At 59.7% G+C, this 93698-nt stretch carries 85 protein-coding genes and 3 pseudogenes; 45 read left to right on the top strand and 43 right to left on the bottom strand.

Features of this window, described 5'->3' with window-relative positions:
* A pseudogene (locus tag NW846_RS04365) lies at positions 1-393 on the top strand (hypothetical protein); the annotation flags it as partial.
* A gap of 79 nt (positions 394-472) precedes the next feature.
* Here the strand turns inward: NW846_RS04365 and cydB are convergent.
* Positions 473-1522 carry a cytochrome d ubiquinol oxidase subunit II gene (gene cydB, locus NW846_RS04370; RefSeq protein ID WP_414515387.1) on the bottom strand — a complete coding sequence of 350 codons (1050 nt, stop codon included), beginning with the start codon at positions 1520-1522 and terminating at the stop codon, positions 473-475.
* 80 nt (positions 1523-1602) lie between these two features.
* Positions 1603-3037, bottom strand: a pseudogene (locus NW846_RS04375) (cytochrome ubiquinol oxidase subunit I).
* A gap of 324 nt (positions 3038-3361) precedes the next feature.
* Between NW846_RS04375 and mfd the strand changes: the two are divergent.
* Genes mfd through NW846_RS04390 form a run of 3 tightly spaced genes read left to right on the top strand, consistent with a single transcriptional unit; the run spans position 3362 to position 8650 of the window.
* Positions 3362-6832: a transcription-repair coupling factor gene (gene mfd, locus NW846_RS04380; RefSeq protein ID WP_414515389.1), complete on the top strand. Its 3471-nt coding sequence runs from the start codon at positions 3362-3364 to the stop codon at positions 6830-6832.
* A 46-nt stretch (positions 6833-6878) separates the two neighbouring features.
* Positions 6879-7871 carry an ABC transporter ATP-binding protein gene (locus NW846_RS04385; RefSeq protein WP_228375236.1) on the top strand — a complete coding sequence of 331 codons (993 nt, stop codon included), beginning with the start codon at positions 6879-6881 and terminating at the stop codon, positions 7869-7871.
* Positions 7868-8650 carry an ABC transporter permease gene (locus NW846_RS04390; protein WP_414515391.1) on the top strand — a complete coding sequence of 261 codons (783 nt, stop codon included), beginning with the start codon at positions 7868-7870 and terminating at the stop codon, positions 8648-8650. The genes NW846_RS04385 and NW846_RS04390 overlap by 4 nt, the downstream gene beginning before the upstream one ends.
* A gap of 7 nt (positions 8651-8657) precedes the next feature.
* Here the strand turns inward: NW846_RS04390 and NW846_RS04395 are convergent, their stop codons facing one another.
* On the bottom strand, positions 8658-9143 hold the full coding sequence (locus NW846_RS04395) for an NINE protein (protein ID WP_228375234.1): 486 nt from the start codon (positions 9141-9143) through the stop codon (positions 8658-8660).
* A gap of 553 nt (positions 9144-9696) precedes the next feature.
* Between NW846_RS04395 and NW846_RS04400 the strand changes: the two genes are divergently transcribed.
* Positions 9697-9972, top strand: a complete 276-nt coding sequence (locus tag NW846_RS04400; RefSeq protein WP_099813128.1) for a hypothetical protein — start codon at positions 9697-9699, stop codon at positions 9970-9972.
* 9 nt (positions 9973-9981) lie between these two features.
* Here NW846_RS04400 and NW846_RS04405 read toward each other — a convergent pair whose 3' ends face one another.
* Both NW846_RS04405 and NW846_RS04410 read right to left on the bottom strand, forming a co-directional pair.
* Positions 9982-10503 carry a MarR family winged helix-turn-helix transcriptional regulator gene (locus tag NW846_RS04405; protein WP_228375232.1) on the bottom strand — a complete coding sequence of 174 codons (522 nt, stop codon included), beginning with the start codon at positions 10501-10503 and terminating at the stop codon, positions 9982-9984.
* A gap of 465 nt (positions 10504-10968) precedes the next feature.
* Positions 10969-11908 (bottom strand): annotated as a pseudogene (locus tag NW846_RS04410) (RNA-guided endonuclease TnpB family protein); the annotation flags it as partial.
* A 169-nt stretch (positions 11909-12077) separates the two neighbouring features.
* Between NW846_RS04410 and NW846_RS04415 the strand changes: the two are divergent.
* From NW846_RS04415 to NW846_RS04445, 7 genes are read left to right on the top strand one after another with little or no spacing between them, the layout of a single operon-like run.
* Positions 12078-12416, top strand: a complete 339-nt coding sequence (locus tag NW846_RS04415; RefSeq protein ID WP_011430587.1) for a cation:proton antiporter subunit C — start codon at positions 12078-12080, stop codon at positions 12414-12416.
* Positions 12409-13899, top strand: coding sequence for a cation:proton antiporter (locus tag NW846_RS04420; RefSeq protein ID WP_011430586.1), 1491 nt, complete (start codon positions 12409-12411; stop codon positions 13897-13899). Before NW846_RS04415 ends, NW846_RS04420 begins: the two co-directional genes overlap by 8 nt.
* Complete coding sequence (locus tag NW846_RS04425) at positions 13883-14287, top strand: Na+/H+ antiporter subunit E (protein ID WP_041438403.1); 405 nt, start codon at positions 13883-13885, stop codon at positions 14285-14287. The genes NW846_RS04420 and NW846_RS04425 overlap by 17 nt, the downstream gene beginning before the upstream one ends.
* The gene (locus tag NW846_RS04430; RefSeq protein WP_011430584.1) at positions 14284-14535 is read left to right on the top strand and encodes a hypothetical protein; all 252 of its coding nucleotides are present in this window, start codon (positions 14284-14286) and stop codon (positions 14533-14535) included. Before NW846_RS04425 ends, NW846_RS04430 begins: the two co-directional genes overlap by 4 nt.
* Before the next feature lie 11 nt (positions 14536-14546).
* A complete protein-coding gene (locus NW846_RS04435) occupies positions 14547-14828 on the top strand; it encodes a monovalent cation/H(+) antiporter subunit G (RefSeq protein ID WP_011430583.1) in 282 nt (93 codons plus the stop codon).
* A gap of 9 nt (positions 14829-14837) precedes the next feature.
* Complete coding sequence (locus NW846_RS04440; RefSeq protein ID WP_011430582.1) at positions 14838-15359, top strand: DUF4040 domain-containing protein; 522 nt, start codon at positions 14838-14840, stop codon at positions 15357-15359.
* A complete protein-coding gene (locus NW846_RS04445) occupies positions 15356-16015 on the top strand; it encodes a Na(+)/H(+) antiporter subunit B (RefSeq protein WP_011430581.1) in 660 nt (219 codons plus the stop codon). The genes NW846_RS04440 and NW846_RS04445 overlap by 4 nt, the downstream gene beginning before the upstream one ends.
* Here NW846_RS04445 and NW846_RS04450 read toward each other — a convergent pair.
* Positions 16010-16444 carry a FitA-like ribbon-helix-helix domain-containing protein gene (locus NW846_RS04450; RefSeq protein ID WP_414346946.1) on the bottom strand — a complete coding sequence of 145 codons (435 nt, stop codon included), beginning with the start codon at positions 16442-16444 and terminating at the stop codon, positions 16010-16012. The genes NW846_RS04445 and NW846_RS04450 overlap by 6 nt on opposite strands.
* Between NW846_RS04450 and carB the strand changes: the two genes are divergently transcribed.
* Both carB and psbA read left to right on the top strand, forming a co-directional pair.
* Positions 16425-19649: a carbamoyl-phosphate synthase large subunit gene (carB, locus tag NW846_RS04455; protein ID WP_414346947.1), complete on the top strand. Its 3225-nt coding sequence runs from the start codon at positions 16425-16427 to the stop codon at positions 19647-19649. The genes NW846_RS04450 and carB overlap by 20 nt on opposite strands.
* A 334-nt stretch (positions 19650-19983) precedes the next feature.
* Positions 19984-21042: a photosystem II q(b) protein gene (psbA, locus tag NW846_RS04460; protein WP_414346948.1), complete on the top strand. Its 1059-nt coding sequence runs from the start codon at positions 19984-19986 to the stop codon at positions 21040-21042.
* Here psbA and NW846_RS04465 read toward each other — a convergent pair.
* From NW846_RS04465 to NW846_RS04480, 4 genes are all read right to left on the bottom strand, one after another.
* Entirely contained in the window at positions 21039-22862 is a 1824-nt protein-coding gene (locus tag NW846_RS04465) for an aspartate kinase (protein ID WP_414346949.1), read from the bottom strand. The genes psbA and NW846_RS04465 overlap by 4 nt on opposite strands.
* A 44-nt stretch (positions 22863-22906) precedes the next feature.
* A complete protein-coding gene (locus tag NW846_RS04470; RefSeq protein ID WP_414346950.1) occupies positions 22907-24442 on the bottom strand; it encodes a site-2 protease family protein in 1536 nt (511 codons plus the stop codon).
* 83 nt (positions 24443-24525) lie between these two features.
* Positions 24526-24696, bottom strand: coding sequence for a PCP reductase family protein (locus tag NW846_RS04475; protein ID WP_011430576.1), 171 nt, complete (start codon positions 24694-24696; stop codon positions 24526-24528).
* An 11-nt stretch (positions 24697-24707) separates the two neighbouring features.
* Positions 24708-24962 carry a DUF751 family protein gene (locus NW846_RS04480; RefSeq protein ID WP_041439081.1) on the bottom strand — a complete coding sequence of 85 codons (255 nt, stop codon included), beginning with the start codon at positions 24960-24962 and terminating at the stop codon, positions 24708-24710.
* Between the two features lie 179 nt (positions 24963-25141).
* Here NW846_RS04480 and NW846_RS04485 point away from each other — a divergent pair, with 179 nt between their 5' ends.
* Positions 25142-25681, top strand: coding sequence for an ATP synthase F0 subunit B (locus NW846_RS04485; protein WP_228375231.1), 540 nt, complete (start codon positions 25142-25144; stop codon positions 25679-25681).
* Positions 25682-26052: 371 nt separating this feature from the next.
* Complete coding sequence (locus NW846_RS04490) at positions 26053-26436, top strand: hypothetical protein (RefSeq protein WP_011430573.1); 384 nt, start codon at positions 26053-26055, stop codon at positions 26434-26436.
* 247 nt (positions 26437-26683) lie between these two features.
* On the opposite strand, the gene NW846_RS04495 is transcribed toward NW846_RS04490, so the two are convergent.
* Entirely contained in the window at positions 26684-28486 is a 1803-nt protein-coding gene (locus NW846_RS04495; RefSeq protein ID WP_414346951.1) for an ABC1 kinase family protein, read from the bottom strand.
* Positions 28487-28936: 450 nt separating this feature from the next.
* Here NW846_RS04495 and NW846_RS04500 point away from each other — a divergent pair.
* The 5 genes from NW846_RS04500 to NW846_RS04520 all read left to right on the top strand — a co-directional run bounded on the left by NW846_RS04500 (position 28937) and on the right by NW846_RS04520 (position 33593).
* Positions 28937-29883, top strand: a protein-coding gene (locus tag NW846_RS04500) for an IS630-like element ISSoc15 family transposase (RefSeq protein ID WP_414515396.1) whose coding sequence is annotated in 2 segments (ribosomal slippage) — positions 28937-29273 and positions 29273-29883 — 948 coding nt in all. Because the reading frame shifts where the segments join, the coding sequence is not laid out codon by codon here.
* A 73-nt stretch (positions 29884-29956) separates the two neighbouring features.
* Positions 29957-30499: an NYN domain-containing protein gene (locus NW846_RS04505; RefSeq protein WP_011430571.1), complete on the top strand. Its 543-nt coding sequence runs from the start codon at positions 29957-29959 to the stop codon at positions 30497-30499.
* Positions 30500-30692: 193 nt separating this feature from the next.
* Entirely contained in the window at positions 30693-31829 is a 1137-nt protein-coding gene (locus NW846_RS04510; protein WP_414515398.1) for a citrate synthase, read from the top strand.
* Between the two features lie 78 nt (positions 31830-31907).
* Positions 31908-32957 (top strand): permease, encoded by a 1050-nt coding sequence (locus NW846_RS04515; RefSeq protein ID WP_414348471.1) that lies wholly within the window; start codon positions 31908-31910, stop codon positions 32955-32957.
* Positions 32958-33125: 168 nt separating this feature from the next.
* Entirely contained in the window at positions 33126-33593 is a 468-nt protein-coding gene (locus NW846_RS04520) for a DUF29 domain-containing protein (protein ID WP_414348465.1), read from the top strand.
* Positions 33594-33615: 22 nt separating this feature from the next.
* Here the strand turns inward: NW846_RS04520 and NW846_RS04525 are convergent, their stop codons facing one another.
* The 7 genes from NW846_RS04525 to purB form a co-directional block, all read right to left on the bottom strand.
* Complete coding sequence (locus NW846_RS04525) at positions 33616-34983, bottom strand: FAD-binding oxidoreductase (RefSeq protein ID WP_414348468.1); 1368 nt, start codon at positions 34981-34983, stop codon at positions 33616-33618.
* Positions 34984-35081: 98 nt separating this feature from the next.
* Entirely contained in the window at positions 35082-35879 is a 798-nt protein-coding gene (gene pstB, locus NW846_RS04530; RefSeq protein WP_414515400.1) for a phosphate ABC transporter ATP-binding protein PstB, read from the bottom strand.
* A gap of 70 nt (positions 35880-35949) precedes the next feature.
* Entirely contained in the window at positions 35950-36843 is an 894-nt protein-coding gene (gene pstA, locus NW846_RS04535) for a phosphate ABC transporter permease PstA (protein ID WP_414515402.1), read from the bottom strand.
* Positions 36844-36881: 38 nt separating this feature from the next.
* On the bottom strand, positions 36882-37865 hold the full coding sequence (gene pstC / locus NW846_RS04540) for a phosphate ABC transporter permease subunit PstC (protein ID WP_414515404.1): 984 nt from the start codon (positions 37863-37865) through the stop codon (positions 36882-36884).
* 148 nt (positions 37866-38013) lie between these two features.
* On the bottom strand, positions 38014-39075 hold the full coding sequence (pstS, locus tag NW846_RS04545; protein WP_414515406.1) for a phosphate ABC transporter substrate-binding protein PstS: 1062 nt from the start codon (positions 39073-39075) through the stop codon (positions 38014-38016).
* Positions 39076-39582: 507 nt separating this feature from the next.
* Positions 39583-40563, bottom strand: coding sequence for an aspartate carbamoyltransferase catalytic subunit (locus tag NW846_RS04550; protein ID WP_414515408.1), 981 nt, complete (start codon positions 40561-40563; stop codon positions 39583-39585).
* A 9-nt stretch (positions 40564-40572) separates the two neighbouring features.
* The gene (gene purB / locus NW846_RS04555; protein WP_414515410.1) at positions 40573-41868 is read right to left on the bottom strand and encodes an adenylosuccinate lyase; all 1296 of its coding nucleotides are present in this window, start codon (positions 41866-41868) and stop codon (positions 40573-40575) included.
* Between the two features lie 133 nt (positions 41869-42001).
* Between purB and NW846_RS04560 the strand changes: the two genes are divergently transcribed.
* Positions 42002-42583, top strand: coding sequence for a Uma2 family endonuclease (locus NW846_RS04560; protein WP_011430559.1), 582 nt, complete (start codon positions 42002-42004; stop codon positions 42581-42583).
* 291 nt (positions 42584-42874) lie between these two features.
* On the top strand, positions 42875-43324 hold the full coding sequence (locus NW846_RS04565; protein WP_414515412.1) for a tetratricopeptide repeat protein: 450 nt from the start codon (positions 42875-42877) through the stop codon (positions 43322-43324).
* 34 nt (positions 43325-43358) lie between these two features.
* Here the strand turns inward: NW846_RS04565 and lipB are convergent, their stop codons facing one another.
* Positions 43359-44129, bottom strand: a complete 771-nt coding sequence (gene lipB / locus NW846_RS04570) for a lipoyl(octanoyl) transferase LipB (RefSeq protein ID WP_099834870.1) — start codon at positions 44127-44129, stop codon at positions 43359-43361.
* Between the two features lie 13 nt (positions 44130-44142).
* Positions 44143-44475, bottom strand: a complete 333-nt coding sequence (trxA, locus tag NW846_RS04575; RefSeq protein WP_011430556.1) for a thioredoxin — start codon at positions 44473-44475, stop codon at positions 44143-44145.
* Between the two features lie 209 nt (positions 44476-44684).
* Between trxA and NW846_RS04580 the strand changes: the two genes are divergently transcribed.
* Positions 44685-45941, top strand: coding sequence for a coenzyme F420-0:L-glutamate ligase (locus NW846_RS04580; protein WP_240527862.1), 1257 nt, complete (start codon positions 44685-44687; stop codon positions 45939-45941).
* Here the strand turns inward: NW846_RS04580 and NW846_RS04585 are convergent.
* The 4 genes from NW846_RS04585 to NW846_RS04600 all read right to left on the bottom strand — a co-directional run bounded on the left by NW846_RS04585 (position 45916) and on the right by NW846_RS04600 (position 49576).
* A complete protein-coding gene (locus NW846_RS04585) occupies positions 45916-47634 on the bottom strand; it encodes a SulP family inorganic anion transporter (protein ID WP_414346463.1) in 1719 nt (572 codons plus the stop codon). The genes NW846_RS04580 and NW846_RS04585 overlap by 26 nt on opposite strands.
* A gap of 59 nt (positions 47635-47693) precedes the next feature.
* A complete protein-coding gene (locus NW846_RS04590; RefSeq protein ID WP_414346460.1) occupies positions 47694-48275 on the bottom strand; it encodes a rhodanese-like domain-containing protein in 582 nt (193 codons plus the stop codon).
* Between the two features lie 19 nt (positions 48276-48294).
* A complete protein-coding gene (locus tag NW846_RS04595) occupies positions 48295-48762 on the bottom strand; it encodes a DUF29 domain-containing protein (protein WP_099883888.1) in 468 nt (155 codons plus the stop codon).
* Between the two features lie 97 nt (positions 48763-48859).
* Positions 48860-49576, bottom strand: a complete 717-nt coding sequence (locus tag NW846_RS04600) for an MBL fold metallo-hydrolase (protein WP_414346457.1) — start codon at positions 49574-49576, stop codon at positions 48860-48862.
* Positions 49577-49688: 112 nt separating this feature from the next.
* Between NW846_RS04600 and NW846_RS04605 the strand changes: the two genes are divergently transcribed.
* Positions 49689-50096, top strand: coding sequence for an ArsR/SmtB family transcription factor (locus NW846_RS04605; RefSeq protein ID WP_414346454.1), 408 nt, complete (start codon positions 49689-49691; stop codon positions 50094-50096).
* Here the strand turns inward: NW846_RS04605 and NW846_RS04610 are convergent.
* Together NW846_RS04610 and arsB are read right to left on the bottom strand one after the other, a co-directional pair.
* On the bottom strand, positions 50063-50479 hold the full coding sequence (locus NW846_RS04610) for a YidH family protein (RefSeq protein ID WP_011430549.1): 417 nt from the start codon (positions 50477-50479) through the stop codon (positions 50063-50065). The genes NW846_RS04605 and NW846_RS04610 overlap by 34 nt on opposite strands.
* Positions 50480-50495: 16 nt before the next feature.
* Complete coding sequence (arsB, locus tag NW846_RS04615; protein ID WP_099813388.1) at positions 50496-51644, bottom strand: ACR3 family arsenite efflux transporter; 1149 nt, start codon at positions 51642-51644, stop codon at positions 50496-50498.
* A 150-nt stretch (positions 51645-51794) separates the two neighbouring features.
* Between arsB and NW846_RS04620 the strand changes: the two genes are divergently transcribed.
* The 8 genes from NW846_RS04620 to NW846_RS04655 all read left to right on the top strand — a co-directional run bounded on the left by NW846_RS04620 (position 51795) and on the right by NW846_RS04655 (position 57599).
* On the top strand, positions 51795-52208 hold the full coding sequence (locus tag NW846_RS04620; protein WP_011430547.1) for a DUF3119 family protein: 414 nt from the start codon (positions 51795-51797) through the stop codon (positions 52206-52208).
* On the top strand, positions 52205-53017 hold the full coding sequence (gene pgeF, locus NW846_RS04625; RefSeq protein ID WP_011430546.1) for a peptidoglycan editing factor PgeF: 813 nt from the start codon (positions 52205-52207) through the stop codon (positions 53015-53017). The genes NW846_RS04620 and pgeF overlap by 4 nt, the downstream gene beginning before the upstream one ends.
* Before the next feature lie 64 nt (positions 53018-53081).
* Positions 53082-53423, top strand: coding sequence for a hypothetical protein (locus NW846_RS04630; RefSeq protein WP_011430545.1), 342 nt, complete (start codon positions 53082-53084; stop codon positions 53421-53423).
* A 55-nt stretch (positions 53424-53478) separates the two neighbouring features.
* Complete coding sequence (locus tag NW846_RS04635) at positions 53479-53910, top strand: DUF6464 family protein (protein ID WP_414346448.1); 432 nt, start codon at positions 53479-53481, stop codon at positions 53908-53910.
* A gap of 20 nt (positions 53911-53930) precedes the next feature.
* The gene (gene pyrF / locus NW846_RS04640; RefSeq protein WP_011430543.1) at positions 53931-54629 is read left to right on the top strand and encodes an orotidine-5'-phosphate decarboxylase; all 699 of its coding nucleotides are present in this window, start codon (positions 53931-53933) and stop codon (positions 54627-54629) included.
* Between the two features lie 101 nt (positions 54630-54730).
* A complete protein-coding gene (locus NW846_RS04645; protein WP_187147154.1) occupies positions 54731-55273 on the top strand; it encodes a hypothetical protein in 543 nt (180 codons plus the stop codon).
* A complete protein-coding gene (locus NW846_RS04650; RefSeq protein ID WP_228375226.1) occupies positions 55270-56367 on the top strand; it encodes a hypothetical protein in 1098 nt (365 codons plus the stop codon). Before NW846_RS04645 ends, NW846_RS04650 begins: the two co-directional genes overlap by 4 nt.
* 26 nt (positions 56368-56393) lie before the next feature.
* Positions 56394-57599, top strand: a complete 1206-nt coding sequence (locus tag NW846_RS04655; protein ID WP_414346444.1) for a PLP-dependent aminotransferase family protein — start codon at positions 56394-56396, stop codon at positions 57597-57599.
* Between the two features lie 261 nt (positions 57600-57860).
* On the opposite strand, the gene NW846_RS04660 is transcribed toward NW846_RS04655, so the two are convergent.
* The 5 genes from NW846_RS04660 to NW846_RS04680 all read right to left on the bottom strand — a co-directional run bounded on the left by NW846_RS04660 (position 57861) and on the right by NW846_RS04680 (position 62101).
* Positions 57861-58325, bottom strand: a complete 465-nt coding sequence (locus tag NW846_RS04660; protein ID WP_414346442.1) for a TMEM43 family protein — start codon at positions 58323-58325, stop codon at positions 57861-57863.
* Positions 58283-58894, bottom strand: coding sequence for a TMEM43 family protein (locus NW846_RS04665; protein WP_414346440.1), 612 nt, complete (start codon positions 58892-58894; stop codon positions 58283-58285). Before NW846_RS04665 ends, NW846_RS04660 begins: the two co-directional genes overlap by 43 nt.
* Before the next feature lie 270 nt (positions 58895-59164).
* Positions 59165-59590, bottom strand: coding sequence for a TerB family tellurite resistance protein (locus NW846_RS04670; protein ID WP_011430539.1), 426 nt, complete (start codon positions 59588-59590; stop codon positions 59165-59167).
* A gap of 88 nt (positions 59591-59678) precedes the next feature.
* A complete protein-coding gene (locus NW846_RS04675) occupies positions 59679-61526 on the bottom strand; it encodes an aminopeptidase P family protein (RefSeq protein WP_414346438.1) in 1848 nt (615 codons plus the stop codon).
* A gap of 131 nt (positions 61527-61657) precedes the next feature.
* Positions 61658-62101: a rhodanese-like domain-containing protein gene (locus NW846_RS04680; RefSeq protein WP_414346436.1), complete on the bottom strand. Its 444-nt coding sequence runs from the start codon at positions 62099-62101 to the stop codon at positions 61658-61660.
* 133 nt (positions 62102-62234) lie between these two features.
* Here NW846_RS04680 and NW846_RS04685 point away from each other — a divergent pair, with 133 nt between their 5' ends.
* Together NW846_RS04685 and ileS are read left to right on the top strand one after the other, a co-directional pair.
* Positions 62235-63077, top strand: a complete 843-nt coding sequence (locus NW846_RS04685; protein WP_240527920.1) for a nuclear transport factor 2 family protein — start codon at positions 62235-62237, stop codon at positions 63075-63077.
* Between the two features lie 564 nt (positions 63078-63641).
* On the top strand, positions 63642-66407 hold the full coding sequence (gene ileS, locus NW846_RS04690) for an isoleucine--tRNA ligase (protein WP_414515433.1): 2766 nt from the start codon (positions 63642-63644) through the stop codon (positions 66405-66407).
* 29 nt (positions 66408-66436) lie between these two features.
* Here ileS and cysK read toward each other — a convergent pair whose 3' ends face one another.
* Positions 66437-67417, bottom strand: coding sequence for a cysteine synthase A (cysK, locus tag NW846_RS04695; protein ID WP_414346434.1), 981 nt, complete (start codon positions 67415-67417; stop codon positions 66437-66439).
* A 507-nt stretch (positions 67418-67924) separates the two neighbouring features.
* Between cysK and dxs the strand changes: the two genes are divergently transcribed.
* Positions 67925-69874 carry a 1-deoxy-D-xylulose-5-phosphate synthase gene (gene dxs, locus NW846_RS04700; RefSeq protein ID WP_011430533.1) on the top strand — a complete coding sequence of 650 codons (1950 nt, stop codon included), beginning with the start codon at positions 67925-67927 and terminating at the stop codon, positions 69872-69874.
* 2 nt (positions 69875-69876) lie between these two features.
* Here dxs and NW846_RS04705 read toward each other — a convergent pair whose 3' ends face one another.
* The 3 genes from NW846_RS04705 to fbp form a co-directional block, all read right to left on the bottom strand.
* Positions 69877-70791 (bottom strand): tetratricopeptide repeat protein, encoded by a 915-nt coding sequence (locus tag NW846_RS04705; RefSeq protein ID WP_240527867.1) that lies wholly within the window; start codon positions 70789-70791, stop codon positions 69877-69879.
* 176 nt (positions 70792-70967) lie between these two features.
* Complete coding sequence (zwf, locus tag NW846_RS04710; RefSeq protein WP_414346431.1) at positions 70968-72518, bottom strand: glucose-6-phosphate dehydrogenase; 1551 nt, start codon at positions 72516-72518, stop codon at positions 70968-70970.
* A 41-nt stretch (positions 72519-72559) separates the two neighbouring features.
* Positions 72560-73558 carry a class 1 fructose-bisphosphatase gene (gene fbp / locus NW846_RS04715; RefSeq protein ID WP_414346469.1) on the bottom strand — a complete coding sequence of 333 codons (999 nt, stop codon included), beginning with the start codon at positions 73556-73558 and terminating at the stop codon, positions 72560-72562.
* A gap of 256 nt (positions 73559-73814) precedes the next feature.
* Between fbp and ilvD the strand changes: the two genes are divergently transcribed.
* On the top strand, positions 73815-75512 hold the full coding sequence (gene ilvD / locus NW846_RS04720; protein ID WP_099813398.1) for a dihydroxy-acid dehydratase: 1698 nt from the start codon (positions 73815-73817) through the stop codon (positions 75510-75512).
* A gap of 175 nt (positions 75513-75687) precedes the next feature.
* Here ilvD and NW846_RS04725 read toward each other — a convergent pair whose 3' ends face one another.
* Together NW846_RS04725 and NW846_RS04730 are read right to left on the bottom strand one after the other, a co-directional pair.
* On the bottom strand, positions 75688-77736 hold the full coding sequence (locus NW846_RS04725) for a PhoX family protein (RefSeq protein ID WP_414515419.1): 2049 nt from the start codon (positions 77734-77736) through the stop codon (positions 75688-75690).
* 243 nt (positions 77737-77979) lie between these two features.
* Positions 77980-79350, bottom strand: a complete 1371-nt coding sequence (locus NW846_RS04730) for a DUF2079 domain-containing protein (protein WP_414346944.1) — start codon at positions 79348-79350, stop codon at positions 77980-77982.
* A gap of 369 nt (positions 79351-79719) precedes the next feature.
* On the opposite strand from NW846_RS04730, the gene NW846_RS04735 reads away from it, so the two are divergent.
* The 4 genes from NW846_RS04735 (at position 79720) to fmt (ending at position 84910) form a co-directional block, all read left to right on the top strand.
* Entirely contained in the window at positions 79720-81444 is a 1725-nt protein-coding gene (locus NW846_RS04735) for an electron transfer flavoprotein (RefSeq protein WP_414346943.1), read from the top strand.
* Between the two features lie 288 nt (positions 81445-81732).
* Positions 81733-83133 carry a magnesium transporter gene (gene mgtE / locus NW846_RS04740; protein WP_414346942.1) on the top strand — a complete coding sequence of 467 codons (1401 nt, stop codon included), beginning with the start codon at positions 81733-81735 and terminating at the stop codon, positions 83131-83133.
* A gap of 76 nt (positions 83134-83209) precedes the next feature.
* A complete protein-coding gene (locus NW846_RS04745) occupies positions 83210-83917 on the top strand; it encodes a hypothetical protein (RefSeq protein ID WP_071813519.1) in 708 nt (235 codons plus the stop codon).
* 24 nt (positions 83918-83941) lie between these two features.
* Complete coding sequence (fmt, locus tag NW846_RS04750) at positions 83942-84910, top strand: methionyl-tRNA formyltransferase (RefSeq protein ID WP_099813161.1); 969 nt, start codon at positions 83942-83944, stop codon at positions 84908-84910.
* An 84-nt stretch (positions 84911-84994) separates the two neighbouring features.
* On the opposite strand, the gene radC is transcribed toward fmt, so the two are convergent.
* Genes radC through NW846_RS04770 form a run of 4 tightly spaced genes read right to left on the bottom strand, consistent with a single transcriptional unit; the run spans position 84995 to position 89801 of the window.
* Positions 84995-85726, bottom strand: coding sequence for a RadC family protein (radC, locus tag NW846_RS04755; protein ID WP_011430522.1), 732 nt, complete (start codon positions 85724-85726; stop codon positions 84995-84997).
* Between the two features lie 7 nt (positions 85727-85733).
* Positions 85734-87431 (bottom strand): ArnT family glycosyltransferase, encoded by a 1698-nt coding sequence (locus NW846_RS04760; protein WP_414515422.1) that lies wholly within the window; start codon positions 87429-87431, stop codon positions 85734-85736.
* Positions 87424-88485, bottom strand: coding sequence for a CIA30 family protein (locus tag NW846_RS04765; RefSeq protein WP_414515424.1), 1062 nt, complete (start codon positions 88483-88485; stop codon positions 87424-87426). Before NW846_RS04765 ends, NW846_RS04760 begins: the two co-directional genes overlap by 8 nt.
* 38 nt (positions 88486-88523) lie before the next feature.
* Complete coding sequence (locus NW846_RS04770) at positions 88524-89801, bottom strand: cysteine desulfurase (RefSeq protein ID WP_414331647.1); 1278 nt, start codon at positions 89799-89801, stop codon at positions 88524-88526.
* A gap of 184 nt (positions 89802-89985) precedes the next feature.
* On the opposite strand from NW846_RS04770, the gene NW846_RS04775 reads away from it, so the two are divergent.
* Positions 89986-90204, top strand: a complete 219-nt coding sequence (locus NW846_RS04775) for a hypothetical protein (RefSeq protein ID WP_011433585.1) — start codon at positions 89986-89988, stop codon at positions 90202-90204.
* 137 nt (positions 90205-90341) lie between these two features.
* Positions 90342-90650, top strand: coding sequence for a photosystem II assembly protein Psb35 (gene psb35, locus NW846_RS04780; protein ID WP_414422025.1), 309 nt, complete (start codon positions 90342-90344; stop codon positions 90648-90650).
* A 148-nt stretch (positions 90651-90798) separates the two neighbouring features.
* On the opposite strand, the gene NW846_RS04785 is transcribed toward psb35, so the two are convergent.
* Positions 90799-91473, bottom strand: coding sequence for a response regulator transcription factor (locus NW846_RS04785; protein ID WP_011433588.1), 675 nt, complete (start codon positions 91471-91473; stop codon positions 90799-90801).
* A gap of 193 nt (positions 91474-91666) precedes the next feature.
* On the opposite strand from NW846_RS04785, the gene NW846_RS04790 reads away from it, so the two are divergent.
* Entirely contained in the window at positions 91667-92413 is a 747-nt protein-coding gene (locus NW846_RS04790; protein WP_414515427.1) for a rhomboid family intramembrane serine protease, read from the top strand.
* Between the two features lie 65 nt (positions 92414-92478).
* On the top strand, positions 92479-93075 hold the full coding sequence (locus tag NW846_RS04795; RefSeq protein WP_414515429.1) for a Uma2 family endonuclease: 597 nt from the start codon (positions 92479-92481) through the stop codon (positions 93073-93075).
* Positions 93076-93126: 51 nt separating this feature from the next.
* On the opposite strand, the gene NW846_RS04800 is transcribed toward NW846_RS04795, so the two are convergent.
* On the bottom strand, positions 93127-93698 hold a 572-nt coding region (locus NW846_RS04800), incomplete at its 5' end, for a proton-conducting transporter membrane subunit (RefSeq protein ID WP_414515431.1).

A 93698-nucleotide genomic window follows, 5' to 3' on the forward strand; every position in this document is an offset into this window, starting at 1 on the left:
GGCGTGGTCTTGTTCGGGGCAGTGCCGGCGGTGGAGCTGCTGCAGTTTGCTGCTTTGACCGACATCGTAGAGGGGCTGTTGGTCATTTCCGGGCGGGTGCTCATCGGCGCCTTAGTGTTTGGGATCGGTCTTTACCTATCCAATTTGGCCCATTCCATGATTAAGAGCCTCGGCAACCCCTCCTCAGGAGTGCTGGCCCAGGCGGCGCGGGTGGCCATTTTGGTTTTCGTTGGCGCCATGGCCCTGCAGCAGATGGGCGTAGCCACCGATATTGTGGTGCTGGCCTTTGGCCTGGTGCTGGGCGCCATTGCTGTGGCTGTGGCTTTGGCTTTTGGCTTGGGAGGTCGCGATGTGGCTGCCGAGCAGATCCGGCAATGGCTCAAGCGGGAGTGAGAGCCTCGCTGGGTGAGCCTCTAATAAAATTGCCCCGCCTGGCATATGGGCGGGGTTATTCCTTCGACTCTGGGCCAACCTAAACTGGCTCTGGAACTTTGGCTTCTTCTGCTGCTGTTTCTTGCACTACAATCTTGCCCCGGAACACAACATAGTTGTAGATGTTGTAGGACAAGATCACCGGAATCAAAAAGCCAATAAAGGTGAGCATAAACACCAGCGAACTGGGAGAAGCTGCCGCCTCGTAGATGGTAACGCTGGGAGGAATGATGTTGGGGAAAATCATGAACCCCAAGCCGATAAAAGAAAGGGCAAAAATGAGAAAGGTGTAAACCAAAGGGCTATTTTCCTCTCGGCGGCGCAAGCTGCGCAGCAACAGAGCCACCAACAAAAGCCCCAAAAGGGGGATTGCAGCAAAGATATAGAAAAGAGGCGGCGAGAAAAGCTGGGAGCGCGCCTGCTCCGACATAATGGGGATGCTGATGGTAATAAACACTGCCCCCAGCAAAGTTGTCAACGTGGCGATGGTGGCTGTCCTGTAATAGGTTTTCTGGATTTCCCCAGTGGTTTTCACAATCAAGTAAGCAGAGCCGATCAAAACATACCCCTGGATGAGGGTAAGAGCCACCAACAGCGTGCGCCAGGTCAGCCAATCCCAGGGGCTGCCGGCAAAGTGGCCGGCTTCGTCCACTTGGATCCCTTCGAAGACGCTGCCCAAGGCAAATCCCTGGCCCAAGGCTGCCAAAAAGCTGCCCACCCCGAAGGCGATGTTCCACACCAGCTTGTTGTCGGCGTTTTCCCGAAACTCGAAGGAAACGGCCCGCAAGATCAGGCCCACCACCATGATCACCAAGGGTATGTAGAGGGCATTGAGAATGGTGGCGTAGGCGAGAGGAAAAGATCCAAATAGGGATCCCCCCATCAACACCAGCCACGTCTCGTTGGCATCCCAAACATTGCCCAAGCTGGTCATGAGAATGCTGCGGCGCGTCTCGCTGGAAGCCGTCAGGGAAAGGATGCCAACCCCCAGGTCAAATCCATCGAGCAGAACATAGAGAAAGAGGAATAGACCGAGGATAAAAAACCAGACTTGAGGCAGAAACTGCTGCAAAGGCTCGAAGGATTCCATGGTCCTTCCCTCCGCTTTAGGTATTCCTAGCCAGGCCAGTTCGAGACAGTTCCAACTGCGATGTCGCCTGAGCACTGGCACTACCGAGCTTCCGCCGGACGGCGATCCGGCTCGTGGCGAGCAGGCTCGATCACGATCACCGGCCGGGTTGCTGGAACGGGGGCAGGCAGCTCCAGGTTAGGCCCTTTGCGGATGATGCGGCTGCCGAAGTAAAGAGCGGCCACGAAAAACACGGTGTACAAAGCAGTTAGGCCGACCAAGGAAAACAGCACCTCTCCGGGGGGCAGCGGTGAAGCCGCTTCTACGGTGCGCAGTTGCCCGTACACAATCCAGGGCTGCCGGCCAACACAGCGGACAATCCAGCCAGCCTCGACGGCAATGTAGCCCAAGGGGCCGGCAAAGACCCAAGCCCACATCAGCCACTTTTGCTGAGGAAGGGCCTCTGCCGACAGTTTGCCCCTCAACCACTGGATCAAGGTAGCCCCCACGAGCCCGGCCATAAAGAAGCCAATGGCCACCATCGTCCTAAGGGAGTAGTAGATGAGGCCAATCATGTGAGGGCGATTTTGGGGATCCCAAGCTTTCAGGCCCTGCACCGGTCGATCCAGCCTGGGCTTGAACTCGAGCAGGTAGCCCAGCGCGCCGGGGATCTTCACCTCCCACTCGTTGCGCTCCTCACGCTCATTGGGCAAGGCAAACAGGCTCCAGTCCGCCCTCTCGCCGGCGGGGAGCGTCTCCCACTGGGCCTCCATAGCCGCCAGCTTGGCCGGTTGATAGCGATACACTTGCTCCGCGCTCAAGTGGCCAATAAACACCTGCAGAGGGGCCACCACCAGCGCCATCACCAGGACCACTTTGAGGGAGCGGGAAAAAAACTCGCTGTGCCGCCGGTTGAGAATGTACCAGGCGCTGATGCCACCGATGACAAACAAAGAGGTTTCCAAAGTGGCAAAAAACATGTGCAGAAAGCTATTGACCATGAAGGGATTGAAAATGGCCTGCAGGTAGTCACGTACCACGAACTTCCCATCGACAAATACCCCCCCCTGCCGGCGTCTGCAGCCAAGAGTTAGCCGTCAGGATCCAAAAGGTAGAGAGGTTGGAGCCGAAGGCCACTAAGATTGTCGAGATCCAGTGAATTACTGGCGGCACCCGCTCCCAGCCAAACAGCATGATCCCCAGGAAGCTGGCCTCCAGCATAAAGGCCATCGTGCCCTCAAATCCTAGGATGGTTCCAAAGAAGTCGCCCACCGCCTCAGAGAAAGGGGCCCAGTTCATGCCAAACTGAAAGGCCATCGGCAAGCCTGAGGCCACGCCAAGGCCAAAGTTTAACACATAGATCTTTGACCAGAAGCGAGCGTGGCGATAGTAATCTAGATTGCGAGTTTTCAGCCAAAGTCCTTCAATTACAACAAGATAGATGGACATTCCTGTTGTTAAAACCGGCCATAGCATATGAAACATGGCCGTGAGGGCAAACTGTAGTCGAGAAAGGGTGACGGTGTCTAGAAACATAATTTTCCCTAAGCTTGGAGGGTTGTAATGAGTACAGCTTTACAACTTTAGGAGATCTATTTTCCGCTGCTCCTAGGGTTACATCTTGGGCAAGACAACGCGCAGGCTGTTCAAGTCTAAAGGTTAACTTTAGAATCCTGGGAGTGCCAGCTTTTTCCTGTAACATGGGATACAAAAAATCTCAGCCCTGGAGCATCGGCCTGGCAGCCTCAAGGCTGGTAGCCAACTAACTTTCCCACTCCGGAAAGGGCTTGTTGAGGTTTCCAGCGGCTACAAATGCCAGAATTGGGATCCCGGCTTGAGTTTGCAGTTTGCGGTGGAAAGATGTCGTTTATCCCACTGGTGCACTTTCTTGCCCAATCGGGCTTGGTGCAAGAGTTGGCCGCCCGGCTGAGATCCCAGCGACGAGCTGCTTTGCAGGGAGGGGGGCGGATTGCCAAGGGGTTGATCGCCTCGGCTTTGGCCCAGCAGGAAGGGAGATCCCTATTGGTGGTTACCGCCACGCTGGAAGAGGCGGGCCGCTGGACAGCCCAACTGGAGGGCATGGGCTGGGAGAGCGTGCAGCTTTATCCCACCTCCGAGGCTTCCCCCTATGAGCCGTTTGACCTGGAGCCAGAGTTGGTGTGGGGACAATTTCAGGTGCTGGCCGACTGTCTCCAGGGCAGAAAGGGCATGGCCATTGTGGCCACGGAGCGGGCCATACAACCCCACCTTCCCCCACCAGAGGTGTTTCAGTCTTTCTGCCTCAAGCTGGAACCCGGCGCGGAGCTGTCGCCGCAGCAGTTGGGGCAGCAGTTGACCCGGCTGGGCTATCAGCGGGTCAGCCTGGTGGAAAGTGAGGGTCAGTGGAGCCAAAGGGGCGATATTCTCGATATTTTCCCGGTGGCCTGCGAATGGCCGGTGCGCCTGGAGTGGTTTGGCAATGAACTGGAGCGGCTGCGGGAGTTTGACCCGGTGAGCCAGCGCTCTCAAGACGGGATCCCCCATGTCTGGCTAACTCCCACCGGCTACGGGCCCATCCTCTGGCCAGCGCTGCAGGAAAAGGCGGATTGGCTCTCCCCAACCCTGCGGCAGCAGTTGGAGCAGTCGCCCACCCCCCCGGAGGGCTTGCGCCGTTTTCTCGGCCTGCTCTACACCCCTCCCGCCAATCTGCTCAGCTATCTGGATCCCACCACCCTCATCCTGATCGACGAGCCAGAGCAGTGCCAGGCCCACAGCCAGCAGTGGCTCTACCACGCCCAAGAACAGTGGAAACAGGCCCAGGTTGCGGAGCCGGCTCTGCAGCCCTTTCACCGCCCCTTTGATCTCAAGGCTCCCGACTGGGATCCCTTCCCCTGCCTGTTGGCCCGCACCTTTGCCCCTGCTGGCGAAGCCGAAGCTGCCCTTGACCTAAAAAGCCGGCCTGTGCCTACTGCTCCCCACCAGTTTGGATCCCTGGCCAAAACCCTGCGCGAGTACCGCAAGCAGCAGTTGCGGGTGTGGATCCTCTCCGCCCAGCCCTCCCGCACGGTGGCCTTGCTGCAAGAACACGACTGCCCGGCCCAGTACGTGCCCAACCCCAAAGATTTTCCAGCCATTGAACGCCAGCTTCAGTCCTACACGCCAGTGGCCCTGAAGTACTCCGGCTTGGCTGAGCTGGAGGGGTTCCTGCTGCCCACGCTGGGGTGGGTGGTGCTCACCGACCGGGAGTTTTTCGGCCAGCACAGCCTCGCCACTCCCACCTATGTGCGCAAGCGCCGCCAGGCCAGCTCCCGCCAGGTGGATCCCAACCTGCTCAAGCCGGGGGATTTTGTTGTCCACAAGGCCCATGGCATCGGCCAGTTCTTACGGCTGGAAAGCCTCACCATTGGCGGCGAAACCCGAGAATACCTGGTCATTCAATACAGCGATGGCTTGTTGCGGGTGGCTGCCGACCAGGTCAACTCCCTCTCGCGCTACCGGGCCAGTGGAGATGGGCCCCCTGCACTGCACAAAATGTCCGGCAGCACCTGGGAAAAGACCAAGCAAAAAGTCAAAAAGAGCCTGCGTAAAGTGGCCCTTGACCTGCTGCAGCTCTACGCCAAGCGGGCCGAACAGGAGGGCTATGCCTTCCCGCCCGATTCTCCTTGGCAACAGGAGTTTGAGGAGTCTTTTCCCTATCCTCTAACACCGGATCAAATTCGCGCCGTCCAGGAGATCAAGCGGGATATGGAGTCTCCCCGCCCCATGGATCGGCTGCTGTGCGGGGATGTGGGTTTTGGCAAAACGGAAGTGGCCATCCGCGCCATTTTCAAAGCCGTAACCGCCGGCAAACAAGTTGCCCTTTTGGCGCCAACCACCATTCTCACTCAGCAGCACTACCACACCCTCAAAGAGCGCTTTGCCCCCTACCCCATTCAAGTGGGCCTGCTCAACCGCTTCCGCACTCCCGAGGAGAAAAAAGAGATCCTGGCCCGGCTTAAAAGCGGCGAGCTGGACGTAATTGTAGGCACCCACCAACTTTTGGGCAAAGACGTGCAATTTCGCGATTTGGGCCTCTTGGTGATTGACGAGGAGCATCGCTTTGGCGTCAACCAAAAAGAGAAGATCAAGCTCCTCAAAACCCAGGTGGATGTGCTCACCCTTACGGCTACCCCTATTCCCCGCACGCTGTATATGGCCTTGTCAGGGTTGAGGGAAATGAGCTTGATCCAAACTCCGCCTCCGTCGCGGCGCCCGATTAAAACTCACCTTTCTCCCTACAATCCTGAGGTCATTCGCACGGCTATCCGCCAAGAGTTGGATCGCGGCGGGCAAGTCTTTTATGTGGTCAACCGCATTGAAGGGATCGAAGAGACCAGCGCCAAATTGCGGGAATGGGTGCCCGGTGCCCGCATTGCCATTGCCCATGGGCAGATGCCGGAAGGGGAGCTGGAAGCGACCATGCTGGCTTTTAACAGCGGAGAAATCGATATCTTGGTCTGCACCACCATTATTGAATCCGGTTTAGATATTCCCCGTGTCAACACTATTTTGATCGAAAATGCCCAGGAGTTTGGTCTGGCTCAGCTTTACCAATTGCGAGGACGGGTGGGCCGGGCCGGGATCCAAGCTCATGCTTGGCTGTTCTACCGAGAAGATGGCATCCTCACCGAAGAGGCCCGCAAGCGCCTGCAGGCCATTCAGGAATTTACCCAACTGGGATCCGGCTATCAGTTGGCGCTGCGGGACATGGAAATTCGCGGCATTGGCAACCTCTTGGGAACTCAGCAATCCGGACAACTCAACGCGGTGGGCTTTGATCTCTACTTGGAGATGTTGCAAGAGGCGATTCGAGAAATTCGCGGCCAAGAGATCCCGCAGGTGGAAGACACGCAAATTGACCTCAATATAACGGCCATGATCCCGCAGAGCTATATCCCTGACGAAGATCAAAAGATGCAGGCCTATCGCCAATTGGCGGCTGCCGGCTCTCGGGTCGAACTGTTGCAAATTGCCCAGGAATGGCAGGATCGCTTTGGCCCCTTGCCCAAGCCCACCCAGGAGCTGCTGCGGGTGATGGAGCTGAAGATTTTGGCCCGCACGCTGGGCTTTTCCCGCATTAGGCCGGCCAAGGAGCATGTGCTTTTGGAAACCCCCATGGAGGAGCCGGCCTGGAACCGCCTCAAGGAAGCCCTGCCGGCCCATTTGCAGTCTCGCTTTGTCTATCAGCCGGGCAAGGTGACGGTGCGGGGCCTGGGAATGGTGCCTGCGGCCCAGCAACTGGAGAACCTTTTGCAGTGGCTGGACAAAATGAGCTTGGCCCTGATGGAAGCCCGGATCCCAACAGCCACCTAGTCCTGGCTGCGGGGGGGCTGGGCTCTGCCGTGAGAAACTGGGATGGATGGCCGGCCCTTCTCGGGTGGAACTTTTGCACTCCCTTTTGCCTCGTGTTTGCCCCATGAAGGTTCTAGAAGCCCACCACCTTCAGAAAACCTACCGGCAGGGGGGCAAGGAGGTTCGGGCAGTGGTGGATGTCTCCCTGGCGATTGCGGCAGGGGAGATCCTGGCTTTTCTGGGGCCCAACGGGGCCGGCAAGACCACCACCATCAAGATGATCGCCGGGCTGATCCAGCCCGATGCCGGCAGCGTGCGCATCCTGGGGCGGGATCCCCACGCCGATCCGGGTGCGCTGGCCCAGGTGGGAGCGGTGCTGGAAGGCAATCGCAACCTCTACTGGCGGCTTACCCCCTTGCAAAACCTGGAGTACTTTGGCGTGCTGCGGGGGTTATCCCCCAGAACGGCTCGCCAACGGGGGGCAGAGCTGCTGGAGACCTTTGGCCTGGGGGAGAAGCGGGATGTTGCCGTGCAAACCCTTTCGCGGGGTATGCAGCAGAAGGTGGCCATTGCTGTTGCCCTTCTGCACCAGCCGGCTCTGCTGTTGCTGGATGAGCCTACCTTGGGGTTGGATGTAGAAGCCGCCCAAGCGGTGAAATCCTTGATCCGCCAAATTGCCGCTTCAGGTCGGGCCATTCTCCTCACCACCCACCAACTGGATATAGCCGAGGCGCTCTCAGACCAAGTGGCTGTGATCGAGCGGGGGATAATTATTGCCCAAGCTCCCACGCAGGAGATGATCCGGCAGTTTGCCGGCGCCGCCGGCTCTTACCGGATTGAGTTGGAGCAGAAGCTGGATCCCAGCCGGGCGGAACGCCTGGCCCAGCAAGGGGTGGAGATCCTGGGATCCCATCAGCTGCGCTTCAGCGGCTCCTCGGAGACTTTGTATCAGGTGCTGGAGATCCTCAAGCCCTTGCCCTTGCTCAGGATCAAGCGCGAGGAAGCGGATCTCACCCACATTTTCCTCAAGCTGTTGAAAAGGAGAAGGGAGCAGGGATGAGGCCACTGCTGTACCTATTTTGGGCCGAGCTGAAGCGGGCCTGGATCCAGTACATCCGCTATCCGGCAGAAGCCCTGGGCGGGATCCTGATCACCACTTTTTTCTTCTATGCCCTCTTTGCCGGCGCTCAGTATGTGGCGGGGCCGGCCTCGCAGTTTGGACAACGGCTGGATGCGGTGGTGATTGGCTATGTGCTCTGGACGCTGGTCATTTTTGTGGTCAACGACATCGCCCTCAACCTGCAGGTGGAAGCCCAGACAGGCACCTTGGAGCAGGTGTTGCTCTCGCCATTTTCGGCAGCCACTCTCTTCTTGGCACGGGCTTGTGCCAGCTTGGTGTTGCGCTTTTCCATTGTCGTCGTCATTCTGGGCGTCATCTTATTGCTGACGGGCAGCCGGTTGCGGTTTCCCCCTGCTCTGGTGTTGCCGTTGGCGAGCGTGGTGCTGGGGGCCTATGGCTTCTCGTTTTTGCTGGGATCCGCCGCCTTGATTTGGAAGCGCATCCAACAACTGTTGATCCTCAGCCAATTTGGCCTGCTGTTTCTGTTGGCCACCCCCACAGAAGAGTGGTCGGGATCCCTGAAGTGGCTGGGGCAGATGCTGCCCATGACGGCGGGGGCCGGCTTGCTGCGAGATGTGATGGTGCGGGAGGCGGGTTTGGATCCCTTGCGGCTGCTCATGGCTCTGGCCAGCGGCGTGTTCTACTTCGCCTTGGGGCTGCTGGCCTTTCGCCGGGCGATGCAGCTAGCCAAACAGCGCGGCATCCTGGGATCCCAGTAGGACGTTGTCAGAGGGAGCGTCGGTCGCCAGGGGAGCGCAACAGGTGAGGGAAGTGGTACTCCACGGCGCCGGTGGTTAGGTTGTTCTCGGGGGAGGCGATGCCCCGGCGGCTCAGCTCTCGCAGCGCCTTTTCAATCTCGTCAAAATCAGCAGGCAGTTCGATGGCGATCTCCGAGAGGGTGAGGATCCCCTGCCGCTGCTGCGCCAGCCGCAGAATCTCCCGCATCAAAGCCTGACCCTTCAAAGGCTGAGGCGGCGCCGAGACCCCCTTGGCGGGAGCCGGAGAGGGGCGGATCCCCTGCAAGACGGCCAGCTTGAAGTTGTGGTCGTCCACCATGCCTGGGATCAGAAACAGGTCGATCAACTGGCCAAAGCCCAAGAGCCCAAAGGTCAAAAGCCAGAGAAGGCCCGTCACAGTCTTGCCCAAGTAGAGGCGATGGACACCGCAGATGCCGAATATGCCCAGCGCCCAGAGGAGCATGACTCTAGTCAATAATAAGCTCAACTATACTGAAAATAATGTATAATATGTTCAGTACGGATTACTACCAGTTGATCTTTCTGTTTACTTTCGAGTCTGCCAACATGGTAGCCAAAGCAAAGCAGAAAATTGGTAGTAAGACGACACGGAAACTGCGCTTTGGGTATTCTACTCAAAGCTTTGCGGGATACCGCCATTCTGTTTGGACTCCGTCCCGCTAACGCGAATGGAAACAAGCAGAATGCTATCGCTGCATAGTTGAACAGTGATGTTCAGCAGTGTTCAGTGTAAATGTATCAGATAGGCAATACCGACCGATTTGGGCTCGGCGGGGAGCAGCAGGTAGCGAGAGCTCATAGGGACTCGTCCAGAAGAGGTGGGGCAGGTAACCCTAGTCTGCCATCTTTTGCGTTGGACAACCCTCCTTCCCCTGTCCTAAAAAGCAGGCCTGGATGTGGCCTCAAGCAGAAAAGAGCCTGAAAATGGGATCCAACCCTTCCATCTTGCAAAACTTCGTCACACTGAGGAAGCGGGGGTCACGCCTACCGAAGGCCAAGGAAGCTCGATGCTTGAGCCCATCTTGATCGGGTTGAGTGCTGTGCTCTGGGGCCTCCTCTGGGGCTACGCCACGCTGCTGGTCCTGCTGGTGAACTTCAAAGAACAGGGATCCGTTTACGCCTACCCCATGCAGGCCGTGCTGGATCGCTTTGTGGAATCGCTGGGGCTGGGCTGGCTTAAGGATCTACATGCCATGCAACTGCAGCCGCTGCGCCGGATTAGCTACGCCCTCTTTGCCGCCGTTACCCTGGGCGTCGTCTTGATGCTCTGGGTCTTGGGGTAAGAGGCCTCCTCAACAATCCTGGGTCTGCCCCCGAGGGAGATGGAAAATAGACTGCAGCTTTTTCAGGCAAGCCTGGATCTGGGCCATCTCTTCTGGATCCAACTTCTGAAAGCGCTCCTTTAGGTAGGCCACATGGGCCGGGAAAACCTGCTCAAACAGTTTTTCCCCCTCTTCGGTAAGCACGATCTTGAAGCAGCGGCGGTTTTCTGGGGGTACCTCGCGGCGCACCAACCCCTTCTGCTCCAGGCGATCCACGATCCCGGTCAGCGTCCCCTTAGTAACCAGTGTCTTCTGGGCCAGGACATTCATCGTCAGGCCGGGGGTGTTGCCGAGGGTTACCAACACGTCAAATTGGGGGGCAGTCAGCCCCATCTGCCGAATGTGAGCGCCGGCGTAATTTTCAAAGGCTTGGTAAGCCCGTGCCAGATCCCTCAGCAGCCCCAAAAAAGGCTCCCGCGCCGCCACCACCGAGGGCTTGAGGGCCTCGCCTTGGGGAAGCGGAGAGGACAGAGACTCAGCAGAACTGGGCATCGCTGCAGATCGTCGAACGAGACTAATCCATCCGACAAGAACAGTTTTGGCTTCATGATAGCCGACTGCAATATAGTCCTAATGCAAATTGACGGCCATTACGCCAACTCCATGAAGCTATTCCATCCCAAGGCAGCGTACAAGAGCTCTCTCCATATCCAGAGGGGGCTTAGGGAAGCGGGGCGAAGACCGGAAACGGCCCAGTGTGTTTCCAGCTTATTTTCAGCGACCTCGAGCCTCAGCCCTGGGGATCCCGGCTGCGTCTGGGCGGATCCCTCGGACGAGATGTCGCCATCTGGCTGCTGCGGCTGCGGAAGTTGGATAGTAAACTACCCGACTCCGACCGCCCCCCTTCCCCCCGTATACGGGGGGATGTAGGGCGGCTGGTTTACAGCAGCCCCCAAAAGTGCAATGACATAGGCGCTACGCTTCGCTGATGCTAACGCTCCGTTGTAGTCTGCGTCCCACCACAACCTTCACCCCAGCCCGCAGCGCCTTGTAGTACACAAACTGCCTCAGTTGATAGAACGCCCAACTATTGGACCGCCGACGCTCGGTTTTGTTGCGCGGCTGTGAGTTGACACGCTCTCTGATTCCAGTGAGGTCTGCCCAGGCAATCGTGCTATCGGTCGCCTTTGCCCTGGAAACAATAGCCTTGGAGATGCAGGGATTGACCCAGGTTTGCAAGCGTCTCTCCTGACCAGACAGCCGTTGCAGCAGTTCCCGACATCTCCGCCGTGAACTGCGTCTGCCCTGACTGGCTTTTTGTTGGAGGATCGCTCTCAACCAGAAGTAGTGGTCTCTGACCTGGTTCAACGGCTGTCCATGCCAGTTATCCCCCTCTGAGGTGTGTGCAATGTCTTTTCTACCCAAGTCCACCCCCATGACCTTGGCGGTGTTTTGCGGCTCCGGCAGGTCATGCTCCACACAAATCTGGATGGAGTAAGAACCCTCTTTGCGTTTGACCACCGTGGCCGATTGGGGATTGGTGCCGGCCAGCATCCCTCGTTGATAGTTGCCGATGGACAGCTCCAACCGTTCCCGCCCCTCAACGGTGGTGAGCGATACTGTCCAGTCTTTCGCTCGGAAGGAGAAGATGCGGACAGCGTAGGTCACGAAGCCCGCCTTGAAGGCTTTGACCGGACGGTTTTTTCTGGCTGGCAGTCTTGCGGGCAGATACCACCCGTCTGCATACCTGTTGTGCCAGGTTGCTGGATAGGCCAAAGCGGGCACGGATGTCGCGGTAACCCAGAGATTGGAGCTTAAGGGCGTTGAGGATCTTCTCCGGCGTGTTTTGGTTGACCCAGTTCAAGGCCTGCACAAAGGCGTCCAGAGTCGCATCCAGCTTGGCGGCTTGGGAATTAGATACCTTGAGCTTGCAGGAGATGGTCAGGACTTGAGTCATGCTGTGATGGTACATCAACAGACCGCATTTCTCCCGTCACTGACCGGCCCGGTCCCCGGCCCCCCAGTCCCCCCGTATACGGGGGGGATATAGGGGGGTACGGAGCAGGGCTCCTGCAGCTTCTAGCTGAATGGAAAATCACCATCGAGGCTCAAACGGCAAGGTACCCATGGCACACGCTGCAATTATCCTTACGATCCTGCTGGGCTTTTGGGGAGTGGTGGTCAAGCGCAATCTGATCATGAAAATCTTGGCCATGGATGTGATGAGCACCGGGGTCATCGCCTTTTTTGTCATTTGGGCCGCCCGCACCGGCGTGTTCACTCCCATCTACAAGCCCTGGCGCCAGGTGGACTATGCCGACCCGGTTCCGCAAGGAATCATCCTCACGGCCATCGTCATCGGCCTGTCGGTACAAGCCCTGATGTTGGTGGGGGTGATGAAGCTGTCCCGCGATCATCCCACCTTGGAAGTGGAGAGTATTGAGCAGGCGGTAGCTGATGACTGAGCTGACGACCGAACTGACGTTGGTCTGGGTGGCACTGCCCTTTTGGCTGGCCTTTGCCACCTACTTGCTGCCGGCTTTGACCCGTCCCAGCCTGGTCATCATGGCTGGACTGACGATAGCCTACGCAGTGCAGCAGGGAGGCCTGCCAGGGGCAACTGCTGCGCCGTTGGAGCTCCAGTTGCTGGATCACTTCGGGGTGACGTTGCGGATCGATGGCAACGCCGCGGCCATGCTCCTGGCCCATGGCCTGGTCACCCTTGGGGTGGCCCTGTATTTGGATCGGCGCTTTGTGGGCAGCCGCTTTCTGGCCATGCAGTTGCTGATCGTCCACGGCAGCGCCAACGCCGTCGTCATCAGCGCTGACCTGATCAGCGTCTATGTGGCCCTGGAGGTGCTCAGCATCGGCGTGTTTTTGCTGCTCACCTACAGTCGCCGAGCAGAGTCCCAGCCGATCCTGGGGGAAAGCGCCCCGCACCGCTCTCGCGACCGTCAGCTCTGGGTGGGGCTGCGCTACCTGTTCATGAGCAATGTGGCCATGCTCCTCTACCTGGTGGGATCCATGCTGGTCTATGTGCGCACCGGATCCCTGGCGATGAGCGGCTTGGCCCTGGCCGACCCCACGGCTCTTGCCTTGATTGCCGTTGGCCTTCTGGCCAAGGGGGCAGTCTTCGTCGCCGGCCTGTGGCTGCCCCTCACCTACGCCACTGCCGATCCTGTCATTGCGGCGGTGCTCAGCGGTTTTACTACAAAAGCAGGCGCCATGGCCCTTGTGCGCTGCAGCGAGTTCTCGCCCGTCTTGGCGCAGGGGCTGCCCTACTTCAGCGCAGGCGCGGCGGTCTTTGGGATCCTTCTGGCTTTGATGGCCAGCACGCCCCAGCGCCTTTTGGCCTGGAGCTCGGTGTCGCAGATGGGATTTGTCATCGCTGCACCCCAGTGGGCGGGTTTGTACGGCCTGGCCCATGGGCTGGCGAAGCCCTTGTTGTTTGTCGGGGCTGCGATAACCAATCGCTGGCGCTGGTCGCTGCTGATCTTGGGGACGGCCTCGCTGGCGGGGGTGCCCGGCACTTTGGGCTATGCAGCCAAGGCCCTTAGCTTGTCAGCTCTGGATCCCTGGCACGAGTGGCTGCTGGTGGGGGTTACTGTCGGCACCACCTGCATAGCCGTGCGGGTGCTGCGAGCTTTTCCTTCTCAAACAAACGGGGACACTACCCCGGCAGCCGGTTGGCCAGACAAGGTGGCCCTAGTCCTTTGGGGCGGGGGCTTGCTCTGGTTCTGGCTGCCAGCGGCCTATGACGTCGATAATCTCATCAAGGCGTTCCTTAGCTTGGGCCTCGGGATCCCGCTGGGCTGGTTTTGGGAGCGAATTCCTGTGAAGGGATGGCGTCTGGATGAAGGGCTAGAGGCAGTGGTGGGCGGCTTGAGCGTGGTGTTGGTGCTGGCCTGGATTCTGCTAAGTGGAGTGAACCATGTGGCGCTACCCTGAGTTGGGCTTGCTGGAAATTGGCCTGCGGCTTTTGATTTGGTTTTTGCTGACGGGTAATCTGAGTTGGGACAATGTGGCCATCGGGGTGGCGGCGACGCTGCTGCTGCCTCGGCAGGCCTCTGCGCCGGTGCGGTGGCGGGATTGGGGGCGGGTGCTCAGGGAGATCGTTTTCGCCGTTCCGAAAGCTTACTGGGAGGCCTTTGAGATGATCCTCAGACCCCACACCGTAGAGGAGGTTGTATACAAACAAACTCTCCCCAATCGTTCGGCGGGACTAGTGTTTCTCGACATCTTTTTGATTACTTTTACGCCCAAAACCATTGTGCTCAATTGCGATGCCCAAGGCACCTACGAGGTGCATCTGCTCAAGCCGCGGGAGGAGGCGTGAATCTACTGCTGTTTCTGCTGACTTTGACCCTATGCCTGCCGCTGTATGCCGCCTGGCTGAAGGAGGATATTTGGCAGACGATGCTGGCTTTTGCCAGCTTATCGACCAAGACGGCCATCCTGGTTTTGGTGGTATCTGTGGTGCGGGATGACTGGATGATCGGGATTGTGGGGGTCTTGATTTTGTCGGTGGGCAATGCAGCCCTAATGCTGCTGGCCCACGTGCTCAAGCGCTTGGAAATGCTTTAAGGGGAATCAACATGGAAGTTTTGGTGGAGGCTCTCAGCTATCTTCTGTTTGGGATCGGGGTGCTGTTTTGGCTGTGGGGAACAGCGCCGCTCCTTGGGGATCGCTCGATTTTGTTTAAGCTGCACGGCCTTTCGGTGTCGGACACGCTGGGATCCATGAGCATCATGCTGGGGCTGTTGCTGCGGATCCCAAGGGAGTGGCCTCTGCTGGTGTTGGCCCTGATTTCCTTGGCCATTTGGAACACCATCTTGGGCTATGTGCTGGCCTTTTGCTCGCAGCGCAAGTCCCTATAGGAGGACAGGATGGAAGAGACTTTGTTGCTGGTGATCGCCCTGCTGTTGCCCTTGACGGCTGCCTTGGTGGTGACCCAGACCAATCCCTATCATGCCTTGGTGATGCGCGGCATTCTGGGATCCATCGCTGCTCTGATCTATGCCTTGTTTGGGGCGGCGGATGTGGCGCTTACTGAGGCGCTGGTGGGCACCATGCTGTCCATTACGCTCTATGCCATCGCGGTGCGTTCCTCGTTGAGTATGCGCTTGGGCGTTCTCGAAGACAGTCCTCTGTTGGCGGCCAGGACCTCAGCAGCACAGCAGTTGTTACAGCAGATGCGCCAAGGGCTACAGCAGTACCACATGCGTCTGGAGTTGGCCGTCTATGGAAGTGCAGAGGCGTTGTTGGCTGCCCTTCACAGCCGGGAGGTGCACACCATTGCCCTTGAGCCCGATGAGGAGGTGGCAGAGTATCGCTTGGTAACGCGCGTGCCCCGCCTGCAGGCCATCTTGACGCAACAAGCCCTGCTTTCTGAGGTCCTCCTGCCATGAGGTGGTTGTACGGGGTGGCGGCGCTGCTGGCAGCCTTGCAGCTCATGGTTGCCGACGCGGGAGCTGTTTCTCCTGCCTTTGAGCCTGTGGCGGTTCTGGCCGGAGAAAGCGGCGTGCCCAATACGGTGACGGGCTTGATCCTGCGCAACCGCCTTTACGACACCGTCTTTGAAGTCGTCGTGTTTTCTACGGCCATTCTGGGCGCGCAGTACCTGCTGGCGGATGAGCGACCGACGGCCAATGTAGCTCAGTTTACCGATATTCCCTCAATTGTGTTGGCGCGGGTGGGGGCCACCATCTCCGCTCTGATTGGGGTGGAGCTGGCCATTCGGGGGCACCTGACGCCGGGCGGGGGGTTTGCTGCCGGCGTGGCGGGAGGAACGGCGATTGGCTTGGTGGCGATCACCGCCTCTTCGACCTGGATGGAGGCCATCTACAAGCGGTGGCAAGCCGCGATGTGGGAGAAGCTGTCGGTGGTGACGTTTATCGGGGTGGCTGTAATCGCCCTGGCCGGTTGGGAACTACCCAAGGGCGAGCTGGGGGCACTTTTTAGCGGCGGCTGGATCCCAATCCTCAACATTTTGGTGGCCATCAAGGTGGCGCTGGGATCCTGGGCGGCGATTTTAATTTTTATTCGCTACCGCGGCTTGTTATGAAGGCTCGAACGGGTTGATAACGCTCGTGTCAAGCCAATACATCGTGGGCGGTGTTATCTTCTTGCATCCGCTCGAAGTCCGAATCTTCACCAATGTTTGGGATCGATCCGAGCACTTGGCAAAGGACTTTTTTGCAAGTTGGAGTAAGACTTGCTTGAGGATTTTGCGATGTTCGGCTTCTGCACTCCCACCGTGAGGCCTAGCCCTTTCTTTCAGAACTTTGACAATGGCCCCATCAACGTTGCGAACAATTGGAGTGGCCGTAGAGCGTCTCCTCGATCGGCAGATCCATGGATGGCTTTGCCGCAAAGATAGCGTTGACAGCAGGACGTTTCCCTGTCCGTTGAGCAACTTGACCTGCAGGCGACCTCTACAATAGAAGGCTGACCCTGCCACCCCTGGGATCCCTATGCCGCGCCGTACCGACATTCACAAGATCTTGCTCATCGGAGCGGGGCCGATCGTCATTGGCCAAGCCTGCGAGTTCGACTACTCCGGCACCCAAGCCTGCAAAGCCCTGCGAGAAGAGGGCTACGAGGTGATCTTGGTCAACTCCAACCCGGCCACCATCATGACGGATCCCAGTATGGCGGATCGCGTCTACATCGAGCCGGTGACGGCGGACTTCGTGGCCCAGATCATCGAGCGGGAGCGCCCCGATGCCCTGCTGCCCACCATGGGGGGACAGACGGCCCTCAATGTAGCGGTGGAGCTGGCCCGGCGCGGGATCTTGGACCAGTACGGGGTGGAGCTGATCGGGGCCAAGCGGGAGGCCATCGAAAAAGCCGAGGATCGGGAGCTGTTTAAGCAGGCGATGCAGCGGCTTGGCCTGGCGGTGCCGCGCTCGGGGCTGGCCCGCAGCCTGGCCGAAGCCAAGCAGATCGCTCACGAGATCGGCTATCCCCTCATCATCCGCCCCGCCTATACCCTGGGGGGCACAGGGGGAGGGGTGGCCTACAACCAAGAAGAATTTGAAGAGATCTGCGCCGCCGGCCTGGAGGCCAGCCCGGTCTCTCAGATCCTGGTGGAGGAGTCGGTGATCGGCTGGAAGGAGTTTGAGTTGGAGGTGATGCGGGATCTGGCGGACAACGTGGTGATCATCTGCTCGATTGAAAACATCGACCCCATGGGGGTTCACACTGGCGACTCCATCACCGTGGCCCCGGCCCAGACCCTCACCGACAAGGAGTACCAGCGGCTGCGCGACTACGCCATCGCCATCATGCGCGAGATTGGGGTGGAAACCGGGGGATCCAACGTGCAGTTTGCCGTCAACCCCGCCAACGGCGAGGTGCGGGTGATCGAGATGAACCCGCGGGTTTCCCGCTCTTCTGCTTTGGCCAGCAAGGCCACTGGGTTTCCCATTGCCAAGATCGCCGCCAAGCTGGCCGTAGGCTACACGCTGCCGGAGCTCCCCAACGACATCACCCGCAAAACCCCGGCCAGCTTCGAGCCCACCCTTGACTATGTGGTCACCAAGATCCCCCGCTTTGCCTTTGAGAAGTTTCCCGGCTCGGAGCCGGTTTTGACCACGCAGATGAAGTCGGTGGGGGAGGCGATGGCCATTGGCCGCACCTTCCAGGAGTCCATCCAGAAGGCCTTGCGATCCCTGGAGATCGACCGCCCCGGCTTTGGCAGCGACCGGCCTGAAGTCTTCCCAACCCCAGAGGAGGTGCGGGCCAACCTGCGCACCCCCAACCCCTTGCGCCTCTTGACCATCCGCACGGCTCTGCTCATGGGCTTTTCCGTTCAGGAAATTGCTCAGCTTACCCACATCGATCCCTGGTTTATCGACAAGCTGCAGGAGCTGGTGGAGGTGGAGCAGGTCCTCAAGGGGCGGGAATTGGGATCCCTGACGGCTGAGGATCTGCGCCACCTTAAGCAAATGGGCTTCAGCGACCGGCAGATCGCCCACCTGACCGGCTCCAGGGAAGCCCAGGTGCGGGCCCGTCGCCAGAGCTTGGGGGTGATCCCCACCTACAAAACCGTGGACACCTGCGCTGCCGAGTTCGAGGCGGCCACCCCTTACCAGTACTCCACCTACGAGAGCGAATCTGAAACCTTCCCCACCGCCAAGCCAAAGGTGATGATTCTGGGGGGCGGCCCCAACCGCATCGGCCAAGGGATCGAATTCGACTACTGCTGCTGCCACGCCGCCTATGCCCTCAGCCGCCTGGGGTATGAGACCCTCATGGTCAATTCCAACCCAGAAACCGTTTCCACCGACTACGACACCGCCGATCGCCTCTACTTCGAGCCCCTGACCCATGAGGAAGTGATGAACCTGGTGGAAGCGGAGCAGCCGCTGGGCCTAATCGTGCAGTTTGGCGGCCAAACCCCCCTGAAGCTGGCCCAGGGGCTGGCAGCAGCCCAGGCCCCCATCTGGGGCACCTCTCCTGACTCCATCGACATAGCCGAGGATCGCGGCCGCTTTGGGCGCCTGCTCCAGGAATTGGGGATCCGCCAGCCGGCCCACGGCATTGCCCGCAGCGTGGAAGAAAGCCTGGAGATTGCCCGCCGCATCGGCTACCCGGTGGTGGTGCGGCCCAGCTATGTGCTGGGGGGACGGGCCATGGAGATTGTCTACTCGGATCAAGACCTGCGGCGCTACATGCAGCTAGCCGTGGCGGTGGATCCCGACCGTCCCGTGCTGGTGGACCAGTTTCTGGAAGACGCGGTGGAGGTGGATGTGGATGCCATTGCCGACCACACCGGGGCTGTAACCATTGGCGGGATCCTGGAGCACATCGAGCAGGCCGGGATCCACTCCGGGGATTCTGCCTGTGTCTTGCCCAGCCGCACCCTCAGCCCCGAAGTGCTGCAAGTCATTCGCGACTGGACGGTGAAGCTGGCCCAAGCTCTCAGGGTGGTGGGGCTCATGAACGTGCAGTATGCCGTCCAGAAAGAGCAGGTTTACGTTCTGGAAGCCAACCCGCGCGCTTCCCGCACCGTGCCGTTCGTCAGCAAAGCCATTGGCCACCCCCTGGCCGGCTACGCCGCCCAGGTGATGAGCGGCAAAACCCTGGCAGAGCTGGGCTTTACCCAGGAGGTGATCCCGCCCTACGTGGCTGTTAAGGAAGTGGTGCTGCCGTTTCACAAGTTCCCCGGCACCGACACGCTGCTGGGGCCGGAGATGCGCTCTACTGGGGAGGTGATGGGGATTGATACGGACTTTGGCCGCGCCTTTGCCAAAGCGCAACTGGCTGCCGGCCAGGACCTGCCCCTAGAGGGCACGGTGTTCATCAGCGTCAGCGACCGCGACAAGCAGGCGGTGATCCCGGTGGCCCAAGAGTTTGTCCAGCTGGGCTTTCGCCTGCTGGCCACTGCCGGCACCCAAAAAGTGCTGGCCGAGCACGGGATCCCGGTCGAGAAGGTGCTCAAGCTGCACGAGGGCCGGCCCCACGTCATCGACGCCATCAAAAACCGCCAGATTCAGCTCATCGTCAACACCCCTTCCGGTGTCGAGGCGCAGCAAGATGGCCAAAAGATCCGCCGCACTGCCCTGGCCTACAAGATCCCCTTGGTCACCACCCTGGCCGGGGCCAGAGCCACCGCTGCCGCCATCCGCGCTCTGCAGTCGGGATCCCTGGGGGTGAAGTCGCTGCAGGAGTTTCACGCCGAAATGGGACGATAGATCTCAGCCTTCTTGGGTTGCCTTTCTGAAGAAATTCTTAAGACCTTAACCTTAAGAAACTCTGAAGTTCTCGGTTGGCGAAAGTGGCTTTGGCTGCCCAGGAAAAGCTGAGACCAATGCATCAAAATCGCAACACTGATTTGCCTATTTGTATCGATAAATCAATTTGTTTCACATTCTGGCTGCGCAAGTTAGGGATCCCTGCCGGCATCCCGAAAACTGTCTAGTTTGGAAGAAAGCTCCCTCAGGCCAGGCCTTGTCGGGCGCTCTCCTGACGTCGGCTTGGCAAGCCCAAGAGAGAGGGGCTTTGGTGAAATTTTCTAGGAGTTGGCCTATGAGTACGGTCATTCGTCGCTCCGCGGCCGCGCGGCGGCTCTGGAGTTGGGAAAGTTTTTGTCAATGGATCACCAGCACCGAAAATCGGCTGTATATCGGCTGGTTTGGCGTATTGATGATCCCGACGTTGTTGGCGGCGGTCTTCTGTTTTGTTATCGCTTTTATTGCCGCTCCGCCGGTGGATGTGGACGGGATCCGCGAGCCGGTGATCGGCTCTTTGTTGGGGGGCAATAACCTCATTTCTGCGGCGGTGGTGCCCACCTCAGCCGCCATTGGCCTGCACTTTTACCCCATCTGGGAAGCTGCCTCTTTGGAGGAGTGGCTCTACAACGGCGGCCCCTACCAGCTCATCGTGCTCCACTTTTTAATCGGCATCTGGTGCTATTTGGGCCGGCAGTGGGAGCTGAGCTACCGGCTGGGCATGCGCCCCTGGATTGCGGTGGCTTTCTCCGCCCCAGCGGCGGCTGCGACGGCGGTGCTCTTGGTCTATCCCATCGGCCAGGGCAGCTTTTCGGAGGGGCTGCCGCTGGGCATTGCCGGCACCTTCCACTTCATGCTGGCCTTCCAGGCGGAACACAACATCTTGATGCACCCCACCAGTTGGCTGGGGGTGGCGGGGGTGTTTGGCGGCGCCCTGCTGGCGTCTCTGCACGGCTCGCTGGTGATCTCCAGCCTGATCCGGGAGACCTCGGAGGAGGAGTCGGCCAATGCTGGCTACCGCTTTGGCCAAGAAGAAGTTACCTACAACTTCCTGGCCGGCCACTACGCCTTCTTGGGGCGGCTGGGGATCCCCGGCCTTGGCTGGCGCAACAGCCGTTCCGTCCACTTCTGGATGGCGGCTCTGCCCACCGTAGGGATTTGGGCGGCAGCCATCGGCATTGGGATGATGGCCTTTAACCTCAACGGCTTTAACTTTAACCAGTCCCTCCTGGACAGCCAGGGCCGGTTCATCCCCACCTACGCCGATTTGATCAACCGCGCCAATCTGGGGATCCAGGCCATGCACGCCCCCAACGCCCACCACTTTCCTCTCTTGCTAGCGGCCAAGGTGGACTAGGGTCGATCCAGCCCGAAGGCACGGTGGGCGGCCTGGAGGGCACGCACCCCCTGCTCCCGCCGCACCACGCAGCTCACCTTAATCTCTGAGGTGCCGATCATCTCAATGTTGATCCCGGCGTCGGCCAGAGCCTTGAACAAACGGGCAGCCACGCCGGGATATGTTTCCATCCCGGCACCGACGATGCTGACTTTGGCAATGTCGTGGTCGGTCTCGACCCCCGCCGCCTGCAGCTCCTCGGCCACCTGCCGGCACACGGCCTCAGCCGCCCTGGCCTGATCCTGAGGCACCGTAAAGGCGATGTCGGTGCTGGGGATCCCGTTGTGGTAGCCCCGCTGGCTTTGGATGATGGTGTCGACGATGATACCGGCAGCGGCCAGGCGTCCAAACAGATGGGCAGCCGTCCCCGGGCGATCCGGCACCTTGCGCAGGCCCAGCCGCGACTGCTTCAAATCCAGGGCAACGCCGCGCACCGGGTGGTCGCTTGGGCGGGGATCCCCGCAAGGGGCTGCCTTGACCCGATGCAAATGGGGGATCACCTGGAACGCTTCCCCCAGCGCCAGGGCGGCCTCCCCGGCCCGCTCGTCAGCCACCACACAGCTCACCTTGATCTCCGACATGGAGATCATTTGGAGATTGATCCCAGCTTCTGCCAGCACCTGGAACATCTGGGCGGCAATGCCCGGGCGGCCCATCATCCCCACCCCGGCAATGCTGACTTTGGCCACCGCCTCATCGACGATGACTTCCCTACACCCCAGCTCCTGGCCCACCTGCCGCGCCACGGCTGCCGCCTGGGCCGCCTGCGCCCGGCTGACGGTAAAAGCAATGTCGTTGATAGGGGATCCCTCGGCTGCACTGAGGTGGAGCGACTGCAGGATTAAATCGACATTGATCCCGGCTGCCGCAATTTCCTGGAACAGTTGCGCGGCAATGCCCGGGCGATCCGGCACTCCCACCAGCACCAACTTGGCCTGATCCCGATCCAGCTCCACCGTATCCACTGCCTGGCCCAGCTCAATGCTGCTGTCGGCGGGGCGAGGACGGGGAGGGGGAGCAAGAATGAGGGTGCCCTCGGATCCCGCCTGCAACGGTTCCAGGCTGGAGCGCACCCGCAGCTTGACGCCGTAGTTGCGGGCAATCTCCACCGAGCGGGGGTGGAGCACCTGCGCCCCCAGGCTGGCCAGCTCCAGCATCTCGTCGGCGGTAATCTCCGGCAACAGCCTGGCCTCGGGTACCTTGCGCGGGTCGGTGGTAAAGATCCCCGGCACATCGGTGTAGATCTCACACAGCTCTGCCCCCAAAGCCACCGCCAAGGCCACCGCTGTGGTGTCCGATCCCCCCCGCCCCAGGGTGGTGATCTCCAGCTCCGCCGGGCTGGTGATGCCCTGAAACCCGGCCACCACCACCACCTCTCCCCGCTCTAGGTGTTGCCAAAGGCGGTCGGTGTGGATGTGCAGAATGCGGGCCCGCCCGTGATCCCGGGTGGTGACGATGCCCACCTGGGCCGCCGTCAAGGAGAGGGCAGGGTAGCCCAAGCGCTGCAGCGCCAACGCCAGCAGGGCAATGCTGACCTGCTCACCCGTAGACAGGAGCATGTCCCACTCCCGCCACTGGGCCGGCGTGGTCGGGGATCCCTGGAGGATCTGTTCCCCCAGTTCCACCAGGCGATCCGTTTCTTCTCCCATTGCCGAGACCACCACCACCACCCGCTTCCCCTGCTCCACCGTGTGGGCTACCCGCTGGGCTACGGCCTGGATGCGCTCGATGGAGCCGACGGAGGTGCCGCCGTACTTTTGGACAATTAAACCCGCTTGCATAGCCAGGGCTGAGCTGGTTGACGTGGTTTGGATCCTATCCCGAACTAGGCCAGGCCAAGCCAGCTTTGCAAAAAGGGCGGCACCGGCAGCAGGATCAGCACCAGCAGCGTCAGCATCCCCAGCCCCAGCAGCTCCCGGCCCTCATCCAGCTCGGCGACATCGTTGAGGGCTGGCTCGTCGGCACTGGTGATCACCAACAAAAGCAGCGCCCACAATAACAGCCAGGGCTGCACCGTCAAAGCCAGCAGCAGCACCAGCCAGCGAGTCACTCGCCCCACATTGGCCCCCATCTGCTGGCCATAGATGGCGTGGACAATGTGGCCCCCATCCAGTTGGCCCACCGGCACCAGGTTAAACGCGATCACCACCAGGCCCAGCCAGCCGGCAAAGGCCAGCGGGTGCAGATCGATCACCTGGCCCGGCTGCAACTGATCCCCCAGCACCATACGCGCCAAGATCGCCAGCAGCACCGAGAGGCGTGGGTCGATGCGATGGAAGCTAATTGGGGTCGGCTGCCCCTCCGGCACCGCCGGCGGATCCCCAGGCGCCGAAAAGGACAGCCCCAGCAGCAACATCGCCAAAGCAACCAGGCTGCCCGCCAGCGGCCCGGCAATGGCAATATCAAACAACACCTTGCGGTTGGGCACCGGCTCTTTCAGCTCGATGAAAGCCCCGAAAGTTCCCAACACAAAGGGCACCGGGATGAAATAGGGCAGCGAGGTTTTGATGCCGTGGCGGCGGGCCACCCAGTAGCGGATCCCCTCATGGGATCCCAGAATGGCCAGGATCCCAACTGCGTAGGGCAACCCCTTCAGCAGAGACGGGAGATGCAGCAGCCGGTCAGGGCCGACCCCAGCCGCCTGGGCCCCGGCAGTGAGAGTCGTCCAAAAGGTAAACAGCAGCAGCCCCAGCGCCAGCAGAGGCCACTCCTGCTGACGGGTTAGGGAGCGCCGTGCCGCCGGGTTGGGCACCAAGGCAAAAAAAGGCTTGCCGGCAAACCCCTCCTGCAGCACCACCAAGAAGCGTTTGCCAAAAGTGTCTTCTACATTGCGCTGCACCCGCTCATAGGCTTCCGTGGGATCCGCCCGCAAATTGCCGCGGCAGATGATGGCCTGGGGACGGTACTCCACGCTTTGCAAATAAAAAACATTCCAGGGGAAGCAGTGGTTGAGCTTTTCTCGCGGCACCTCCGAGATGGGGGTGTGGACAAGAGCCGCCGAGGCCAGATCTGCAGCACTGTCCTCCTTTTCTTCCTCTGCTTCAAGCAAAGACTCGCGATCCGATCCCGCAACCGGCGAGGTGTTTTCCGCCCCCGGTTGAGAGCCTGCCGTTGGAGGTCGGAGGCGCCCCCGGCGTACCAAAGTCATGCTGGTAAAATAGGAAGCCAGAAACAGCCCCAACATGAGCAGGGGGGGCATTTCGTACTGAAATACCTGACGCCCCAGCACCCAGATCAAAGGGGGCATCATCATCACCAGCCACAGGATCCGCCAGGGCACCTTGGAGAGGCGGGCCACACTTTTTTGCAGCAGCAGGTAGGTTGCAGAACCCACCAGTGCCAACAGGATCCAATCTGCCATGAGTTGCAAAAAACAGATGAGAACACCTCTACCAAGCTAGCGGCAAACCCAATCTCCCTGCTATGGCCAGCAGGGGGGATCCCTCAAGAGCCAAACTTTTGCTTGGCCTGCTCGTAAACTGCCACTGTGATCTTCTGGATCCCGGCTTCGCGGGCAAACTGTTCAATCTTCTTACGGGCAGCCGGACGCACAAAGAAGGGGATTTCTTTAAGGCGCGCCTCTGCTTCTGGCGTCCACTCTATCGCTTCGTCCATCCCCCCTGCCCTCAACGCAACATCCACGCCGGCAGGAGAGTGTGCCCTGTCATGCCTCGCAGGGTGAAATAGACAAACAGCAGCAACAGCAGGGATCCCAGCACAACCAGGGCTGCCGAGGTCGGACTTTTGCGGTACAGGTTAACAAAAGGCTGTAAGCCAGCCCAGATCCCCCCCAGCAAGACGGTAATGAAGTAGGTAGGGTAGCGGGAGACATTCTCCACAAATTGATCTTCCAGTCGACGAGGAGGCTGCGGCTGTGGCATGGGCAGATCGCAATCCAACAACTTCCCCTCAGTTTGCCACAGAGACCGGTTTCTGTCCCCCCGGCTGAAGAGGGATAGGAACCAGGGGGAAGCCGCCCAGGCTCAGAACCGCGAGAACCTGATATGGTAGGCGTTATCCTGCCTGCTTAGCTCAGCCCAGCCACCCACTCTCTGGCCTGATGCGAGAATTGCCCCCCGATGCCCTCAATCGCGCCGGTGACCTGCTTGGGGAACAGACCCTGGCGCTGATGCGCGTCCAGGAGGCTTTGGATCAACTGGAGGCAGCCATTCTCAGCAGTCCTCGTCTGTTCTGGTCTCGCACCCTTATCGACGAAGAGAAGATCCTGGAGCAGTTGGACTTCATCCGCCTCAACCTGCCCACAGCCTTGGAGGAAGCCGAGGAGGTGCTGCGCCAGCGGGATCAGATTTTGGCCGAGGCCCATCGTTACGCCCAGGAGATCGTGGCCGTGGCCCAGCGCCGCGCCGAGCAGCTCGTCAGTGAATCGACCATCCTACGCCAGGCTCAAGCGCAGGCAGAACAGTTGCTGCGACAAACCTACCAACAGAGCGAGGAGGTGCGGCGACAGACGCTGCAGGAGTCGGAGCGCCTACAACGGGAGGCCCATCATTACGTGGATCAGGTTTTGCAAGACCTAGAGCTGCGGCTGTTGGAGTCTCTGCGGGTGATCCGCAACGGGCGACAAAACCTTCAGACCTAAATTTGTGCTCGACCAGAGAGTGTTCATCGGTTCAGTTTTAGGCCAATATAAAAGGTAGCATCCGGGCTTCTTTACCCTGCGGATCTGTGGTAACCAAACTAACCTCCGCCAGGAAAGACGAAGACAAGTCTCGGATGGGCGGCCAGGAACTCGACGCGCTGTAGATTGCTGCTGCAGGCAAGGAACCTCGAGCTTTTGTGGCAAGCTGGCGCAGTTCTCCCTTCGCTTAACTGAGAGCGTGTGTTCCTCTTCTCAGCGATTGCCCCAACATTGGACTCATCGAGCTACCTTCCGCGGCGGGCTCTGTCCTCAGCCTGCGAGTTCCGGCTTTTACCCCTTTTGGGGAACCACTCAGTCGTCTAGGAGATTCTATGACCATTGAACCGAAAGCCCGTAAGAACCGCGAAAATGCCAACTCCCGTTCCCGCAGCCGTCGCCGTGAATCGGCCAAAGGGATCAAAGGGGCCAATCCAGCCGCCAGCCTCTCCCTGCCGAAGTTGATCCAAGAGAATGCTGTGCTCCAATCTCGCAGCCAGTTGTTGCTGATGTACAGCGACTTCCAAACCGAAATGCCCAACGACGGCAAAACCGGCGTTGGCACCTGGCTGCAGAACCGCCTCAAGGAGTACGGCATGCCCAGCCTGCTGCGTTTTGGCCCGCGCTCCTGCCCCCAGGTTTTCCGCCGCGATGAATTTTCTGAGTGGATGACGCTAGCCCTCAATGCCGTCAGCCCCAAAGACGAGAGCGCCAGCTAGGAGAGGTAGACTCTCGTCGGGGCAGACCTGAACTACGCTGAAGAGACTGCGCCATTGGGTTCAGCCGGGAAAGTTCCTTCTGCCTGCTTCTCTCAACATAAGGATGTCGTTGGGATTTTCCCGGCTTGCTCTTCTTAGTTTAGTTAGTGGCCGACACTCGCGGGGCAACCCAAAGCTTTTTCCCGGAGGCTGGTCTTGTTGCCCCGCAGAGCAGAAAGGTTCTGGTCTGTTCAGCGCAAGGGGAAGGTCAGGCAGCAGCAGGTTTTGCAGCTTTCATCGGCCCAGGGCTCCCGTTGTGCCCGTTTACGGGCTTTTTCTCATCCTCCGACAACAATAGGTCGCGGATAAGCCGGGCTGCCGAGCGTTGCAACCAGCGGGAGGCCAATTGCCGGCCCAGTTGCTGGGCTTCCGGCTTGGTGGCTATCTTGGCGACGATGGGCAGAAGCTGCAGCGGCTGAAAGGTCGGGTTGCGGCTGAGGAGTTCCCACAGACGTTGCAAATGAGCCAAGCCGTCTGAGGTGCCGTTCCCCGAGCTGGAGAACAGCACATCCACCAGCCGCTCCCGCAAGAAAGCCCCCCGCTCGGAAAAGATAAAATCGACGGCCTTTTCCAGGGATCCCTGCAGGTCAAAGTCTTCGCTGTTGGCGGCGTTGCGCAGCAGGTTCTCCAGGCGGTTCCAGCGGAATTGCCCCTGGTTAAACAGCAGCTCCCGCAGGGCGGCGCGTAGCTCTGGAGCCGGGTCGGTGAGCAGCCGCTGGGCCACATAGGGATAGGCCACGCTCAACACCTTGAAATTGGGATCCAAACTGATGGCGATCCCCTCCAGGGTGAGCAAAGAGCGGATGATCAGGGCGTAGTAGGCAGGCACGCGGAAGGGAAAATCGTACATCACCCCCGAGAGCTTATCCGTGATGCTTTTGAAGTTCAGCTCGGCCACGGAGCTGCCCAGGGCCTCGGCAAAGACAGCTTCCAAAGCGGGAATGATGGGGGTGAGATCCGTATCGGGATCCAGGAACTCCAGATCCACGTAGTCCTGCGCCAAGGCAACAAAATCCCGGTTCACCAAGTGGACGATGGCCTTGATCAGGCCGTAGCGCTGGTGGGGCTGGATGGTGCTCATCATGCCAAAGTCGATGTAGGCCAGCCGCCCGTCGTGCATGGCCAAGAGGTTGCCCGGATGGGGGTCAGCATGGAAAAAGCCATGCTCCAAAAGCTGCTTAAGGGAGCAGTTAACCCCAATCTCGATCAGGTGCCGTCCATCTAGCCCTGCAGCGGCAATTTTGTCGAGTTGGGTCAGCTTGATGCCGTCGATCCACTCCATCGTCAGCACCTTGGTGCGGGTGTACTGCCAATAGATTTTCGGGGCGTAGATGGAGGGGTGGCGGTACAGCTCCAGGAAGCGCTCAGCGTTGCGGCCCTCTTGGGTGTAGTCCATCTCCTCGTAAAGCCGCCCGGCAAACTCATCCACAATGCCCACCAAGTCGCTGCGGATGCGGCGGAAGGTGCGCTTGGCCCAGGCGGCCAGGCTGCGGATGATGTACATGTCCAGGGAGATGCGCCCGATCAAATCGGGCCGCTGCACCTTGACGGCGACTTTCTCCCCTGTGTGCAGATAGGCCTGGTAAACCTGCCCCAGGCTGGCAGCGGCAACCGGTTCCGGGCCGATCTCGCGAAAGATCTGCTCTACCGATTGGCCGATCTCCGACTGGATAAGGGCAAAGGCGGTGGCATTGTCGAAGGGGGGCAGCTCATCCTGAAGCTTGGCCAGTTCTTCTAAAAAAAGAGGCGAGACCAGGTCAGGACGGGTGGAGAGAGCCTGGCCAATTTTGATAGCTGTCGGCCCCAATTCCGTGAGGATCTCCCGCAGCCGCGCCGCGTGCTTGGGCCGATTTTTCAGCTCCACCCCTCGCCAGCGATCCCAAAACACCCAGGCCAACAGACCCAAAAAGGGGGTGATCAACTGGAATAGACGCCCCAGCACCAGATCCCAGCGCCCCCGGTATTGCTCGGCCAATTGCTCCGGATCGTAGCGCAGGGCTGGCTGCGACAGGGTAACCTCAGCCCCCGCCGCTGCCGAAGCCGGTCGAGGCTGGGTTGCCACTGGTTTGGTTACTGCTGCTGTTGACGGTATTGCGCCCATAGAAGTCCCGACGGATCTCGTAACACATCTTAACTTGCTAGCTCGGGTGCGGTAAAAATAGTCTTCTCGACAAACCTGCGGGCGAACTCAGGCGAAAAGTAACACCCAACCGCTCAAGGGAAGTCGCGTAGAAAAAAGCTTTGGGCCTGAGGCAGACCCCTTACGACTGCTTTCCTTGAGGACTTGCAACCCCTGGGGGGCGTCTTTGAGGCAGTCTTCCTCTCCTGGTTCACTTGCAAGCCCAAGACTGTGAGTGGGCCAGCCTCAAAAGGGTCTTTACGGCGCTCTTTGATAAGGATTAGGATACAGCCTTTTAATTTAAAATAGGGTACAGGTATTCAAGAGGAAGGAGAGAAAGGAATGCCGACTCATTCTTTGGATTTGCGGCAAAGAGTTGTAGCAGCCTACCAGGCAGGTAACACCTCCATCCGCCAGGTAGCTAAACGCTTCATGGTGACCAAAAGAACAGTACACCGCTGGGTGCGACAGTACCAACAAACTCAAGATTTAGCCCCTAAGAAAGCAGGCACCAAGCGAGTGGGCATTTTGGAACAACATCGGCAGGAAGTGATGGCAATTATTACAGAACACCCAGACTTCTACCTGTGGCAGTATCAAGAACTGTTGCGCGAGCGCTTAGGAATCAATGTAAGCATCGTCACAATACATAATTTCTTGAAAAAGCAAGGAATGACTCTAAAAAAAAGACCTACCGCAGTGCAAAAGTCAAAGAAGAGGAGGTGCAAAGGGAACGACTAGCTTATAGTCAAGAAGTCAGGAATATTCCAGCAGAGGATTTGATTGCCCTCGACCAGACAGGGGTCTGGGAGGGAATGGAGCGGGGAGTATCTCGGAGTTTACGTGGTCAACGGGCTTATCATTACCGTCAAAGATACAAGGGGGAAAAGTATACGGTTATTGGAGCTATTTCCTTGAGAGGTGTAGTTGGCTGTCGTGTCATCAAGGGTGGGATGAAGAAAGAGGACTTTTTGGAGTTTTTGAGAAGCGAGTTATGTCCGAAGCTAGATGCGAGGAAGGTTGTGATTATGGACAATTTGAATATCCACAAGAGTCGGGAAGTTGAGGAATTGATTAGGGGGACAGGAGCACGAATCCTATACCTGCCTGTGTATGCGCCGGAGTTGAATCCCATTGAGATGATGTGGTCGGTGTTGAAGCATTTTATTCGGCAGCTTTGCAGAATTGGGAAATATAGCATGGAGCAGATAGTGAAGACTTCTTTACTACTGATCAATCCATCCTCCTTCCGAAGTTGGTTTGCTAAGTGCTGCTATTGTACCCCTTGAGCCCTTAACAAGCTGTAAGGGTGCAAACTGATACAAATTGGTGCGATCCTGGGCAAGGGATCCACCACTATGCATGACAGCTTCCTCCCCCACAGTTTTATTGGTTGACGGCTACAACATCATCGGAGCTTGGCCCACCCTAAAGAAGTTGGCACGTCGCTCCCTGCTGGACTTGGCGCGTCTGCGCTTGGTGGAATCTTTGGCCAGCTACGTGGCTTTCCGCGGCTACCGGGCGACTGTGGTGTACGACGCCTATACCCAGCCCACTCCTGCCCGACAGGAGCGTTCTCCCTCCGGCATCGAGATTTTCTACACTGCTTACGGGGAAACTGCCGACGCCTGCATCGAACGGCTCTGTGCTCAGTTGCAGGCAAAGGCTTATCGGGTACGGGTGGCCACCTCAGATCGCGTCCAGCAGTGGGTGATCGGCGGCTACAACGCAGAATGGCTCTCGGCAGAACAACTGTGGGCAGAAGTGCAGCAGGCTCAAGAGCAGATCCGGCGCATCCAGCCCAAGCGGCTGCCGAGCAGGCGGGGCATTGATTTCTATTTGAACCCGGAGACCTTCTCTCGCCTCAACCGCTGGCGACTCTCCGGTCGGGATCCCGTACATTAACTGGCGAGGTGCTCCGAGGCAAACCTGATACCGGAGCAGGGTCTTTCTCACCCTGGCTGATATGGGTTGCCAAAGCCCTTCTCAGGGTAGGCAAAGGCGGGATCTGGCTTCAGAGATCCAGATCTGCTTTAATGTAGCGAATGTAGTGACGCCCCTGTTCTCTCCTTGGGGGGCTCATTTCAGGGATCCGACTATGGCGGATGGCGAATACAGGCCGGGGCTAGAAGGCGTTCCGGCCACGCGCTCTAACATTAGTTTTGTCGATGGCCAGGCAGGGATCCTGGAGTATCGGGGCATTCCCATCGAGGAACTGACGGCCCAGAGCACCTTTCTGGAGACGGCCTATCTGCTGATCTTCGGCAAGCTGCCGACGCAAGCCGAGCTGGACAACTTCGATCAGGCCGTCCGCAGCCATCGGCGGGTGAAATACCGCATCCGCGACATGATCAAGTCGTTTCCCGAGTCGGGCCACCCCATGGATGCCCTGCAAACCTGTGTTGCCAGTCTGGGGATGTTCTATCCGGTGCGAGAGGCGGATCCCGACTACGTGTTCGGCACGGTTACCCGTCTGCTCGCCAAGCTGCCGACGATGGTGGCGATGTTTCACCAGATGCGCCAGGGCAACGATCCCATCCCCCCCGACGACAGCCTGGATCATGCCGCCAATTTCCTCTACATGCTCTCCGGCAAGAAGCCGGATCCCTGGCTGGCCCACATCTTCGATACCTGCCTGATCTTGCACGCCGAACACACAGTCAATGCCTCTACTTTTGCCCTGCTGGTGAGCGCCTCTACCCTGGCCAGCCCCTATAGCAGCCTGGCCACGGCGGTGGGTACCCTTTCGGGGCTGTTGCACGGCGGGGCCAACCAACAGGTGATGAGGCTGTTGCGACAAATCGGCTCGGTGGAAAATGTGCGCTCGTTTATCGAAGAGAAGCTGGCCAAAAAAGAGCGCATCATGGGCATGGGTCACCGGGTTTATAAGGTGAAGGATCCGCGGGCCACCATCCTGCAGCGGCTGGCTGAGGAGCTGTTTGAGCGCTACGGCCACGACAAGTACTACGACATTGCCCTGGAGGTGGAGCGGGTGTGTGAGGAGTTGCTGGGGCCGAAGGGGATCTACCCGAATGTGGACTTCTACTCAGGGTTGGTCTACGCCAAGCTGGGGATCCCGGAAGATTTGTTTACGCCGGTATTTGCCATTGCCCGGGCGGCGGGTTGGCTGGCCCATTGGCGGGAGCAGTTGTCGGACAATCGCCTGTTCCGCCCCACCCAGGTGTACACAGGCGAACGCCAGCAACGCTACATCCCTATAGAAGAGCGGAGTTGAGGGCGGTTTGACAGGGCGCTGGGCCGGGATCCCAACTCAATAGAGCCCAAATTGGTGTGAGGTGGTGCGTTGAGCCTTTTGGATTCTCCTCTCTGGCGCGATGGGTTCACCCTCTTTTTGAGCATCGTGGTGCAGGCCATGCCCTTTTTGCTCTTGGGGGTGTTCCTTTCGGGGCTGATGGCGGTGTTTGTAGAGGGATCCCAGTTGGCCCGCTTCCTGCCCAAAGGCAAAATCGGCAGCGCGGTGGCTGGCGGTGCTTTGGGGTTCTTTTTTCCGGTGTGCGAGTGCGGCAACCTGCCGGTGGCCCGGCAACTGGTGATCAAGGGGATCCCACCCCATGTGGCGGTGGCTTTTTTGTTGGCAGCGCCGGTGTTTAACCCGGTGGTGATCTTTTCCACGTGGATTGCCTTTCGCAACATGCCGGAGCTGGTGGCCTACCGGGTTCTTTTTTCTTTTGGCATTGCGGTGGCCATCGGCTTGCTCTTCAGCGTGCAAAAAGATCTGGAGCCTTTGTTGCAACCGGCGGTTTGGCGAGAGCTGCAGCGCAACCGCTGCCAAGAGGCAGCTCTGAAAAGCACCTCCCGCTCGCCGTTGTTGCAGGGGGGCACCTTCTGGATTGGCTCGCGAGGCCCTGCTCCCTCTGGCGGATCCCTGGCCACTCTGCAGAGGGCTGAAGAGGTGTATCGGGCGGCGCTGGCCGCTGCCCCTGCTCTCTCTTGGCGGCAAAAGGGATTGCTGCTGCTGCAAACCTGGGCTAGAGAGATTCGCGAGCTGGGATCCGTGCTCATCTTGGGCTCGGCGATGGCGGCCCTGATTCAAACGGTGATCCCGCGTTCGTTTGTGCTGGATTATGGCCAAGATGCATTGCTCTCAATCCTGATCATGATGGCCCTGGCCGGGATCATCTCCATCTGCTCGACGGTGGATGCCTTTTTCGCCCTCTCCTTTGCCGCCACCTTCACGCCGGGATCCCTGTTGGCCTTTATGGTGTTTGGGCCGATGGTGGACCTGAAGGCCATTGGCTTGATGCTGACTTTGTTCAGGCCCCGCGCCATTTTCTACTTGGTGCTCCTGACTTTTCAGTTCACTTTAGTAGGGGCTTTGGCCATCAATTACTACTGTAGTTAAAATCTTGGATAGGTAGTCCCCGCAGCGAACGATAGCTTAACTGCAGGGTCAGCGGCGATTAGGCTGAGATATTCAGAGTGCCAGGATCTCTGAGATTGAGAAGTTGGGCAGGAGGGCATTGTCCCGGCTGGAGCTGAAACGACTACATACAGGCGGCAGGATAGAACCGTGAGCAACCTATACTTTGCAGATTTTAACTTGTGGATTGCCCAAACAACCCAGCTCTTGCGGGAGGGACGTTGGCAAGAAATTGATCTAATCCATTTAATTGAAGAGGTTGAGGATTTGGGTAAGAGCGAACGGCGAGGGATGACCAGCCAATTAACTCGCCTTCTCCTGCATTTGCTCAAGTGGCAATATCAACCTCAGCGCCGCTCAGATAGCTGGTTGGATTCCATCACAGATGCGCGAACCCAAATTGAATTGGCCCTCGAAGATAGCCCCAGCTTAAGAGGATATCTGGCCGAGCAACTGGAAAAGAGCTATCAACGGGCACGCTGCCATGCAGCTCAGCAAACCGGTATGGATATCTCGGCCTTTCCGGAGACTTGTCCCTATGCTTTGGAGCTGGCCTTGGCAGAAGATTGGCTGCCAAGCCCCTCTCCTTTTGGAAGAGGAAACTCAGAGATCGCCTAAGGATAGAGACCTCTCGGCACTGTCAAGCAGAAGCCCGCCCTTGCCAACTGCGCATCTTGCCGGGGTTAAGCAACCCGTAGGGATCCACTTCTTCCTTGAATCGGATCTGGCGCGGATCCATCACCTTGCGACCCCCCTCTTCGATGATGTAGGTGTGAGGGTTGGCGATGAAGACTCCCTGCGCCTCGTGATAGCGCATGATCTCGTTGAGGCGTTCTTCAGTGGTAAAGCGCACAATTTGCAGGCCGACCGGGGCAACCTGGCCGCGTATGCGAATCCATTCCAGGTGCATCAGCACTTCGTCGCCAAAGTGCTCGTACAGGTGCTGCACCAACTTCAGCTCCCGGTCGGGCGGGAAAATCGATTGTAGATAGGTCAAATTGGGATCCACGCTGCGGCAGTGCAGGGTGGTGTGGTTCCAGGAAAATTCCCCCAGCGAGATCCCCTTGGCCGCCTCCTGCGCCGTTTTGTTGTAGACCACCTGGCCGCCATGTTCCCGAATTAGCTCCAGCAACGGCTCCAGGCTGGGCTCGGCCACCATCACCAGGGCCACGGCGGATCCCTGGGGCAAGTAGTCCTGCAGGGGGACGAAGTAACGAGGGATCGGCCAGGCGTGCAGGCTGATGAGTTTCTTGAGGATCCCATCTGCCTCGGCCAGGGCCTGCCCAAAGTGGGCGCAGGGCATAAACCCCACCTCAGGGGGAAAGGCCACCACCAGCTCTGCCCATGGGTAGGCCGGCGCCAGCGGGATCTCTACTTCTGTGATGATCCCGTTGAGGCCCCAGGCATGGCTGACTTTAAACACGTCGTCTCCCCGCAGCTCCAGGGCCCGCGGCTCCTCTTCGACTGTGATCACCCGCAGCCCCAAGATGTTGCCCCGATCCAGCAATTGGCCGTAGGTCACAGAGCCAATGCCGCCGCTGCCCCCGGCAATGAACCCCCCAATAGTGGCCGTACGGTAGGTGGAAGGGGCCATACGGATCTCCCAGCCCAGCTCGCGGGTCTGTTTGTCGATGGCCATCAGCTTGGCCCCCGCCTGTACCCGCGCCAGACCCGGCTTGGCCCAGATCACCTGGTTGAGCTTGCTCATGTCCAGGATCACGCCCCCGGCCAGGGGGATGCACTGGCCGTAGTTGCCGGTGCCGGCGCCGCGCACCGTCAGGGGAACTCTCCACTTGGCACAGGCTGCTGCCACCCGCACAACCTCTTGTTCGTCCGCCGGGCGCACCACCAAGTCCCCTCGCTTGTCGCTCAACTGCCGGCTGAGCACAGGGCTGTAGTGGTAAAAGTCCAGCGATAACTTGGCAACTTGCGCCGGATCGGTAACAGTTTCCAGGTCGGCCAGCTGAGAAAGCAAGGCCTGCAGCTTTTCAGAGGCGGCAACGGTCATCGGGATCCCCATCGAATGCCAGCTTATTCAAGAAATGGCCGGCGAAAAGGCTTGTCGAGAACAGTATCCAACAAAATTCCTCCCCAGGGATCCCTGCTTTAGCCGAAGCGGCCTTCCACGTAGTCTCGGGTCGCCTCTTTGGCGGGGCTGTTGAAGATCACTTCCGTCCGGTCGAACTCCACCAGTTCGCCCACGCGGTTGGATCCCACCAGCTCCACGCTAAAAAAAGCCGTCATATCCGAGACACGGCTGGCCTGCTGCATGTTGTGGGTGACGATGATGATGGTGTAGTCCTGCTCCAACTCCTTCATCAGCTCCTCGATGCGACGGGTGGAGATGGGATCCAACGCCGAACAGGGCTCATCCATCAAAATCACATCCGGCTGTACCGCCAGAGCGCGGGCAATACACAAGCGCTGCTGCTGCCCTCCCGACAGCGACTGACCATTTTCTTTCAACTTGTCTTTGACTTCATCCCAGAGGGCAGCCCGTTTCAGCGAGGTTTCCACCACCTCGTCCAAGTCTACCTTCATCCCCAGCACCCGCGGGCCGTAGGCCACGTTGTCGTAAATGCTTTTGGGGAAGGGATTGGGTTTTTGGAAGACCATGCCGATACGCCGCCGCACCGCCACCGGATCGACCTCTTTGGCGTAGAGATCCTTGCCGTGGTAGGTGAGCTTGCCCTCTACACGAGCACCAGGGATCAAATCGTTGGTGCGGTTAAAACAGCGCAGAATCGTGCTTTTGCCACAGCCGGAAGGGCCGATAAACGCAGTAATCTGTCGGGCTGGGATGTCCAGAGTAACATTTTTTACCGCCAGATTGGAGCCATAGTAGACATTCAGGTTCTCGGTCCTGAAAACGTAAGAGGTCTGGTTAAGAGATTGAGTTTGCATGGCAGCACTCACAAAAAGAGCTAGAGTTCGACGAAGAGTTCGATTCAAGACTTTGTTGAGAATCCTCAGGCTATTTCCTGGTCTTGTACACCAAAAAGCGAGCGGTCAAGCTGGCCGCCAAAACAATGGCTAACAAAACCAAAGCGCCCGCCCAAGCCAGCTCCTGCTGCACCCTGTAGGGAATGATGGAGAAAAAGTAGACCATCACCGGCAAGGTAGCCACCGGGCCAAAGAGATTAGTAGACCAGAAATTGTTGTTGAAGGCGGTAAAGAGCAGAGGTGCAGCCTCGCCTGCCGCTCGGGCCAAAGCCAGGATTAGCCCGGTTACGATGGCCGGTGCCGCTGCCGGCAAAACAACGCGCATTGTGGTCTGAAAGCGATTTGAGCCCAGGCCAAGGGAAGCCAAGCGCATGTCGGGCGAAACCAGCAGCAACGCCTCCTCGGTGGAGCGGATGACAATCGGCAGCATCAGCACGCCAAAAGCCACCCCTCCCGAGAAAGCCGAAAAGCCGGATCCCCTCACCACCACGGCATAGGCAAACAGGCCGCAGAGAATGGCCGGTACCCCCGTGAGCACATTGCAGGAAAACTTAACCAGATAAGCCAAGCGGGTGCCGCGACCGAATTCAGACAAGTACACTGCCGCCAAGATGCCGAAGGGAAAGCTCAAAGCCGCCCCCGTAGCCAGCACCATTAAACTGCCGACAATTGCGTGACCAAAGCCCCCTTCCGCCAGGCCAGGGGCAGGGTAGCGGGTCTGGGTGAGGACATCCCAATTTATCCGCTGGATGCCTTCCTTGCCCACATCCCACAGCACCCAAGATAGGGAAGCTATGATCACCGCCACAAAGAGGCCACTCAGCAGGGTTAGGACAATGCCTGTGTAATTGCGGACAGGGGCAATGGCGGCACGAGTAATGTCGATGTCAACCTTCTCAGGGGCAAGCTGTGCTGAGTCGGACATGATAACAGTGCTCCTTCATCTTCTTTCTGCTTCCCAAGTTACTGCTCCAAGTTTTGAAACTTGCGGATGATGATCTCGGCAACAATGTTGACCAATAACGTCAGCACCATCAGCACCACGCCGGCATACATGAGAGCCGAAACCTGCAAGCGTCCTGCCTCGCCAAACTGAGAGGCAATCAAGCCAGTAATGGTGGATCCCGGCTGCATTAGGGAGATATTGATGCGGTTGGCGTTGCCGGAAAGCATGGCCGCTACCATGGTCTCTCCCAGGGCCCGCCCCAGCGCCAGCATGATCGAGCTGACAATGCCCGACAGGCCGGCAGGGATCATCACCGTTAAGAGGGTCTCCCAGCGGGTTGCCCCCAGAGCCAAAGCGCCCTCTTTTAGGCTGCGTGGTAGAGATTCAAAGGTACTGCGGGTAATGGAGATGATGATGGGAGAGATCATGATCCCCAGCACCATAGCCACTATCAACAAGCTGGGCCCCCGCGGAGCCGGGCCACCCAAGAAAGGGATCCAACCCAGCGTCTGGTTAATGGCTCGAAAGATGGGCCGCACTGCTGGAATCAGCACAAAGATCCCCCACAGCCCCAGCACCACACTGGGAATGGCCACGATCAGCTCAACGGCAAAGCCAATCGGCGCCGTTACCCACTTGGGGGCAAAACCTTCCGTCAAAAAAATGGCAGTGCCAATGCCCAGAGGGATGGCAAAAATCAAAGCCACCAGAGAGGTTACCAAACTGCCATAAATCTGTGGTAGTACCCCGTAGATGTTTTCCACCGGGTTCCAGCGGGTAGTAACCAGGAAGCCCAAGCCAAACTGCTGAATCGCCGGCAGAGCCGCTTCGGTGGTTTGAAGAATCACCCAGATGAGGATAATGCCGGCAAACCCTGCCAAGGCCAGCGTCAGGCGGACAAAGCCCACATCAACAGCCCGAGACAGGCTCGCCTTTTTCTCAATGTCAACATCGATATCCGGGTTTGGTGGTGAACCATAACCCGTAGCCGCTGAAGTCATAGCCTCTCTCCCATGATCATCTTCGGTTCAAAATCTTTCCTAAAAATCCCACCGTGCAAGGTAAGCCCAGCAGCCGACCGAGAAAGCCTCATCTGCCTCCTCAGCCGGCCACCAGCTCCACTCTAGTGGAGTTCAGGCTGCAACCCAGTCATCGCACCGCATTGGGGTTAACGGTGATGGAATCCAGCTCTGCAAAGATCCGCTGGATAGCCGCCTCAGGCATAGGGATGTAGTCCAGCTCCTTGGTGATGGCTTGACCCTCTGGCCCCTGGGTCCACTTCAGAGCCTCCACCAGCTTGGTCAGCTTCTGCTGATCGGGATACTCGCGGTACAGCATCACCCAGAACAAGCCCACGATTGGGTAGTCATTTGGCCCTTCAGGGTCGGGCACCAACAGCGCAAAGTCATCAGGAATGGGAGCATCCAGCGCCGAGGTAGCTGCCTCAGTCGAGAACTCAACAATGTTGCCCGCTTTGTTTTCCAGGCGAGCAGTGGTCATCTTTTCCAGCTTGGCATAGGACTGGTTCACGTAGCCAATTGCCCCTGGCTCCTGCTTGATGGTGGCGGCTACGCCCTCATTCCCTTGAGCTCCAATGCCAACAGGCCACTCGACAGAAGTACCAGCACCGGCTGTCCAATTAGGGCAGACAGTTCTGATGTGGTTGGTGAACACAAAGGTAGTCCCAGAACCATCAGAGCGGTGTACCCAGGTGATGTCCAGGGGTGGCAGCTTGTTTGCTATACCTGGGTTCTCGGCCTTGATGCGAATGTCGTCCCAGCGAGTGATCTCGCCGGTCACGATGCCGCAGTAGGTTTTCCGCTTCAGGATGAGCTCTCCGTCTTCAATGCCGGGCAGGTTATAGGCAAACTCGATGGCCCCTCCCGCCAGAGGCAACTGTAGGGGATCATAGCCGTATTTAGCTCGGAAGCTTTCCAGGCGAGCACCGGAGAAAGGCGCCTCGGAAGCGCCGAAGTCCACAGTGCCATTGATCACCTGCTCTAGGCCAGCACCACTCCCGACAGACTGATAGCTGACTTGCACAGTGGGGTCTACGGTGCGGTTGTAGGCGTCAAACCAACGTTGCAGCAAAGGAGCCGCAAAGGTCGCGCCCGCCCCGGAGATTTGCACGGTTTGGGCTTGAGCCGAGGTCGCTGTTAGAAATCCTACTGTTAGAGCGGTGAGGGAGAAAGCAGAAAGCAGGGCTCGCATAGGTAATATCTGTGGCGAATCAACATCTTCAACCCTATAACCTCAAAGTTAACGGAAGGATATCTAAAGGTTAACTTTGGGTTAAGTCAAGAGAAAAATCGATATTTTTGAGTGTGCTGGCTCGTTTCCAAACCTTGATTTTCCATCTGGTGGTCTTGGCCAGTTTGGATTTCAGCAAAATCAGGATCCTGGAGCCCAGGATCCGCGAAAAGGCTTATGCTGCTGAACTTCTATCTCATTTGACAACCAACCAAACGGACACAACTTGAATAAGAGCTAAGCTTAGACGGCTGCAAAAAAACTCGATCCAGATCCAAGATGTGTAAAATTTGATACAAAAATGTTACCCCTTCTCGGCAAGCTTGGACATGATTTCAGCAGGGCGGGAAAAGCTCTAGCCAGAGCTTCTTCCGACTTTTGACAGAGAGAACTAGCTAGGAGATGGACTTCAACACTCCAGACGTGGGGCAGCTCTACATGTTCCCCGAGCAGAGAAAGATCTGGGCTCTAAGCTGGGATCCGCCCACCCCCCATGAGGTACAGCAGGGCCATGCGCACCGCCACGCCGTGGGTGACCTGCTGCTCAATCAGGTTCAAGCCGGGATCCTCCATCACCTCGGAGCTGAGTTCCACACCGCGATTGACCGGGCCGGGGTGCAGAAGCTTGACATCCGGGTGGCACAGGCGCAGTCGTTGCCGCGTGAGGCCGAAGAAGTGATGGTACTCCTGCAAGCTGGGGAGAAGGAACTCGCTCATGCGCTCCTGCTGCAGGCGTAGGGTGATAACAAAACGCGCCCCTTCGAGGGCAGGCTCTAGCTGCCAATGGACAGGGAGCGTATGGCCGGGCACAAACTGGGCAAAATCTTTGGGCAATAGGGTGGGAGGGCCGGCTAAGTGAACCTCAGCTCCGGCGGCCACCAGGGCGTAGATATCGGAGCGGGCCACCCGCGAGTGGAGAATATCGCCGACAATGGCAATTTTGATCCCTTGCAGCAACTCCAGGCGGGGACGCCGGGGATCCAGATGGCTGCAGAGGGTAAACAAATCCAGCAAACCTTGGGTGGGATGTTCGTGCAGTCCATCCCCGGCATTGAGAACGCCCACAGGGGATCCGCGGCGGTCGATCTCGGCGGCCAACTGCTGCGGCACCCCCGCCTGGGCGTGGCGGACAATGAGCAAATCGGATCCCATGGCCAAGAAGGTGCGAACGGTATCCAGGATGGTTTCCCCCTTGCTCAGAGAAGAGGTGCCGGGGGAAAAATTGAGCACATCGGCTGAGAGGCGCTTGGCCGCCAGCTCAAAGCTGTTGCGGGTGCGGGTGGAGGGCTCGAAAAACAGCGTCACCACCACCTTCCCCTGCAGGGTGGGCACCTTGGGCAACCGCCGCGTCAACACCTCCTGGAAACTGGCGCTGGTCTGCAAAACCATCTGGTATTCTTCGGGAGTAAAATCCGCCAAGCCCAAGACGTGCTGCCGCTGCCAAGCCATAGGGGATCCTCAAATGCCCAGGCGGGCAAAGATCTCGTCCAAATGGGTTAGGTGGCGCCGCGGATCAAAACAAGCCTGCAGTTCCGCCTCGCTGAGGTGAGCCATCACCCGGGGATCCGCCAGCAGATTGGCGCGAAAGTCCCCCTGCGGCTGGTTCCAGGCACGGTGCGCGTTTTCCTGCACCAGGCGGTAAGCTTCCTCGCGACTGAGGCCTTTTTCGACCAACGCCAAAAGCACCTGCTGGCTGAAGACGACACCGCCGTAGAGGGTGAGGTTGCGCTCCATGTTGGCAGGGTAAACCTGCAGGTGGCGCACCAGATCCGCCATGTTGACCAGCAGGTAGTGGCAGAGGATGGAGGCATCGGGCAGGATCACCCGCTCCACCGAGCTGTGGGAGATGTCCCGCTCATGCCAAAGGGGAATGTTTTCCAGGGCCGAGACGGCATACCCCCGTAGAAGGCGGGCGATCCCTGTCAGTTGTTCAGACTTGATGGGGTTGCGCTTGTGGGGCATGGCGGAGGATCCCTTTTGGCCGGGGGCAAAGTACTCTTCGGCCTCCAGCACCTCTGTCCGCTGCAGGTGGCGGATCTCGGTGGCAAAGCGCTCCAGAGAAGAGCCAATCAAAGCCAAGGTCTGCACATACTCGGCGTGGCGATCCCGCGAGATCACCTGGGTTGAGACCGTATCCGGCTTGAGCCCCAAGCGGGCGCAGGCCAACTGCTCCACCTGGGGAGGCACATTGGCGTAGGTGCCCACGGCGCCGGAGATCTTGCCCACGGCCACCACCTCTTGCAGGCGTTCCAGCCGCTCCTGATGGCGCAGGCACTCGGCCAGCCAGCCGGCCAGCTTGAAGCCAAAGGTGATGGGCTCGGCGTGGACGCCGTGGGTGCGGCCAATCATCAGGGTGTGGCGGTGTCGGCGGGCCTGCTCGCGCAAAGCAGCGATGAGATCGGCCAGGCGAGCTTGCAGGATCTCAACCGAGGCCACAAGCTGCAGGGCCAGGGCCGTATCCAACACGTCCGAGCTGGTCAGGCCCAGGTGGATGTAGCGCCCTGCCTCGCCCACGTGCTCGTTGAGGTTGGTTAAGAAGGCAATAACATCGTGCTTCACTTCCGCCTCAATTTCCAAAACCCGCGCCGGGTCAAAGGCGGCTTTGGATCTGATCTCCTGCAGGGCTTCTTGCGGGATCCGCCCCAGCTCCGCCTGCGCTTCGCAGACGGCCAGCTCCACTTGCAGCCAGGTCTGGAGTTTGTGGGCGGTGGACCAGATCTGGCCCATTTCCGGCAGAGTGTAGCGCTCGATCAAGGTGCCTTTTCCGTCGGTACAGTAGGATGAGCTAGGCTATTTTAGCCTTTGGCGTCCCCCCTCGAGGAAAAGCCGCTGGGGGATCCCTGCGGGCTTGGCTTGCGGTGTCGAAGGAGCAGCAAGGAGTTTGCAGATGACCGTCGGAGCTGTGCCAACTCAGGGAAAAAGAGCTTGGACAGCCGAAGAATTCATGGCGTTGTCCAGGGAGGGACATCGCTACGAGATTGTTGATGGGAAGCCAATTGATATGGGAAGCGCGGGGGCACTCCATGGTTATGTCTGCAGCCTCCTATTGGCAGCTTTGACCCCCTACGTTTTGTCCAACAAGCTGGGGATCGTTTTAGATTCCAGCACTGCTTTTAAGATGAAGAGTGGAAATTGGCGCTCCCCTGACATCTCTTTTTTTGCTAAAGAACGCTTGCAGGGCATGGCTGAACTGCCCACAGGATTTTTGGAAGGCGCTCCAGATCTGGCTGTTGAAGTGCTTTCCCCCCGCAATACGGTTGAAGAAATTCATGACAAGCTGGTGGAGTACTTTGAAAATGGCAGCCGCCTGGTTTGGCTGGTTCACCCCAGCGAGCACTACGTCCTGGTGTATCGCAGCTCTCAAGAGCCTGACCGCCTCCTGAAATCGGTTGATCTTCTAGAAGGTGAAGAGGTTATTCCAGGATTTGCCCTGCCGGTGGCTCATCTGTTCCAGAAGCTTTCCTTGTAACATCCCCCCGCCCTCACTCTAGCCAATAGAGCTTGGGCCTCCCAACCTTGCCATTGGGCATTCCTGCCCCGCGTCACAGAACGACTTGGCAGAGGAGTCGGTATCTCGACCCTGACTTTCCCGCCAGAGCGCGGAACTTGTAGCTCCCCGCACCCCTTGCAAGTTAAGTGCAGGGGGTTGCCCCTCTCGCCGACGGTCTATATTGAACTAGTTCGGGATCCGAAGAGGACGTCATTAGCGGTGCGGAGCACAATCAAGTGTCGATGGGGAAGGATAGCTCTGATAGGTTTCTTGGCAGCATTCCTCGCTCCTGCCCCTGCCATCTCTTTGCCTGCCTTCCCACCTCCTCCTGAGAAGACCTCGGCCCCAAACACCGCTTCCGAGTTCAACTGGCAGGGATCCCTCAAGTTGCTGCGGGGGGATCCCGTGGCTGCCCTGTCGGATCTGGATCGGGCGGTGCAGTTGGATCCCACCTATGCGCCAGCCTACGTTAACCGCAGCTACGTTTACAACCAGTTGCGCCAGCCCCAAAAGGCCCTGGCCGATGCGGAGCGGGCCATCCAGTTGGATCCAGGGATCCCGGAAGCCTACTTCAGTCGCGGCGTAGCCCACTTGCAACTGGGGGATCGAGAGGCTGCCATGGCCGACTTTCGCCAGGCTTTGGCTCTCTTTTCCAAGAGCGGCAACTTTGCCGACCAAACCATCCTGCAGCAACTGCTGCGCCAGTTGGGGGTGGAGTAGTCGCCCTTGGATTGGATCTAGAACCATCTCGGAGTTAGGCAAACCGAGGTTCTCCCAACCACTCGGCCAGGGAAACGGCCTGGGCCTGCAGCCCGAAAACTTCACAAAAAGATTGCACCAAAACTGGGGCCACGGCAGCCATCGTCACCCCCGGACAAAACTGCACCAGGGATCCCACGGGCCGGTCAGGGATCCCACAGGGCACGATGGCTTGGAAGGCAGCTAGATCCGGACAAACGTTGAGGGCAAAGCCGTGGTAGGTAACCCAGCGGGAGACCTTGATGCCGATGGCCGCCACCTTGTGGCCTTGCACCCAAACCCCTGTTAGGCCAGGGATCCGCTCCCCCTGCAGGCCGAAGTGGGCCACAGTCTGGATGAGCACCTCTTCTAGGTGGCGCAGGTAGCGATGCAGATCCGGCTGGCCGTGGGAGCCGTAGACAGTCCTATGGCGCTTTAGGTTGAGCAGGGCATAACCCACCCACTGGCCCGGCCCGTGGTAGGTCACTTCGCCGCCCCGCTCCACCCGCAGGATCTCCGGCCCCTCAGTAACAGGGGACTCTGGCTGAGTGTCTGGAGATCCTATCTGTCCAGCCAGGCTTTTGAGAAACTTGGGATCGGCCCCCGCCCCCAGGGTGTAGACCGGCGGGTGGGTGAGCAACAAAAGCCCATCTGGCACCTGGGGATCGCGGATCATCTGGGCCAACCTGACTTGCTGCCAAGCCCACGCCCTGCGGTAGGGCACCTCTCCCGCCTGGTGAACTTGGAGAACCGGCCCCGCCTCAAGCTCCTGCCAAAACGCCCTCAAGGTCTATCTGCCCTTAGCTGACCGGCAGGCCGATCTGCGCCCGCAACCGCTCCACCAGGGCGCGAGGCTGCAACAGCCCCTCGATGCGGTCAACCGGCTTCCCGTCTTTGAACAGGATGAGAGTCGGCACAGCGTAGATCCCCCAGCGGGCAGCAATGTTGGGGTATTTATCTATATCCACCTTCACGAAGGAAATAGCATCCCCCACCTGCGGCTTCACCTGCTCCAACACCTGAGCCATCACCTGACAGGGACCACACCAGGTAGCGTAAAAGTCCACCAGAATGGGAGTTTTGGATCCCTGGATCATGTCGTCAAAGCTCTTGAACTGCTGTTTTTGGGCCATGGGCAACCTCCAAAGGATGCGGCAAAAAACTTAGGGTGCAATCTATTTTTAGTCTAACTGTTTGAGATGAAGGTGTAGATAGGGATCCTGCTACAGGGTGCTGGCGGTTTCCCGGTAGGATGGCTAGGGCTGGGGAGCGTACCTGTAGTCTAGGGTGCAGGCCTGAAGGAAGGGGCAGACTTGAGCAGGGTTTAAGGAGTGGGATCCCAATGGCAACCATTCGGATGGTGAGCCGAGGTGTGGTGGCTGGCGTATTGGCTGGCATGGTCTTGAGCCTCTGGGGGATCGGGCGCTGGCTTTGGGATCCCTCGGCCTGGATCCAGGTGGTGGCCGGGCTGCTCCTAAGTGTGGCGACGTTGCTGTACTGGCTGAAGACCCGCCCCGCCGACTGTCTGCTGGTGGAGCCCCAGAGCTGGCGCCTCAGCCGCCTCAGCCCTCATCGCTGGCTTATCCAGGCCGAGTTTGTGGCCCGCAACCTCAACCCCCTTTTTGAGGTCACCTTGGCCCAGGTGCAGCCGCGGCTGCATCTGCTCAGCGCCGGCTCCCTCGAAGGGATCCAAAGTAGGATCCGCCTGCGCTCCCGCCATCCGGATCTGCCCCCCCGCCCAGACAACTACTGGCAGGCCTACATCATCTCCCCCCAAAGCCAGACCGGCTTAGAAGTCGAGATCGAGCTAGAGGGGGAAGGGCTGGCAGATTTGCGCTCGGCCTGGCTGGAGTTGGACTACATCCAGTACGGGCGGCAACGGCGCACCCTGAAGACCAGCCACCTGATCCTGCCCTTGCAGGAAGTGGAGCCCTTGCCGGAGCTGGCCTGGCAGCAGCAGGGGCTGGTGAGTTGGGCTCCTGTTCCCACCCATCTGCTTACCCCCAGCGACGACCTAGCCGAGGTGCTGCGGCACTACGTAGGCCCCCATATCCAGCCCGGCGATATTGTGGCCATCTCGGAAAGCGCGGCGGCCATCGTCCAGGGCAACTTTCGCCATCCCCTGCAGGTGCAGCCCGGCTGGCTGGCCCGCACCCTCTGCTACTTCTTCCCTTCCAAAACCAGTCTCTCAAGCTGCTATGGGATGCAGACGTTGATCGACTGTTCGGGGGCCTGGCGGGTGTTGGGGGCTTTTGTCGTCGGATCCCTGGCCAAATTGCTGGGGATCCGCGGAGCCTTCTACGCCCTGGCGGGGGAGCAGGCGGCCTTGATCGACGATGTCACCGGCACTTTGCCCCCCTACGACCAGTTCATCGTCTTGGGGCCGCGGGATCCGGCCAAGCTGGTGGCCGAGCTCCATGCCCAGACCGGCTACGAGGTGGCCATTGTCGATGCCAACGATCTAGGCGAAGTAAGCGTTCTGGCAACCAGCCCTGGCGTGGAGGAGGAGCTGGTGGAGCAGGCGCTGCGCAAGAACCCAGCCGGCAATGCGGCAGAGCAAACGCCGATTGTGCTCATCCGGAAGCGGCTGCCGGCATAGAGTTCGTCTGAGACTTGAGAACCTGCATCGCCTGGTGGGTCGACAAGAAGAAGCGCTCGGCGCCCACTTTCTCCACAAACCCAGCCCTTTTGAGGCGATCCATCACCGGCCCCTTCACCTCGGCCAGGGCAAAGCCCACCCCCATTTGCTGCAGACGTTCTACCAACTGGGCCAGGGCCTCCAAAGCGCTGCCGTCGACGAAGTTAATGGCGCTGGCCACCAGCAGCACCTGTTCCACTGCTGGCCGCGCTGCTACCTCCTGCAGGATGGACTCCTGCAGGTAGGCCGCGTTGGCAAAAAACAGGCTTTCATCCACCCGCACCGCCAAGATGCGCGGATCGGTAATCACCTCATGGCGCAGCACGTTGCGGTAGTGCTCGGTGCCCGGCACCTGGCCAACAATGGCGATGTGGGGACGGCTGGCCCGCCAAAGAAAGAGCAGGATGGAAACCAGCACCCCCAGCCCAATCCCCGGCTCCACCCCGATCCCCAACACGCTGGCAAAGGTGACCAGCCAAACCAAGGCATCGCCGCGGTCGTAGCGCCAGCTCTGCAGCAAGGGGTGAAAATCCACCAACCCCAACACGGCTACCAAAACAATAGCTGCCAAGGTCGTCTGGGGCAGGAAGGTAAACAGGGGCATCAGCCAGATCACGGCCAGGGCTATCAGGGATCCCGTGACCACCGAGGCCAGGCCGCTGTTGGCCCCGGCCTGAGCGTTAACCACCGAGCGGCTGATCCCACCGGTTACCGGGTAGCCACCACTCACGGCTGCCGCCAGGTTGGCCACCCCCAGGGCCACCAGATCCTGGTTGGGATCCACTTTCTGGCGCCGCTGGCTGGCCAGCGACTGCCCCACCGCATAGCTTTCCGTAAAGCCCACCAAGCTGATGGCCAAAGCTGTGGGCAGCAAAGCTCTCCACTCTGCCCAGCTCAGCCAAGGGAAGGCCAGGGAGGGCAGGCCAGCCGGAATGGATCCCACCACCGCCACCCCTGATCTTTCCGAGAGGTTCAACCCCCACACCAGCAGCGTGGTCAGGAAGACGGCTCCCAGCGGCGCGCCCTTGGTGAGAAGTAGGCCCCAGAGGGGTGGGATCCCCCAGCGGCGCAGTTGAGCGGGGAGCTTCTGCTGGGCGTACACCAAGAGGGTGATGGCCAACAGCCCCAGCCCCAGAGTGACCCAGTTTACCCCCTCCAAGCTCTGCCAGAGCCGTTGCAGCAGCAGCCAGAAGGACTCGGTGTTGGCGATCTTCACCCCCAGCAGATGGCGGAGCTGGCTGAAGGCGATGATCAAGGCTGCCGCGCTGCCGAAGGCCGTTACCACTGAGTGGCTCAAGAAATTGGCCAGAAACCCCAAGCGCAGCAGACCTACCCCTACTTGGATCAAGCCCGCTTCCAGGGCCAAGCCCAGCGCCAGCCGGCCATACTCCGGGCTGCCCGGCTCCGCCAGCGGCTCCAAGCCCGCGGCCACCAGCAGGGAGATGATGGCCACCGGCCCCACCGACAAAGCCCGGCTGGATCCCAGAAAGCCGTAGGCGATCACCGGCAGGATGCTGGCGTAGAGGCCCGCCTGGGGAGGCAGCCCGGCCAGCAGCGCGTAGGCCATGCTCTGGGGCACTAGGAGAGTGGCTGTAACCAGTCCGGCAATGAGATCCCCTGGTAGATCCTCTGGCCGATAGCGAAGCCACCACAAGGAATCCCTGGTAAAGGGCAGGTAGCGCGCCAGGATTCTCTGGGGGGAAGGGATCCCACTCATAGGGCCTGACCTCGGTTCCAGGGCATGCGGGCCAAAAGCAGCGCCAGACCACAGGTGTTGGTGATCCCGGCAAACACCAGCCCAGCTCCCACAAAGCCGCTCAACACCAGCCAGGCCGGATGGACAAAGGCTCCCAGCAAGGTTCCGGTGAGCACCAGGGATCCCGCCGCAATTTGCACCTGCCGCATTAGAGAAATGGGCGCGTTGCGGGTGCGGGTGGTGGGCAGCTTGGCAGCCTTCCAAGCCTCAATCCCGCCTTTTAGACTAAGCACCTCCGGCCAGCCGTGGTCTAGCAACTGACAGGCAGCGCGGATGGAGCGGTTGCCCATGCGACACTGCAACACCACCGGTTTTTCCGGCGTCGAGGCCGGCACCCTGGCCGGGTCAAAGGTAGATAGAGGCATGTTGATCGCCCCTGGGATCCGCTCATCGGCATATTCTCCCGGCTCCCGCACATCGATGAGCTGTACCCGCCCTTGGTCCAGCCACTGCTTTAAGGTCAGGGCGTCGATCTCCTTGAGACGGGGATCCCGTTCCTGCTGAGCGGAAGGCGTAGGATTTTGTCGGGCTACAGTCATTGGTTTCCTCCTCGGGTAACTAACCTTCTTCCTCAAGCAACCTGCTGGGCTCGCCGGGGTAAAACTGGCTATCCAGGATTTGCTCGGGAGCGTAAGGACACGTCTTGGGAAAAGTCTTTCTGGGCAGCTTTGTCTCTTCCAGGGCCAGCTGCAGCGCCCTCAAGTAAGACTTGGAGATGGCCTCCGGCAAATAGGGCCTCAAGCTGGGGTTTTCTTCCAACAGATCCAGAACTTCCTGTCGCTGCACCTGTAGGGTAAGAAGCCAGCTTACAGATCTAGCCTGCGGCTGATACTCCCATTTCAGAAGGTGCCCCACCAAAACCCCTAGCCGGTTGCGCAGCTCTTGCCGCTGTTGCCTGCCCAACGATTCCATCTCCTCAATCAAATGGGGCAGGTCTAGCTTCTCCCAAGCCCGCTCCCGCAGAAATTGAGCTTGTTGCTGAGTCCAAGCATAGAAATCCTTCTCATAGAGACTTTCTGGATCCACTCTCAACCCTCCCATTTCTGACCCGCCGGCTCAGAGAAGTCTAGCTAGCCCCGCAGGCTTTACAGCCAGGCTCTCCCACCCAAGAGGGTTTGCCCCACTAAACCGCGGCTGCCACTTGGCCACACTGCTCGTTGGCGGGCACTGCTTCCTGGATCTTTTTGGGCTGAGGTAGGTTGAGGCTGTTCATCAGGGCGATGAAGCTCTCCCGCGAACGCAAATTTCCGGTCTCCGGATCCACAAAGCGGGGGTTCCAGCGCTTCTCTTCGCCAATAGTGGAGACGGTGTGCCCCCGGTAGTCATGGCCGGGATAGACCAACGTCTCGTCCGGCAGGGTAAACAGGTGCTGGGTAACATGGTCATACATCAGGCCGGGATCCCCGCTCTGGAAATCCGTGCGCCCACAGCCGCGAATGAGCAGGGCATCGCCGGTAAGAACGCGATCCCCATTGACGCGATAGGTCATGTGGCTGTCGGTGTGGCCCAGGGTGGCGATGGCCTCGATGACAATGGATCCCACCTGCAGCGTTTCCCCATGGCCGATAAAGCGATCCGCACATTGCGCCTTGGCCTGAACCGGCACCACCCCTTGGCAGCCGGTCAGCTCGCGCAGCTTGCCAGTGCCGGTGATGTGATCGGCGTGGACGTGGGTTTCCAAGCAGTACTTCAAGGTCAGACCCAGCTCTCGAATTAACTTCAAGTCCCGCTCCACCTGCTCCAAAACGGGATCCACCAGAGCTGCCTCGCGGGTGTCTGGGTCTGCGATTAAATAGGTGTAGGTGCTCGTCTCGGTGTCGAACAGTTGGCGAAATAGCATGCTGCCCTCCTGTCTGTTGGCAAAACCCGAACGCGATCCAATTCGGGCCTCTAGATCTACTGTATAACTATTTAGTGTTAAAATCAAGCCAGCGCATCCCTTAAGACAGGCTATGGATTGGGACGAGCTCGTGAAAGGTGGCAAAGACGAGTGCCAGTTGACCCTGACGCCAGAAGTGCTGACCAGCGTAGCGGATTACTTCAAGGTTTTGGCGGAGCCCAGCCGGCTGCAGATCCTGTGTCAGTTGCGCTCGGGGCCCAAGAACGTCACCCAGATCTTAGAGGCCACCGGCATGGGCCAGGCCAACGTTTCCAAACATCTCAAGATCTTGGCGCAGGCAGGGATCGTCAGCCGCGAGCCCAGGGGCGTGAGCGTCTACTACCAAGTTGCCGATCCCATCTGCTTTGAGCTGTGCGAGGTGGTGTGCAAGCAGTTGATCGAGCGGCTCAAGCAGCAAGCCCGGCAATTGCAGCCGCTGGCAGCCCTTCACTCCGGCAGGCTGAGCCGGGAAGGCTCCTGAGGGCGGGGGCGGCGCAGCATCAGGGGAAGGCTCAGCAGCCCAAACAGGGCCACCACCGCAGCCATGATCCAGACGAGAAAACGGCTGGGGCGAAAGTTGCCCGCCTCGATTTGCCGCATCACCTGGTTGTAGCGCCAGGTTGAAAGGCCAATTGTCAGGATCCCAAAGATCACCAACAGGAGGCCCAGGTTCTGGGTACTCAAGAGGCCGTGGCTCGGGGAGGGCTGCTCGGGGGAGCTGGAAGCTTCGATCTGCTGCAGAAAGAGGCTGAAGCGGGTGAGGGCAAAACCAAAGGCAATGAGAGCCACAGAGGTGCGCAGCCAAGCCAGAAAGGTGCGCTCGTTGGCCTGGTGTTCCCGTTGGCGATCCGGGGGCAGGTTCATGGGCTGAAGGGATCCCTCAGGGGCTAATTTTAAGGCAGCGGGGATCGGGCAAGCTGGCCTTTTCCGGCTGGCGGGGGAAATAAAAGGCGGTACGCCGGCAGATCTCCACCAACATCAACATCACCGGCACCTCGATCAACACCCCTACGACGGTGGCCAGGGCGGCCCCTGAGTTCAAGCCAAACAGCACCACCGCCGTTGCAATGGCCACCTCAAAGTGGTTGCTGGCGCCGATTAAAGCTGCCGGAGCCGCATCCTCATAGCACAAGCCCAGTTTCTGGGCTGCCACATAGGTGATGCCGAAAATGAGGTTGGTTTGAACGAAAAGAGGCACTGCGATCAACAAAATGTGGAAGGGATTTTCCACAATGAGATCCCCTTTAAAAGCAAAAAGAAGCACCAACGTCACCAGCAAGGCGGCGATGGCAATGGGGTTGAGGTAGCGCAAAAAAGCTTTTTCAAACCATTCCCGGCCCTTGGTTTTGAGAATCCAATAGCGGGAGGCTGCTCCTGCAACTAACGGTAGGCCCACATAGACGGCCACCGACAGCAAAATGGTTTGCCAGGGCACCGTTAAATCGCTCATGGCCAGCAGCCAGCGGCCCAGCGGTGCGTAGAGGAAGAGCATGGTTAAAGAGTTCACCGCCACCATCACCAGGGTGTGGCCCTGGTTGCCATAGCTGAGATAGCCCCACATCAGCACCATGGCTGTACAAGGAGCAATGCCCAACAAAATGGCCCCGGCAATGTAGGAGCTGCTGAGGCTAATCTCTGTGCCGCGGATGATTTCCGTGCCGGTTATCCAAGGGGCAAACAGCCACCCCAAAAAAAACTGGGCGATCACCACCATGGTAAAGGGCTTCACCAGCCAGTTCACGGCCAGGGTCAACAGCACTGGCTTGGGAGATTTCAAAGCATAGGCTGCCTGGCCGAAGTCAATTTTCACCATGATGGGATACATCATGAAAAACAGGCAGACGGCAATGGGAAGGGAGACCTGATAGAGGCTCAAGGCATCCAAAGCCTCGGCCACGCCCGGAAACCATCGCCCCAGGAGGATCCCGGCAACAATACACAGGGCCACCCAAAGGGTGAGATAGCGCTCAAAAAAGCTCAGGGAGCCGCCGCTGGGGAGAGCTTTGGGGTCAGATGCGGTTAGGGCCATGATCAAAAGCCGCGTTCCTGTGTGCTCTGTCAGGATACATCAAAACAACTTGTTTGGTATGCCCCCAACTTACCCAGAGGCGGGATCCCTCCGGAGAAAGGTAGTGGCAGCGGCGTAAAATGGAGCTGGCAAGCGGAGGAGAAGCAAAAAGTGATCAAACCCCACTCTGCCCATCTGTTGACCCCCGACTTCCGCCTCAGCTTGGCAGTGCTGGCTTTGGCGGTGCCGCTGTTGTGGCTCTCGTTTTGGCTAGGGTTGGGAGTGGGGTTGTTTGGCCTGTTTTTGCTGGTACAGACCTGTCTGATCGGGCTGGCCTTTACCCGCACGGCGCTGCAGGTCTACAGCGGCTCCCGGCGCATCCGCGAGTTCCCCTACAGCGAGTGGCAGGACTGGCAGATCTTCTGGCGGCCGGTGCCGATTTTGTTTTTCTTCCGAGAAAGCCGGAGCATTCACTTTTTGCCGATGCTCTTCAACCCGGTCGAGCTGCGCATCTGCCTGGAGGAGCGGCTAGGCCACCTGCATGCCCGACGGCAGGGATCCCCTTTCCACCCATCAGGCCGATGAGCGGTTCCGGGGGCTGGGTTTGGCAAGAGGCAGGGAGATGGCGTTGGCTGCAGTGTCAACTGCTGGCGGGGTGGCCCCATGCTTTTGGCTGTCGTCAAGCTTCCCCCTATCAACCAGCCGATATGGCCGACCAGTTGCAACTCCTCCCAGAACGAGCTGCGTGGGGCCACCAGGTGCATGGCTGTCGCTGGACGTGGGCGGATGCAGTTGTCTTCTCCCAGGGGAGGGCTTCAGGTTCTCACGTCGGGGAAGGGAGTTTCGCCCGTCCCGAAGCAGATGCCGTGATCGCCCGTCGCCCAGGGGACTCGGCCTGGGTTTGCACTGCCGACTGTGTGCCCATTTTGGTGGCCAGCCCCCACTGGGTGGCCGCAGTTCACGCCGGCTGGAGGGGGACGGCTGCCGGCATCCTGACTAAGGTGCTGCAGGCCTTTCTCCAGGGGGGGATCCCTGCCAGCCAAATCCGCATTGCCCTGGGGCCGGCCATCTCCGGGCCAGCCTACCAGGTTTCTCAGGAAGTGGCCGAGCAGGTGCTGCAGTCGCTGCCTTCAGGGGTAGACCCACAACCTGCCCTCTGGCCAGATCCTCTGCCGGGTAAGGTGCGCCTGGATCTGCGCTGGATCAACCGCGCCCAGGCCGAAGCTCAGGGGATCCCGCCGGAGCACATCGCCATCAGTCCTCATTGCACCTTTGGCCAGCCTCAGGATTTCTTTTCCTATCGCCGCGAGGGGGCCTTAGAGGATGACCAGGGCCGTCGTTGCGTGCAGTGGTCGGCGATTGGCCTGCCAAAGGCGGCTTTTGACAAATCCTAGCTGCCAAAAATAGCAGCTATAATTGCCCTCAAAACTCAACCCTATCTCGCGGGGGAGGGATCCCATGCTTTGCCGGCTTGCCCTTCGGGGGTTGGTTTGGGTGGCTTTGTCTTTCCCTTTTGCCTTTGTCGGAGAAGCCCCTGCCCAGACCTCTCTGACGGGCATCAACCGCGACAACGTACTGCAACTGAACATCGGGCCCGGACGCCGCCTGGCTCCAGGGCCCGCAAAGGGTTCCGGCTCCGAGCAAGGCCAGGATCCCACCGTTCCCTCGGCGCTGATGTGGGCAGAGTGGCATATCCGCGCCAATGTTTGTACCGGCAACCTATCTGCCGAAGAATTGGCGGAGCTGTTTCCCTTGGTCAACCAAGAGTTAGTAGATGCCGTTTGTCAAGGGGGAAGTTAGCCGGCTTGCCCAGGCAAGCGGTAAGGTGAAAAGAAAGCTCTCAGGTTGCTGCTGCATGGATTTTGAGAAGCTCTTGGAGGAATGGGTGGCAGCCTTCACCCAGGCGGCGGAAGAAAGCCTCACCGCTTTGGAAGCCGCCCTGACGGAGTTGGCGGAACACCTGGCCGCACCTCTCCAAGAAACCCTTCGGCAGTGGGAAGCCTTCTGGAGCCTGGAGGAGGAGCCGCAGCCCGGTTCAGAGCTCGATGAGGAAACGTTCAACCCTGCTGAGGGGGAGTCCTTCAGCACCAGCCGTTTCTTCGTCAGCCCACTGGGGTTCGGGGGTGTAGTTGTTTATACTTATGTCGCTTCGCCGCCTGGCTGGATTGGGGATCCCACCTGTCGCTACAATGCCCTTTCCCCGGAGTTGCGCTGTGCCGTCAACCCCTATGGCCCCTGTGAAGGCTGCCCCCACTATGAGCCGCGAGAGCGGAGCCCTTCGCGTTAGCCGGCCTGAGGGCTTTCGCCATGCAGGGTAGCCGCCTCATTGTTGCTCTAGATACCGCTTCTTGGGAGCAGGCCCTGAAGTGGGTGGATCGCCTGCCCCAGGTGCTGTGGTGGAAGGTGGGCCTGGAGCTGTTTACGGCTGTTGGCCCTCAGATTTTGCAGGCCCTTAAGGAACGGGGCAAGCGCATTTTTCTCGATTTAAAGCTGCACGACATTCCCCACACAGTGGGGCGGGCCGCTCAGGTGGCCGTTGGTTATGGGGTGGATCTGCTCACCGTTCATGCCGCTGGCGGCAGTGCCATGTTGCGGGCAGCAGTGGCCGCCACCCAGGGCAGTTCTTGCCGGCTGTTGGCAGTTACTCTTCTCACCAGCCTTGGCCCCGACCAGGTGCGGCAGGAGTTGGGCGTTGAACGAGATCCCGGCGACTATGTGTTGCAGTTGGCGCGGCTAGCTCTGGATCAAGGCGTGAGCGGGCTGGTCTGCTCCCCCCAGGAAGTGGGACGGCTACGGCAGGCTTTGGGGCCGGAGGTGCTGCTGGTAACCCCAGGGATCCGCCTTGGGGATCCAGAAGCGGAGGACGACCAGCGGCGGGTCTGCACCCCCGCGGCAGCGCTGCGGGCGGGGGCCGATTATTTGGTGGTGGGCCGCCCCATCACGGCGGCTGCGGATCCCGTTTCGGCCTGGCAACGCTTTCAAGCTGTAGAGGAAGCGATCGGCTGAGGATTGGGGCAATGCCGTTCCTAGGCTGGTGTAGCCGGCGAAGAAGACAAGCGGGCGGGTATCTTTTCCCCCACCCCGCCCGAGGGGGGTGGCGGATAGGTTTGTCGGCGGCTTTGGGGTTGTGCTGCCTTACTGCCACAGCAGCCAGAGGAGAAGTTTGTGCTGCCGATCCGCAAACCTGGGCTGAAGCCCTGACAGAGCAGTTGCCCTTGTTTCTCAATTTGGCCTTGAGCCGCGCCCGCTCAGACTTTCAGGTGGTGTTGGTGGGCCGGCCAGAGGCCGAACTCCTCTCTGCCGAGGAGCTGGCCCAGCTTCTGCCGGATAGCCCAGCCGCCTCGGCTTCCCAAGGCTTTCGCTTGTATTTCACCACGCTGGAGCGCCGCTTGGTTCTGCCCCAGCAGCCCGAGCGGGAGGATAACCCCCTAGCCGGTCGGCGCAGCGAAACCCTGCAACTGGCTTATGAAGCTTATGTGCTGCGGGCTACACCTGGGGATCCCTGGCAACTGGTGCGCCTGCAGGTTACCGGCGCCGGTGTTCCTGTCCGCGACGTCACCGAAGGACTGACCGCCCAAGCCATTCGTCGCTGGCAGGAGGCTGGGTGTCCCTTGACGGGCGATCTAGAGTTGACTAGGCCTACCCTATGAAGTTTCCCCCCGCCATGCCTCCTCAGGGCAAACGGCTGTCTCGTCCCTCTTTTCCTCAACTGAGCCTGTCCAGGGCGGACAAACGTCGGCACCACCGCCCAGACGGGCTCAGTTGGGTGAGCCACTGGCTGCTGTGGGGAGGGATGGGGTTGCTGCTGGGTCAGCGGCTCCGCTTTGTGGGGCAACCGGCTCAGATGCTGTGGTGGCGCGCTGTGCCCATCAGTGGCCCTGAGGGATCCCTGCCCCCTGTCCAAGCGGAACTGCCTCTCTACCATTCAATTGCAAACGGGCTACTGCCCTGGCTGGCTGAGGGAACCGGGATCCCCCCCGAAGGGATCCTGCGAGCTGTCTCGGCCCTGGCCTGCCTGGTAATCCTGCTGTTGTGCTGGAGCTGGGGCAATTTCTGGAGCGCTGGCCTGTGGGGACTCAGCCCCTGGGTGCTGACCCAGGGTTTGGAGCCGGGCAACGAGATCTTGGCCAGCCTGGTCTTGTTGGTCAGCAGCGGTGTTGGACCGGGATCCCGCCTGCGCTGGGGGGGTTTGGCGCTGGCCTGTGCCTTGAGCTACAAAGTTTGGCTCTTGGCCCTGCTCTGGGGGGCGCTATGGACTAGCCAACACTGGCCGCGGCAGCGGTTGCAAGGGCTACTCTGGCTGCTGCTGGTGATTGGCCTCTCCTGGTTGCTGCGGGTCGAGCTGCCCGCCGATCCCTTCACCGGGACAGAGCGCTTTCCTACGGCGACGGTGTCCTATTCGCTCACCAGCCAAAGCGGCCTGGCTGTTCTGGCCACCTTGATGTTGCCCTTGGGGCTGGCCTTGGTGCGGCTGGGTTGGCCCTGGGCGGAGCGCCAACAAACCCTGCTCAGCTTGGCTGGTTTGGGCCATGTCCTGTGGATGGGGGTGCTAGCAGCTTGGCTTTGGGATCCCCAGATGAACCTGTTGCAGCAAAGCGCCCGTTGGGGCCTGGTGGCCCTGCCCTTTTTGTGCCTGAGTGCCGGTGGCGTCTTGGCGGAGATCCCCTGCCGGGGCTGGCGACAGTTTTTGGGATCCCTGCTCTTAGCCAGCTCGTTCTTGTTATCGTGGCAAGCGTTGGCCTGAGTTCTTCTCCTGCCTTGAAGATTCGGATGCGGCCCCTCTTAGAGACCCTGTTCGCCCGGCGGGCCCAGGCGGTGATCCCGCCTCCTGTTGGCGCGGAGATCGCTGGGGCGGTGCCGGTAGTAACCAGTTTTACCTTTGGCCTGGCGGATCCGCGGTTGTTTCCCAAGGCCGACCTGGCGCGGGCGACAGCGGAGGTGTTGGCGGAAGATGGGGATGCTGCCCTCAATTACGGCGGCACCTTTGCCGGGTTGATCGAGGTGGTGCAGCAGTTGATGCGGGCCAGAGGGGTGGAGGCGCAGCCGGAAAACCTCTTGATCGGCTATGGCTCTGGGCAGATCCTTGGCCTCTTGCCCCAGGTCTTTGTGGAGCCGGGGGATGTGGTGATCGTGGAGGGGCCCACCTTCATGGGGGCGGTCAGCCGTTTTGCGGCGGCAGGGGCGCGTCTGATCTCGATCCCGGTGGATGGGGAGGGCATGGTGGTGGATCGCCTGGAAGAGGTGTTGCGCGAGCTAGCCCGCCAAGGGATCCCACCCCGCTTTATCTACACCATTCCCACCTTTCACAACCCTAGGGGCTGCACCCTCTCTTGGCCGCGGCGGCAGAAGCTGCTGCAGTTGGCGGCTGAATACGGCGTGGTGGTGGTGGAGGACGAGGCCTACTACGACCTGCGCTTTGTCGGGGATCCCTTGCCCAGTTTGGCCGCGCTGGATAAAGAGGGCTGGGTTCTGCACGTGGGCACCTTTTCCAAGATTGTGGCGCCGGGGGTGCGGGTGGGCTGGGCCTGTGGCCATCCCGAGATCATCCGCCGCTTGGAGATGTTTCGCAGCGAGGGATCCCTGGGGCCTTTTTTGGGCCGGGTGGTGGCCCGATACTGCGGGGAAGGCCGCCTAGAGAGCCACATTCAGCTTTTGATCCGCCGTTACCGAGAAAAGTGCCACCTGATGTTGGAGGCCATTGCTCAATGTTTTCCCCCTGAAGTCAAGGTGGAGGCCCCTGGGGGTGGATTCTTTATCTGGTGCGAGCTGCCCCCTCCCCTGAGTGCCGACACCTTGCTGCAGGCCACCCGAGCGCTGGGGGTAACTTTCTTGCCGGGTACCCACTGCTTTGCTGATGGCCAAGGGGATCACGCCCTGCGCCTCGCCTTCAGCTACCAACCGGAAGAGCGCATCCTCAGCGGCATCCAGATCCTCGGAGAGCAACTGTACAAACTCATGGGCCAACGATCAATATAGGAAAAAGAATCTGCTAGGGCAGCCACAAAGCGGCTCTTAACCTTCGGGGATTAGTAGGTTGGTCGCTCCAAATTGCGTTGAAACCGTTTGCCTTGATCCCCAGCTCCTTTTGTCCTTCGGGAGAGAAGTTGGGGGTGAGGGGAAAGGGTGAGGGGAAAGTAAGAGGAATCGAGACAAGCTATTTCGCTGCTCTTCGGAGCAGCCATATTTGAATGGATGCAGCAGCGCTGCAAGCTCTTTGCTGTGCCGGCAGAGGAACTCTTAAAAACCTGCCACTTGCCGTCTGGGACGTCGCCCCAGCACGTTGAGGATGAAAACTCCCGCCACACCCAAACAGAGGAGCAGCGCCACCGGATTATGCACTATCGATGAGACTAAAATAGTCGTCCCTGTTAAAACCAAGGCTATGAAAAAGGTGACCACTCTCGTCATAGATCGCCCCAGGCCGCTTAGAAAAGGAAAGATGCTGAGCATCGTATGAAGGGGGACGAAGAAAGAGTCGGCCCCGATCCACATCATCAAGAATCCCACAAAGCGCAGGATCCAAGTCAGGGCATTGTGTTCGGCAGCAAGACGCTCAATGGCTGCAAATCGATCGCTGGCAAATAGCCGATAAAATCGAATGCTGCGCGGCCCCAGGTAGCTCTCTAGGCTGTTAGGGGTGGCCAAACGACCAAAGACAGTTACTTGAGTTCCGCTGTACAAGGCAGTGTACGAAGTTCGCATATCGCCAATTTGTGGATTGGCCAGGGTTCCCCGCCCCTTGAAAAATAAGAGCCTTCCACCCTAGCTGGGATCCCCGGGATCAACGTTTGGGGCTCCAGAGGAACAGCGTAGGGAGTTTCGATCTGCAAATCTTGCATTCTAATTCGGTAATTCCCAATTTGAGCCTGGCTGACTCGAAAGAGTTGGCTGGAAAAAGCCATCGGTGGGTTGACGTGCTCACTGCTGCGATAAAACCGGCTTGAATCTTCGGGGTTTTCCGTCCAGACTTTGGTGTAAGTATAGATTGTCTCTCTGACTTCCGATCCGCCAAACTCCTCTTGAGTGCGAGTTTCTTTTTCCTCTTCCCAAGCATACATTTCCGCCTTGCGCCTGACGGCAATATACGGCCCTGGCCGCAGGAAGAGATTATCGCCCAAAAGCTCATTGCTGGTAATTGGGCCTGTGAGCGATACTAAGCTTCCAAGAGGCGCAGAGGGCGAGCCCAATGGACTGATTTCAATGGCCCCAGTTGCCACTTGGGCAAGGTTGACCCGCCCCTCATTCCAAAACAAAAGCCAGAACGATCCCAAAACAATCCAACAAACACTGATACAAAAGAACTGGCCAGCCGCGAGCCAAACCCAACCCGCTCTACCTGTCTATAACGCTCAGCCATAGCCCTGTCCCCAGCGATGGCTTCAGTCTAGCACAGCCCCTTCTATTTATCCATGAAATCTAGCCGTTTTATAGAATTATAGAATTCAGAGCAAGTTTTTAACTTTTCCAAACTTATGTCTATTCCAGAAGTAGATTGCACCTCGTACAGGTTATGAGAACCCTATTTTTCAGCTAAGAATTGATTAAGCAATGTCCCCCCTTACAGCCTTGACCAGGCGCCGGAAAAACTGCCCCACGCCCTTCACCAGATGGGGTGCCGATTCTGGGCGAGGCGGGATCCCTGCCATTAGGGTGTAGTAGTCATCCAAAAGGTCGTGCTCTTCCGGAGAAACGGCGTTGTCGGCCATCATCAGGTTGCCGATTGCCCCCAGAAGTTGTAGGCGCTCGGTTTCGGTGGCCTGGGCGAGATAATCGGCCATCCAGCGCTCCGTTTGCGCCATCGGAATGGGCTCTTGGATCAGCTCTCGCAGCTCGGCATCGTGCTCCAAACCATAGCGGCGCAGCAGGGATCTCAGATAGGCCAACTCCTGCGGCTCTAGGTGCCCATCGGCCCAGGCGGAGCCGGCCACAATTTTGAGGATGAGCCGATGTTGGGTTGTCGGGTTCATGGCGGGATCCCTTGTCGCTAGAGGTGCCGCTGGCGGTCGGGGTTCTGGGGCCCTGAGCGAGCTGGGAAGGGGCTGGCCAGGGGCAGTCTCACTCGGCGAGGCCGCAGGCGCGTTTTAACCAGGCGGCATCTTGTTCTGACAAGGTGGCGTGGTGAATGGCGTAGACCTGGCGGTGATACTCCTCAAGCCAAGCCCGCTGTGCCTCGTCCAAGAGATCCCAATCGATCAGCCGCCTATCGAAAGGGATCCAAGTCAGGGAGCGAAAGCCCATCCAGCCCTCTGGCTCCGGAATTGCAATCACTTCGTAGAGGTTCTCTAGGCGAATTCCACCCCAGCCCGGCTGGTAGTAGCCCGGCTCGATACTGGTGATCATGCCTACCTTGAGGGGGGTGCTGGCGCGGCGGTGGATCCCGTTGGGCCCCTCGTGGACGTTCAAAAAGGCGCCGACACCGTGGCCGGTACCGTGGCCGTAGTCCAGCCCCGCTTGCCAAAGGCTGGAACGGGCAATGCCATCCAAGGAGACGCCGTAGGTATCGGGGGGGAAGATCTGACGGGCGCAGTGAATGTGGGCTTTGAGCACCTCGGTGTAGCGCCGCCGGCACAGGGGATCCGCCGGTTGCGGGCCAATCCAGAGGGTGCGGGTAGCGTCGGTCGTGCCCCCCAGGTAGTGGGATCCGGAATCCAACAGAAGCAACTCGCCTGTCTGCAAGAACTTCTGGGGATCGGGGGTGCCGTAGTGGACGATGGAGCTGTTGGCGCCGGCCCCGGCAATGGTGTTGAAGCTCAGGCCCACCCAATCCCCTTCCTCGCGGTAGTGGGCCTCCATAACAGCGGCCACATCGGCTTCGCTGATGGGGATCCCTGCTTGGATTTGCCGGTCAATCCAGGCCAGGGTGCGGATCTTGGCCCGGCTGGCTTTGCGGTTGGCCAGGCGCATCTGCTCCAGCTCGGTGGGGTTTTTGACCGCCTTGAGGAGATCCACGGGGTGATCCAACTCGCGACAGGTTGCCCCCCGCAGCAGCTCTTGCGTGCCCTGGGTAGTCTGCTTGGGATCTACTCCCACTGGCCCGTAGCGCTCGGCCCACTGGGGCAGTTGTTCCCGGTAGGCCTCGTAGGGCCAGAGCTCTACCCCTGCCTCAGCCAGCACTTGCTTTGCGGAGGGAGTGAGGCGCTCCAGATCTGTGAAGAGGGCAACCCTCTCCAGGGCAACTAGCGCATAGGCGCGGAAGACCGGGTTGTAGGGAATGTCGGAGCCGCGCAGGTTAAACAGCCAAGCTACCTGATCCAGTTTGGTTAGGGGCAACAGTCCCACCCGCTTGCGGCGCATCTCCTGGCGCACCTGGGCCAGCTTGTCGCTGGGGGGGGCTCCGCAGAGCTGGGCAGGGACAGGGTAGATGGGTTGCTCCAAGAGGGCTTGGCTAGATTCCTTGGCCAGCTTGTCCAGTGGGTTTTCGCTAACCGGCACCAGCAGCACTCCTCCGGCTTGGGCGTGGGCTTGCAACTGGCGGTAGGTGGCCACCGACACCGTAAAAGGATCCACCCCCAGGCGAAAGCCGGATCCCAGCTCTTCCACGATCTCCATCAGGCTGGGCTGATCCGGCAGGCCGCCTTTGATCACCGTAAACAGGTTGGGATCCACCTCCCGCTCCGCCTGCTCGTGGTAGCGGGGATCCACCCACAGCCAGGCGCGGTCTTGGCTGATTAGGGCATCGCCCACCGAGCCGGTAAAGCCCGTGATCCACTGCCGCCGCTTGCGATATTCCAGCAAATACTCATTGAGGTGCTCATCAGCCGAGGGCACCCAAAAGCCATCGAGATTTTGTTCCTGCAAAAGCTGACGCAACTGCTGCAAACGAGTGGCAATATCCAGGCGGGGCAGGGTTTGGAGCATGGTGGGGATGAGAGGGAGATCTGGGCCGATGACCTTAGAGACCAATATAGTTCTCTTTACCTTGGGAAAGCAGATGGGAAGAGAGGAACCGGCTACCTAGGCCGCTGGTCAACTGCGAAGCAGTAGCCAAGGGCTTCTGCGTTATTGCTAGGCGACGCGGTTGCGAACGCACCGCTCTAACTCCCCTCTCCCTCTGGGAGAGGGGCTGGGGGTGAGGGCGCTTCTGGGAGAGGGGTTGGGGGTGAGGGCTGAGATTCGGGAAAGCCGGCCTCTCGCCAAGCGCGGATCCCGCCGTCCATGGAGATCACGCGGCGGTAGCCCATCTTTTGCAGGTTATCGGCTGCCAGCGCCGAACGAAAGCCGCCGCCACAATAGAGGACAATCTCGGCTTCTTTGTCTGGGATCACCTTCTCGATGTCCCGCTCGATAATGCCTTTGCTGAGGTGAATGGCGCCGACGATGTGGCCGGCCTGCCACTCCGACTCTTCCCGCACGTCGACCAAATAAAAGGGATCCCCTTGCAGTTGTTTCTGCCTGACTTGCTCGACTGTCAGCTCTTGGATGCGGCTTTTGGCCTCGTTGACCAAAGCTAAGAAAGCAGGGGAGTGGTGGGACGCCATGCACACCTCGCCGAGAACCCAGCTCCCAGGATAAACCCAGGCCCACTCCAGTGAGGCAACGCCAAACCTCAAAACCTCGATCCTCAGCAAGCTAAACTAAAGAAAGGCAGATTTGCCGCCGGAGGCCCCCAGTTTGAGCTTCCAATCCACCCTTTCCCAACTGCTTGGGTTCCTTGCTCTGACTTTGAGCTGGGGGATCCCTTTGCCCAGCAAGGCAGCGGCCCAGGCTGCCCCCTTGCCTCTGGAAAGCGGGATCCAAAAACAGGTCTCCGCCCCGGCACCGGCTCCCTTGGTGAAGTGGCTGCAAGAGCAAATAGAGGCCGCCAACCGGCGGGATCTGGAGGAGGTGATGGCCGGCTATAGCCCCGACTTCCGCCACCGCGACGGCCTGGATCGGCAGGGGGTGGAAAGGGCCATTCGCAAGCTGTGGGAGGCCCATCCCCAGCTGACCTACGCAGCGGAAATTCTCTCTTGGCGGCGGCTAGGCCCTGAGATCGTGGCCGAGATCGCCAGCCAAGTGCAGGGATCCCAATCTTCAGCGCGGGGGGAGTTTCAGGTGCAGGCCTCTGCCCTGGTGCGCAACCGCTACCGCCCGAATGCGGCCAAGCCGGAGCAACTGCTGTTGGTGGAGCAGGAAGTGCTGCGGGAGGCCAGCACCCTCACCTCCGGCTCGGCGCCCCCCACCGTCACCTTCAGGTTGCCGGAGGTGGTCAAGCCGGGATCCCCCTACTCGCTGCAGGCCATTGTGGCCGAGCCCCTCGCCCAATCTTTGCTGTTGGGCGCCGTCGAGGAGCAGCCCGTGGCTGCGGCCGGCTACTTAGATCTAACTTCGTTTGCCCTTGAACCTCTGCAGGCGGGCGGGCTCTTCCTGCAGGCAGATGCGCCGCCAGAAGCTGGCGCCCGCTGGCTCTCGGTGATGCTAGTCAACCAGAGTGGCCTTGTTGTCGAAAGCCGGCGCCTCGTCATTCAACCCTGAGGGATCGACAGCCCTTAAGGACTCTTGACCTGGGTAGTTGTTGAGATCTTTTGGGCGAAGCTGAGATTTGAGAGGTCTGGAAGCCCTCGGAAGATTTCTGCTCGACTCCAAGCCCCGGCGGTCGTCGAAAACTTGCAGAAAAACTATCCGCTCTCCCCCACCACCCAGGCAAAACAGGCGGTCCAGGAGAGAGCGGTCTAGCGGGCCTTCAACTGGAACCTGACTGCCGGGAGGAACTCCAAGCGAGCCAGAACGCGAAGACTCCTCAGCAAGCTAAGGATCTGAGTTCAGGCCGTTAGAGAACAGCCCCGGCGCACAGCCGGCTGAACCCAACTTGACGACCCTTACAACAACTACTATCTGGCATCCGCTGGAACCTCCCTTACTCAACGACATCCTGAGGCTAGCACAAATCTTTACCAAGGTGGCGGGCCGGATCCCTTCCCCTCAGGCCAAGGAGACTGAGAACGAGGCAACGGCGTAGGATAGAAGGACGCCCTTTAGCCTGCTCAAGTTGCCGTGGACTACAAAAGTACCCTCAACCTGCCGCAAACCCAGTTTCCCATGCGGGCGGAGGCTGCCAAGAGGGAGCCCGCCATCCAAGCCTTTTGGCAGGAAGAGCAAATCTATCAGCGTCTGTCGGAGAACAATCCTGGGGATCCCTTTGTGCTGCATGATGGGCCGCCCTATGCCAATGGCGACATCCACATGGGCACCACCCTCAACAAGATCCTCAAGGACATCATCAACAAGTACCACCTCCTGCAGGGGCGCAAGGTGCGCTATGTGCCCGGCTGGGATTGCCACGGTCTGCCCATCGAGCTGAAGGTGTTGCAAAGCCTCTCCCCCCAGGAGCGGCAGAGCCTCACCCCCCTACAACTGCGGCAAAAGGCCAGAGAGTACGCCTTGCACTACGTCAACGTGCAGCGGGCCAGTTTTCAGCGGCTGGGGGTATGGGGAGATTGGGATCGGCCCTACCTGACCCTATCGCCGGAGTACGAGGCGGCCCAGATCGAGGTGTTTGGCCAGATGGCCCTTAAAGGCTACATCTACCGCGGCCTCAAGCCCGTCCACTGGAGCCCCAGCTCCCAGACAGCCCTGGCGGAAGCGGAGCTGGAATATCCCGACAACCACATCTCCCCCAGCATCTACGTAGCTTTTCCTCTGCAGAGCCTCAGCCCGGCGGCGCAGCCGATTTTGGAGCCCTTCTTGCCAGGCCTGCGGGCGGCCATCTGGACGACTACCCCGTGGACGATCCCGGCCAACTTGGCTCTCTGTTTCAATCCCAAGCTTACCTATGCGGTGGTGGAGTCTCCCCGCTTCGGCCTACTACTGATTGCCGCCGATTTGCGGCAGCGGCTGGAGAAAGTCCTGGAGACCCCCTTAGAGGTCAAGGCCACCCTGCCGGGATCCGCTTTGGAATACTGCCAGGGACGCCACCCCCTCTTTGACCGCCCTAGCCTCTGTGTTTTGGGAGACTATGTGACCACCGAGTCCGGCACCGGCATTGTCCACACGGCGCCGGGGCATGGGGAAGAAGACTTCAAGACTGGCCAAAAGTACGGCCTGCCCATCCTCAGCCCCGTGGACGAGCAGGGGAAGTTTACAGCAGAAGCCGGCCCCCAGTTTGCCGGGCTAGATGTCCTCTCCAAAGAACCGGAGACCAGCGGCAACCTGGCTGTCATTAAGGCTTTGCGGGCTGTCGGCGCCCTGCTCAAAGAAGAACCCTACAACCACAAATACCCCTACGACTGGCGCACCAAAGAACCCACCATCTTCCGGGCCACCGAGCAGTGGTTTGCGTCCGTAGCCGGCTTCCGGGAGCTGGCCCTGCAGGCCATCAAAACCGTGAAGTGGATCCCACCGGAAGGGGAAAACCGCATCACCGCCATGGTCAAGGAGCGCTCCGACTGGTGCATCTCCCGCCAGCGGGCCTGGGGCGTGCCCATCCCCGTCTTTTACGACGAGGAGACCGGCGAGGTGCTGCTCACAGCCGAAACTATCGACCACATCAAGGCCATCTTTGCCCAAGAGGGATCCGACGCCTGGTGGAAGCGCCCGGTGGAAGAGCTGCTGCCGGAGCAGTACCGCCGCCATGGCCGCACCTACCGCAAGGGCACGGACACCATGGATGTTTGGTTTGACTCCGGCTCCTCCTGGGCGGCGGTGGCCCGGGCACGCGGGCTGGGCTACCCCGTGGATCTCTACCTGGAGGGTTCGGATCAGCACCGAGGTTGGTTCCAGTCCAGCTTGCTGACCTCAGTGGCGGTCAATGGCTGTGCCCCCTACAAGGCGGTGCTCACCCACGGCTTTGTGCTGGACGAAAAGGGCCAGAAGATGAGCAAGTCCCTGGGCAACGTCATCGATCCCCTGCTGCTCATCAACGGCGGCAGCAATCCGCAGACGGATCCCGCCTACGGGGCCGATGTGCTGCGGCTGTGGGTCTCCAGCGTCGACTACTCCGGCGATGTGCCGATAGGCAAGACCATTCTGGGGCAGATGGCGGATGTCTACCGCAAGATCCGCAACACGGCCCGCTTTTTGCTGAGCAACCTCTACGACTTCAACCCGGCGCAGGATGCTGTTCCTTTTGAAGCGTTGACGGAGTTGGATCGCTACATCCTGCACCGCCTGCAGGAGGTGGGAGCGGAGATCACCGAATCGTTTGAAAACTACCAGTTCTACCGCTTTTTCCAAGCGGTTCAAAACTTCTGTGTGGTGGATCTCTCCAATTTCTACTTGGATATCGGCAAGGATCGCCTCTACATCAGCCACGCCCGCAGCCTGCGGCGGCGGCAGTGCCAGACGGTGCTGTCGCTGGTGCTGGAGAACTTGGCCAAGGCCATTGCCCCCGTGCTCTCCCACCTAGCCGAAGAGATCTGGAGCTACCTGCCCTACCCCAAGCCCACCCGCTCGGTGTTCGAAGGGGGCTGGATGCGGCTGCCGGAGCAGTGGCGGGATCCCCAGTTGGCCGCCACCTGGGAAAAGCTGCGGGCGGTGCGGCAGGAGGTGAACAAGGCCCTGGAGCAGGCCCGCACCGACAAGGTCATCGGCGCTTCCACCGAGGCCAAACTCATCCTCAAGGTGGCGGATCCCCACCTACATGCCCTGCTGGAGGAGCGGGCAGCCGAGCTGCGCTACCTGTTTATCACTTCCCAAGTCGAGTTGGTCAAGGCCGGCCCTGGAGAGGAGGATCTACAGGTTGCCGTTCAGCCAGCGGAGGGGAAAAAATGCGTGCGCTGCTGGAACTATTCCACCCGGGTGGGCGAGTTTGCCGAACACCCAGAGCTGTGCGAGCGCTGTGTGGCAGCCCTGGCCGGCGAATTTTGAACGTCGGATGGATTGTCGGAATTGTTGGCCTAGGTTGGGTTGGCCTGCAGGATCCCGGCGTCGGCCTCCTCCCGCTCCAGGTTGCGGAAGAGGGGCGTGCTCAGGTAGCGCTCGCCAAAGCTGGGCTGGATCATCACGATCAGCTTGCCGGCGTTTTCCGGTCGCCGCCCCACCTGGATAGCGGCAGCCAGGGCTGCCCCGGTGGAGATGCCGGAGAGGATCCCTTCTTCTTTGGCCAGGCGGCGGCTGTAGACCATGCTCTCCTCGTCATCTACCGCAATTACCTCGTCCAGCAGGTCGCGCCGCAACACCTCCGGCACAAACCCCGCCCCGATGCCCTCGATGCGGTGAAAGCCGGGCCGTCCCCCGCTTAGAACCGCGCTTGCCTTGGGCTCGACGGCCACTAGCCGAATGGAAGGTTTCTTACTCTTGAGAAACTCGCCCGCCCCGGTAATGGTGCCGCCAGTGCCCACCCCCGCTACCAGGATGTCCACCTGGCCATCGGTGTCCTCCCAGATCTCGGGGCCGGTGGTGCGGGCGTGGATCTGGGGATTGGCGGGGTTGGTGAATTGGCCCAGCATGTAGGCATTGGGGGTGCGGCGCACGATCTCTTCCGCCTTCCAGATGGCCTCCCCCATGCCGCCGGCGCTGCTGGCCAGGTGCACCTCTGCTCCGTAAGCCTTCAGCAGCCGCCGCCGCTCCAGGCTCATGCTCTCAGGCATAACGATGATCAGCCGGTAACCCTTGGCAGCAGCAGCCATGGCCAGGCCAATGCCGGTATTGCCAGAGGTGGGCTCCACCAAGATGGTCTTGCCGGGGGTGATCAAGCCAGCTCGTTCGGCAGCCTCGATCATGCTCACGGCAATGCGATCTTTCACCGAGGCGGCAGGGTTAAAGCTCTCCAATTTCACGACGATCTCAGCCAGACACCCTTCGGATTGAGGGATCCGGTTTAGCCGCACAAGAGGGGTACGACCGATGAGCTGAGTGATGTTGGCGGCAATTTTCATGGTTCACAAAAAGGCAGAAACCGATCGCGACAGCAGGCCGTCGGCCTCAAGTCCAGAGCAGCCGAGGGCCTTGTGCGATGCTAACCCCTGCATGAGCTCCTTGGTGCTCCCTCTCAGGATCTCACTGCCCTTGGACCAGGGGATCCCGATGTTTTCCGAAGTTCCGCAGGGGATAGCAACAAAACCCGCCCAGAAAATGATTTAGCTGAAGGGGGTTCGGGGGTAGATCAGCCCCGCACTGTACTGTCGAGAGGCAGTCAGTGCCAGATACCCCCGTCGCAGACTCGCAACAATAAAATGGATCTAGTTGTAGAAAACGGCGTTGCCGGAACCTGGTGCAACTACGCGGTAGGGCATTCCATGTCTGCATCCCTAACGGCACGGCAAAGCCGAACGCAGAGGGTTCTTGCAGAAGCTCCCCGACGAAGCGAGAAGCCCGCACTCTATACGTCAGCATGAGTGCGGGAGTATGTCACAGTGAGATTACACCGGAAGGACAAGTCCCCTATGCACCTGAGTGAGATCACTCACCCCAACCAGCTCCGCAACCTCAGCCTCAGCCAGTTGCGCAGCCTAGCCCGCCAGATTCGCGAAAAGCACTTGCAAACGGCTGCCAACTCTCCAGTCGGCTGTCACCTGGGGCCGGGGTTGGGCGTGGTGGAGCTGACCTTGGCGCTCTACAAAACCCTCGACCTGGATCGCGACAAGGTGATTTGGGATGTGGGCCACCAAGCCTATGCCCACAAAATGCTTACTGGCCGCTACCACAACTTCCATACCATTCGCCAGAAAGGAGGGATTTCCGGCTACCTCAAGCGGAGTGAGAGCCGCTTCGACCACTTTGGGGCCGGGCACGCCTCCACCAGCATCTCGGCAGCCCTGGGCATGGCCATCGCTCGGGATCGGCGGGGAGAAAACTTCAAGGTGGTGGCCATCATCGGGGATGGCGCCCTGACTGGGGGCATGGCCTATGAAGCCATCAACCACGCCGGGCACCTGCCCAAGACCAACTTGATGGTGATTCTCAACGACAACGGCATGTCGATTTCCCCCAATGTGGGGGCCATCCCGCGCTATTTAAACCGCCTGCGCCTCAGCCCACCGGTGCAGTTTTTGGCCGACAGCCTGGAGGAGCAGCTAAAGAACCTACCTCTAGTTGGCTCCAGCCTCAGCCCGGAAATCGACCGTCTCAAGGAGACGGTGAAGCTGGTTACTGCCGTGCAGAACAACAAGGCCGGCATCATCTTTGAGGAGCTGGGCTTTACCTACGTAGGGCCGGTGGACGGGCACAACCTGGCGGAATTGTTGGATGCTTTTGAGCTGGCCCACGGCATCTCTGGGCCGGTGCTGGTGCACGTGGCTACGGTCAAGGGCAAGGGCTACCCACCGGCAGAGGCTGAGCAGGTAAGCTATCACGCCCAATCCCGCTTCGACCTAGCCACCGGCAAACCCTATCCTCCTACCAAACCCACTCCCCCTAGCTATAGCAAGGTCTTCGGCCACACTCTTTGTAAACTGGCGGAGCGGGATCCCCGCATCATTGGCATCACGGCGGCTATGGACACCGGCACCGGCCTAGACAAGCTCAAAGAAAAACTGCCGGATCAGTTCGTGGATGTGGGGATTGCCGAGCAGCACGCTGTTACTTTGGCTGCTGGCATGGCCTGCGAGGGGATGCGACCGGTGGTGGCCATCTATTCCACCTTCCTGCAGCGGGCCTACGACCAGATCATCCACGATGTCTGCATTCAAAAGCTGCCGGTCTTTTTCTGCTTGGATCGGGCAGGGGTGGTGGGAGCGGACGGCCCCACCCACCAGGGCATGTACGACATTGCCTATCTGCGCTGCATTCCCGAGATGGTGCTGATGGCCCCCAAAGACGAGGCGGAGCTGCAGCGCATGGTGGTGACCGGGATCCAGTACACAAAGGGCCCCATCGCCATGCGTTACCCGCGCGGAGCTGGCGTGGGGGTGCCTCTGGCCGAAGAGGGGTGGGAGCCCATTCCCATCGGCAAAGCAGAGGTGCTGCGCAGCGGCGGCGAGGTCCTGATCCTAGCCTATGGGTCGATGGTGCATCCCAGTTTGCAGGCAGCGGAGATCCTCAAGGAACACGGCATCTCCACGACGGTAGTCAATGCCCGCTTTGCCAAGCCTCTGGATACCGAGCTGATCCTGCCCCTGGCCCAACAGAGCCGCCTGGTGGTGACGGTGGAAGAAGGCTGCCTCATGGGCGGGTTTGGCTCGGCAGTGGGGGAAGCTCTCCTGGATGCCGATATCCGAGTGCCGCTGTTGCGCCTGGGGGTGCCGGATGTGTGGGTGGAGCACGCCACTCCTGAAGAATCGCTGGCGGAACTGGGCCTGAACAGCGTCGGCATTGCCGAGCGCATCCGGGCCAAGGTCGAGGCCCTTCAGGGACAGAGAGCCTCGCAGGCTCAAGCTATTTTGGGCAGCTCCTGAGCCTACTCTTTCCCAAGGCCCATCTGCTGGTTGAACTGCTCGATGGCGGCTTGCTGCAGAGCCTCTGCAACAGGACGGGTGCGCAGGAGGATTTGCACATCCCGCAGCAGGTTCTCCCGCCACAGGTTCTCCCGCAGCACCTCTAGCCGGGCATAGCTGGGATCCAGGCGCATGGCCTTGGCCCCCAGTTCTTCCGCCCGTTCGGTTTCGCCGCGAACGTAGAGGGCCGTAGCCAGGGCTAGGTAGGGCTCTGCCACCGCGTCGTTCATCTCGATGGTGCGTTCCCAGCGCTCGATGGCCGCCTCCAGATCCCCTTGTTCATAGTCCACCAGGCCGATGTTGTTCATGGCCGGCCAATAGGCGGGATCCAACTCCAAGGTTTTCTCATACTCCTGCCGGGCGCGATCCCATTGGTCGAGCATGAGGTAGGCATTGCCCAGTTGAAAGCGGGCGTTGGGGCTATCTGGCTGCAAGGCAACAGCCCGTTCCAGGGTTTCAGCGGCGGCAAAATAGCTGCCCTGCCGCAAGTAAGCAGATCCCAGCGAGTAGAGAATGTCGGCGTCGTCGGGAGCCAGGGCGCGGGCCTTTTGCAGCGCTTGGATGGCTTGGCCATAGTCTCCTAGCTCCAGGTGGACGTTGCCCAAAACGTAGAGCAGCTCGGAAGAGGTGGGCACCATGGCCACCGCCAGTTGCAGGCGGCGCAGCGCCTCTTCCGTCTGGCCAAACTGGGCCAGCCGCAGCGCGTCCGTGGCCAGTTGCAGCCCCTGCGCCCGCATCAACTCCCCATTGGGCAGGGGAACACGCAGCAACACCTGGGCTCGAGCGGGATCCCATTTCCCTCTCCCCAACACCATGGCGAGGCCCAGCGGCAAGGTTAGCAAAAACCGGACAGACAACCGGAATAACAGTGGCGGCATGACACCCACGCAAAAACAGGCCATGCCCATGTTAGCTGCAGCAAGCGGGGATCCTTCCTGCCAGGACTGGTTTCAACCATATTGCTATCCAACGCTGTCGCGAACGTGTCGGCGGCCTCCAACTCCCCCCTCCCTGAGGAAGAGGGGCTGGGGGTAAAGGCAGCGATTGAAACAAACTAGAGGCGTCGCCACCGCCGCCCCGACTGGGCCAGCAGGTCTTCGGCGGCCTTCGGCCCCCAGGTGCCGGCTTCGTAGGTGTACAGCGGCGGCGCAACGCTGCTGCCATTGCCGCCGGGCTGGGCTTCCCAGGCCGATAAAACCGGCGTCACCACCCGCCAGGCGGCTTCCACCTCGTCAGCGCGGGTGAACAGGGTGGGATCCCCCAGCAGGCAGTCCAACAGTAGGCGCTCGTAGGCATCTGGCGTGGTTGACCCAAAGGCTGTCCCGTAGCGAAAATCCATTTCCACCGAGCGGGTGCGGATCTCCGGCCCCGGCATCTTGGCCTCAAAGCGCAAGGAGATGCCCTCGTTGGGCTGTATGCGCAGCACCAGGATGTTGGGGCTCACCTCCCGCGCTGCCGAAGGAAAAAGAGATAGCGGCACCTGCTTAAAGTAGATGGCCACCTCGGAGACCTTCTTGGCTAGGCGCTTGCCGGTGCGCAGGTAAAAGGGCACCCCCTGCCACCGCCAGGTGTCGCATTCCAGTTTCAGGGCAACGTAGGTGGGGGTTTGCGAGTTGGGGTTAACATTGGGCTCTTGGCGATAGCCTGGCACCGGCTTGCCGCCAATCCAACCAGGGCCGTACTGGGCCCGCACTGCTGCCGCAGCTACATTGCGAGTGTCCGCCAGGCGGGTGGCCTGCAGCACCTTAGTCTTTTCGTTGCGCACGCCGTCGCTGCGCAAGGAGACGGGCGGCTCCATGGCAATCAGGCAATAGATCTGCATCAGGTGGTTTTGCACCATGTCCCGCAGAGCGCCGGCAGCGTCGTAGTAGCCGGCCCGGTCCTCCACCCCCACCGTTTCCGCTACCGTAATCTGCACGTGGTCGATGTAGTTGCGGTTCCAGAGAGGCTCAAAGATGGCGTTGGCAAAGCGAAAGACCAGCAGGTTTTGCACCGTCTCTTTGCCCAGGTAGTGGTCGATGCGGTAGACCTGCTCTTCCTGACAGATCCGCTGTACGATGCGGTTCAACTCCTGAGCCGAGGTGAGGTCGTGGCCAAAGGGCTTTTCGATCACCACCCGCGTTTTGGTTGGATCGGCCAACATCCCCGCTGCCCCCAACTGCTGGATGGCCTGGGCGTAGAAGTCCGGCGCCACCGCCAGATAAAACACCCGGTTGCCGCGGGTGCCCCGCTCCTCATCCAGTTGGCCGAGGAGTTGCTTGAGACGCAGGTAGCCCTCGGCCTCTCCGATATCGAGGCGACAATAGAACAGGCGGCTGGCGAAGTCCTGCCAGAGGGCTTCTGGCCCCAGATCTTGGGGGGCAAATTCTTCCAGGGCCGCCCGCATCTTGTCCCGATAGATCTCGTGGCTCCAGTCGCGGCGAGCCACCCCCACCAAGGTAAACTCCGGCGGCAGCCGTCGCTGCACGAATAGCCGGTAGTAGGCCGGGATCAGCTTGCGGGCGGCCAGATCTCCGGAAGCACCAAACTGCACCAAAATACAAGGATCCGGAATGCGCTCTTGGTTGAGGCCAACGCGCAAGGGGTTTTCAGTCAGGGTTGCCATAGGGTCGGCTCAGCTTGGGTGGGCGGGGTTGGGAAGGGTGGCTAGGGGGTCAACGACCCTTCCAGGCAGCGCAACACTTCTTCCACATTCTTGCGGCTGCCGATAATCAAAGGCACTCGTTGGTGCAGGGATTGGGGCACGATGTCCAGGATGGCCTCGGTGCCGGTGGTGGCTACGCCTCCCGCCTGCTCAGCCAAAAACGCCAGCGGGTTGGCCTCGTACATCAGCCGCAGCTTGCCCTCTGGTTTTTGCCGGGTGCCAGGGTAGAGATACACTCCTCCCTGCAACAGGATGCGGTGAAAATCCGCCACCAGAGCGCCGCTGTAGCGGGCGGTGTAGCCATCGCGGCGGTGGACATAGCGGACATAGTTCTGGATCCCTTCGCTCCACTGACAGAAGTAGCCCTCGTTAAGGCTGTAGACGGAGCCGCGTTCGGGAATGCGAAGGTCGCTCTTGGAGAGGATGAACTCGCCCAAGCTGGGATCCAGGGTAAAACTGTGTACTCCCTTGCCGACGGAATAGACCAGTTGCGTGCTGGGGCCGTAGAGGATGTAGCCGGCGGCCAGTTGGCGACGGCCTGGCTGGAGGAGATCTTGGTTGTCTGCTTCCGGACGATCCTCAAGGGGGTGAAGAACGGAGAAGATAGAGCCGACGCTGAGGTTGGCGTCAATGTTGGAGGATCCATCCAAGGGATCGATCAGCAGGGCCAAGCGGCTGAGGAAGCAGTTTTCCGGCAGGCGGGCCGGCGTTTTCAGCTCTTCTGATACCAGCCGGCACACCAGGCCGGTCTGCTCCAAAGCGCGGATGAAGGCCCGGTTGGCGTAGTCGTCCATCCGCTGCTGCTCTTCCCCCTGCACATTGACGCTGCCGGTTACCCCCAGCGTCCCCTCGATCAGCCCTGCCTGGCTGAGGCGGCGGGCGATCATCTTGCCGGCCAGAGCAATGCGGTTCATCAGGGCGCTGAAGTCTTGGGCCTCAGGGGTAAAGCCGCTAAACTGCTGCAGCACATGCCGGGAGAGGGTAAGCACATCCCGCGCCATCTCGCGCTCGGCGCTGCTGGGCACTACGGGCGGAGAAGAACTGACCACCATAATCGCAGGCTTCCTCAGGATTCTTACTAGCTAGGCTGGCCAATCCCGACAGCGAGAGCCGAGAACTTACAGGGTTGCTTTAGATTTGGCCTGCCGGCAGGGTTCTCGTTCGGCTTGCCTGGCGAAAAACCGAGTAGGATAGGTTCTACTTGTTTTTTTTGAATTGGATCCCAGCGCGGGCTTATTGTCCCGCTCTTTACCTATGATGGCCAACCCTCCTTTTCCGCTGCGCAGCCAAGTGGTCACCCAGGGGGTGCAGCGCTCTCCCAACCGCGCCATGCTCAGGGCCGTGGGCTTCCGTGATGAGGACTTCGGCAAGCCCATCGTCGGCATTGCCAACGCCCACAGCACCATCACTCCCTGCAACATCGGCATCCAAACCCTGGCCGAGCGCGCCGAAGCTGCCCTCAGGGCCGCCGGCTGCATGCCTCAGGTCTTCGGCACCATCACCATCAGCGACGGCATTTCCATGGGTACGGAGGGGATGAAATACTCCTTGGTGTCGCGGGAGGTGATCGCCGATTCTATCGAGACGGTGGTCAACGGCCAGAGCATGGATGGTCTCTTGGCCATCGGCGGCTGCGACAAAAACATGCCGGGGGCGATGATCGCCATGGCCCGTCTCAACGTGCCCGCCATCTTCGTCTACGGCGGCACCATCAAGCCGGGGCATTACAACGGCCGCGACCTCACCATCGTCAGCGCCTTTGAAGCCGTAGGGGAGTACAGCGCTGGCCGCATCTCCGAGGACGAGCTGCTGGCAGTCGAGCGCCATGCTTGTCCCGGTGCTGGATCCTGCGGCGGCATGTACACGGCCAACACCATGTCCAGCGCCTTTGAGGCCATGGGCATGAGCCTGCCCTACTCTTCCACGATGGCGGCAGAGGACGAAGAGAAAGCCGAAAGCGCTGCCCAATCGGCCAAGGTCTTGGCTGAGGCCATCCAAGCCAATATCCGACCCCGGGACATCATCACCCGCCAGAGCATTGAGAACGCCATCTCGGTCATCATGGCGGTAGGGGGATCCACCAACGCCGTGCTCCACTTTTTGGCCATTGCCCACGCAGCAGAAGTGCCCCTGACGCTGGATGACTTCGAGACCATCCGCGCCCGCGTGCCCGTCCTCTGCGACCTCAAGCCTTCAGGCCGGTTTGTTGCCACCGATCTGCACCGGGCCGGCGGGATCCCCCAAGTAATGAAGATCTTGCTCAACCACGGCCTGCTGCACGGCGACTGCCTCACCATCTCCGGCCAGACGATTGCCGAGGTTTTGCGGGACGTGCCCGACGAGCCCAGCCCCGACCAAGAGGTCATCCGCCCCTGGCACAGCCCCCTTTACCCCCAAGGGCACATCGCTATCCTCAAAGGCAACCTCGCGCCCGAAGGGGCGGTGGCCAAGATCAGCGGCGTCAAGACTCCCAAGATCGCGGGGCCGGCGCGAGTCTTCAACTCAGAAGAATCCTGCCTGCAGGCCATCCTCGCCGGCCAAATTCGACCGGGGGACGTAGTGGTGATCCGCTACGAGGGCCCCAAGGGCGGCCCCGGCATGCGGGAGATGCTCTCCCCCACTTCGGCCATCATCGGCGCCGGCCTGGGGGACAGCGTGGGCCTGATTACCGATGGCCGCTTCTCCGGCGGCACCTACGGCATGGTGGTGGGCCATGTGGCCCCTGAGGCCTACGTAGGCGGCCCCATTGCCCTGGTGGAGGAAGGGGATCTCATTACCATCGATGCCCCCGCTCGCCTGTTGCACCTGCATGTTAGTGAGGAAGAGCTGGCCCGCCGCCGCGCCCGCTGGTCTCCTCCTGAGCCTCGCTACAAACGGGGCACCCTAGCCAAGTACGCCAAGCTGGTCTCCAGCAGCAGCCTGGGGGCAGTGACGGATTTAAACCTGTGGGATTAATTTCCCTCACCCCCGGCTCGTCTCCCAGAGGGAGAATTGGTACTTGAGAGATAGCTCCAGATTCCTGACCCTGCAGGGATCAGCCTTGCTGGGTTAAGTGCAAGAAAGCGGCAGAGATGAAGGATCCCTGCCGCCTGATTGCGTGATGCGGTTGATAATGAGGATTCAGCGCCGATTAAGTGCCGATGATCCCGCCGTCATTTTTGGTGATCACCACCACCGCCGAGCGGGGGTAGAGATTGGGGTCGTAGTCTGGCCAGCGGGAATCGACCTTGCCGGCAGCAAAGTCGTCCTCGCTGGTGCTGGCGCCTGGGTGCTGCACGTTGATGAACATGGTGCGCTGATCGGGAGTGGTGACCACACCGGTGATCTCTTGCCCAATCGGCCCGGTCAAGAAGCGGCGAATTTCCCCTGTATCCGGATCGGCAGCCAACATTTGGTTATTGCCAAAAGGAGCAAAATCCCCTTGGTTGAGATTGCTTTCGCTGGTGTCGGTCTGGATCCAGAGGCGACGGCTGGCATCGAACCACAGCCCATCGGGAGAGTTGAAGATGTTATCTGCATTGAGGGGTTGACCTGATAGGGTGCGGCTATCTTCAGGCGGCCCGGCCAAGACAAAGAGATCCCACTCGAAACGGGTGGCTTGAGGCCGGTCGTTGGCTTCCTTCCAACGGATGATGTGACCCCACTTGTTTTTGGGACGGGGGTTGGCAGCGTTCACCTGGTCTTGTTCCCGACGGCTGTTGTTGGTCAGGGTGAAGTAGACCATGCGGGTCTTGGGATCCACCGCTCCCCACTCAGGCCGGTCCATTTTAGTAGCACCGACAAAATCCGCCGCCGTGCGGGTGTTCACCAACACATCTGCTTGGCTGGTGAAGCCGTTTTCCGGGGTTAGACCGTTTTTCCCAAACACCAGCGGCAGCCACTCCCCTGTGCCATCTTCGTTGAACTTGGCCACATACAGGGTGCCATTGTCCAACAGATGTCCGCCCGCCGTTTCCTTGCGGTAGGGCTCGGCAGAGACGTACTTGTAGATGTACTCAAAGCGGGCATCGTCCCCCATATAGGCCACAATCGGCTGGCCTTCCACCGGCGGCTGAAACACCACGCCTTCGTGGGCGAAGCGGCCCAGAGCGGTGCGCTTCTTGGGAGTGCTGCTGGGATCAAAGGGATCGATCTCCACCACCCAGCCGAAGGTGTTGGGCTCGTTGCGGTAGTCCTGGGTGGGATCGGCGCCCGTGGGGGTGGCGTTGAAGCGGATGAACTCGTCGGCTTTGTTGCTGGCCAGCTCCCAGCCGTAGCGGGAGGTCTCGGTGCTCACGCCGTAGCGCTTGTGCTCGCGGGGCAGGTTGGGCTTTTGATCCGGCCCTTTGCTGGTGTTGGTGAAGTAGCCGGCCCAGTTTTCTTCGCAGGTGAGGTAGGTGTTCCAGGGGGTAACGCCGTGGGCGCAGTTGTTCAAGGTGCCCCGCGTCATCGTGCCATCGGGGCTGAACTTGGTCTTGACGAAGTCAGATCCCCGCACAGGCCCGTGGATCTCCATGAGGGTGAGGCCGGTAATGCGGCGGTTGAGGCGATCCCGCACCACAGTCCAGTTGCCGTCCCCCTGCTGCTTGATGTGGACAATGCTCACCCCGTGGGCGTTCAGCTCTTTGAGTACTTGATCGGGATCGCGGCTGCCGTCGGGATTGACCGGATAGTCCTCGTCGTCAAACTTTTGCCCCTTGGCGGCAGCGTGCATGAAGCGCGGCTCCACATACTCGTGGTTGAACACCAACAAGCCCTCATCAGAGCGGCCCTGCCAGGGATCCTTCCCATCAATGGGGAAGAAGTGCATGCCGTCGTGGTGGCTGCCCACCTGCATCCCTTGCTCGGCGCCGGTGTTTTCCAGCTTGAACTGTGGGTAGGTGCCGGTGATGGGGGTACCCCAGGCCAGCAGCGGTCGAGCCGTGTAGCCTTCGGGCACCACCACTTTGTCTTCTGCACTCACGGGGATCGCCTTGAAGCCCAGCAAGGAGCTGCCGCTGGCCGCTTTGGCAGATTTGGAAGCGCCGTTTAGCGCCGGCAGGCCGAAAAAGGTGGCCACTGCCGCCGCAATGCCGCCCTGCAGCACTTGGCGCCGCTGCAGGCGGGTTTCCAGAATGCTGCTGAAGGTAGGGTTGGGCGAATGATTGCACAGAGGCTCGTCCCCATGACGGAGCCGGGGGCCATGCGGATTGCTATTCACTTTGGTTCTCCTCTTCTCTTGTCTTGTCGGTCTTCTAGAAGCTAGATGTTTTACAAAAAACATCTATTCCCCGCGTGACTGTTTTCACGCATAAGGATAGGCACTACAAAACTAGTGGCTCGAAGTTAAGGAGAGACCAAGCCCAGGTTAAGCCTTGCCGATTTGGAGAATTTCTTTAGATCGACGTAACAATTTTTTTTAACGATTTGTTGCGATGAGGCAGGGCATTGCTGCGGCTGCCTGTCAGGATCTTTCTCGTAGCCTGGAGAACAGATACACCCCATCGCGATGGTAGAGAAGTCGAAATGAGGTTTCGTTTTGTAAAGCGGCAATCAGGGTCTGGGAGAACTCTGGGCTGCTGCGCCACCCCGGATGGCGGCTGTTGAGCAAGACATAATCAAAGGGATCCCATTGGTCGGGAGGGGATCCCTTAAAGCGGCTCTCGTCGGTAAAGTAAATAACCCGCCGATGGGTGAGGTGGGGGCTGATCTCATGGGTGGTGAGAACGCCCCCTGAGGTGGCGATCTGGGCAAGGGCCTCACGAGTGGCCTGCCAAGTGTCGAGAGACTGGAGATAGAGGGAGCCGAAAAAGGTATACTTGGCCAAAGCCAAAAAAGCCAGCAAAGACCAGATCAGGGCTGTTTTGTTTACTTTCGCAGAAGAGGCGGGAGGGTTGGTCGTCTTCCCGTTTTCGATAACAGCTAGAAATAGAAAAGGAACAACAGGCAGCGCGTACTGGTGCACCAGGTCCCGATAAGCAGGATTGCTAGAAAGGATATTCAGCCCCAAAGTTGGCAGGGCAGGGATCCAGGGATCCCAGTGGCGCCAAGAGAGGCCCCAAGCCACAGGGATGACTAACAAAAATCCATAGAATAGGGTGTCGAGAGAGAAGACCTTGCCCAGGACTAATGTTGGCTTGAGAACCAAGTTTTGGATAATTTCAGGAACAGAACTGCCCAAATAGCTATAGTGAGAAACGGCTGCCGGCTCGCTGCCACTGAAGTGAGGAATAATCCAAAAAGTAGCCACGCCAAACCAAGCCGACCCTGCCGCTATGGCAAGCCAGCCGGCCACTTGGCAGCGCCGTTGCCAGCGCTTGTCAATCCGCCGGCTTTCCCAGATCAAAAGCCAAACTCCCAGGGCAGCGACATTGAGAGACAATGCCGCCTTACAGCCGAGGATGCCGCCTAGGCACAGCAAAAACCCCCACAGCTTGCCAGAGCGAACACAGAGTATAGCGGCCAAAAAAAGGGGAACGGCCAACACTTCTGGATGAAAATCAAAAAGGTTGGCGTTGAAGATGGCTGGGTAGAGAAGATAGGCGGCGGCAATTGTTCTCGCCCTGCCAAAATCAATCTCGGCCTGGAGCGCCAGATGGTAAACGGCCAGCGCTCCCAGCGTTAGTGCCAGAGCTTGGATGCCAAACAGCCAATATACAGAGGGAACAATGCGATACAAGAGACTGAGAGGATACAAGATAAAAGCTGCGTGATCCCCAAGAATGTGGATCCCGCGAATAGTAGAAAAAGGAACCTCGCCACGGCTGATTAAATAAACAGCTTGGTCGAAAATACCGAGATCATACCCTCCCGACTGAAACAAGTGGTGCCGCACAACGCTGCAGCCTAAAAGAACAAAGAAGGCTCCAACCAGCGTTGCCAAGAAAGACTTGGACAGAGGATGTTCCTTCATTGCCGCCTACAACTTGTTTAGCGTAGAATCCAAGCTCTGCCAGCTAGCAGTAAGACCGCAAGCCAGCTCAAAGACAGCCCCTTTTTCTCTGGCAAGAGAGGCTCGAATCCGGCTAGCTGGAAAAATTGCAGGAAGGAGGGATCCCTACCCAAGCAAGGCAAGAGGCTGGGGGTGGGCCCCCGCGGGGAGAACGCCCAAAGCCTTGAGAAGGTCTAAAGTTTTGGGATCTTTCCACTTTTCCTTTCTAGGATACGGGCAGACTCTCCAGAGCCACTGGGTGGGGAATTTTGCATGAGTGACGCCATCCGCTACGACCTGCTTTTGGTGGGGGGGAGCTCCTCCAACCTGATCCTGGCCCATCGCCTTTTGGATCTGGCCAAGCTCTCGGGGCTCAAGCTCTCCATCGCCCTTTTGGAAAAAGCCCGGCAATTCGGCGGGCACATCATCAGTGGTGCCATCTGCAATCCCCAGGTAATCGCCAGGCTTTTCCCGGATTTTGAGAGCCAAGGATTTCCCCACGAGGGGCGGGTGGAGGTGAGCCACCTGAGCGTACTGGGATCCCAGGAGCGCTGGGACTTGCCAGAGGCGGCGATCCCAAAGGGGCTGCGCAAACAGGGGCAGTTCATCCTTACCCTCAGCCATGTCATCCGCTGGCTGGCCGAAACCCTGCAGGAAAAAGCCAAAGGGATCCCCAACGTCACCCTGGATGTGTTCCCCGGCTTTGCCGCCCATGAGATCCTCTATGAGGGGGAGCGAGTCATTGGGGTGCGGGTGAGCGACTCCGGCCAGGTTTATGAAGATTGCGTCTTTGCCGAGCTCACTTGTTTTGGCGACAAGGGGTTTATCTCTAAGGATCTGATCGAAAAGTTTCACCTGCGCCCCCGCCCGCAACTGTGGTCAGTGGGGGTCAAGGAGCTGTGGCAGATCCCTTGCTCACTGCAGGGGCAGGTGTGGCACACCCTGGGCTACCCGGTTTTGGATGGCAGCTTTGGCGGCGGCTTTGTCTATGGTCTCAAAGATAACCGCCTGGCTCTGGGCCTCATCATTGGCCTAGACAGCAAAAATCCCAACCTCAACCCGCAGCAGCGCCTGCAGGAGTTCAAAGCCCACCCCTGGATCCAGTCCCTGATTGCTGGCGGCAAGTTGCTCAAGTACGGGGCGGCTGTCATTCCCGAAGGGGGCTACTACAGCTTGCCCAGCCGCTTTGGCGTCGAAGGGGCTTTGCTTTTGGGCGATGCCCTGGGGGTGCTGGATGTGGGCAGCCTGGCCGGGATCAACAACGCCATGGAGACCGGCTACCTGGCGGCGGGCCTCATTCACGACGGCTTCTTGAAAGGAGATCTGCGGATCCAAGAGGCCTACCAAAAGGCGGTGATGGAGAGCTCCGTTGGCCAAGATCTCTACCGTAGCCGCTACTTCCGGGAAGCCTTTTTGGAAAACCCCCATCTGCTGGAAGCGTACCTGCCCCAGATCTGCCGCAGCGTTGATGCCGGCCACCCTTGGCTGGGATCCCTGCGCTGGGGCCTGCAGGATCCCGTGCGTCGCGGCAGGGAACTCCTGCGTGCCTATACCCTGCTGACGGGACGGGTCAGCGCCAGCGAGCCACCCCCACGGGGATATGTGGCCCCCCATGCCGCCATCCAAGCGGACTTTGTGGCTCCCCCAGGTCTGGATCCCGAAACATTGACCACGCGAGCGGGCTATTTCTCGCGATCCGATGCCGTCTTTTTTGCGGATCCCCGCTACCCCGAAGGCAACCGGCACATCCTCGAGTTCAGCGCCGAGATCTGCCGCCAGTGCATTGCCACCTACGACAAGCTCAACCGCCCCACCCCCTGCGTGGCCGATTGCACCGCGGAAGTCCACCACATCCGCGAGCAAAACGGCATCCGCTCCCACGCCATGTCGCTGGAAAACTGCATCCAGTGCCGCACCTGCGAGATCGTCTGCCCCCACTTAAACCTGCGGGTTAACCCCAGCTACGAGGGATCCGGCCCCGACTTTTATGGGCTCTAGCCGAGCTGTGGCCAGCGAAATAGGGGCTCAGCCTTGCTGGCATTATTGACGTTCTCTCCAGGGCCCCCCGTAGACGGGGGGTTGGGGAGGACGCCATAACCCCAACTACTGGGCCAAGCCGAGATACTTGCGTCGGATATTGCTCGAACCAATACCGTGGATCGAAATCCGCAGGCGCTCGTGACATCATCATAAAGTCGAGATAAGGCGGCTTATCCCCAGGGCTAAAGTCCGGGGCTTGCGCCGCCCGACCTTTGGTTACAGCTAGAGTTGCAGGGAGCAAGGCCGTTGAATTCCGCCCCGCTGATCCCACCCGCCCCCAGTCCTGAGTTGAGCCGCGAGCAATCTTGTGAGCTCTTGCGCGGCCAGCTCAGCTTGGCCTTAAAGGAAAACAACTTGGAACAGGCCAAATCTCTCCTGCTGCCGGTGCAGCCGGTGGACATTGCCGAGGTCATTGGGGAGTTGCCGGAGGCGCAGCAGGCTCTGGCCTTTCGCTTGCTGCCCAAGGATCTGGCTATCCGCGTTTACGAACACCTGGACATAGAGCTGCAACAGACGCTGCTGCGCGAGTTCAGAAGCCAAGAGATCCAGGACATCCTGGACAAGATGTCGCCGGACGACCGGGCCCGCCTCTTCGACGAACTGCCGGCCAAGGTGGTTGCCGAACTGCTGCCGCAGCTCAGCCCCGAAGAGCGGGAAGCCACAGCCTTGCTGCTGGGCTATGCCCCCAACACCGCGGGGCGGATCATGACTCCGGAATACATTTCCCTGCGAGAGAACCTGACCGCAGCCGAGGCGCTGGAGCGGGTGCGCCTCTTGGCCCGCGAAACCGAGACCATCTACTACCTCTACGTCACCGACCAAGAGCGACACCTGACGGGAACCCTGTCCTTGCGGGAGTTGGTGATGGCCGACCCGGCCCAGCGGCTGGAGGAGGTGATGAACCGGGAGGTGGTGTTTGTCAGCACCCACACCGACCAAGAAGAAGTGGCGCGGGTCATCCAGCGGTACGACCTGTTGGCGGTGCCGGTGGTGGATGCCGAGCGGCGACTGGTGGGGATCGTTACGGTAGATGATGTACTGGACATCCTGGAGCAAGAGGCCACCGAAGACATCTACTCCTTGGGGGGGTTGCAGTCTGGAGAAGAGGACTATTTCGACCTCAGCTTTTGGCAGGCGGCCCGCAAGCGGGTGGTGTGGCTGCTGATTTTGCTGTTTACCAACACCTTTACCAGCACGATTATTGCCGGTCAGGAAGAAGTCTTAAGCCAGGTGATTCCCCTGGCGGCTTTTATCCCCCTGTTGGTGGATAGCGGCGGCAACGTCGGCTCCCAGTCTTCGACGGTGGTGATTCGCGGCCTGAGCACGGCGACGGTGCGCCTCAAGGACGGGTTTGGGGTGCTGGCCCGGGAAGCGGCGGTGGGAGCCATGCTGGGGATCATGCTCAGCTTGATCACCATCGGCTGGGCCTATGCCCTGCAGCGGGATCTCTTGGTGGCGATCATCGTCGGGCTGAGCCTATTTGGGATTTCTGTTCTCTCTTCGGTGTCGGGGGCGGGGCTGCCCTTTTTGTTCCGCTCCTTCGGCTTCGATCCCGCTTTGATGGCTACCCCCTTCATCACCACGATTGTGGATGTGCTAGGGGTGTTGATCTACTTCTCCGTTGCCCGCTTAATCCTGGGAATCTAGCCCCGGCTGGCAACCCCTCCAAGCCCTTGCCGAACTTGGGCTAGGTTGGATCTGGTCTTGTTGCGGATCCCTGCCGATGTCTGACCATTCTGTGGAGGTCCAGGCGGCTCTCCCGGAGATCGTGGCTCGCTTGCAAGCAGCCCTGGGATCCCAGGGGCTGGGACATCTGCAGGTGCAGGCGCGTCTTTCCGGACACCGCCTGTTGCTGCGCCTGGAAGGGGATCCCCTCCCGGATGCGGATCGGCTGCTGCAGGGCCTCTTGCCAACCCTAGAGGAAATAGCGTTGAGCTACCGGCAGCGCCAGGTGGAGCTGTTTGGCTTTCCCCCCAACGAAGGGATCCCGGAGTGGCACCGCGAGTGGCGCTACCAGCCGCCGCCCAACCCCAACAGCCCCTTGTATCGCGCCCAACGCGGGGATGGAGAAGCTATCCAGTATGTGCTCGACTACCTGCTGCGCCCGCAGGGGATCCAGGCCCGCGTCCATCTGCACCCCAAGCTGGGCCTCTTACAGGTGAACTTGCAGGCAGCGGAAGTTCCGGATCCGGCTTGGGCCAAGGACTTTGTGCGGCGGGCCTTGACCCGTCTGGAATGGACCTTTGTGCAGCGGCTGCGGCTTTCCGGGCAAAAGCTGGGCTCCTTCTTGCCGGCCTGGAGCCAAGAGTTCGATCTCAAACAGCCCGCCTTTTGGCAGGCTTCCCCGACCAGGCTTTCTCCCTTTCCTTCTCCAGCAGCCGACGCCGCCGAGGGCGAGCCCTCTCCACCTTCCCCGGCCGCTCTAGACTAAAGGGCAGGGCTCAGGGGGTCGGCCATGCGGGTTGTTTTCTTTGGCACGCCGGAGTTTGCTCTGCCCTCGCTGCAGATCTTGTTGCAGCCGCAGTCTCCCTTTGAAGTGGTGGGATTGGTCTGCCAGCCGGATCGGCCGCAGGGGCGAGGACAGAAGGTGCTCCCCCCGCCCACCAAGATCCTCGCCCAAGCCCACGGGATCCCGGTGTGGCAGCCTGGCCGGCTGCGGCGGGATCCAGAGGTGCTGGCGGCGCTAGAGGCGCTGGCTGCCGATGTGTTTGTGGTGGTGGCCTACGGCCAGATCTTGCCGCCGGCGGTGCTGCAGATGCCCAAGCTGGGCTGCATCAATGTCCACGCTTCCCTTCTGCCGGCCTATCGCGGCGCCGCCCCCATCCAGTGGGCCATTGCCAACGGCGAGACCGAGACCGGCGTCACCACCATGCTCATGGACGAAGGCATGGATACGGGGGCCATCTTGCTGCAGGCCAAGCTGCCCATCGAGCCGGAGCAGACCGGCTTGGAGCTGGCCTCCCAACTGGCCCAACGGGGGGCAGAGCTGCTGGTGGAAACCCTGGTGAAACTGGAAAAAGGAGAGCTGACCCCCATTCCCCAGGATGACTCGCGGGCAACCTATGCCCCCCTGCTTAAAAAACAGGACTTCCAGCTCGACTGGCAGCGCCCGGCCCAGGCCTTGCACAACCAAATCCGCGCCTTTTCCCCGGACTGTTTTACCGGCTTGCAGGGGCAGCGGATTAAGATTGTCCGCTCCGCCGCTCCCCAGTTGCACCCGCCACCTGCCGAGCTTCCCCCGGGCAGCCCCGGAGAAGTGGTGGGACTGGCCAGGGGAGAAGGGGTGTATGTGGCCACAGGGGAGGGATCCCTCCTCATCCGGCGGGCCCAACTGCCCGGCAGGAAGGAACAGTCGGCCTGGGATCTGGTCAACGGCGGCCAACTCAGGGTGGGCATGCGCTTTGAGGTGCTGCCGGATCCCTAGCCCCGGCCCCCCTCTTGTCCCCCCGCCTGCGGGGGGATGTAGGGGGGCGGGGGTGGTCGCGTTAGCGGCGCGGAGCGCTTGGAACTACTCGGGCTGGGGAAATTCCTCCCACAGGCGGGTGTGTTGGCGCAGGCTGAGGAACTGCCCGCCGCCGAGGATGAGGTGATCCAAAACCGGGATCTGCAGCAGTTGCCCCGCCTGCAAGAGTTGCCGGGTGAGAGCAAGATCTTCCGGGCTGGGATCCAAGCTGCCGGAGGGGTGGTTGTGGGCCACCAGGATGCGGCTGGCCCCTTGCCTAATGGCGCTGCGGAAGGTTTCCCGCGGGTGGGTGAGGGTTTCCGTGGCGGTTCCCCGGGTTACGATCTGCTGGCCGATGAGGCGGTGTTTGATGTCCAGGTGCAGGACGGCAAAATGCTCCTGGGGCTCCCACATCAGGTCGCCGCTTAGGGCCATGGCCGCCTGTTCCGGCGATTCAATCACCGTCCGCTCGGGGGGTCGGGCCAAAAAGATCCGCCGCCCCAGCTCGATGGCGGCCAACACTGTTGCTGCTTTGGCTGGGCCAATGCCCTCAATTTGCAGCAGCTCTCCGGCTTCCACCTGGCGCAGTTGGGCCAGGGGATCCCCTTGGGCTTCCAATGTTTTCAAGAGCAACTGGGCCAGGCCCACAGCCGAGAGCTTGCCCGGCCCCTGGCCGGTATTGAGCAAAATGGCCAGCAGCTCGGCGTGGGAGAGGCTTTTGGCCCCTTGGCTGAGCAGCCGCTCGCGCGGGCGATCCTGAAGGGGAAGGTCGCTGATCCGCAACACGTACTGGCCCATATCTTCCCTAGGTTTTCTTCAACAGCCAAAAGGGGCTGCGGCGCTCCACGGCCTGCCAAGCTGCCGCTGGGATCCCTGGCTCCGTTAGCTCAGCTACAAAGGGATCCCAGGTCACCAGATAGTCGGGCACCTGGCCTTGGGCTTGCCAGGCAGCCAGCTCCTCCAGCTTGGCGGCATAGGGCACCCGCAGCGGACTATAAAAATAGGGTACAAACGAGCGGAGCCCGTAGAGGCCAACCCTTCCCGAAAGAGCCGGTTCTGGGCCGGCAAACTGGCGGAAAAAGTAGACGGATCCCCCCTGGGTATGCTGCAACACCCTTGGGAAGATGCAGCTCCAGGCCAACTGGGCGCTGAGTCCAGTGGCCAAGAGCAAGATGGCCCATCCCCGAACGCTCTGCCGCGCCCTGATCCAGGCCAGTCCCCCCAGCACCAGGAGCAAAGCAGGGCCATAGGTGAAGAAGGGCCATTCCACCTCGGCCTGTAGGTATCCCAGGGCCAAACGGCCGGTTAGGCTGTCGGGGATCCCCAAGGCGGCCCCCACTTGGGCCCGCAAAGCCGGATCCTGGGATCCCAGCCACGGCAATAGCAGCCACAGGGCCAGCCAACCCAGGCCGCTGAGCAGGATCCAGGCAGTTTCCCCAAAGCTGGGCCCCCTTTTCTCGGCAACCAGGCCTTGCAGGCGCAGGGCGGCAAAGTAGGCGCCGATGGGGTAAAGCAGCGAGGTGTAGTGGATCAACTTGGTTTGCACCAGGAGCGAAAACAGGGCCAGCACCACCCCAAAGGCCACCAAGAGCAGGCGTTCTGCCCGCTGAGTTAAATCCGCAGCCGCCGAGTCAATACTCCTGGGGATCCTCTCCAGGATCCCGGCCAGGGCCAAAGCCCCCCAGGGAAAGCACCCCCAGGCAAAGGCCAAAAGATGCAGGTAGACCGGGCCCGGATGGCCGCTGGGGGTACTCACCAGACCCCACTGGTAGTGCCAAAACGCCGCCAGCCACTGCAGCCCCCGCGCTGTCACTTCCAGCACCAGCCAGGCCAGGGGAACAGCCGCCGCCAGGCCCAAAAAGATCACCATCTCCCCCCACCCCATTGGCGGATCCCGCTGCCAGAGCTTGTAGAGGATCCAGATGGCTAGCGGCAACACCAGCCCCACCGGCCCCTTGGCCAACACCGCCAGGCCCAAAGCCAGCGCGCCCAGAGCTCTCCACCCCTGACCGGAGCGCCCGGCCCGACGCGCCTCCTCAGCAGCCCAAAGGGATCCCAGCCCCACGCCCATACCCAAATTCAGCAGCGGGTCGATGAGGCCGGTTTTGTAGAAAAACAGGGGCAGGTAGCCCGTCAGGAGCAGGATCCCCCAGAGGCAGCCAAACCCCGCCCCGCGCAGCCGCCCTCCCCACGCCACCAAAAGGGCTACGGTGATCCCGCCAACCCAGGCATTGGGCAGCCGCGCCGCCCCTTCGTTGACCCCCAGGGCCGCCATCGCCAGGGCCTGCAGCCAAAAAAAGAGAGGGGGCTTCTCGAAAAAAGGCTCCCCGTTGATGGCCAACGAGAAAGGATCCCCGCTGGCCAGCATCTGCCGCGCCAAGCTGGCGTAGATCAGCTCATCCCAGTCGAACAGGTAGGGGATCCCCTGACCTACCCACAGCCACAGGCCGGCCAAAAGCCCCATCCCCAGGGATCCCTTGAGGCGGCCCAGAAAGCTAGGCATGGAAAGCTTCTGAAGACACCACCCGGCCCACGCTCTGAGGCGAGCGCAGGAGGCGGAGCAACTGGGCTGCCAGAGCGGATCCCTCTGTCTCTACCGGAATCTCCACCCCACACCAACGGCTGGAGCTACCCTGCAGGGCAGCTATCCACTCCGGGGCAAGGGATCCCCGCGCCACCCCGATCAATTGCGGCAGCCCCTCCCGGCGATACAGCCCGATCCAGCGCACGGCCAGCTGAAAGGGCCCAGGCCGGAAGCGGGGGTTTGGGCTGCCATCGGCCTCGAACTTGCTTAGCATCAGTTGCAGCGAGTAGATCTGGCGACTATTGAGAGGGGGAGCAGAAACCCGGCGGGCGCGGAACGTGGCAACCATCTCCGCAAAAGGGATCTGAACGGTCTGCTCCTCTCCCGGCTTGGTGTCGAAGGCATAGCCGTAGGCGGGGCTGTCCCAGCCGCCTTGATCCCGCAGTAAGACCTTATACCGCTGCCCATCCCCTCGCAGGCGCAGCTCCAGACCGGCAAACCCCGACAAGTCCAGCGGCGGCTGCCAATTGCGGGTGCGCGTGGAAACAAACCCCCCAAAGTTGGCCGTGGAAACCTGGCCTGCGAACAGCAGCTCCTCCTTTCCCCAGAGCAGTTGGCTTTGGCTCACCCCGCCCATCACCACATCGTCCAAAATGCCCCAAAACCGATGCAAATCCGGGTTGGGCCGGCGAAAGTCGAACAGCATCCGCTCCGTTTGCCCACTGCTGCGCAATTGCTCCAGATAAGCCTTGGCCGTTGGTGGATCCCCCAAACCTAGGATCACGGTTGCTGTCGCCCAATCTGGCGTATGGCTCACCTCCACGCCCTGCTGCCGCAGGGCCTCCGCCAACCCGTCAGGCAAACCTTCCCCCACCACCCCTATCTGGATAGCGACCGGCTCGGAAAGAGAAGGTGGCACAAAATCATCCTCCACGGCCTGGAACCCATTTTGAACCCGACGCCACACCTCAGCCCAAGGCAGGGCCTCATAGTAGGTGAGCGTGTTCCAGAACCGCCCCAGATCCCAAGGCATGAGTCTACCTCATCTCTTCAGAGGTCTATCCCGGATCCCTAGCTTAGGGCAGCGCCGAAGAACTCCACCGCTTCTGCCAACACGTCTAAAAAGCGATCCACCTCCGCCAACGTGTTGTACAGGTAAACACTGGCTCGGGCAGTGGATTGTACTCCCAAATAGCGATGGAGGGGTTGAGTGCAGTGGTGCCCCGCTCGAACGGCAATGCCTTGCTCATCCAGCAAAGTAGACAGGTCATGGGGATGGACAGCCTCCACCGAAAAGCTAACCAGCCCTGCCCGTCGCGCCGGATCCTTGGGGCCATAAACCGTAATACCCGCTATGTGCTGGATCCCGTCCAACAGGTGGGTAATCAACCTTTGTTCATGGGCATGAACCCGCTCCAGACCGATCTGGCTCAAGTAATCTACGGCTGCCCCCAGCCCCACCGCCTGAGCAATCGCCGGCGTACCAGCCTCAAATTTGTGGGGGATATCCGCATAGGTGGCGTGATCCCAGTACACATCGGCGATCATCTCTCCCCCACCCAAAAAAGGGGGCATCGCTCGCAGCAGCTCCCGCCTGCCGTAGAGGACGCCAATCCCCGTTGGGCCACACATCTTGTGCCCCGAAAAGGCCAACCAATCGCAATCCAGCGCCTGGACATCCACAGGCATGTGGGGCACGCTCTGGCAGGCATCCAGCAAAACCTTGGCTCCGTAACGATGGGCCAGTTCAGTAATCTCCTGAACGGGGTTGATGGATCCCAGCATGTTGGAGACCTGGGTTACCGCCACCAAGCGGGTGCGGTCGCTGAGCAAAGATTGGTAGTGCTCCAGATCCAACTCTCCCTCTGGCGTAATCTGGATGAACTTGAGGTGGGCTCCCGTCTTCTGGGCCACCCATTGCCACGGGATTAGGTTGCTGTGGTGCTCCATCACCGAGAGGACGATCTCATCCCCCCGCTCCAGATGGCTCAAGCCCCAACTGTAGGCCACCAGATTGATGGCTTCGCTGGCATTGCGGGTGTAGATGATCTCCTGAGGAGAAGGCGCGTTCACAAACCGAGCGATCTTTTCCCGCGCCCCCTCATAGGCATCTGTGGCTTCGTTGCTCAGCGTATGGACCCCACGATGCACGTTGGCGTTGCAGTGTCGATAGTAATGATCCATCGCCTGCATAACCGCCAGTGGCTTTTGAGAAGTGGCGGCATTGTCAAAGTAGATTAGCGGGTGGCCGTTGACCTGGCGCTGCAAAATCGGAAAATCTGACCGCACCTGGGCAGCCAGATCGAAAGAATGGTCAAGCTTGAGAGAAGAAAGGGGGGATACCGCCATGGTCTGCGCAAAAAGCCTGCTTCCCTCAGTATGACATCGCTTCCGGCCAGCCTTCGGCAAACCCATCCGCCCAATCCCTTCCAGCATCCAGGGATCCCTTCCGCCCTGACCTGAAAGCGAAACTTGTCACAAAATGTAACCTGATGTTAAGATTAGTTACAGCAATCGATATGAGGTATTGACAATGCAATCTTCTCCCAGGATCCCTTCTCGCTTGGACTCCGCTTCTGTTGCCCAGTACTACGACACCACCAACGACTGGATTCCGGGCTGGACGGAGCAAGCGGAGCGTTGGAATGGACGCTTGGCCATGTTGGGCTTGGTGATCAGCATTGCTACAGAAGCGGTGCTGGGCCACAGTGTTTTTGCCAGCACTCTCGCCCAGTGGCTAGGTCTGCAATAACCTGCAATAATTTGTCGAAGAACTTTTCGGTAGAGCCACATTGGACATCTCACAGACTTTCTCTTCGGCTTTGAGATGTTACAGCTCTACCCTTTTTGGGAGCTTTTTCACCCTTCAATCCCTATCTCGACAGTCCGATGATGCTTGACAATCCCTTCCTCCCCTACATTGCCGTCATGGTGGCCGGGCTGGTGGCCGCTGTTGTGATTGGCTCGATGGCTTTCTTCAACTCCAAGCGCCCTGCTGGCTGGGAAGGCGCCGGTCGCCCGCGGTACGTGCCGCAGTACGGTCAAGACGGCGATACCCCGCCGGAGTGGGAGATTGGCTGGACGGAGAAGGCCGAGCGATGGAACGGACGGCTGGCCATGCTGGGGTTTGCCATCAGTGTTGTGGTAGAGGCCATAGTGGGCCACAGCGTGTTTGCCTCTGCACTGGGGATCCGCTGATCCCAGTTGAAAGCTGTCTGATGGCTGGAAGAATTGGAAAATGGCAGCCGGAGAGCTCCGCCTCTCTTCTTCTGGCTTTGACTAAGCCTTTGCCAGTACCCCAAGCTGGAGCTGGCCGCAGATGCAAGTCACTGCTGGCCTTCAGCCTTTACCACTGGATAATCTTTTTCTGAACAGCTGTCATGCACATGGCAACGCGGGCGTTGATCTCATCCTCAGAGCCGAAAATATCTAGCTTTTCTTTGAGCCTCTGGATACAGTTTTGTACGGTCTTCTTGCTGGTGTGAATGCGATCTGCGATGGCCTGATCGGTGAGGGCTTCTTTGCAGAGCAAGTTCAAGACCTCAATTTCTCGTTCTGTCAGCTTCGTAAGACCGCGCAACTCCCGCGGCATGCGCAATTCTCCATTCAGGGCACTTTTGGCCCCCTCCAAAAACACGGTGCGCCGTTCCATTTTGTTGACCGCGGCAAACCCACCCTGGTGTTTGCTGATCAGGCCCACCAATGGAGTGAGCAGCAGCGGCTCGCTGGAATAGGCCATCACATTCAAGGTGGGGTAGTTCTCAAAGATATGGCGCAGGAACTCTAGGCCAGGCTCGGCAGACTGCTCTCCGCTGGTTTGACCATAGAGCAGATCGGCTACAACCAAGTCCGGTTGTTCCCGCTGCAGGCGCAGGATGGCGTCCATGGGATTGGTGACCGTAATACATTGAGCATCTGCTGCAATGCGTTGCAGCCACTCACAGTTGTTTTGAGCCACCTCTGGATGATCTTCGACGATCAAAAACTTGAGCGGGGCAGTGGGGCTTTCAACCTCGGACATCAATCCACTCCTCTAGTCCAGCCTTGCAGTTTATCCTCTGCCGGGCGGGCTTGACTGAAAACTGAAATAGGTTCACCAGCAAAGCTCCCAGCAGGTTACCCTAGTGTAGCCTCAGGTAGGGGTTTAGAGGTGAACCTGGGGGGGCAGAAAAGCACAGGCTAGGCTAGAGTGTGACGTCGACTGGATCTTAACTGTGGTACCCCTGCAAGATCGCAACCCAACCACCCGCACAGCCTATGTCACTTATGCCCTGGTGATCGTTAACATCTTAATTTTTCTGTACCAGCTAACCCTGTCGCCACAAGAGCTGGCAGCTTTTTTCCGGGAGTGGGCAGTGGTACCGATAGAGTTGACGGCCAGTTTTCGAGGGGAGATCACCTCTTCGTCGCGTCCAGAATGGGTAACCCTATTCACCTCACAATTTCTGCATGGGGGCTTTCTCCACATTGGCGGGAACATGCTTTTTTTGTGGGTTTTCGGCAACAACGTTGAGGATCGCTTGGGCCATGTGCGCTACCTCATCTTTTACCTGTCTTGCGGAGCTTTGGCTGCATTAACGCAGTGGTTTTTCGACATGGGATCCCCCATTCCTTCTCTGGGCGCAAGTGGTGCCATTGCCGGCGTATTGGGAGCCTACATCCTGCGTTTTCCCCGGGCTGAGATCTTGACCCTGGTGCCCCTCGGAATTTTTACTACAACCATCTATGTGCCTGCCTGGGTGTTCCTGGGCTTTTGGTTCATCCAGCAAGCCTTCTACGGCATTGCCAGCCTACAGACGCCTACCAACATCGGTATGCAGGGTGGGGGGATTGCCTATTGGGCCCATGCGGGCGGTTTTGTGTTTGGGGCCATTTTGGGGCCGCTGATGGGGTTGTTTTCCGGCAAAAGCCCTTATGACCGCCAAATGACTTGGCAACAACGTGACAGGGATCTGTTTTGATTTGATCAGCTTTGATACTTTCTCAGTCTATTGTTAATCGGATAGCAGCGTGATGGGAGAAAGCCATGGTCAGTCTATCTGCCAAGCCTCTAACTCTGGAAGACTTTCTACAACAGCCGGAAACTCAGCCCGCCAGCGAGTTCATCAAAGGAGAAATTATCCAGAAGCCCATGCCACAGGGAAAACATAGCCGTCTCCAACTAAAACTGGGTAGCTTCATTAACGAGATGTTGGAGCCTTCTCAACTGGGAATGGCATTTCCAGAGCTGCGCTGCACCTTCGCCGGATACGCGATTGTGCCCGATATTTCTGTGATCCCCTGGGATCGGATCCCTGTGGATGAAGATGGCACCATTCAAAATCTCATCCCCTTTTGCCCTGATTGGATGATCGAGATTTTCTCTCCCGATCAAAATCCAATGAAGCTGGTCAAAAAAATCTTGATCGGCCTGGATCACGGCTGCCAAATGGGGTGGATCGTGGCTCCCGAAGAAAGGATTGTTTTCGCCTACCCTGCCGGGCAGCAGCCGACAGTACATGAGGATCCCCAAGAGGTGATCCCCACTCCTGCGTTTGCCCAAGGGATCCAACTGACAATCGCAACTTTGTTCGGCTGGATGCAAGTTCAAGCTGGCGAGAGCCACAAGTCCAATGCGGGATAGAAAAAGAGTGGATCTCCTTCCATCCCTCAATTCTCAATTCAAATTCAACATTCAGTTGTTGTAGAGGGCAGGGGCTTGGGCAACCGTCTCACCAGTTTGGGGCAGTTCCTGCCGCAGCAGCGCCACCAAAGCGTTAGTGGATTGGTCGTAGAGGCTGGTCACCAGCTTGGGATAGAGGCCAATGCCGATGATTGGGATCAACAGGCAGGCAATGATGAACACCTCGCGTGGCTCAGCATCTACCAATTCTTCGTGTTCGGTGAGCTCTTTGTTCTCTGGGCCAAAGAAAATCTGCCGCAACATCGACAGCAGGTAGATGGGGGTCAGGATCACCCCAACTGCTGCCAGGAAAACCACCACCAACCGGAAGGGGAGAGAGTAGGCATCGGTGGTGGCCATGCCGATAAACACCATGATCTCGGCCACAAAGCCGCTCATGCCGGGTAGGGCTAGCGAAGCCAGGGAGCAGGCGGTGAACATGGAGAAGATCTTGGGCATCTTCAGGCCAACGCCGCCCATTTCCTCCAGCTCCAGCGTATGGGTGCGGTCGTAGGTGGCCCCCACCAAAAAGAACAGGCTGGCCCCGATCAGCCCGTGGGAGATCATCTGCAGCATGGCGCCGC

Origin of the sequence: Synechococcus sp. W60.3 (assembly GCF_047502615.1) — a bacterium.
GTDB lineage: Bacteria > Cyanobacteriota > Cyanobacteriia > Thermostichales > Thermostichaceae > Thermostichus.

Coding starts and splice junctions, on each gene's coding strand:
- cydB (WP_414515387.1), bottom strand. CDS start 1,522: ATGGAATCCTTCGAGCCTTTGCAGCAGTTTCTGCCTCAAGTCTGGTTT.
- mfd (WP_414515389.1), top strand. CDS start 3,362: ATGTCGTTTATCCCACTGGTGCACTTTCTTGCCCAATCGGGCTTGGTG.
- NW846_RS04385 (WP_228375236.1), top strand. CDS start 6,879: ATGGCCGGCCCTTCTCGGGTGGAACTTTTGCACTCCCTTTTGCCTCGT.
- NW846_RS04390 (WP_414515391.1), top strand. CDS start 7,868: ATGAGGCCACTGCTGTACCTATTTTGGGCCGAGCTGAAGCGGGCCTGG.
- NW846_RS04400 (WP_099813128.1), top strand. CDS start 9,697: ATGCTTGAGCCCATCTTGATCGGGTTGAGTGCTGTGCTCTGGGGCCTC.
- NW846_RS04405 (WP_228375232.1), bottom strand. CDS start 10,503: ATGCCCAGTTCTGCTGAGTCTCTGTCCTCTCCGCTTCCCCAAGGCGAG.
- NW846_RS04415 (WP_011430587.1), top strand. CDS start 12,078: ATGGCACACGCTGCAATTATCCTTACGATCCTGCTGGGCTTTTGGGGA.
- NW846_RS04420 (WP_011430586.1), top strand. CDS start 12,409: ATGACTGAGCTGACGACCGAACTGACGTTGGTCTGGGTGGCACTGCCC.
- NW846_RS04425 (WP_041438403.1), top strand. CDS start 13,883: ATGTGGCGCTACCCTGAGTTGGGCTTGCTGGAAATTGGCCTGCGGCTT.
- NW846_RS04435 (WP_011430583.1), top strand. CDS start 14,547: ATGGAAGTTTTGGTGGAGGCTCTCAGCTATCTTCTGTTTGGGATCGGG.
- NW846_RS04440 (WP_011430582.1), top strand. CDS start 14,838: ATGGAAGAGACTTTGTTGCTGGTGATCGCCCTGCTGTTGCCCTTGACG.
- NW846_RS04445 (WP_011430581.1), top strand. CDS start 15,356: ATGAGGTGGTTGTACGGGGTGGCGGCGCTGCTGGCAGCCTTGCAGCTC.
- carB (WP_414346947.1), top strand. CDS start 16,425: ATGCCGCGCCGTACCGACATTCACAAGATCTTGCTCATCGGAGCGGGG.
- NW846_RS04450 (WP_414346946.1), bottom strand. CDS start 16,444: ATGTCGGTACGGCGCGGCATAGGGATCCCAGGGGTGGCAGGGTCAGCC.
- psbA (WP_414346948.1), top strand. CDS start 19,984: ATGAGTACGGTCATTCGTCGCTCCGCGGCCGCGCGGCGGCTCTGGAGT.
- NW846_RS04465 (WP_414346949.1), bottom strand. CDS start 22,862: ATGCAAGCGGGTTTAATTGTCCAAAAGTACGGCGGCACCTCCGTCGGC.
- NW846_RS04470 (WP_414346950.1), bottom strand. CDS start 24,442: ATGGCAGATTGGATCCTGTTGGCACTGGTGGGTTCTGCAACCTACCTG.
- NW846_RS04475 (WP_011430576.1), bottom strand. CDS start 24,696: ATGGACGAAGCGATAGAGTGGACGCCAGAAGCAGAGGCGCGCCTTAAA.
- NW846_RS04480 (WP_041439081.1), bottom strand. CDS start 24,962: ATGCCACAGCCGCAGCCTCCTCGTCGACTGGAAGATCAATTTGTGGAG.
- NW846_RS04485 (WP_228375231.1), top strand. CDS start 25,142: ATGCGAGAATTGCCCCCCGATGCCCTCAATCGCGCCGGTGACCTGCTT.
- NW846_RS04490 (WP_011430573.1), top strand. CDS start 26,053: ATGACCATTGAACCGAAAGCCCGTAAGAACCGCGAAAATGCCAACTCC.
- NW846_RS04505 (WP_011430571.1), top strand. CDS start 29,957: ATGACAGCTTCCTCCCCCACAGTTTTATTGGTTGACGGCTACAACATC.
- NW846_RS04510 (WP_414515398.1), top strand. CDS start 30,693: ATGGCGGATGGCGAATACAGGCCGGGGCTAGAAGGCGTTCCGGCCACG.
- NW846_RS04525 (WP_414348468.1), bottom strand. CDS start 34,983: ATGACCGTTGCCGCCTCTGAAAAGCTGCAGGCCTTGCTTTCTCAGCTG.
- pstB (WP_414515400.1), bottom strand. CDS start 35,879: ATGCAAACTCAATCTCTTAACCAGACCTCTTACGTTTTCAGGACCGAG.
- pstA (WP_414515402.1), bottom strand. CDS start 36,843: ATGTCCGACTCAGCACAGCTTGCCCCTGAGAAGGTTGACATCGACATT.
- pstC (WP_414515404.1), bottom strand. CDS start 37,865: ATGACTTCAGCGGCTACGGGTTATGGTTCACCACCAAACCCGGATATC.
- pstS (WP_414515406.1), bottom strand. CDS start 39,075: ATGCGAGCCCTGCTTTCTGCTTTCTCCCTCACCGCTCTAACAGTAGGA.
- NW846_RS04550 (WP_414515408.1), bottom strand. CDS start 40,563: ATGGCTTGGCAGCGGCAGCACGTCTTGGGCTTGGCGGATTTTACTCCC.
- NW846_RS04560 (WP_011430559.1), top strand. CDS start 42,002: ATGACCGTCGGAGCTGTGCCAACTCAGGGAAAAAGAGCTTGGACAGCC.
- trxA (WP_011430556.1), bottom strand. CDS start 44,475: ATGGCCCAAAAACAGCAGTTCAAGAGCTTTGACGACATGATCCAGGGA.
- NW846_RS04580 (WP_240527862.1), top strand. CDS start 44,685: ATGGCAACCATTCGGATGGTGAGCCGAGGTGTGGTGGCTGGCGTATTG.
- NW846_RS04590 (WP_414346460.1), bottom strand. CDS start 48,275: ATGACTGTAGCCCGACAAAATCCTACGCCTTCCGCTCAGCAGGAACGG.
- NW846_RS04600 (WP_414346457.1), bottom strand. CDS start 49,576: ATGCTATTTCGCCAACTGTTCGACACCGAGACGAGCACCTACACCTAT.
- NW846_RS04605 (WP_414346454.1), top strand. CDS start 49,689: ATGGATTGGGACGAGCTCGTGAAAGGTGGCAAAGACGAGTGCCAGTTG.
- NW846_RS04610 (WP_011430549.1), bottom strand. CDS start 50,479: ATGAACCTGCCCCCGGATCGCCAACGGGAACACCAGGCCAACGAGCGC.
- arsB (WP_099813388.1), bottom strand. CDS start 51,644: ATGGCCCTAACCGCATCTGACCCCAAAGCTCTCCCCAGCGGCGGCTCC.
- pgeF (WP_011430546.1), top strand. CDS start 52,205: ATGAGCGGTTCCGGGGGCTGGGTTTGGCAAGAGGCAGGGAGATGGCGT.
- NW846_RS04630 (WP_011430545.1), top strand. CDS start 53,082: ATGCTTTGCCGGCTTGCCCTTCGGGGGTTGGTTTGGGTGGCTTTGTCT.
- NW846_RS04635 (WP_414346448.1), top strand. CDS start 53,479: ATGGATTTTGAGAAGCTCTTGGAGGAATGGGTGGCAGCCTTCACCCAG.
- pyrF (WP_011430543.1), top strand. CDS start 53,931: ATGCAGGGTAGCCGCCTCATTGTTGCTCTAGATACCGCTTCTTGGGAG.
- NW846_RS04650 (WP_228375226.1), top strand. CDS start 55,270: ATGAAGTTTCCCCCCGCCATGCCTCCTCAGGGCAAACGGCTGTCTCGT.
- NW846_RS04655 (WP_414346444.1), top strand. CDS start 56,394: ATGCGGCCCCTCTTAGAGACCCTGTTCGCCCGGCGGGCCCAGGCGGTG.
- NW846_RS04660 (WP_414346442.1), bottom strand. CDS start 58,325: ATGCGAACTTCGTACACTGCCTTGTACAGCGGAACTCAAGTAACTGTC.
- NW846_RS04670 (WP_011430539.1), bottom strand. CDS start 59,590: ATGAACCCGACAACCCAACATCGGCTCATCCTCAAAATTGTGGCCGGC.
- NW846_RS04680 (WP_414346436.1), bottom strand. CDS start 62,101: ATGGCGTCCCACCACTCCCCTGCTTTCTTAGCTTTGGTCAACGAGGCC.
- ileS (WP_414515433.1), top strand. CDS start 63,642: ATGCGGGCGGAGGCTGCCAAGAGGGAGCCCGCCATCCAAGCCTTTTGG.
- cysK (WP_414346434.1), bottom strand. CDS start 67,417: ATGAAAATTGCCGCCAACATCACTCAGCTCATCGGTCGTACCCCTCTT.
- dxs (WP_011430533.1), top strand. CDS start 67,925: ATGCACCTGAGTGAGATCACTCACCCCAACCAGCTCCGCAACCTCAGC.
- NW846_RS04705 (WP_240527867.1), bottom strand. CDS start 70,791: ATGCCGCCACTGTTATTCCGGTTGTCTGTCCGGTTTTTGCTAACCTTG.
- zwf (WP_414346431.1), bottom strand. CDS start 72,518: ATGGCAACCCTGACTGAAAACCCCTTGCGCGTTGGCCTCAACCAAGAG.
- fbp (WP_414346469.1), bottom strand. CDS start 73,558: ATGGCGCGGGATGTGCTTACCCTCTCCCGGCATGTGCTGCAGCAGTTT.
- ilvD (WP_099813398.1), top strand. CDS start 73,815: ATGGCCAACCCTCCTTTTCCGCTGCGCAGCCAAGTGGTCACCCAGGGG.
- NW846_RS04735 (WP_414346943.1), top strand. CDS start 79,720: ATGAGTGACGCCATCCGCTACGACCTGCTTTTGGTGGGGGGGAGCTCC.
- NW846_RS04745 (WP_071813519.1), top strand. CDS start 83,210: ATGTCTGACCATTCTGTGGAGGTCCAGGCGGCTCTCCCGGAGATCGTG.
- fmt (WP_099813161.1), top strand. CDS start 83,942: ATGCGGGTTGTTTTCTTTGGCACGCCGGAGTTTGCTCTGCCCTCGCTG.
- radC (WP_011430522.1), bottom strand. CDS start 85,726: ATGGGCCAGTACGTGTTGCGGATCAGCGACCTTCCCCTTCAGGATCGC.
- NW846_RS04760 (WP_414515422.1), bottom strand. CDS start 87,431: ATGCCTAGCTTTCTGGGCCGCCTCAAGGGATCCCTGGGGATGGGGCTT.
- NW846_RS04765 (WP_414515424.1), bottom strand. CDS start 88,485: ATGCCTTGGGATCTGGGGCGGTTCTGGAACACGCTCACCTACTATGAG.
- NW846_RS04770 (WP_414331647.1), bottom strand. CDS start 89,801: ATGGCGGTATCCCCCCTTTCTTCTCTCAAGCTTGACCATTCTTTCGAT.
- NW846_RS04775 (WP_011433585.1), top strand. CDS start 89,986: ATGCAATCTTCTCCCAGGATCCCTTCTCGCTTGGACTCCGCTTCTGTT.
- psb35 (WP_414422025.1), top strand. CDS start 90,342: ATGATGCTTGACAATCCCTTCCTCCCCTACATTGCCGTCATGGTGGCC.
- NW846_RS04785 (WP_011433588.1), bottom strand. CDS start 91,473: ATGTCCGAGGTTGAAAGCCCCACTGCCCCGCTCAAGTTTTTGATCGTC.
- NW846_RS04795 (WP_414515429.1), top strand. CDS start 92,479: ATGGTCAGTCTATCTGCCAAGCCTCTAACTCTGGAAGACTTTCTACAA.